This is a genomic window from Gluconobacter sp., assembly GCF_047723935.1.
Classification (GTDB): Bacteria; Pseudomonadota; Alphaproteobacteria; order Acetobacterales; family Acetobacteraceae; genus Gluconobacter.
The window spans coordinates 75,373-189,599 of the sequence record NZ_JBDOBO010000001.1; the positions used below are offsets into that span (position 1 = coordinate 75,373).

106 protein-coding genes and 2 tRNA genes (1 of these 108 running past the window's edge) are annotated in these 114,227 nt (G+C 57.2%); 46 read left to right on the forward strand and 62 right to left on the reverse strand.

Features of this window, described 5'->3' with window-relative positions:
• Positions 1–158: 158 nt before the first annotated feature.
• From ABF979_RS00335 to ABF979_RS00350, 4 genes are all read right to left on the reverse strand, one after another.
• On the reverse strand, positions 159–1,571 hold the full coding sequence (locus tag ABF979_RS00335; RefSeq protein ID WP_415557288.1) for a sugar porter family MFS transporter: 1,413 nt from the start codon (positions 1,569–1,571) through the stop codon (positions 159–161).
• 186 nt (positions 1,572–1,757) lie between these two features.
• Positions 1,758–3,149, reverse strand: coding sequence for a ribosome biogenesis GTPase Der (gene der / locus ABF979_RS00340; RefSeq protein WP_215748816.1), 1,392 nt, complete (start codon positions 3,147–3,149; stop codon positions 1,758–1,760).
• A gap of 4 nt (positions 3,150–3,153) precedes the next feature.
• On the reverse strand, positions 3,154–4,548 hold the full coding sequence (locus ABF979_RS00345) for a PQQ-binding-like beta-propeller repeat protein (RefSeq protein WP_415557289.1): 1,395 nt from the start codon (positions 4,546–4,548) through the stop codon (positions 3,154–3,156).
• Positions 4,548–5,273: a tetratricopeptide repeat protein gene (locus tag ABF979_RS00350; RefSeq protein ID WP_415557290.1), complete on the reverse strand. Its 726-nt coding sequence runs from the start codon at positions 5,271–5,273 to the stop codon at positions 4,548–4,550. The genes ABF979_RS00345 and ABF979_RS00350 overlap by 1 nt, the downstream gene beginning before the upstream one ends.
• Before the next feature lie 109 nt (positions 5,274–5,382).
• On the opposite strand from ABF979_RS00350, the gene ABF979_RS00355 reads away from it, so the two are divergent.
• On the forward strand, positions 5,383–5,685 hold the full coding sequence (locus tag ABF979_RS00355; RefSeq protein ID WP_202206633.1) for a hypothetical protein: 303 nt from the start codon (positions 5,383–5,385) through the stop codon (positions 5,683–5,685).
• 7 nt (positions 5,686–5,692) lie between these two features.
• Here ABF979_RS00355 and ABF979_RS00360 read toward each other — a convergent pair whose 3' ends face one another.
• Genes ABF979_RS00360 through ABF979_RS00415 form a run of 12 tightly spaced genes read right to left on the reverse strand, consistent with a single transcriptional unit; the run spans position 5,693 to position 16,007 of the window.
• Complete coding sequence (locus tag ABF979_RS00360; protein ID WP_202206632.1) at positions 5,693–6,073, reverse strand: hypothetical protein; 381 nt, start codon at positions 6,071–6,073, stop codon at positions 5,693–5,695.
• 45 nt (positions 6,074–6,118) lie between these two features.
• Positions 6,119–7,438 carry a dihydroorotase gene (locus tag ABF979_RS00365; RefSeq protein ID WP_215748819.1) on the reverse strand — a complete coding sequence of 440 codons (1,320 nt, stop codon included), beginning with the start codon at positions 7,436–7,438 and terminating at the stop codon, positions 6,119–6,121.
• 33 nt (positions 7,439–7,471) lie between these two features.
• Positions 7,472–9,232, reverse strand: a complete 1,761-nt coding sequence (gene asnB, locus ABF979_RS00370) for an asparagine synthase (glutamine-hydrolyzing) (RefSeq protein WP_415557292.1) — start codon at positions 9,230–9,232, stop codon at positions 7,472–7,474.
• Positions 9,232–10,308 (reverse strand): glycosyltransferase, encoded by a 1,077-nt coding sequence (locus ABF979_RS00375; RefSeq protein ID WP_415557293.1) that lies wholly within the window; start codon positions 10,306–10,308, stop codon positions 9,232–9,234. The genes asnB and ABF979_RS00375 overlap by 1 nt, the downstream gene beginning before the upstream one ends.
• Before the next feature lie 37 nt (positions 10,309–10,345).
• Positions 10,346–11,254 (reverse strand): glycosyltransferase family 9 protein, encoded by a 909-nt coding sequence (locus ABF979_RS00380; protein WP_415557533.1) that lies wholly within the window; start codon positions 11,252–11,254, stop codon positions 10,346–10,348.
• A complete protein-coding gene (gene dnaQ / locus ABF979_RS00385; RefSeq protein WP_415557294.1) occupies positions 11,254–11,940 on the reverse strand; it encodes a DNA polymerase III subunit epsilon in 687 nt (228 codons plus the stop codon). The genes ABF979_RS00380 and dnaQ overlap by 1 nt, the downstream gene beginning before the upstream one ends.
• Positions 11,937–12,542 (reverse strand): dephospho-CoA kinase, encoded by a 606-nt coding sequence (gene coaE, locus ABF979_RS00390; protein WP_415557295.1) that lies wholly within the window; start codon positions 12,540–12,542, stop codon positions 11,937–11,939. The genes dnaQ and coaE overlap by 4 nt, the downstream gene beginning before the upstream one ends.
• A 3-nt stretch (positions 12,543–12,545) precedes the next feature.
• The gene (locus ABF979_RS00395) at positions 12,546–13,376 is read right to left on the reverse strand and encodes a shikimate dehydrogenase (protein WP_415557534.1); all 831 of its coding nucleotides are present in this window, start codon (positions 13,374–13,376) and stop codon (positions 12,546–12,548) included.
• A complete protein-coding gene (locus ABF979_RS00400; protein ID WP_415557296.1) occupies positions 13,373–14,137 on the reverse strand; it encodes an N-formylglutamate amidohydrolase in 765 nt (254 codons plus the stop codon). Before ABF979_RS00400 ends, ABF979_RS00395 begins: the two co-directional genes overlap by 4 nt.
• A 15-nt stretch (positions 14,138–14,152) precedes the next feature.
• The gene (locus ABF979_RS00405; protein WP_415557297.1) at positions 14,153–14,788 is read right to left on the reverse strand and encodes a TlpA disulfide reductase family protein; all 636 of its coding nucleotides are present in this window, start codon (positions 14,786–14,788) and stop codon (positions 14,153–14,155) included.
• Between the two features lie 34 nt (positions 14,789–14,822).
• A complete protein-coding gene (locus ABF979_RS00410; protein ID WP_415557298.1) occupies positions 14,823–15,392 on the reverse strand; it encodes a TlpA disulfide reductase family protein in 570 nt (189 codons plus the stop codon).
• A 39-nt stretch (positions 15,393–15,431) separates the two neighbouring features.
• Positions 15,432–16,007 (reverse strand): TlpA disulfide reductase family protein, encoded by a 576-nt coding sequence (locus ABF979_RS00415; RefSeq protein ID WP_211500120.1) that lies wholly within the window; start codon positions 16,005–16,007, stop codon positions 15,432–15,434.
• A gap of 15 nt (positions 16,008–16,022) precedes the next feature.
• Between ABF979_RS00415 and argH the strand changes: the two genes are divergently transcribed.
• Both argH and lptM read left to right on the forward strand, forming a co-directional pair.
• Positions 16,023–17,468, forward strand: a complete 1,446-nt coding sequence (argH, locus tag ABF979_RS00420) for an argininosuccinate lyase (RefSeq protein ID WP_046899611.1) — start codon at positions 16,023–16,025, stop codon at positions 17,466–17,468.
• The gene (gene lptM / locus ABF979_RS00425) at positions 17,465–17,602 is read left to right on the forward strand and encodes an LPS translocon maturation chaperone LptM (protein WP_202206623.1); all 138 of its coding nucleotides are present in this window, start codon (positions 17,465–17,467) and stop codon (positions 17,600–17,602) included. Before argH ends, lptM begins: the two co-directional genes overlap by 4 nt.
• A 65-nt stretch (positions 17,603–17,667) precedes the next feature.
• On the opposite strand, the gene gluQRS is transcribed toward lptM, so the two are convergent.
• The gene (gene gluQRS / locus ABF979_RS00430; RefSeq protein WP_415557299.1) at positions 17,668–18,501 is read right to left on the reverse strand and encodes a tRNA glutamyl-Q(34) synthetase GluQRS; all 834 of its coding nucleotides are present in this window, start codon (positions 18,499–18,501) and stop codon (positions 17,668–17,670) included.
• A gap of 151 nt (positions 18,502–18,652) precedes the next feature.
• Between gluQRS and ABF979_RS00435 the strand changes: the two genes are divergently transcribed.
• Complete coding sequence (locus ABF979_RS00435) at positions 18,653–19,216, forward strand: HNH endonuclease (RefSeq protein WP_046899613.1); 564 nt, start codon at positions 18,653–18,655, stop codon at positions 19,214–19,216.
• 42 nt (positions 19,217–19,258) lie between these two features.
• Complete coding sequence (locus ABF979_RS00440) at positions 19,259–19,708, forward strand: CHRD domain-containing protein (protein WP_202206621.1); 450 nt, start codon at positions 19,259–19,261, stop codon at positions 19,706–19,708.
• 162 nt (positions 19,709–19,870) lie between these two features.
• Here ABF979_RS00440 and ABF979_RS00445 read toward each other — a convergent pair whose 3' ends face one another.
• Positions 19,871–21,397: a M81 family metallopeptidase gene (locus tag ABF979_RS00445; RefSeq protein WP_415557535.1), complete on the reverse strand. Its 1,527-nt coding sequence runs from the start codon at positions 21,395–21,397 to the stop codon at positions 19,871–19,873.
• A gap of 388 nt (positions 21,398–21,785) precedes the next feature.
• A complete protein-coding gene (gene guaA / locus ABF979_RS00450; protein WP_415557300.1) occupies positions 21,786–23,408 on the reverse strand; it encodes a glutamine-hydrolyzing GMP synthase in 1,623 nt (540 codons plus the stop codon).
• A 75-nt stretch (positions 23,409–23,483) separates the two neighbouring features.
• Here guaA and ABF979_RS00455 point away from each other — a divergent pair, with 75 nt between their 5' ends.
• The 3 genes from ABF979_RS00455 (at position 23,484) to ABF979_RS00465 (ending at position 24,110) form a co-directional block, all read left to right on the forward strand.
• Positions 23,484–23,858 (forward strand): hypothetical protein, encoded by a 375-nt coding sequence (locus ABF979_RS00455; RefSeq protein ID WP_202206619.1) that lies wholly within the window; start codon positions 23,484–23,486, stop codon positions 23,856–23,858.
• A 63-nt stretch (positions 23,859–23,921) separates the two neighbouring features.
• A tRNA-Arg gene (locus tag ABF979_RS00460) sits at positions 23,922–23,998 on the forward strand.
• Between the two features lie 35 nt (positions 23,999–24,033).
• A tRNA-Arg gene (locus ABF979_RS00465) sits at positions 24,034–24,110 on the forward strand.
• A gap of 20 nt (positions 24,111–24,130) precedes the next feature.
• On the opposite strand, the gene ABF979_RS00470 is transcribed toward ABF979_RS00465, so the two are convergent.
• The 3 genes from ABF979_RS00470 to ABF979_RS00480 are packed head-to-tail and all read right to left on the reverse strand — an operon-like array spanning position 24,131 to position 25,765.
• Positions 24,131–24,640 carry a response regulator gene (locus ABF979_RS00470; RefSeq protein ID WP_415557301.1) on the reverse strand — a complete coding sequence of 170 codons (510 nt, stop codon included), beginning with the start codon at positions 24,638–24,640 and terminating at the stop codon, positions 24,131–24,133.
• Between the two features lie 43 nt (positions 24,641–24,683).
• Positions 24,684–25,376, reverse strand: coding sequence for a trypsin-like serine peptidase (locus ABF979_RS00475; protein WP_415557302.1), 693 nt, complete (start codon positions 25,374–25,376; stop codon positions 24,684–24,686).
• A complete protein-coding gene (locus ABF979_RS00480) occupies positions 25,373–25,765 on the reverse strand; it encodes a cytidine deaminase (RefSeq protein WP_415557303.1) in 393 nt (130 codons plus the stop codon). The genes ABF979_RS00475 and ABF979_RS00480 overlap by 4 nt, the downstream gene beginning before the upstream one ends.
• Positions 25,766–25,833: 68 nt before the next feature.
• On the opposite strand from ABF979_RS00480, the gene lysA reads away from it, so the two are divergent.
• Both lysA and ABF979_RS00490 read left to right on the forward strand, forming a co-directional pair.
• Positions 25,834–27,165 carry a diaminopimelate decarboxylase gene (lysA, locus tag ABF979_RS00485; RefSeq protein WP_215748842.1) on the forward strand — a complete coding sequence of 444 codons (1,332 nt, stop codon included), beginning with the start codon at positions 25,834–25,836 and terminating at the stop codon, positions 27,163–27,165.
• Positions 27,158–29,839, forward strand: coding sequence for a DUF4175 domain-containing protein (locus ABF979_RS00490; RefSeq protein ID WP_415557304.1), 2,682 nt, complete (start codon positions 27,158–27,160; stop codon positions 29,837–29,839). Before lysA ends, ABF979_RS00490 begins: the two co-directional genes overlap by 8 nt.
• Before the next feature lie 66 nt (positions 29,840–29,905).
• Here the strand turns inward: ABF979_RS00490 and ABF979_RS00495 are convergent, their stop codons facing one another.
• From ABF979_RS00495 to ABF979_RS00520, 6 genes are all read right to left on the reverse strand, one after another.
• Positions 29,906–30,592 carry an HAD family acid phosphatase gene (locus tag ABF979_RS00495; protein ID WP_415557305.1) on the reverse strand — a complete coding sequence of 229 codons (687 nt, stop codon included), beginning with the start codon at positions 30,590–30,592 and terminating at the stop codon, positions 29,906–29,908.
• On the reverse strand, positions 30,589–31,731 hold the full coding sequence (locus ABF979_RS00500) for an MFS transporter (protein WP_415557306.1): 1,143 nt from the start codon (positions 31,729–31,731) through the stop codon (positions 30,589–30,591). The genes ABF979_RS00495 and ABF979_RS00500 overlap by 4 nt, the downstream gene beginning before the upstream one ends.
• 78 nt (positions 31,732–31,809) lie before the next feature.
• The gene (locus ABF979_RS00505; RefSeq protein WP_415557308.1) at positions 31,810–32,574 is read right to left on the reverse strand and encodes a CDP-diacylglycerol diphosphatase; all 765 of its coding nucleotides are present in this window, start codon (positions 32,572–32,574) and stop codon (positions 31,810–31,812) included.
• Positions 32,575–32,582: 8 nt separating this feature from the next.
• On the reverse strand, positions 32,583–34,061 hold the full coding sequence (locus ABF979_RS00510) for a Ppx/GppA family phosphatase (RefSeq protein WP_046899624.1): 1,479 nt from the start codon (positions 34,059–34,061) through the stop codon (positions 32,583–32,585).
• Positions 34,062–34,067: 6 nt separating this feature from the next.
• Positions 34,068–36,260 carry an RNA degradosome polyphosphate kinase gene (locus tag ABF979_RS00515; protein ID WP_415557536.1) on the reverse strand — a complete coding sequence of 731 codons (2,193 nt, stop codon included), beginning with the start codon at positions 36,258–36,260 and terminating at the stop codon, positions 34,068–34,070.
• Between the two features lie 183 nt (positions 36,261–36,443).
• Complete coding sequence (locus tag ABF979_RS00520; protein ID WP_052750013.1) at positions 36,444–37,169, reverse strand: HdaA/DnaA family protein; 726 nt, start codon at positions 37,167–37,169, stop codon at positions 36,444–36,446.
• Between the two features lie 101 nt (positions 37,170–37,270).
• Here ABF979_RS00520 and purM point away from each other — a divergent pair, with 101 nt between their 5' ends.
• The 3 genes from purM to ABF979_RS00535 all read left to right on the forward strand — a co-directional run bounded on the left by purM (position 37,271) and on the right by ABF979_RS00535 (position 40,554).
• Entirely contained in the window at positions 37,271–38,332 is a 1,062-nt protein-coding gene (gene purM, locus ABF979_RS00525; RefSeq protein WP_415557309.1) for a phosphoribosylformylglycinamidine cyclo-ligase, read from the forward strand.
• Complete coding sequence (gene purN / locus ABF979_RS00530) at positions 38,329–38,910, forward strand: phosphoribosylglycinamide formyltransferase (RefSeq protein WP_415557310.1); 582 nt, start codon at positions 38,329–38,331, stop codon at positions 38,908–38,910. Before purM ends, purN begins: the two co-directional genes overlap by 4 nt.
• A 231-nt stretch (positions 38,911–39,141) precedes the next feature.
• The gene (locus ABF979_RS00535) at positions 39,142–40,554 is read left to right on the forward strand and encodes a DUF2142 domain-containing protein (RefSeq protein WP_415557312.1); all 1,413 of its coding nucleotides are present in this window, start codon (positions 39,142–39,144) and stop codon (positions 40,552–40,554) included.
• A 73-nt stretch (positions 40,555–40,627) separates the two neighbouring features.
• Here the strand turns inward: ABF979_RS00535 and ABF979_RS00540 are convergent, their stop codons facing one another.
• Both ABF979_RS00540 and ndk read right to left on the reverse strand, forming a co-directional pair.
• Positions 40,628–42,031, reverse strand: coding sequence for a DUF2142 domain-containing protein (locus ABF979_RS00540; protein WP_415557313.1), 1,404 nt, complete (start codon positions 42,029–42,031; stop codon positions 40,628–40,630).
• A 156-nt stretch (positions 42,032–42,187) separates the two neighbouring features.
• A complete protein-coding gene (gene ndk / locus ABF979_RS00545; protein WP_046899630.1) occupies positions 42,188–42,610 on the reverse strand; it encodes a nucleoside-diphosphate kinase in 423 nt (140 codons plus the stop codon).
• Positions 42,611–42,724: 114 nt separating this feature from the next.
• Here ndk and ABF979_RS00550 point away from each other — a divergent pair, with 114 nt between their 5' ends.
• From ABF979_RS00550 to ABF979_RS00565, 4 genes are all read left to right on the forward strand, one after another.
• On the forward strand, positions 42,725–44,641 hold the full coding sequence (locus ABF979_RS00550) for an ABC-F family ATP-binding cassette domain-containing protein (RefSeq protein WP_415557314.1): 1,917 nt from the start codon (positions 42,725–42,727) through the stop codon (positions 44,639–44,641).
• Positions 44,642–44,786: 145 nt separating this feature from the next.
• Positions 44,787–45,929 carry an AI-2E family transporter gene (locus ABF979_RS00555; protein ID WP_099210338.1) on the forward strand — a complete coding sequence of 381 codons (1,143 nt, stop codon included), beginning with the start codon at positions 44,787–44,789 and terminating at the stop codon, positions 45,927–45,929.
• Positions 45,930–45,990: 61 nt separating this feature from the next.
• The gene (locus tag ABF979_RS00560) at positions 45,991–46,275 is read left to right on the forward strand and encodes a MerR family transcriptional regulator (protein ID WP_415557315.1); all 285 of its coding nucleotides are present in this window, start codon (positions 45,991–45,993) and stop codon (positions 46,273–46,275) included.
• Positions 46,276–46,371: 96 nt separating this feature from the next.
• Positions 46,372–46,797, forward strand: a complete 426-nt coding sequence (locus ABF979_RS00565; RefSeq protein WP_415557316.1) for a TipAS antibiotic-recognition domain-containing protein — start codon at positions 46,372–46,374, stop codon at positions 46,795–46,797.
• On the opposite strand, the gene ABF979_RS00570 is transcribed toward ABF979_RS00565, so the two are convergent.
• Genes ABF979_RS00570 through ABF979_RS00580 form a run of 3 tightly spaced genes read right to left on the reverse strand, consistent with a single transcriptional unit; the run spans position 46,757 to position 50,270 of the window.
• Positions 46,757–47,182: a hypothetical protein gene (locus ABF979_RS00570; RefSeq protein WP_415557317.1), complete on the reverse strand. Its 426-nt coding sequence runs from the start codon at positions 47,180–47,182 to the stop codon at positions 46,757–46,759. The genes ABF979_RS00565 and ABF979_RS00570 overlap by 41 nt on opposite strands.
• Complete coding sequence (locus ABF979_RS00575) at positions 47,179–48,321, reverse strand: DegT/DnrJ/EryC1/StrS family aminotransferase (protein WP_415557318.1); 1,143 nt, start codon at positions 48,319–48,321, stop codon at positions 47,179–47,181. Before ABF979_RS00575 ends, ABF979_RS00570 begins: the two co-directional genes overlap by 4 nt.
• Entirely contained in the window at positions 48,318–50,270 is a 1,953-nt protein-coding gene (locus ABF979_RS00580; protein WP_415557537.1) for a polysaccharide biosynthesis protein, read from the reverse strand. Before ABF979_RS00580 ends, ABF979_RS00575 begins: the two co-directional genes overlap by 4 nt.
• Before the next feature lie 96 nt (positions 50,271–50,366).
• Between ABF979_RS00580 and ABF979_RS00585 the strand changes: the two genes are divergently transcribed.
• Positions 50,367–51,332 (forward strand): glycosyltransferase family 4 protein, encoded by a 966-nt coding sequence (locus ABF979_RS00585; protein WP_415557319.1) that lies wholly within the window; start codon positions 50,367–50,369, stop codon positions 51,330–51,332.
• On the opposite strand, the gene ABF979_RS00590 is transcribed toward ABF979_RS00585, so the two are convergent.
• Together ABF979_RS00590 and ABF979_RS00595 are read right to left on the reverse strand one after the other, a co-directional pair.
• Positions 51,333–51,734 carry a MarR family transcriptional regulator gene (locus ABF979_RS00590; RefSeq protein ID WP_046899636.1) on the reverse strand — a complete coding sequence of 134 codons (402 nt, stop codon included), beginning with the start codon at positions 51,732–51,734 and terminating at the stop codon, positions 51,333–51,335.
• Positions 51,735–52,044: 310 nt separating this feature from the next.
• Positions 52,045–53,436 carry a M17 family metallopeptidase gene (locus ABF979_RS00595; protein WP_415557320.1) on the reverse strand — a complete coding sequence of 464 codons (1,392 nt, stop codon included), beginning with the start codon at positions 53,434–53,436 and terminating at the stop codon, positions 52,045–52,047.
• 77 nt (positions 53,437–53,513) lie between these two features.
• Between ABF979_RS00595 and ABF979_RS00600 the strand changes: the two genes are divergently transcribed.
• The 3 genes from ABF979_RS00600 (at position 53,514) to fdxA (ending at position 56,776) form a co-directional block, all read left to right on the forward strand.
• The gene (locus tag ABF979_RS00600; protein ID WP_415557321.1) at positions 53,514–56,072 is read left to right on the forward strand and encodes a helicase-related protein; all 2,559 of its coding nucleotides are present in this window, start codon (positions 53,514–53,516) and stop codon (positions 56,070–56,072) included.
• Positions 56,069–56,365 (forward strand): RNA-binding S4 domain-containing protein, encoded by a 297-nt coding sequence (locus tag ABF979_RS00605; protein WP_415557323.1) that lies wholly within the window; start codon positions 56,069–56,071, stop codon positions 56,363–56,365. Before ABF979_RS00600 ends, ABF979_RS00605 begins: the two co-directional genes overlap by 4 nt.
• A 78-nt stretch (positions 56,366–56,443) precedes the next feature.
• Positions 56,444–56,776 carry a ferredoxin FdxA gene (gene fdxA, locus ABF979_RS00610; RefSeq protein ID WP_202206596.1) on the forward strand — a complete coding sequence of 111 codons (333 nt, stop codon included), beginning with the start codon at positions 56,444–56,446 and terminating at the stop codon, positions 56,774–56,776.
• Positions 56,777–56,962: 186 nt separating this feature from the next.
• Here fdxA and cyoD read toward each other — a convergent pair whose 3' ends face one another.
• The 5 genes from cyoD to ABF979_RS00635 form a co-directional block, all read right to left on the reverse strand.
• Positions 56,963–57,292, reverse strand: coding sequence for a cytochrome o ubiquinol oxidase subunit IV (gene cyoD / locus ABF979_RS00615; RefSeq protein ID WP_046899641.1), 330 nt, complete (start codon positions 57,290–57,292; stop codon positions 56,963–56,965).
• Positions 57,292–57,912, reverse strand: coding sequence for a cytochrome o ubiquinol oxidase subunit III (gene cyoC / locus ABF979_RS00620; protein WP_046899642.1), 621 nt, complete (start codon positions 57,910–57,912; stop codon positions 57,292–57,294). The genes cyoD and cyoC overlap by 1 nt, the downstream gene beginning before the upstream one ends.
• A 14-nt stretch (positions 57,913–57,926) precedes the next feature.
• A complete protein-coding gene (cyoB, locus tag ABF979_RS00625; protein WP_086634522.1) occupies positions 57,927–59,915 on the reverse strand; it encodes a cytochrome o ubiquinol oxidase subunit I in 1,989 nt (662 codons plus the stop codon).
• Positions 59,916–59,922: 7 nt separating this feature from the next.
• A complete protein-coding gene (cyoA, locus tag ABF979_RS00630; RefSeq protein ID WP_046899644.1) occupies positions 59,923–60,861 on the reverse strand; it encodes a ubiquinol oxidase subunit II in 939 nt (312 codons plus the stop codon).
• A gap of 448 nt (positions 60,862–61,309) precedes the next feature.
• Positions 61,310–62,080: a Bax inhibitor-1/YccA family protein gene (locus ABF979_RS00635; protein WP_202206594.1), complete on the reverse strand. Its 771-nt coding sequence runs from the start codon at positions 62,078–62,080 to the stop codon at positions 61,310–61,312.
• 149 nt (positions 62,081–62,229) lie between these two features.
• Between ABF979_RS00635 and thpR the strand changes: the two genes are divergently transcribed.
• Both thpR and ABF979_RS00645 read left to right on the forward strand, forming a co-directional pair.
• Positions 62,230–62,793: an RNA 2',3'-cyclic phosphodiesterase gene (gene thpR, locus ABF979_RS00640; protein ID WP_415557325.1), complete on the forward strand. Its 564-nt coding sequence runs from the start codon at positions 62,230–62,232 to the stop codon at positions 62,791–62,793.
• The gene (locus ABF979_RS00645; RefSeq protein WP_415557326.1) at positions 62,790–63,395 is read left to right on the forward strand and encodes a uracil-DNA glycosylase family protein; all 606 of its coding nucleotides are present in this window, start codon (positions 62,790–62,792) and stop codon (positions 63,393–63,395) included. Before thpR ends, ABF979_RS00645 begins: the two co-directional genes overlap by 4 nt.
• Before the next feature lie 4 nt (positions 63,396–63,399).
• Here ABF979_RS00645 and ABF979_RS00650 read toward each other — a convergent pair whose 3' ends face one another.
• The 3 genes from ABF979_RS00650 to ABF979_RS00660 are packed head-to-tail and all read right to left on the reverse strand — an operon-like array spanning position 63,400 to position 67,819.
• On the reverse strand, positions 63,400–64,098 hold the full coding sequence (locus ABF979_RS00650) for a MarC family protein (RefSeq protein ID WP_415557327.1): 699 nt from the start codon (positions 64,096–64,098) through the stop codon (positions 63,400–63,402).
• A complete protein-coding gene (locus tag ABF979_RS00655) occupies positions 64,095–66,194 on the reverse strand; it encodes a lysylphosphatidylglycerol synthase domain-containing protein (RefSeq protein WP_415557328.1) in 2,100 nt (699 codons plus the stop codon). Before ABF979_RS00655 ends, ABF979_RS00650 begins: the two co-directional genes overlap by 4 nt.
• A 5-nt stretch (positions 66,195–66,199) precedes the next feature.
• Entirely contained in the window at positions 66,200–67,819 is a 1,620-nt protein-coding gene (locus ABF979_RS00660) for a lysine--tRNA ligase (protein WP_415557329.1), read from the reverse strand.
• 202 nt (positions 67,820–68,021) lie between these two features.
• Between ABF979_RS00660 and ABF979_RS00665 the strand changes: the two genes are divergently transcribed.
• Positions 68,022–70,946, forward strand: coding sequence for an ATP-dependent DNA helicase (locus tag ABF979_RS00665; RefSeq protein WP_415557330.1), 2,925 nt, complete (start codon positions 68,022–68,024; stop codon positions 70,944–70,946).
• 360 nt (positions 70,947–71,306) lie between these two features.
• Here the strand turns inward: ABF979_RS00665 and ABF979_RS00670 are convergent, their stop codons facing one another.
• The 4 genes from ABF979_RS00670 to ABF979_RS00685 form a co-directional block, all read right to left on the reverse strand.
• The gene (locus ABF979_RS00670; protein ID WP_415557331.1) at positions 71,307–74,228 is read right to left on the reverse strand and encodes a TonB-dependent receptor domain-containing protein; all 2,922 of its coding nucleotides are present in this window, start codon (positions 74,226–74,228) and stop codon (positions 71,307–71,309) included.
• A 252-nt stretch (positions 74,229–74,480) separates the two neighbouring features.
• Positions 74,481–76,118, reverse strand: a complete 1,638-nt coding sequence (gene groL, locus ABF979_RS00675) for a chaperonin GroEL (protein ID WP_415557332.1) — start codon at positions 76,116–76,118, stop codon at positions 74,481–74,483.
• Positions 76,119–76,169: 51 nt separating this feature from the next.
• Positions 76,170–76,460, reverse strand: coding sequence for a co-chaperone GroES (locus ABF979_RS00680; protein ID WP_046899653.1), 291 nt, complete (start codon positions 76,458–76,460; stop codon positions 76,170–76,172).
• 129 nt (positions 76,461–76,589) lie between these two features.
• On the reverse strand, positions 76,590–76,784 hold the full coding sequence (locus tag ABF979_RS00685) for a DUF4169 family protein (protein WP_415557333.1): 195 nt from the start codon (positions 76,782–76,784) through the stop codon (positions 76,590–76,592).
• Between the two features lie 42 nt (positions 76,785–76,826).
• Between ABF979_RS00685 and ABF979_RS00690 the strand changes: the two genes are divergently transcribed.
• From ABF979_RS00690 to ABF979_RS00700, 3 genes are read left to right on the forward strand one after another with little or no spacing between them, the layout of a single operon-like run.
• Complete coding sequence (locus tag ABF979_RS00690; RefSeq protein WP_415557334.1) at positions 76,827–77,540, forward strand: dienelactone hydrolase family protein; 714 nt, start codon at positions 76,827–76,829, stop codon at positions 77,538–77,540.
• A gap of 8 nt (positions 77,541–77,548) precedes the next feature.
• A complete protein-coding gene (locus tag ABF979_RS00695) occupies positions 77,549–78,289 on the forward strand; it encodes an SDR family oxidoreductase (protein ID WP_211496502.1) in 741 nt (246 codons plus the stop codon).
• 2 nt (positions 78,290–78,291) lie between these two features.
• A complete protein-coding gene (locus ABF979_RS00700; RefSeq protein WP_415557335.1) occupies positions 78,292–78,678 on the forward strand; it encodes a DUF2934 domain-containing protein in 387 nt (128 codons plus the stop codon).
• A 47-nt stretch (positions 78,679–78,725) separates the two neighbouring features.
• Here the strand turns inward: ABF979_RS00700 and ABF979_RS00705 are convergent, their stop codons facing one another.
• A complete protein-coding gene (locus ABF979_RS00705) occupies positions 78,726–79,616 on the reverse strand; it encodes an S-methyl-5'-thioadenosine phosphorylase (RefSeq protein ID WP_415557336.1) in 891 nt (296 codons plus the stop codon).
• Positions 79,617–79,873: 257 nt separating this feature from the next.
• Here ABF979_RS00705 and hemF point away from each other — a divergent pair, with 257 nt between their 5' ends.
• Positions 79,874–80,791 (forward strand): oxygen-dependent coproporphyrinogen oxidase, encoded by a 918-nt coding sequence (gene hemF / locus ABF979_RS00710; protein WP_415557337.1) that lies wholly within the window; start codon positions 79,874–79,876, stop codon positions 80,789–80,791.
• The gene (locus ABF979_RS00715; protein WP_415557538.1) at positions 80,791–81,879 is read left to right on the forward strand and encodes a hypothetical protein; all 1,089 of its coding nucleotides are present in this window, start codon (positions 80,791–80,793) and stop codon (positions 81,877–81,879) included. The genes hemF and ABF979_RS00715 overlap by 1 nt, the downstream gene beginning before the upstream one ends.
• Before the next feature lie 4 nt (positions 81,880–81,883).
• Here the strand turns inward: ABF979_RS00715 and ABF979_RS00720 are convergent, their stop codons facing one another.
• Positions 81,884–82,462 (reverse strand): Smr/MutS family protein, encoded by a 579-nt coding sequence (locus ABF979_RS00720; protein WP_415557338.1) that lies wholly within the window; start codon positions 82,460–82,462, stop codon positions 81,884–81,886.
• 309 nt (positions 82,463–82,771) lie between these two features.
• On the opposite strand from ABF979_RS00720, the gene ABF979_RS00725 reads away from it, so the two are divergent.
• A complete protein-coding gene (locus tag ABF979_RS00725) occupies positions 82,772–82,978 on the forward strand; it encodes a hypothetical protein (RefSeq protein WP_415557339.1) in 207 nt (68 codons plus the stop codon).
• Between the two features lie 60 nt (positions 82,979–83,038).
• On the opposite strand, the gene ABF979_RS00730 is transcribed toward ABF979_RS00725, so the two are convergent.
• The 4 genes from ABF979_RS00730 to ABF979_RS00745 all read right to left on the reverse strand — a co-directional run bounded on the left by ABF979_RS00730 (position 83,039) and on the right by ABF979_RS00745 (position 87,340).
• Positions 83,039–84,499, reverse strand: coding sequence for a cytochrome-c peroxidase (locus tag ABF979_RS00730; RefSeq protein WP_415557340.1), 1,461 nt, complete (start codon positions 84,497–84,499; stop codon positions 83,039–83,041).
• Between the two features lie 96 nt (positions 84,500–84,595).
• A complete protein-coding gene (locus ABF979_RS00735) occupies positions 84,596–85,426 on the reverse strand; it encodes a DNA-methyltransferase (protein WP_046899662.1) in 831 nt (276 codons plus the stop codon).
• Positions 85,423–86,568: a murein transglycosylase A gene (locus ABF979_RS00740; protein ID WP_415557539.1), complete on the reverse strand. Its 1,146-nt coding sequence runs from the start codon at positions 86,566–86,568 to the stop codon at positions 85,423–85,425. The genes ABF979_RS00735 and ABF979_RS00740 overlap by 4 nt, the downstream gene beginning before the upstream one ends.
• 16 nt (positions 86,569–86,584) lie before the next feature.
• A complete protein-coding gene (locus ABF979_RS00745; RefSeq protein ID WP_415557341.1) occupies positions 86,585–87,340 on the reverse strand; it encodes a Tim44/TimA family putative adaptor protein in 756 nt (251 codons plus the stop codon).
• A 180-nt stretch (positions 87,341–87,520) separates the two neighbouring features.
• Here ABF979_RS00745 and secB point away from each other — a divergent pair, with 180 nt between their 5' ends.
• Positions 87,521–88,045: a protein-export chaperone SecB gene (gene secB, locus ABF979_RS00750; protein WP_046899665.1), complete on the forward strand. Its 525-nt coding sequence runs from the start codon at positions 87,521–87,523 to the stop codon at positions 88,043–88,045.
• A 4-nt stretch (positions 88,046–88,049) separates the two neighbouring features.
• Here the strand turns inward: secB and ABF979_RS00755 are convergent, their stop codons facing one another.
• On the reverse strand, positions 88,050–88,721 hold the full coding sequence (locus ABF979_RS00755; RefSeq protein WP_415557342.1) for a uroporphyrinogen-III synthase: 672 nt from the start codon (positions 88,719–88,721) through the stop codon (positions 88,050–88,052).
• Between the two features lie 2 nt (positions 88,722–88,723).
• Positions 88,724–89,773 carry a hydroxymethylbilane synthase gene (hemC, locus tag ABF979_RS00760; protein ID WP_064273994.1) on the reverse strand — a complete coding sequence of 350 codons (1,050 nt, stop codon included), beginning with the start codon at positions 89,771–89,773 and terminating at the stop codon, positions 88,724–88,726.
• Between the two features lie 58 nt (positions 89,774–89,831).
• Here hemC and tsaD point away from each other — a divergent pair, with 58 nt between their 5' ends.
• The 3 genes from tsaD to ABF979_RS00775 are packed head-to-tail and all read left to right on the forward strand — an operon-like array spanning position 89,832 to position 92,731.
• A complete protein-coding gene (gene tsaD, locus ABF979_RS00765) occupies positions 89,832–90,905 on the forward strand; it encodes a tRNA (adenosine(37)-N6)-threonylcarbamoyltransferase complex transferase subunit TsaD (protein ID WP_415557344.1) in 1,074 nt (357 codons plus the stop codon).
• A 24-nt stretch (positions 90,906–90,929) separates the two neighbouring features.
• Positions 90,930–91,757 (forward strand): 23S rRNA (adenine(2030)-N(6))-methyltransferase RlmJ, encoded by an 828-nt coding sequence (locus ABF979_RS00770; RefSeq protein WP_415557345.1) that lies wholly within the window; start codon positions 90,930–90,932, stop codon positions 91,755–91,757.
• Positions 91,754–92,731, forward strand: coding sequence for an NAD(P)H-dependent glycerol-3-phosphate dehydrogenase (locus ABF979_RS00775; protein WP_415557346.1), 978 nt, complete (start codon positions 91,754–91,756; stop codon positions 92,729–92,731). Before ABF979_RS00770 ends, ABF979_RS00775 begins: the two co-directional genes overlap by 4 nt.
• A gap of 8 nt (positions 92,732–92,739) precedes the next feature.
• On the opposite strand, the gene ABF979_RS00780 is transcribed toward ABF979_RS00775, so the two are convergent.
• On the reverse strand, positions 92,740–93,984 hold the full coding sequence (locus ABF979_RS00780; protein WP_415557347.1) for a NupC/NupG family nucleoside CNT transporter: 1,245 nt from the start codon (positions 93,982–93,984) through the stop codon (positions 92,740–92,742).
• 89 nt (positions 93,985–94,073) lie between these two features.
• On the opposite strand from ABF979_RS00780, the gene ABF979_RS00785 reads away from it, so the two are divergent.
• The gene (locus ABF979_RS00785) at positions 94,074–94,568 is read left to right on the forward strand and encodes a glutathione peroxidase (RefSeq protein ID WP_046899671.1); all 495 of its coding nucleotides are present in this window, start codon (positions 94,074–94,076) and stop codon (positions 94,566–94,568) included.
• Here the strand turns inward: ABF979_RS00785 and ABF979_RS00790 are convergent.
• Positions 94,509–94,964 (reverse strand): DUF4112 domain-containing protein, encoded by a 456-nt coding sequence (locus ABF979_RS00790; RefSeq protein WP_215748880.1) that lies wholly within the window; start codon positions 94,962–94,964, stop codon positions 94,509–94,511. The two genes, ABF979_RS00785 and ABF979_RS00790, sit on opposite strands and share 60 nt — an antisense overlap.
• Positions 94,965–95,069: 105 nt before the next feature.
• On the opposite strand from ABF979_RS00790, the gene ABF979_RS00795 reads away from it, so the two are divergent.
• From ABF979_RS00795 to ABF979_RS00810, 4 genes are all read left to right on the forward strand, one after another.
• Complete coding sequence (locus ABF979_RS00795; RefSeq protein ID WP_046899673.1) at positions 95,070–95,306, forward strand: hypothetical protein; 237 nt, start codon at positions 95,070–95,072, stop codon at positions 95,304–95,306.
• 64 nt (positions 95,307–95,370) lie between these two features.
• Positions 95,371–96,927 carry a murein biosynthesis integral membrane protein MurJ gene (gene murJ, locus ABF979_RS00800; protein WP_415557348.1) on the forward strand — a complete coding sequence of 519 codons (1,557 nt, stop codon included), beginning with the start codon at positions 95,371–95,373 and terminating at the stop codon, positions 96,925–96,927.
• Between the two features lie 98 nt (positions 96,928–97,025).
• Positions 97,026–99,656: a DNA mismatch repair protein MutS gene (gene mutS / locus ABF979_RS00805; protein WP_415557349.1), complete on the forward strand. Its 2,631-nt coding sequence runs from the start codon at positions 97,026–97,028 to the stop codon at positions 99,654–99,656.
• Positions 99,653–102,502, forward strand: coding sequence for a [protein-PII] uridylyltransferase (locus tag ABF979_RS00810; RefSeq protein ID WP_415557350.1), 2,850 nt, complete (start codon positions 99,653–99,655; stop codon positions 102,500–102,502). The genes mutS and ABF979_RS00810 overlap by 4 nt, the downstream gene beginning before the upstream one ends.
• Here the strand turns inward: ABF979_RS00810 and ABF979_RS00815 are convergent.
• Positions 102,471–104,159 (reverse strand): tetratricopeptide repeat protein, encoded by a 1,689-nt coding sequence (locus ABF979_RS00815; RefSeq protein ID WP_415557351.1) that lies wholly within the window; start codon positions 104,157–104,159, stop codon positions 102,471–102,473. The two genes, ABF979_RS00810 and ABF979_RS00815, sit on opposite strands and share 32 nt — an antisense overlap.
• A gap of 152 nt (positions 104,160–104,311) precedes the next feature.
• Between ABF979_RS00815 and ABF979_RS00820 the strand changes: the two genes are divergently transcribed.
• From ABF979_RS00820 to ABF979_RS00845, 6 genes are all read left to right on the forward strand, one after another.
• A complete protein-coding gene (locus tag ABF979_RS00820; protein WP_233126245.1) occupies positions 104,312–104,650 on the forward strand; it encodes a hypothetical protein in 339 nt (112 codons plus the stop codon).
• Positions 104,651–104,687: 37 nt separating this feature from the next.
• A complete protein-coding gene (locus ABF979_RS00825) occupies positions 104,688–105,692 on the forward strand; it encodes a hypothetical protein (protein WP_415557353.1) in 1,005 nt (334 codons plus the stop codon).
• A gap of 22 nt (positions 105,693–105,714) precedes the next feature.
• Positions 105,715–107,115, forward strand: a complete 1,401-nt coding sequence (thrC, locus tag ABF979_RS00830; RefSeq protein WP_099210398.1) for a threonine synthase — start codon at positions 105,715–105,717, stop codon at positions 107,113–107,115.
• 68 nt (positions 107,116–107,183) lie between these two features.
• Complete coding sequence (locus tag ABF979_RS00835) at positions 107,184–108,449, forward strand: M16 family metallopeptidase (RefSeq protein ID WP_064273984.1); 1,266 nt, start codon at positions 107,184–107,186, stop codon at positions 108,447–108,449.
• Positions 108,446–109,777: a TldD/PmbA family protein gene (locus tag ABF979_RS00840; RefSeq protein WP_415557354.1), complete on the forward strand. Its 1,332-nt coding sequence runs from the start codon at positions 108,446–108,448 to the stop codon at positions 109,775–109,777. Before ABF979_RS00835 ends, ABF979_RS00840 begins: the two co-directional genes overlap by 4 nt.
• Complete coding sequence (locus ABF979_RS00845) at positions 109,777–110,682, forward strand: Tim44 domain-containing protein (RefSeq protein ID WP_415557355.1); 906 nt, start codon at positions 109,777–109,779, stop codon at positions 110,680–110,682. Before ABF979_RS00840 ends, ABF979_RS00845 begins: the two co-directional genes overlap by 1 nt.
• Positions 110,683–110,808: 126 nt before the next feature.
• Here ABF979_RS00845 and ABF979_RS00850 read toward each other — a convergent pair whose 3' ends face one another.
• From ABF979_RS00850 to ABF979_RS00860, 3 genes are all read right to left on the reverse strand, one after another.
• On the reverse strand, positions 110,809–111,756 hold the full coding sequence (locus ABF979_RS00850; protein ID WP_211496521.1) for a heme o synthase: 948 nt from the start codon (positions 111,754–111,756) through the stop codon (positions 110,809–110,811).
• Positions 111,753–112,928, reverse strand: coding sequence for a cbb3-type cytochrome c oxidase subunit I (locus ABF979_RS00855; RefSeq protein ID WP_415557356.1), 1,176 nt, complete (start codon positions 112,926–112,928; stop codon positions 111,753–111,755). The genes ABF979_RS00850 and ABF979_RS00855 overlap by 4 nt, the downstream gene beginning before the upstream one ends.
• Positions 112,929–113,011: 83 nt before the next feature.
• The gene (locus ABF979_RS00860) at positions 113,012–113,692 is read right to left on the reverse strand and encodes a class I SAM-dependent methyltransferase (RefSeq protein ID WP_046899684.1); all 681 of its coding nucleotides are present in this window, start codon (positions 113,690–113,692) and stop codon (positions 113,012–113,014) included.
• Between the two features lie 163 nt (positions 113,693–113,855).
• Here ABF979_RS00860 and ABF979_RS00865 point away from each other — a divergent pair, with 163 nt between their 5' ends.
• Positions 113,856–114,062 carry a hypothetical protein gene (locus ABF979_RS00865; protein ID WP_415557357.1) on the forward strand — a complete coding sequence of 69 codons (207 nt, stop codon included), beginning with the start codon at positions 113,856–113,858 and terminating at the stop codon, positions 114,060–114,062.
• Positions 114,063–114,098: 36 nt separating this feature from the next.
• Here ABF979_RS00865 and gshB read toward each other — a convergent pair whose 3' ends face one another.
• Positions 114,099–114,227, reverse strand: partial view of a glutathione synthase gene (gene gshB / locus ABF979_RS00870; protein WP_415557358.1) — the final stretch only. 849 nt of this gene lie beyond the right edge of the window; only the last 129 of its 978 coding nucleotides appear in the window; its start codon lies beyond the right edge, outside the window — the gene reads right to left on this strand; its stop codon occupies positions 114,099–114,101.

Below are 114,227 nucleotides of genomic sequence, written 5' to 3' on the forward strand. Positions count from 1 at the left end.
CCCCCCCGGTGGCATCGGGCTAACCCCCCCCCGCCCACCCCCCCCCCCCCACCCCGGCCTCAAAGCGTGTGGCCCCGGGGGCCCCCTTGGAGCCCAGCGTGCCGTTGAGGGTCGACGCCGAGATCACTCTCATCCGCCGCCTTGGCTTTCATCACGATTTAACGTCCCAGATTTCTAAGTTTCTTGCCCGAAAACAGATTGGCCTCAATCGTCTCCAAAGAAACACCTTTTGTTTCCGGAACCATCATGAGCGTGACGAGAACAAAAAGTCCATTGAACGCTGCAAACATAATGAATGTTGATGCTGCCCCCATAGCCACCATGATCATGGGGAAGGTCTTGGAAATGGCCCAGTTTGCAGCCCAGTTCGTAACCGTTGAGCAGCCAATTCCAAAATCACGTCCGCGCGTTGGCTGAACTTCGGAACACAGCGTCCAGACCAGCGGCCCCTCTCCGATTGCGAATCCAGCGACGAACAACAGAACAAATCCACACAGTGCAATCTGTGCCTCAATGCTTGAGGCCCCGACCGCCAGCAATGCGCCCACGCCAAGGAGCGCAAACCCTGCAATTGCACAGCTTAGAATGAGCAGCGGACGACGCCCCCACTTGTCCACGCAGGCAATGGCAACACCCGTCAGGATCATGTTCGTCAGACCAACGAGTGTCGTGGCCCAGATGGACGCGTTAACCCCGAAATGAGCGGCCTGAAAGACCCGTGGCGCGTAATACAGCAGTGCATTGATACCCGTGAGCTGCTGCATGACCTGCAGAAGCATTCCGAGATAGACAGAGCGCCGAAAGTTGGGATTGCTCCGGAAAAGGCCAAAGCCAGCGTCGCTGCTTTTGTGAAGACGCGCCTGAATATCGGCGAGTTCAGCTTCTGCCACTTCTTCGTCAGATCGAAGACTATTGAGCACACGACGCGCATGGTCCTTGCGTCCCTGCATCATCAGCCAACGCGGGCTGTGCGGCAGAATCAGAACAATGCCTAGGAACAGTGTGGCAGGAACGGCCATGATCCCCAGCATCCAGCGCCAATGCTGACCTGTTGCCAGCAGACTGTCAGACACAAAGGCCAGGAAAATCCCGAGCGTGACCATAAGCTGATAGAATGAAATCATGGACCCACGGGCAGATTCCACCGTGATTTCAGAGATGTAGAGAGGAGCGGCGAACGCAGCCAAGCCCACAGCAAGCCCCAGAAAAACGCGCCCGATAATCAGCACCAGAGCCGAAGGCGCCAGCGCGCACAGTAATGTTCCCACAAGAAACAGAACCGCAGCCACAAGCATGGCTCCTGTCCGGCCATAACGGCTGGAGATCCGACCGGCGACAAGAGAGCCGAACGCCGCCCCCGCCATCATCGAGGATACGATCCAACCCTGCAGGGCATCACTCGCATGGAAATCTGTAGCGATAAAGGGCAAGGCGCCAGCAACAACGCCGGTATCGAGACCGAACATCAGACCAGCGAGAGCGGCCATGATACCCAATGCCGTGGCGCGCGCCGTGCTGCGTTGAGGCTCTCCAGAGGAGCCTTCACTGCGAACCGCAGCAATCCCGACCATAATCTGTAATCCTCATCTCTAACTCAGGCCTGACGTAGGGCTTGGCGGCCTTTCTAGGGCCGAACACTATGCACCGCCATAGGCTGACGAAGGATTAGGTATACGAAAATGGGGAGTTTTGCAGTCCTGTGAGAAGATTTTGTTCCGCTATGCGTTCATTGCATAACGGAACAAAAAAAACGGCTCTTACTTGTCCGCGTAAGGATTTGTCGTCCCGCGAAGCTGGATGCGAATGGGCACGCCAGGCATATGAAATGTCTCGCGCAGCCCGTTTACCAGATAGCGCTTGTACGCATCAGGCAGCATTTCTGCTCGGGTACCGAAAAGAATGAATGTCGGCGGACGAGCCTTCACCTGCGTCATATAACGCAGCTTGAGGCGGCGTCCATCAACCAGAGGCGGCTGATGACGGTCCAACATTGCTTCGAACCAACGGTTCAGCTCACCCGTCGTGACGCGCGAATTCCAGACTTCATAGGCCTTACGCACCGCCGGAAGAAGGCGATTAACGCCTGCCCCGGTCAACGCCGAGAACGTGACGACCGGGATGCCACGAACCTGAGCAAGAGACGTCTCGATCCGGTCTGAAATGGCCTGACGTGTAGCAACGCGGTCTTCAACAGCGTCCCACTTATTGAGAGCCAGCACACAGGCGCGGCCTTCCTTCTCAATCAGACGGGCAATTTGAAGATCCTGCTCGTGCACACCCAGTGTGGCATCGATCGTCAGCACGACGACTTCTGCCATTTTCAGCGCTTCGATAGAGGCGGAAACAGACATGCGCTCGAGGTGCTGCTCAACGCGGGCACGCTTACGCATCCCTGCCGTATCGACAAGCTTGATCGGACCGTGTTCGTCATGCAGATCGACGGAAATCGAATCGCGGGTCAGACCGGCTTCGGGGCCGGTGATCATCCGCTCTTCACCGAGAAGGCAATTCAGAAGCGTGGATTTGCCTGCATTCGGGCGCCCAACAATCGCCAGATGAAGTGGGCCAGCCGGACGTTCTTCAGGCTCTTCACCCTCTTCCGGCTCCTCGTCACGGCGACGACGGCGCTCCTGCTTCGGCGCACCGGGAAGACGATCGACGATCTCTCCCATGAGGTCACTAATGCCCTCACCATGCTCGGCAGACAGCGCCAGAGGCGTGCCCAAACCCAGCGAGTAGGCTTCAAGTGCGGAATTGGTCCCAGCCTGACCTTCTGCCTTATTGGCAATCAGCAGAACCGGACGGTTCTGGCGACGCAGCCAATTGGCAAAATGAGCGTCGGTCGGCGTAATGCCAGCACGCGCGTCGATACAGAAAAGCACCAGATCTGCCATGGACACGGCAGATTCAGATGATGCACGCATACGGCCGAACAGTGTGTCCGGCGCAGCTTCTTCGAGGCCCGCCGTATCAATCACACGGATGCGGCGACCGCGCATGAGGGCTTCGCCCTCCTTGCGGTCACGCGTCACACCGGGCTGATCGGAGACGAGCGCCTGACGACGCCCGACAAGCCGGTTGAAAAGAGTGGATTTCCCGACATTCGGGCGCCCGGCAATAACAACTACGGGCAGATTCTCAGAGGTCATTCGTTCAGCCATAGGCCCGCAGAACAGCATCCTGGGACAGCGTCAGAACCAGACCGTCACAGACGATCGGCTGAACCTGGCATGGAGCCGTGGTTTTACGGGTCGATTCAATTTTGCCAGTTACGGCATCAACAATCACCATGCCTTCCTGCGGCAGGGTAGAGAAACAGACCAGCTTGCCGTTTACGAGCAGAGGACCAACCCACTGGATGGCATCCTTCTGCACTTCCTGGCGGCGGAAACGGCGAAGCTGGGCAATCCAGCGCACATGCCCGGACAAACGGTCCAGACAGGCGAGCTGCTGATCGGTAGACAGCACAAACAGCCAGTCCCCACAGATTGTCAGAGGCGTCTGGCCACTGACTTCACGCTCCCATAAACGACGTCCGGAGCGCATATCCACGGCAACAAGAACGTTGGACATGGAAATGGCATATGCCGTGCCATCCTTGATGACCGGAGCCCCGCGGATGCAGGAGAAATCCAGCATGGCGCCCATACCGTTGGCACCGCCAAGGCTATCGCTCCACACCATTTCACCGGAAGCCGCACGCAGGGCTACGAGGTCACCACTGCCGAAGCCTGCCAGAACCACACCATCTACGATAGCCGGAGCAGCCTGCCCGAAGATGACGGTGTCCGCACCCGTTGCCTGGTATGTCCAGACCTGTCGGCCCGTGGCAGCCTCAAGTGCGTAAAGACGCTCGTCAATTGTCCCGAAAACAACAAGACCATCAGCAATCGTGGGAGCAGATCGACCGGGTGTGCCGAGATCGACAGTCCACTTGATCTTGCCACTGGCAGCATCGACGGCCAATGCCTGCGCAACGCCATCCACAATGTAGAGGGTCTCTCCATCAAGTGCGACGCCGCCACCAATATTGGTAGAACGGGACTTTCGGGGAGCAGGCTGATGAGACCAGAGCTGCTTCATGCCTGGCCACGTCCACGCCTTCACCACGCCCTGTGCATCCGTGGTGAAAATCCGACCATTTCCGATCACCGGAGGGGACTGAATGGCCCCGCGGCTGTTCGGCATGATCGCCACCATGGACAGGAAGCTCGTCGGGTTCACCTCGGCGCCGATGGAACGGCTCCACTTGAGGTTAGACCCACTCCAGACAGCATTGACCGCAACATGGTCCGGCGTGCGGTCAGGCTGAAGCCATTCCGTCACGGACTGCGGTGCAGACAGTGTGATGGGCGTATGATCGTCGGGATCAACGGTCAGACCCGCACCAGTGGAAAGCACGTCAACGCGATGGCCAGCCAACATGGGCTTCTCATCATCGTTGAACAGACTGCATCCGCCCATCGCGGTCAGAGCGGCGCCAGAACAGGCAACACGGAGCATCGAACGGCGGTTCATGGACGCAGAAAAACGGTCAGGACGGCGCATTAACCAGCGTCTCCAAAGGTTTCGAGAAGGGCCTGTGCCCGTGCACGAGCCCCTTCAGGTGCAGATACACTTCCAACAATCTGCGTCAGAAGGCGGCGAGCCTCTTTCTGCTGGTCAGCCGTTGCGTTTGGACGGAGATCCAAAGCGACGAGACCTTCCTGGGCCAGAGCTGACCAGGCGCCACCATTCTGTGCAAGCGCTTCATAGCCGGGACGTAACGTCTTCGGGTCTGCCGTATTGGTCTGAGCATTCAGAACCATGTAACGCGCCATATCCTTCAGGGCAGGCTCGGCGACAGAATCGGAAGAGACACTGTTCCAGGCCTTCAAAGCAGAGGCCAGATCGTGATCCTGCATCTTCAGATCTGCCAGACGCAGGGCGGCATAAGACCGCACGCCAACAGGCCCATGATCTGCCAAATCCTGAAAAGCGGCTTCGGCTTTCTGTGTGACAGCCTTGTCGTGCTTGGGATCAGCCAGCGTCTCCAATGTATTGAAATACTGGGCTGATGCAGCCTGCTGGGCCTGCTTCCGGGCGTGATTCTGCCACTCCCAGACACCGCCGCCAATCGCTCCCACGACGACGACACCTGCCACAACAGCACCCCATCGGCGCGCAGCTGCCCGTAGGCGCTGAAGCCGAATTTCTTCGTTCACCTCTGTGATGAAATCGTCCGCCACCTGGTCCCCTGCTGGATCGGTCTTGTAAAGTTCTTGCGGAACCATACAGGCGCCGCACGTTTGCGGCAAACGCTTCGCTTGAGAAGCTGTTACCAAAAGAAACCGGCCACCAATTTAGGGGTTCCTTAACCCCTGCCGGATAATGCTGCCGGACATGAAAAACCCAGCTTTGCTTCTATTGTCAGTTCTAGTCTTTTGCGCGCTCGCCGGGTGCGCGCCGGACCGGATTGCCTCTGCCATCACCGGAAAAGACTGCAATACAGCCTATCTTTATGATGACGAAAGCTTTTGCTCCCGTCCGGTTGGGCCACCCCCGCCCCAGCCATACTGCACCACCAGTTTTGAGGGCACGGAATGCTGGGCAAGGCCGGACCTGATGCCGAATGTCGCGCGCCAGACCTATGAAGGCCCGACTTCTCTCACGCCACAACAGAATCAGGTGCGGATGGGCCAGTGAAAACCCGTCAGTGATGGCCGAGCTTACGTCCCGCAGCAGTCAACTCAGAGGAAAGCTTCTGAAAGGATCCTGCGATGTGTGTCTGGACGGCAGCACTGGCAGAATGAATTCGTGAAATTTTCGCGCTGGCTTCCTGGCTGATGGCAGTCTCTTCACGGTTCGCCTGCCCGGAAACGCATGCATTGTAAGCTCGCGCTTCTTTTTCGTAGGCTGTCACACGGTCCACGCTCTCGTTGTACTGGGCAACGGTCCCGGCCTTCACGACTGGAGATTCCGGCTCGGCACCACATTTTGGTGCACTCCAGCCGGATTCGGCGGCTCCTGCTGTTCCAAATGCAAGCGCAGACAGAAGGGACAGACCGCAGAACGCGGCAACGGGGCGAATCATAAAACTCTCTTTCATGGTCGAAGCGTCGCGCGCCCTACGCCTCGATCAAGGCGCAAATTTGGCAAACCGTCCCGTCGCTTCACCAATCACCTCATCATCCTGCATGACCACCGTTCCACGCACGATGGTTGCCATCGGCCAACCCGTTACATGGGTACCGTCAAATGGTGTCCATCCTGCAGGAGAGACGATCCAGTCGTTGGTGATCTCCCGCTGAGCCTTCATGTCCACAAGCGTGAAATCGGCGTCGAAACCGACAGCCATGCGACCCTTGGTCTGAAGCCCATAGACGCGGGCTGGCCCGGCGGACATCAGATCGACCAGACGTGCCAGAGACAGACGGCCTGCATTCACATGATCAAGCATAACCGGAACAATGGTCTGCACACCTGTCAGACCAGCCGGGCAATTCGGCCATGGGCGTTTCTTTGCGTCCAATGGATGCGGCGCATGATCCGAAGACACAACATCGACACGACCATCCTGGATGGCCTTCCAGCTCGCATCGTAGTGATAGCGATCCCGCAAAGGCGGGTTCATCACGGCAAGGCCACCCAGCTTTTCGTAGCATTCCGGGCCAACCTGCGTGAGGTGATTGACCAAGACTTCAACCGTTGCAACATCCCGGAAATCAGCCATATAGGCGAGCTCTTCCGCTGTAGATGTGTGGAGGATATGAGCAGGACGACCCGTCTTGCGGGCAATCGCCATGATGCGGCGCGTTCCCAGAAACGCACATTCCACATCCCGCCAGACACTATGTGTGGCGTAAGGCTGGCCTTCATGAAACATCGGCTTACGTGCCTGAAGACGGTATTCATCTTCGGAATGAAAACAGACACGACGGTGGCCGGAACGCATGACGGCTTCGATACCTTCGTCGTCCTCGATCATCAGGTTGCCGGTGGAAGACCCAGCGAAAACCTTGATGGCACAAACCCCTGGCTGCTGCTCCAGCATGGCAAGGTCGGGCGTGTTATCACGGGTCGCCCCAATGTACATGCCGACATCAACATGAGCGACCGTGCTGATATGCTCGCGCTTCCAGTCCAGCATCGCCTTGTCCGTCACGCTGGGTGAGGTGTTCGGCATGTCAAAAACCGTTGTGACACCGCCCAGAGCCGCCCCGCGCGTTCCGGTTTCAAGGGTTTCCACCGCGGCATTTCCGGGGTCACGCAGGTGAACATGACTATCGATCAGGCCAGGCAGAACATGCAGCCCCGTCGCATCAATGACCCTGTCAGCCTCATCGTCATGTGAAACGGACAAAGAAGCGATGCGGCCGTTTCGGACACCCAGATCGGCCTCCGCTTCTCCCCATGGGAATACACAGCGGCCACCCCGGATAATCAGATCGTAATGCATAGTCTGTCCTTGTTAGTCTGATGGAAACCGCGCTTAGCAAGTGCGGGAAAGTGTCTCGAAAACATCTCCGTCAGCCGGAATGCCTTCAACATGGTGTCGGAACCACAAAGCGTAGAACAACAGCGTCCAGGCCTGCCGGGCGTGACCGCGCTGTGTCGCTGTTGAGAAAATACGTTCGACCTTTTGGGAGGCCATAATGTCTTGGATGCAGGACTGCTGTGCGACCATCGGACCCAGTCGTTGAGATTGCTTTTCGATCCAGGGGCCAACAGGCACGGTAAAACCCTGCTTTGGAGCAAACGGCTTTGCCTGTGGAAGCGCATCCTGAAGCCACCGGCGCAGGAGCCACTTGCCGTATCCATCCCGCACCTTGAAATGATCCGGCAGAGACCAGACGGCCTTGGCCACAACAGGATCCAGCAGCGGTGTGCGCCCCTCAGCAGAATGCGCCATCAGGCAGCGATCCAACTTGAGCAACAAGTCATTGGGGAGCCATTCCGCAACGTCGAGAGCCTGCACTGCGGGAAGTCCCGTCAAACGCTGGGACAGTTCCATGGCCGCGAGCCCCGCGCGCCACTGACGCGCTTGCCCCGGCACACACCGACCAAATGTACCCGAACGCCAGGGCCCTCTTCCGCCGCGCCACCACGGCTTCATGGCCCGACGATAGCGCCCATATCCGGCAAAGAGCTCATCTCCCCCTTCGCCGCTCAGGATCACAGTGACGTCCTTGCGCGCTTCCTGCGCCAGAAACCACGTTGGGATAATCGCGTAGTCTGCCGCAGGATCATCCATGCAGGCCACAATAGCAGGCAGATGAGACCAGACCATTGCTTCTGTGACGGTCAGAACATGATGATCTGCACCAACCGAAGCCGCCAATGCTGCTGCATCGGCAGATTCGTCCGCTTTTCCAGTGTCAAAGCGCGCCGTCCAGGTCATGGGGCGCGGTAGCCCGAGTTTATGAGCGGCAGCGAGAATGGCAGAACTATCAATTCCGCCCGATAGAAACAGTCCCAGAGGAACATCGGCCCGAAGGTGCGCATGAACACTGTCAGTTAAGGCGGCATCGAGCCTGCGCAGAGCCTGCTCGTCCGTCAGGTCAGCGGGGATGGTTTCCGTGGCTTCCTGCAAAGCGTGGCGGCGACGCGATTCAACGATCCGCCCATCCACAATTCGCAAGGTTTCACCGGGCAACAGGCGCCGTATTCCCGGGAAAACTGTTTTTTGCCCAGTTGTGAACTGAAGCTGGAGCAGCTCATTCCGTGCCTTGCTTCTGACACGCCGGACACCAAAGCCTCCGGCCAGCAAAGCCTGCGCCTCTGAGGCGAAAGCGATCCCACCTTCGTATTCGGCAATATAAAGTGGCTTGATGCCGAACGGATCACGAGACAGCAGCATTTCGTGCTGGCCCTGCTCGTTCTCAACCGCGGCGATGGCATACATGCCGCGCAGTTCGTGCGTGTAGCCAGTTCCATCTCTCAGCCAGAGGTGCAAAGGCGGTTCACAATCGCTCTTGGTCTGGAAACGATCAGCAGGAAACGTACTGCGAATGTCCGGATCGTTGTAGATCTCTCCATTGGCAATCAACGCCGCATTCCCAACCCGGAATGGCTGGGTTCCACCAGCAATATCCACGATGGACAGACGGCGATGCCTCAGCGCGGCGCCCGTAAGATCCAAGCGCCCTTCCCCATCCGGCCCACGATGAAAAATCGCAGCAGACATTCGTTCCAGCGCGGCTTGATCGGGTGCCTTTCCGGGCAGACAGGACAGACCGGCGATTCCACACATCAGGTCAGCCCTCCGTCCAGAAATTCGGACCAGCGGACCATCACAACATCCTGTGCAAACTCGCGCTCGAACCGGGTACGACCATTGTGTCGCAAACGCTGGGCGAGAGCTTTATCTTCCAGAATGTTCCCGATCTGGGCAGAGAAGGCTTCAGCATCCTCAACGGGAGCAAGAAGGCCATCGTCGGTCCCGGAAAGAATTTCCTGAGGACCCTGAATAGCACTTCCGACAACAGGCACCGCTGCTGAAAGACCTTCAATCACGACATTTCCAAGCGGCTCGATCCGCGATGGGCAAACCATAACATCACAGGCCCGCAGCCATGGCCCACTCTCCGCGACCCACCCCGGAAGATGAACACGGTCTGAAAGATTTTCGCTTCGGATCAGTGCTTCCAGCGTCGCACGCTCCGGACCTTCCCCAGCAATGACGAGGTGCACGCCTGGCAGACGGGTCATGGCACGGATCAGAACATCAAACGCCTTGTTTTCATGCAGGCGTCCTAGAGCCAGCACAAACGGAACATCGGGAGGCAGGAAATCCGGTCGTACCGGCGTCACAGCCGCAAAATCCGTCGCAAAATTTGGTAGGTAATGAACGCGATCCGCGGGCCATCCCTCGGCTTTCATCCAATCTGCCAAACCACGCGTATTCCCAATCAGATGCTCGCAGCGCCGATAATTGGACAGATCGTAATATCCGCCCAGACGCCCCGCTGTCCGCCAGGGACCAGTCGGCAGTTTGCGCGCCGCACGGCTCATCCAGGCCACAACGACATCAGGCTGAAACTCATGCAGGTTCCGGAGCAAGTGCGACCGCGTTCTGACATCCAGAGCGCCACCAAATTTGAACGTATGTATGTCGACGCGAGCGGCACGAAGACGATCTTCCCGCGCTGCATCATGGCGAATCAGGGCGCGAACGGAACGCTCATCCTGGGTTTGAGCCATGGAAAGGCGCTCAAAAAATAGTTCCGCCCCGCCGCGTGCCGACCCCGCCATGACATGGGCCACTCTGGCTTTGCGCCCGGAAAAAGACGGCGACACCATAGGCGAAGGCTGGAAAGAAACGCTCATACTTTCTCTATCGGCCATGCGGAGCAGCGCTTCAAGGTCACGTCCTGAAGGTGTTGGCATTTCCTGCCAGAATGGCTTTGGCGACATCCAGAACGGCTTCGACCGTCAGATCCTCCAACGAGGCTTTCCCTTCCGGCCCGGGAGCCGCGATCGCGAACGCTTCAGTGCCCGACGGAGCATATTCGGACATACGGGAGGGCCCAAACAGACCAAGCGTAGGCGTTCCGGCAGCGGCGGCCAGATGCATGAGGCCTGAGTCATTGCCTACAAAGAGCGCACAACGAGCAAGGAGCGCTGCCACCTCTCCGAGAGACCTGTCTCCGCCCAGGTCCAGCGCCTCCGGGAGCGCTTCCAGAACAGGCCTGGCCCGTTCCTTTTCGGCATCTCCGGGCCCATAAAACAGAACAGGTCGCATCCCCTGACGGCACAGGCTTTCAGCAAGCGCGACAAATCGCTCTGGAGGCCAGATTTTGCCATCCCAGTTCGCCGTTGGCCCCAAAGCCAGCCAAGGGCCACCGGCCAGCAGGTCTTCTGCAGTTTTGTCATGCTGGCTGGAGGTCCAGACCCGCGGCATCGGGGTTTTGTGTCGACCAAGCGCGTCACGAAGCTGCTCGATTTTGCGTCCGTCCCGACGTCCCCCTTGGACGATCAACCTTCGACGCGTTCGCAGCGCGAGACTGAGAAGGGAGCCTCGCAGATCCACAATCATAAACCAGCGCGTTCGGACGCATGCAGACCAGAGGTCCAGCCAATGTCGATCGTGGCGGCGTTTTTCAAGAATAATAACCCGCTCACAGCGAGGATCTGGCTCGAACAACCCTGCCGCGACCGGCCCACAGACAACAGTAAATACAGCTGCCGGATAGCGTTTTTGCAGAGCATCCAGCACACCGGTGGAAATAACGGCATCGCCAAGCCTGTTGGACGTGATGAACAGGATCTTCATCAGTCGCGGCGCCACACCGGATCCTTCAGACCATCCACAAAAGCTGTATGAGCCGCCAGCTCTTCTGCATTCGGAAGCGGCATTTTCCGTGGGGTCCGGTTCGCGAGCATATCACCCGCTTCTGCAATACTGCGGCTCCGTGAAGGTCCAGCCAGTCCAAGCCCGCGCTGACGGCCGCCCATCAGTTCGACATACACTTCCGCCAGCAATTTGCAGTCCAGCAGAGCGTTATGAGTTCCGCGCTGGGACAGGTCGATGTTGAAGCGGCGACACAGCGCATCAAGGCTGGCGGGCATACCCGGATATTTTTTGCGCGCCATTTCGACAGTATCGATCGCACGACTGCCGTAATCCAGCGGCGCGCGGCCACATTTTTGCAGTTCGGCGTTCACGAATTTGAAGTCGAAGCGCGCGTTATGCGCGATCATCGGGGCATCGCCGATAAATTCCAGAAATCCGTCTGCGATTTCTGGAAACTTCGGCGCGCCCTCCAGGTCTTCAATCCGAAAACCATGCACCTTCGTGGCCTCGGCCGGAATGTCGCGCTCCGGATGCACCATAACGTGGTAATAATTGGTCGTCGGCAGATCATCGATCAGTTCGATGGCCGCGATTTCGATGATGCGATCGCCCTGATCCGGGTCAAAGCCTGTGGTTTCCGTATCGAACAGGATTGAGCGTTTCATGAAGCCTCGCGCAGACGGTGCAAAAGAGCGCGAACCTGCCGGGCAGCAGATCCGCGGGAAAGGCCGGTTCGTATCACGATGTGTGCCCGGCGTCTGCGTTCATGGTCCGGCATTTGCCGTGCGATAAGGGAACGTGCCTGTGCCTCGCTCATTCTGGCACCCGTTTTCCCGCGCTGATGAATACGGGACAGGCGTGTTGCCATGGGGGCCTCAACCACCACCACTAAATCGCATTTCCGGTCCTCACCGATTTCCATCAGGAGCGGAATATCCAGGACACAGAACGGTTCTTTTCGCGCACGACAGTGACGCAGGAACCTCCCGCGCTCGGCTTTTACAAACGGATGCATGATGGCCTCCAACGCTTGAAGCGCGGGGACATTTCCAACCACAGCCTGACGCAGGGCCATACGATTCAGAACGCCGTCCTGCACTGCAACAGGAAAGACGCGGGCAATCGCGGGGAGCGCCTTTCCTCTTGGCCCCTGGAGGGTCCGCACAACAGCGTCCGCGTCAAAAACCGGCACACCGGCCCGACGAAACAGAGCGGCGACTGTACTTTTCCCCGCCGCCATTCCGCCTGTCAGACCAATGATTTTCATGGGTTAGCGCAGACTTGCAGCCAGCAGATTAAAGGTTGCCTCATCGGCTTCCGGATCTACTCCGAACCAGGATCGAAACCCTGCCCGAGCCTGATGAATCAGCATCCCGAGACCATCAACCGTTTGCAGACCAGCGGCATTTGCCGCCTTCAGAAGCGGTGTCTCCCGCGGAGTATAGACAATATCTGTCACGCACAGGCTGGACCCGGCCTGTCGCAGCATTGCGCTCCAGTCTATGTCGGCTTTGCCGTTCATCCCCAGCGACGTTGCATTGACCAGAAGTGAACAGCCCGGAAGGAGAGACGGCCAGTCATACCACTCGACAGCTTCCCCTCCCTTCAAGGCCTCGACCATCGCTTCGGCGCGCGCCATGGTTCGGTTCGCGACTACAACTTCGCAGCCGCGATCCAGCAGTGCAGCCGCAACAGCGCGCGCTGCGCCTCCAGCCCCAAGGATTAGCGCTCGGCCTGACAAGGTGACGCCATGCGCGGTGAGGTTGTCACAGAAACCCGTGCCGTCAGTGCAGTCACCGATAATCTGACCATTCTCAAAACGCACAGTGTTAACGGCTCCCGCACGCCGGGCGGTATCCGTCATGCTGTCGCAGGCCCGCATCGCGGCTTCCTTGTGCGGAATCGTGACGTTCACGCCCCGAAAACCCGCCGCAGCCAGGCCCTTGAGAGCAGCCTCAAAATGTTCCGGTCGCGTGGGGAGCGGCACATACGCCCCGTTCACATCGTGCACCCTGCACCAGTGATTGTGCAGCATGGGCGAACGGGAATGCTCCACGGGCCATCCCATGACACCAGCAAGTTTTGTGTGTCCGTCAATCATGCAGCCAGTGTCTCCCAGACCTGAGGCAGAAGTCTCGCGAGACGCTCCGCCCATGCACGTTGCCCCTCCTCATCCGCAATAAGGTCCTGTCGAAGTTCAATTTCCAGATAAGGCAACCCGTTTGCTTCTGCATGCCGGGGGACTGTGTATTCGTTGGTATCGGTCAGGACATAAGGCTCGTTGTCTCCAACGCACAGGTCCCCTTCTGCCCGCAGAGTATCGATCATCACACGAGCCATCCGGCTATCTTTGTGATGAAGGATACCGATGTGCCAGGGGCGCCGAACACCCGCCATTTCCCGAGTAAAACTGTGCAGGGCAATCAACGCCGTCGGGCGCGACGTCCGTTCCGCCAGAACCTCGGCAATTGCATCGTGATAGGGATGAAGGATTTCGCGCTCGCGCCGTGCCCGGCAATGAACAGGCGCTTCACTGTTTCCTGGAACGTGGGTCCCATCACTGACATGCGGCATGGATGTCGGGTGACCCGGCGCGCGATTACAATCGATAACCAGCCGGGAATAGACCTGCTCGATCAGGGGAGAGCCCAGCAGGTCACGCAGAAACCGCCCTACCCCGACGATTCCGATGTCCCATGCAATGTGCCGGTGCCAATCCGGTTCCCCGACGCCGAGAAACTCCAATGCTTTGGGAACAGCTTTTCCCGCATGGTCACTCACCAGCACAAACGGTGACGGTTGGGTCTCAGGGAATAGGAGGAACGGTGCCGGATCATCGGCACCCAGCAGAGAAAGGGACATCGACTCTTTACGTTATTAGCCTACGAGGACGGACAAGGTATGGCGGACCGCATCGGCAGACCAGTCCATATTCCCAATGGCCTCAGCGACAACCTCACCCTTGGCGTTCAGCAGAAGGGACCGGGGCACGCCATGCAGCGCCATGACACTTGGCGTAAGATCTTTCAGATCGTCCGGACGTACATGCTTGATAGACGCCACAAGAGCATCCTGATCCGCCGTTTCCATCATTACAGAGGACGTCGGGTCCACGAGAAGCGGCAGGGCGTCGATCTGGTGTGCATCATAAAAAGCGCGGACCTTGGGCACCGTACTGCCGCGCACGGCTGCCGTCACAATCTGTGGCCCATCTGCACCCAGAGCCTTGGCCGTCGCGTTCACGGACGGAAGTTCACGGATGCATGGCGGGCACCAGGTCGCCCAGAAGTGCAGAACGAAGGGCTTGCCGAACCAATGCGACAAAGGGACTTCCTGCCCCTGCTCATTCTGGAAAGAGAGCACTGGCAGAGCACGAGGCTTGGCCAGAACGCCGAATGAATTCGGGACAAAAGGTATGCCTTTGTCTTCAGCAGAAGCACTGAAAACACGGGAAGAAGCGAGCAGTCCGGCGGCTCCTGCAAGCGCGGCACGGCGGGTCAAAGAAAAAGTCATTAGTGAAATTCCTGGTGTCGTCAGAAAATTAAAATCAGATTCCGGCAAGAACGTCGTGCAATTGACGCGCGGCATCAGGGGCGGACCAGTTCACACCACCTTCGGCCGCAGCCCGCAGATGACCTGACGAATCAATCAGGTATGTGACTGGAATGGCGACGTCTGATGTCTTCAACCATGCCTTGTAAGCAGCTTTGTCCATCGTCCACGCCGGGATGTGCTTCAGGGCCGCCGCATCCAGAAATGACGCAACCTTTTCCGGTGTGGCACTGGCTACAGCAGCGGGAATGATGGGACAGTCTGTCCCCAGGGAAGCACAGAAAGCGTCGAGCTTTGGAAGCTCCTGTTTGCAAGGACCACACCACGTTGCCCACACATGCAGCAGGAACGGCTTACCTCGCATCGAGGCAAGCGATTGCGTTGCCCCTGCTGGGCCAATCAGTTGCAGCGCTACGGGCTCAAGCTGCGGCTTACCCGGCGCCAAACTCCTGACCGAACGAAGATTTTCCTCCTTTCCAGCCCATGCGGCGCCAGACAGGCCGGCAGCCACGCTTAAACCGCCTACGCCCGCAATAAATCCACGCCGACCAATCGTCACTACCATCAAATCACTCGTTCTGCTGTCACTTTCGCCAGAACACCATTACTTTTTCAAAGCTGCAATAACTTTTCTGAACTGCGCCACACTCTCTGGCGCCCCCCAGTCCGTTTCGCCTTCAATCACCGCGCGAAGACGACCCTCTGCATCAATCAGATAAGTAGAAGGAAAGCTCAGCGGCTTGTCACCCAGCCAGCTCTGGAATTCATGAGCATCCGCAGACCACGGATCAATATGAGTCAGATTTTGCGCCTTAAGAAACGCAGCGACGGCATCCGGCCCGTGACTGGCCATAGCGACCGGGACGATAGGGCTGTCGTCTCCAAGCGCCTTCATAAAGGCATCCAGCTGCGGCAGTTCATGCTTGCAGGGCGCGCACCAGGTTGCCCAGACATGCAGAACAAATGGCGTGCCACGCCAGGCGGACAAGGCACGACTGCCGCCCTCCGGCCGCTGGAGCTTCAATTCCAGCGGAGCAAGACGTGCCGCCGCCGGTTCAAGAGACGGAACAATCGGTTTCGGGCGATCTTCAGCACGTGCGGAATTGCGCAGGCTGGCCGCCGCAGCTAGGCTTAGGCCTCCTGAAAGAAGGGTTCGCCGGTCGATCTGCTTCTGTTTCATCCTGTTACGGTTATCATGAAAAACGTTCCTGTCGAAAAAGAAACCGATCCTGCCTCAAGCTTTGAAGGTACGGCTGCCAACCCGCAATGGGGTGGCCGTTTCGCCTCCGGACCGGCTGCGATCATGAGTGAGATCAACGCTTCCATCGGCTTTGATAAAATCCTCTGGCGTCAGGATATCCGCGGCTCTCTCGCACATGCAGCGATGCTTCAGAAGGTCGGCCTGCTGACGGAAACCGAACTTGCGGAAATCCGGCAGGGACTGGGTGATATTGCGCAGGAAATCGGCGAAGGACGCTTCGAGTTCTCCCCGGCCCTCGAAGACATTCACATGAACATCGAGGCACGCCTCTCCGAGCGGATTGGCGAAGCTGGCAAGCGCCTGCACACGGCACGGTCCCGCAATGATCAGGTGGCCACAGATTTCCGCCTGTGGGTGCGTGATGCGATTGACGGCCTCCAGGAACAGACTGCCTCCCTCATGCGCGCCCTTGCGACACGCGCACTGGAACATCACGCGACGCCGATGCCCGGCTTCACGCATCTTCAGGTCGCTCAGCCTGTAACGTTCGGCCATCATCTTCTGGCTTACGTCGAAATGCTCTCTCGTGACCGTGGACGCCTGCGCGATGCACGGGCTCGATTGAACGAATGTCCGCTGGGATCAGCGGCTCTGGCTGGAACGTCCTTCCCGATCGACCGTGCAATGACGGCAGCAGCGCTGGATTTTGATCGCCCGACGGCCAATTCGCTCGACGCCGTTTCAGACCGTGATTTCGCTCTCGAATTCCTGTCGGCCCTTTCTCTTCAGGCCATGCATCTGTCGCGACTGGCTGAAGAAATCGTCATGTGGGCATCCGCTCCTTTCGGATTCGTAACCCTGTCGGACGCGTTCACGACCGGCTCGTCCATCATGCCGCAGAAGCGTAACCCCGACGCGGCTGAGCTGGTGCGCGCCAAGATCGGCCGCATTATGGGGAATTTCGTTGGCCTGCTGACTGTTATGAAGGGGCTGCCGCTGGCCTACGCAAAGGACACGCAGGAAGACAAAGAGCCTGTCTTTGACGCGACAGAAGCCATGACGCTGTCCCTTGCTGCCATGGACGGGATGATCCGGGACCTTAAGCCCAACACGGACCGTATGCGTGAAGTCGCAGGCATGGGCTTCTCCACCGCCACAGATCTGGCGGACTGGCTGGTGCGTGAACTCCGCGTGCCTTTCCGAACGGCTCATCACGTTACAGGCCGTTTGGTCGGCCTGGCTGAACAGAAAGGCTGTGATCTGGCTGATCTCTCCCTTGCCGAAATGCAGGCCGTGGAGCCGGGCATCAATGCAGGGATTTTTGATGTTCTGACGGTTGAATCTTCCCTCGCCTCCCGCACCAGCTTTGGCGGCACGGCTCCGTCCAACGTTCAGCAGCAGGCGCAGGCCTGGCTGAACAAACTTGGAGAGACGACATGAAACGTTTTCTGCTTCTCAGCCTGACACTTCTCGCCCTCAGCACCAGCCTGAGTGCCTGCGGAAAGAAAGGTGCACCACGCCCACCGGGCCCAGACTCTGACGTCACATATCCGCGCACTTATCCTGCGGAGTAACGCTTTTTCTGAGGGATCACTATGTCATGGAGTTGCTTGACCCCGCCGTGGGCCGCTCCATGACTTTAGCTCTCCGCAAGCGCTTCAAGCACGAGCGGATGAGCCAGAATTTGCTCGGGTGTCCACCCCGCAGCGCGCAAAGTGCGAATACCTTCTACCCCATTCCGTTTTGAGAGCTTCTGCCCACTCTCGTCTTTGATAAGAGCATGATGGCGATAATGAGGTTCCGGCCATTTCATCAAACACTGAAGAACACGATGAATGGATGTTGCGTCATACAGATCCTGACCACGCGTGACGCAGTTCACACCTTGTTGGGCATCATCATGCGTGACGCAGAGATGATAGGAAACGCCTGTGTCTCGTCGGGCCAGCACAACGTCTCCAAATTCGTCAGCCCGGCCAGAAATTCTTCCCTCACCCACTTCGTACCAGGACGGCACTTCCTGAAGCTCATCAAGCGCGCGCTCCATGTTCAGACGCCAGGCTGGCACACGCCCGGATATTGACCGGGGGCTCTGAAGACATGCGCCCGGATAAACAATGCTTCCGTCTGGAGCACAACGTTCGGAAGCTGCGGCAATCTCGGCGCGCGTACAGAAACAGGGATAGACAAGCCCCCTACTTCTGAGTTCAGACAAAACATGTGCATACTCCGCCAGATGAAGAGATTGCTGACGCACAGTCTCCTGCGGCCATAGCCCCAGCCATTGCAGGTCCTCTTTCAGAGCATCGGTAAAAGCCGACGTGCACCGCGCAGTATCAATATCCTCAATCCGCACGAGAAACCGACCGTCCATTCCGGCGGACGCACGCGCGTGGAGAGCAGAAACGACATGCCCAAGATGCAGGAAACCAGTTGGACTGGGCGCAAAGCGCGTTACGGGAAACTGCGTCATCAAGCTTTCATCAGGGTTTTCTTGCAGTTCATGAAGTTTACTGAAATAGTCATCTCAAAGAAGCCGACGACGCATGTTTATCGGCGTTTGTCTTAAAGTTTTCTACGCCGAAGTTCCCGCATGTGCCGTCCTTCAAAAAAGGAAGCGCGTGGTGCCTGTCAGTAGTCAGCATTTTCCGGCTCTTGTTCTGAATGCGGACTTTCGTCCGCTCTCATACTTTCCGCTGTCGCTATGGTCATGGCAGGAAGCCGTGAAAGCTGTGTTTCTGGACCGGGTATCCGTTCTATCAGAGTACGAAGACGCCGTCGTTCACTCTCCCAGCATGGCCATGCGCCTTCCCAGCGTCATCGCACTGAAAGATTACATTCCTTCAGCACGAAAACCCGCTTTCACACGATTCAATGTCTTCTTGCGGGACAATTTTTCGTGTCAGTACTGCCATGATCGATTGCCAACACATGAACTGACTTTTGATCACGTCATCCCTCGGGCAAAGGGCGGGAAGACAACCTGGCAGAACGTTGTTACCGCCTGCAGCCCCTGCAATCTCCTCAAAGGCTCCCGCCTCCCCAGCGAGATCGGCATGCATCCCCACCGAAAACCTGATCAGCCCAGCAGTCGGCTTCTTCAGGAAAACGGGAGGACCTTCCCACCCCACTATCTTCACGAAAGCTGGCGTGATTATCTGTACTGGAACACTGAACTGGAGACCTGACACCGCGTTCAGTGTCTCCAACTTCTGCAAGGATCACGTTCCATGCGTACAGGTTTCTTCGTTACCGCTCTCGCGCTGGGTCTGTCTGTCACGGCCCTGCCTGCTTCCGCTGAAACGATCCATCTTTTTGGTCCGTTCAAGGGCGAACACGGCGCCACATCCCCGATCAAGGGATCAGCCTCCGCCATGCTGGACACGACAAAGAACACCCTCTCCTACCGCTTTGAAGACAACGGCCTGACAGGTCCGGTCAATGCAATCCATCTGCATGGCCCGGCAGCCGATGGTGAAGATGCAGGCGTGATCGCTCCGATTCCCGGCCCTTATCAGACACGTATGACTGGAACGCTCACCCTGACACCCGATCAGGTGAAGGACGTGCTCGCCGGCAAAAGCTACATCAACCTTCATACTGAGAAATTTCCATCCGGTGAGGCCCGCGCCCAGCTTACAACTGAGCTGACAGGCCATAAGCACCATATGGAACCGTAAGGTCTTTCCAGACCTTAAAAAGGCCTGCTTCGAAGGAAGCAGGCCTTTTTTGTAGGTAGAGATTAACGAGGGGTTTGTCCGCCTTTAAGGCCCCCTTCAGTTACCGGAGACCTAGATTTTCTGCCGACCAGAAGGCAAATCGGCCTACGCTATCCCTGCCTTCTAGTTGCGATGAATTCGAGCCGACACATAAGGTTCCGGGGTATATGTCAAGTCAGGAACCCAAGGCCATGTCGGTTTACGGCGATGATTACCGATATTGACGATATCCTGATTGATAGCCCCCGGCGAGAGCGCCATGAGCGCCGGATTGGCCAGCGGTTTCATGGTTGGGTTCAGATACCCGCATTTCAGAACGACAATACTGAAATTGGTTGGCTCCAGCCCTATATCCCGGAATGCTTCCGCCGAATGATACAGACGCCGCCGAGCAGAAAGCGTCGCCGTAATACCATTGAATTCAATGACGGCTTCGCCTTCATCAGGATGCGAGACCGGTGTCAGATGCTTCACAGTCGCGCGGACATGCACAGGCTTGCACATCACGGGGTCCAAAGTCGCGCCGATAGATAACGGAAGAACTGCGCCAACACCCGCTTTGTAACACGCATCCGTTGCAGGCCGGTCCGTCATGCCACCCAGCAAGACATTCTTCGCGCCTGCCTTTAGGAGTGCCTGAAGGAAAAAGGTCTGGTCAGAGTTGCCGCCACCGCCCGGATTATCTCCGGAATCCGAAATGACCACGGGATGCGTTTTTGACGACATCGCCCGGCTGAGACACTCATCGATCGTCCCGGTTGGTGTGCCGAAATGAAAGTCGTGTCGCGCGTCCCAGTACCGCTGAGCCAGTTCCGTAGCGATACGCTTCTGCTCTTCGACGTTCGTACCTGTGACAACCACGGACGCAGCCGAACGGGGCTCATCAGCCCAGACATATCCAACCAATTGGGAAACATCGAGAATACCTGGCAGCCGATTGTATTCCGCCAGATCCGCCCACAGGCGACGGCCCGGCTCCCATTCTGTGCTGCTCTGTTCACCCGGAAGCAGCGCCGGTATGCTGGCCCACACAATTCCGGGGCGCAGGCCGTAGCGCAAACAATGCGTAAGCATATCCGTAGCCCGCATGACATTCTCGATACGATCAACATGCGGCGCCGTGCGGTATGCCGTCAGAGCATCCAGCGTATCGACACTGCGCTGACTGAGATTGCCGTGAAGATCGTAATAGGCGGACAACAGGCAATCCGGCCCGACGACAGACCGCGTTGCCGCATACCAGTCTCCCTCCGCATCATCCATGCCTTCGACACTCAGGGCACCGTGCATGGCCAGGTAAACACCGTCCAGCGGTAAGAGCTTGCGCAGACGCTCAAGATATTCTGCTTTCAAAGCTTCATACGTCTTGCGCTCAACTGGGCCGCCTGGTGGTGCGGATGCTTCCAAGGTCGGCAAGAGGTCAAAATCATAACGATGCAGCGGCTGGGACAGCGGCGCTCCGAAAATTTCGTTGCCTCGGAGCGTGGTGAACTCCGGCATGCGGGAGCGAATACGGCTGTAAGTACTGCATTCTGACGCAATCCCACCCACGGCAATCCGGGGCGTACCTTTGAAAGCTGGTATCAGCCCGGTGCCACGATCTTGGGCATACCCCTGCCCTCGTAACGCCAGTAGCCCGGCTGGAAGCATCTTCAAGATCAGTCTGCGACGCACGTCGTTAGCCCTCGTCCTATTGTCCAGATGTTCAAAAAGCAGGAATTGTCGCAGCTCTCTTAAAGTGGAGGCTCGCCCGGAGTACTCCGATGAAGGGTCCCCTGAGCAAAAAACGGCCCGGCCTTCGAACTGTCACCGTGCCAGACACCGGCAATTCCTCACTTGTTTTGTCCGCCAGAAAATGGCGATGACACGAACATGCGAAAGTCTGAACGAGATCGATATTGTTTTGCTACAAAAACTAATGTCGCAATACGCGTTAAATTGACGCGAGGCGAAACAAATGCCCGCCTTGATGGCAAGATCATAAAAAAGGCCCGTCCCTCTCGGGACAGGCCTTTCCAAATGACAGAGGTTTAGAACCTCATTCCCACTCGATCGTCCCCGGTGGCTTGGACGTAATGTCGTAAGTCACGCGGTTAATGCCACGGACTTCATTGACGATACGACCCGCTACCCGGTTCAGGAATGCAAAGTCGAACGGATAGACTTCGGCTGTCATACCATCCGTGCTGGTCACAGCACGCAGGGCACAGGCTTGGTCGTAGGTCCGGCCATCACCCATGACACCGACGGTACGGACCGGAAGCAGCACGGCAAAAGCCTGCCAAATGGCATCGTACAGGCCGGCATTGCGGATTTCTTCCAGGTAGATCGCATCCACCTTCCGCAGAAGATCCAGCTTTTCCTTGTCGATCTCACCTGGAATACGAATAGCAAGCCCCGGCCCCGGGAACGGATGACGTCCCACGATATGTTCCGGGATGCCAAGTTCACGCCCCAGTTCACGAACTTCGTCCTTAAACAGTTCGCGAAGAGGCTCGACCAGCTGCATGTTCATGCGATCCGGCAAGCCGCCAACGTTATGATGGGACTTGATGGTAACAGACGGGCCACCCGTGAAGCTGACGCTTTCAATCACGTCTGGGTAGAGCGTGCCCTGAGCAAGGAACTGCGCACCACCAAGCTTTGCAGCTTCTTCCTCGAACACTTCGATGAAGAGACGGCCGATGGTCTTACGCTTGATTTCCGGATCCTTGACGCCTGCCAGTTCACCAAGAAACAGGTCAGATGCGTCGCGGTGAACCAGACGGATGTTGAAGCGACCACGGAATGTCTTGACGACTTCGTCGGCTTCACCGGAACGCAGGATGCCCGGATCAACGAAAATACAGGTCAGCTGGTCGCCAATAGCATCGTGAATCAGCTTCGCAGCCACGGAGCTATCCACACCGCCGGACAGACCACAGATGACGCGCCCATCCCCAACCTGCTTACGGATACGGGCGATTTCCAGCTCACGGAAGCCAGCCATCGTCCACGTCCCGGTGCAACCAGCAACATTATGCGTGAAGTTGCGGATCAGGGCAGCACCATGGGGCGTATGCACGACTTCCGGGTGGAACTGCACGCCATACAGCCGCCGACCTTCATCAGCGATGATCGCAAACGGAGCACCTTCCGAATAGGCAACAGCGCGGAAGCCCGGCGGAAGCTGCGTGACGCGATCGCCATGGCTCATCCAGACCTGCTCGCGCTTACCACGAGCCCAGACGCCACGGAACAGAGCGCAATCTTCAGCGATGTCGATATAGGCGCGACCGAATTCACGATGTTCGTGCGTTTCGACCTTGCCGCCCAGCTTCTGGCACATGGCCTGCTGGCCATAGCAGATGCCAAGAACCGGACGGTTCAGTGAGAAGACGATTTCCGGAATCGCCGGAGCATTTTCGTCATGAACGCTGGCTGGGCTGCCAGACAGAATGATACCGCGCGGATTGAATTCACGGATCTTCTCATCCATCGCCGTGAACGGCCAGATCTCACAGTAAACACCGCTCTCACGCACACGGCGGGCGATGAGCTGCGTTACCTGGCTGCCGAAATCCAGAATGAGGATACGGTCTTCGTGAAGTGTTTCGTCGAGTTTCGCGACGGTGCTGGCGTCCTGCTGGGTCAATGTGATGGCCTCGCGTTCCGTGTTCATGGTGCCTTTTGATGCTCTCCTATAAGGTGTTGTGTCGTCTGCGTCATCCATTCTGCATCACAGGACAGGCACAACATGCGTCCGATTGCTCTTTTTTCTCTTTCTGCCATGGCTTTTCTGGCAGCCTGCGCCACTCCTGACCCTGGAAATGATCCCTCAGGACGGTGGGTAGGCGCACTCGTCACGGATCAAGGCTCCTGCCCGACCGAACGCACGTCCACGCTCGAAATCCGCGGACGAAAAATCGTTTTTACACCGGGAGACGGCTCTGAGGTTCTCGTGGGAACCTATCAACCTGGCGCACATCACTATCATGCGGAACTTGCCAGCAAGGACATGAATGGCCACCAGACTGCACTGGTTTTTAACGGATATCCCGTTGGCCAGGCGATTGGCGGCACTTTCGGTTCCAGCGCCTGTCGAGCCCACATCACCATGACAAGAAAGTAGAAATTAATTTTCGGAGGGGGGTTGTCAGGTTTTAAAACCGCCTGTAAAACCCCGCCTCAAGACGCACCCGTAGCTCAACTGGATAGAGCACCAGACTACGAATCTGGGGGTTAGAGGTTCAAGTCCTTTCGGGTGCACCAGTCTTCTCCTGATGAAGACTTTATACAATGTGTCCGCACCCGTAGCTCAACTGGATAGAGCACCAGACTACGAATCTGGGGGTTAGAGGTTCAAGTCCTTTCGGGTGCACCACACGACATCTTCATAAAAAATCAGTGCTGCAACGCCTTAAGAGCGCGATAGACGTCTTCCCATTCGTATGGCTTGGGAAGGAACATCGCCTTGTTTGGTAGAGGCCGCTTTTCCTGAAGATAAGCACCAGAGGTCAGCACAACACCGATCTGCGGCCAACGAGCGCCAACCGTTTCAGCCAGATCCAGTCCATTGATCCGTCCGGGCATGTTCACATCCGAAAAGACGAGATCGACTGTCTCACCTTTGGAAAGAATATCCATCGCCTCATCGGCAGTGGCAGCAAGAATCGGGTTATAGCCAGCGTCTTCAAGCATATCCGCAGCCAGAAAGCGCAACAGGGCCTGGTCTTCAACCACCAGAACATTCTTGCGATGCGTAAGATAGGCGTTGCTCGCATGCATGCCACGAGACTGCCCGACAGACGCCGTTCCTTTCCCTGCCATGACATACATAAAGTGCCCCTTTCCGGACCGAATAAAAAGCGGGAACATCACGAATGATGTTTCCCGACCCTTCAAACGCGTCATGCAGGCGATGTTTGCAGAATTATGAAAATTCTTCTGCGATCAACTAGGGAACGAGCGGAGCAGCCAACCCACCCGGCCCCACATCTGCCGCGACAGCAAGCCCGCCGATACCCCACGTTCCGTCAGACTTTTGAAGCAGAAGCGGAGCGCCGCTCACTCCTTTTGTCGCCTCGCAATCGTGATGGACAAGGCCACTGACTGTCACTCCATTGATATGACAGTCCAGATCACCGAATGGCACTTCATTCCTATCTTGCGAATACCCAACCAGCATTGCCCTTGCGCCATCCTGCACAGGAATCGCCGGGAGAAGATCCCGCGTCGCGATGACTGGTTCCGACAGCAACAGTGTTGCCCGATCACTGGCCCCGGTAGCAGATTCGTTTTTCGGGTCGTATCCGGGTGGGATAATGAATCGCACAACATGAGCATGTTGGCGGTATGAGCCCCGCGAGTATCCCATCAGCACATGAACATCGCCTGGTCGTATATAAGTGTGCGTTTTCGGCAGCCAGAGACAGTGAGCTGCCGTCATGACCACATTGGGAGCAACGGCAAAACCCGTACATTTAACGCCGAGTTCAGTCTGTACACGCCCCAAAATTCGCCAGGGCGCCGCACGGACGTCAATCAGTTCACGTCTGGCCCCGTCCCCAAGACCGGGCAGAGACGGAAGAGGCTGCGCACAGACCGTTCCTACCACCAGCAGTCCCAGAAAACAGGGCCAGTATTTCATTCCAGATTGTCCGGACCGAATGCGTCAGGCAGCAATTCCGCGAGGGTACGTGTCAGGAGCAAAGTTCCTGCGGGCGAAATCATGTGCACTTTCAGATCAGGCAGGCCGAATTCACGGAGTTTCTGCCGACACCCACCGCATGGTGTGCAGGGCTGATCTCCACCCCCCACAATTACGATTTCCTCAATGCGCCTGCCCCCAGCAAGAATCATGGCCGAAATGGCCCCGCCTTCAGCACAGGTTCCAAGCGGATAGGCTGCATTTTCGACATTGCAGCCTGAATGAACCACGCTTTCACAGCGCAGGGCCGCGCCAACCTGAAAGCGGGAGTACGGCGCATAGGCCCGGGATCGGGCTTCAAGAGCCCGGGAGATCAGTTCTTCCATCATAATTCAGACACTAGCGCCTGTGTGAACAGCTTGGAACATCCAAGCGTCCACGATACGGTAGGAAGATCATGAATGCTCTCTCTTCCGAACCCACGCTCAACGACCTTCTGACAAGCCGCCCTCCTCTGGAGGTCAATGCGCGCGATGGTCTTCTTTTCGAAGGCGTGCCTCTGCATGTCATCGCCGCCGTAGCAGGAACCCCCTGCTGGATCACGGGAGCAGGCACACTGCGCCGCCGGGCAAACGCGCTCAAAGCTGCGTTTGAATCTCGCAGGTTGCCGGTGCATTTCCATTTCGCGATGAAATCACAGGATCATCAAGCCACACTGACGATCCTCCGCGAATGTGGCTATGGCGTCGACATCGTGAGCGGTGGAGAGATGACCCGCGCGCTACATGCCGGGATCAAGCCGGATGGAATCGTCTTTTCAGGCGTCGGGAAATCGGATCTTGAACTTCGCGCCGCAGTGGAACACGGCATCCGGCAGATCAATGTCGAGAGCGTGGAAGAGCTTTATCGCCTGAACGATATTGCACGGGCCTGTGGCAAGGTTGCTCCGGCGGCACTCCGCGTGAACCCGGATGTCGACGCACAGACGCATGACAAGATCAGCACTGGCCGCGCAGGAGACAAGTTCGGGATTGAGCACCGCCGTGCGGTCGAACTGTACGCCGAAGCCTCGGCTTTGGAGCATGTGGAGCTTGTCGGTCTGGCAGTTCATCTCGGCAGTCAGATGCTGACGGCTGAGCCCTTCCGCCAGGGTTATTCCCGTCTGGCCGATATGGTTCGGGAAATTCGTGCCCTAGGGCATACCGTCAAAACAGTGGACTGTGGCGGCGGCCTAGGCATTCGCTATCAGGACGAAATCGCTCCACCACCGGAAATGCTGGCCGGTGTCATTGCCGAAACACTTGGAGACCTTGGGGTAGAGCTCAGCATTGAGCCCGGCCGCTGGCTTTCCGCACCGACCGGAATTCTGCTGTCCCGTGTGATCGAAACAAAAGCGGGCAATCCGGATTTCGTCGTGATCGACGCGGCAATGAACGATCTCGCCCGTCCTGCGCTTTATGATTCTTGGCACGGTATTTTGCCCGTCGCTCCGGCGGCATTCAACGATTCACTCAAGCCGTGGGACGTGGTGGGGCCAGTCTGTGAAAGCAGCGATATCTTTGCCAAGGACCGGGTTCTGCCCGCTTCCCTGAAGCGCGGAGATCTTGTGGCCCTTCTGGATACGGGAGCGTACGGATCCGTCATGAGTTCGACCTATAATTCCCGGCCTTTTGCTGCGCAGGTTCTGGTCGATAATGGTCGCTGGGAGATCATTCGCCAGCGCCAGAGCGTCGAAGACCTGATCGCCGCAGAAACTATTCCGGACTGGCTCCTGCCCGCCCATGGCTGATTCGTTTGCCGCAGCAGCTCGCCTAGCTTCCGTCCGCCGTCGCGCTCGACGCGTTCTGTGGTGGGAACACGCCTGGCCAGCTCTGCGCTGGTCTTTGCTTCTTGCGGCATTCTACCTGCTGGCCTGTCTGGCCCGCATCCCCCAGTCCCTGCCTGACTGGTTACACGCTCTTTTCGAGCTCACAGTCTTAGGAACTGCCTTCTGGCTGGGCGTCAAAGGCCTACGCGCTATTCCGCAGCCTACGGATGCTCAGGTTGATCGCCGGATCGAGCGCGACTCTCATCTGGCTTATCAGCCCCTTCTGACCTTGGCAGACCGCCCCGCCTACGCAGCAGATGGCGAACAAGGCGCCATCTGGACGCAGCACGTTCAGCGTGTGGTTTCTTCTCTGGGGCCGCTTAAGGTCAGCCTGCCAAAGCCAGACGTCACGACGCAGGAAAAACTGGGGCTTATCTCTGTCGCCGCAGCCCTGGCCATTGCGGCCATTCTGAGCGGATCACACTCCCAGTCCCGCTTGCACGCTGGCCTTGTCCCCGGTGTCGATGACGACAGTATTCCGCTCCCGTCCGTTCAGGCCTGGATCGACCGACCATCCTACGCTCCCGGCGCGCCAGTGTTTCTGTCGCAAACCCAGCAGGGCAATCCCATCCACGTTCCTCAGGGCGCCATTCTGAACGCGACCATCACAGGCACATCCGGGCGTCCGGTTCTTCGGGGGGCGACGTCCATCAGTCATGACCGTCTGGACGAACAAAGCTGGAGCGAAAAAGCGACGTTGCAGCAGACCGGCACTGTCACGCTAAAAGCCCGCGGCCGCACGCTGGGTTCATGGCGCGTGGACGTCGAGCCGGACCTGCCCCCAGTAGTAGCCTGGGACGGAAAACCCGCTCCCCAGAAAGATGACTGGCGCACCAGCCTTCCCTGGCACGTTCAGCAGACTTATGGCGTAGCCTCTTTGGAAGCGGAAATCCGACTGCCTGACCTGCCCAAAGGCCGCGTCGTGCGTGTTCCAGTACCACTGAATGGACACCCCAAAGATGCAAAGGGAGAAGCACGCCCGGATCTGTCTTCGGACGCGTTTGCCGGAATGGAAGTCGAAGGCCGCCTTCATGCCGTTAGTGTCTCCGGCCGGGAAAACCACAGTGCTTTTGTGCGCTTCCACCTAGGCTCCCGGAAGTTTTCGGACCCATTGGCACGAGCCATTGTCGCATTGCGCCGCCGGTTGATGCTGGGACAAGAACGCCCGCAGCAGGCGGCAGACGAACTGAAGCTCCTGACGCAGACAACGGATATCCTCGCCCTCCTCGCCCCACTTGGCCTCTATATTGCTTCCTTGGAGCCCAATGCTCCTGAAGGAGCGGCGGAACAGGTGCCGGGGCAGCTTTGGGCACTGGCTCTGTATCTTGATGATCTCCGCCGGGACGGGCCGGAAATTGCGGATGCAGCCGCGGCCGTCCGTGCAGCACAGCAGAGTGTTCAGCAACAGCTCGATCACATGCAGTCTCTGGGAGATAAAGGCCATACTCTGGCTGAACAGGAAGAACTTCAGAAGCGTACGAAAGCTCTCAAGGATGCCCTTAACCACCGCATGCAGCTTCTTTTTCAGAAGGCAGCCCAGAGCGGCATTATGATGCCGCAATCTGGCACAAGCTCTGCTGATCCATGGTCAGATCAGATGCAGCGCCTTCAGAATGAAGCATCGCAGGGGCATGGGGATGAAGCATTACGTAAACTCCAGCAGATGGAAGACATGGCCGAGCATATGCGTCAGGCCACGCCGGAAGATCTGAAAGCCCTCGCGGCTCAGATGAAGGCTCAGGAAGAAGCACGCGCGCAACGTGCCGCCCTTCATGATCTGGTTCATCGGGAAACGACCCTGCTGGATCATGCACAGGCCCGTTTGTCTGCCGCCCGCAAGGCCGCTCTGCCGCCTGATCAGCAGGACGGGCATGAAGACATCAGCCAGATGTCCACAGCCGATTTGCTGCGCCAGCTTGGAATGCAGCCTCCGCCAAATATGGAACAGTCAGCATCTCCTAAACCCGCAGCGCCTGTTGATCCCGCGACAGTTGCTGTGCAATCTCCTGAGCGCCGCGCAGATCATGCCTTTCAGCGTGCACTGTCTCGTGTCGATGAAATTCTTGGCCGGCGGGTAAAGGACCTGACAGGCAAGCCCGCCACTGCGTTCGACAAGGCAAAAGCGGATATGCAAGATGCTCGCAAGGCCTTGGCAGACCGCAAGGATGATCAGGCACTTACGGCAGAACAGAAGGCTCTCGCAGATCTGTCTGAGGCCGGAAAGCAGATGCGCCAAAGCCAGAAGTCCGGCGGGTCTGGTCAGGGTAAAGGCGGAAGCCTGAGTTTCATCCCATCCATGGGCGGTGGTGGCTCCGGGCAACAGCAGCATGGCAAGGCTGGACAGCAGGGCGACGGAGGCGATCAGCCTGACGCCGGAGATGACGACGACGGGGACGAAGACCGCAAGGATCAGGATCCACTGGGCCGCAAGCTCGGCGAAGGCCAGAGCGGCAAAGATTCGGACGCCCACATCCCTGATCGTAACGCCCGTGACAGGGCGCGGGACATCGAACGTGAGCTACGTCGTCGCGCTTCCGACAGAACTCGCCCTCAGGGTGAACTGGACTATCTGGAACGTCTTCTAAAGTCGTTTTGAGGCCACAAAAAAAGGTGCTCAGGATTTTCTCCTGAGCACCTTTTTTATACCGACAACAGATATGTCTCAGGGAACGCGATAAAACGGGTTGGGGAGAAGAAAGCCCTTCTCTGCATGTCCGTCCGCAAGATCAGAAGGCTGATCTCCCAGACTTGCAATGATCGTATACCCCTTAGCCTCGATAGCAGCGCGTGCCGGTGCCTTATAGTGCGCCGCATACCCATGAGATGTCATTGGACGCAGATCCAGCCCGTCCCAATGCTTAATTCCAGCCAGATGAAGATTGCGTGCGGTTGCTTCACGCTCATCTTCATGACGGCCAGTGATGAAGAACACAGCGACATGATTCCGCTCGGCTTCATCAATCAGGGCCAGCGTGGAAGCGAACGCCGGAGCACGTCCGCTCTTTTCCCAGGCAATCGCACCACAAGGACCTTTTGGCAGCGCGTCACAGGGACCATTGGCAATATAACCAAAGTTGTCTGCACGGATCTCGTCCCAATTGGAGAGTGTCGTCTCATCAATATCGAGAACAATAGCCGGCTTGCGCACCTGAGGCGCTCGCTCGGATATCCAATGACGAGCCTGTGCGATCACCGTGTCGAAATCGTGCTGGTAATCACCACTATCGTGATACGCGCTGGCAGCCATGACAGCGTCACCAACGTTGGCAGGCTGCTCGGCGTAGGCCGCAAGTGGCGTGAGAGCCGCACTGAAGAAAAGCCCGGTGGCGAGCAGAAAGGAACGGGTCATGGCGGGGCCACCTTTCGCGAAAAGAGAACAAGACCGACCCCAACCAGGGCCAGAGCCGTTCCGATAACGGAAACACCGGGATAACCCAACCCCATGGACAAGGCGACCCCTCCTAAAGCGGCACCAAGCGCATTTCCAAGGTTGAAGGCACCAATATTAACCGAGGATGCCAGGGCGGGTGCATCGTGAGCCGCCTGCATGACGCGCATCTGAAGAGCAGGCATCAGCGCGAATGTCGCTGCGCCCCAGACAAGAGTTGCGATCAGCGCACCCGGCACGGTTTGAGCCACCCAGGGGAAGAGCAGCATGACGGCCCCTAGAATGGGGAAAAACATGAGCAGACTGCCATCCAGAGAGCGGTCTGCGCTGCGACCACCAATCGCATTTCCGATTGAGAAGCCGACACCAGTCAGCATCAGCGCAACCGTAATGACCAGCGGGCTTGCATGCGTGATGTGCTGAAGAATAGGCGTGATGTACGTGTAGAGCACGAACATGGCCCCTGCCCCGATAGCCGTTGTGGTCAAAGCGAGAAGAACATTCGCCCTCAGCAACGCCTTGAGTTCACTTGCAACGTCTGGAACAGGGCCTGCCTCTCGAGCGGGAAGAGCAAGTTGCACGGCAATCATGGTCAGAACGCCCAAAATAGCCGTCACACCAAAGGCCATGTGCCAGCCGAAATTCATACCCAGCCACGTTGCGGCAGGCACGCCAACGATATTGGCGACTGTCAAACCCATGAACATGGTCGCAACTGCACTCGCCCGGCGCTCTGGTGCAACAACGGCAGACGCTTCTACAGCGCCCAGCCCGAAGAATGCGCCATGTGCCAGGCTGGTCAGTACACGAGAAGCAAACAGAAGCTCGTAACTTCCTGCGACGGCAGACAAAAGATTACCTGCAACGTACAGCCCCATCAGGAGTGTCAGGGCGAATTTCCGGCGAAGTCTTGCGAGAAGAAGAGTAATGAAAGGCGCGCCGACCATCACGCCCACAGCGTAAGCCGTTACAAGCCCGCCCGCTTTCGGGACGGTAACCTGAAGGCCCTGCGCAATGACAGGCAAAAGACCCATCGGAGTGAATTCGGTGGTTCCGATGGCGAACGCGCCCACGGCCAGCGCCAATAAAGGCCAGTTCACGGGCAATCTCCGGGATTAACAAGTGTTCGAGGATGATCGAACCATGCCAGTCCCGGAGACATAGAACAAGATGAAGGGTTACATCATCCCGTTCATGTGCATGCCCGGCTCCATGCCGTCCATATGCATGCTCTTGTGTTTCGGATCATCAATCTTGCACTTGTGATCCTGAACTTCCTCACCAGATGCACGGTCCAGAGCATGAGCGACATCGTCGAGAATGACGAAGCCACCATGATGACCCGGTGTCACCACGATCGTATGATCGCCCATATTCTCCGCACCAATCAGCCGGAAAGGCGACTGATCAAGCGTCTGCACCAGCTTGGCCCGGTATGGATGACCGTAAAGGGAGACCGGGGTCCAGTCCTCACCAATCATGTTCTTGTCGATTTCCCCACGGACGTAGGGCGTCAGACAATCGATATGGATATGAAGCTGGTCCTGCGTCCGGCCATCACGAGAATTGATGGTCAGCGAAAGGTGGTCGTCTGGAACGGGAAAACCATACCCTTCCGGGACCCGATGACGTTCGGACCAGGCTTCAGAGAAATAGTTTGGCGTTTCGGGCTGAAGCAGCGAAGGGTCTTCGATGCCTGGCACTTTCCGCGTCGGGATCAGTAGATACTGACCATGCCCATACAAGTCTTTCAGGAGAGCATAGCCGTCCTGCGGGTCATAAACTGCACACGGATGATGCCGGGCATCCTTCGCACAACGGTCCCCTACGAGTTCCCACAACTTGTTACGGTCATGCCCCGGAACCTTGCCACAGCCGACAAGGCCGGCACCAATCGTGAGGGCCGCACACAGTCCTAACGCAGCCTTAGTCCCGATCTTCATTCTCAAACTCATTCTTCCCTTACCTGAGCCTCAAGCTGCATGGCTGCGGCCAATCGTTCAAAGCGTCGACGGACTGCACTTCCTGCTGCACGGACACTCCGTGCACCGAGGATCAGCACAAGCTGAGGTTCTTCCACCAGCAGGCGACATTCTTCCAGCAACACTTCCGTCCCCGCGCACAGCGTATAGGCCAGACGCAGCGCCAGACCCAGCTTCACAGCACGATCAATTTCAGAGCGGGACAGAAGGCGGCGCGAGGGCTCAATCAGTGGGGAGTCCATCGCCACTTCATAACGCACGGCCAGGGTCAGGCCGATAAATGCGCGGGCGGTGTGTTCAAACCCCACGCCGTGACAATGCATCACACGCTGATAGGTCTGTTCAGCACGGTATTCCGGATGATCGTATGATCCGATATCCGAAAGAGTACAGGTCAATTGACGCAAACGTTTCTGGGACGGTGTTTCTCCCCGGAAAATCGGTGTCGTCCAATCCACGAGCGCCTTTGAGAGCGTTACGCTTCGCGCCAGACGGTCCGCCATTTCCTCTGCCAGCGTTGTCATGGGGTCCTCCCCGGCGACAGAAGAGGCGACGTGCCGCATGTACCAGCCTTCCCGCAGGCCATCCACGCTAAAGACCACCTTGGACGGGCGAACACGTTCCATCAGGCATTTGAGAACGACCGCTGCAAAGGGTGCATCACCCAAGCGCTTCCGGGGTGCGTTGGGCAGTTTCTCAAGAGTGCGTTTTGAGGCGCCGATGACCCAATCCGACATCTCGCGTGCTTCACCCTCGGAAAGCGTGAAGAGATGGACAAGATTCAGAGGATACTGCGTCCGTGCGATCTGAAGACGCGCCAAGGCCCGGAATGCGCCGCCAACCAGGTACAACGGACGGCCACTCATCCCCGGAAGCCAGTTGACCTCCTGAAGCATTTCAGAGGCAATCCGCTCAGCTTCCAGCAGAACACCCTTCGCCCGATCCTGAAGACGAATGACGCCAAGCTTGGTTGTCAGGGCTTCGTAATACTGTCCGTCAGCAACATGGATGAGCTCCAGTGAGCCGCCGCCAATATCAGCGACCAGACCATTGGCTTCCGGCAGCCCGCAGAGAACGCCACGGGCCGCATAATCTGCTTCCTCAGTGCCTTCGAGCACACGGATGGCCACACCCGGCATTCTTGCACGGATGGCAGAGACGAAGTCAGGCCCGTTGGAGGCATCACGCACAGCCGCGGTAGCCAGAACCTCGAAAGGCTCGGCTCCCATGGCCCGGGCGACGGTGTGAAACCGGCCCAACACGTCCATCGCCAGGGTAACGCCCTCGTCGTTCAGGCGACCCGTTGCATCCAGACCGCGCCCCAGCTTGAGCGTAACCTTCTCATTGAAGATGGGGAGCGGATTGCGCGCTACGCCTTCAAAAACCACGAGCCGAACGGAGTTGGACCCGAGATCGACGATGGCGGAGCGCTGTGCAGATGATGACATGAGGTTTCAGTCTTCCAGAATCCGGTCAGGCCGTTCGCGCGGGCGATGGGCCTCCGGAAGAGCTTTTTCCCGTGCGGCCGACCCACGGCCAGACAGGGAGGGATTGTTCATGAAGTACTCGTGTGCGGAGAACGGGTGTGCACCAGGAGACACCCGATGCCAACGCCCGTCCTTGGAGAGCGTCCAGCTCTGAAGGTTGTCCTTGATATTCATGGTCATGATCTGGCCGAGAATCTGCGCGTGGACGGTTGGGTTGGTGATAGGCACCATTGCTTCTACCCGCCAATCCATGTTTCGCACCATCCAGTCCGCGGAAGAAATGAAAACTTTTGCCTTATGCGATGGCATCCGGTGACCATTTCCAAACGCAAAGACACGCGCATGCTCCAGAAAACGACCGACAATGGACTTGATGTCGATGTTGTCAGACAGGCCCGGTACACCCGGACGCAGACAGCAAATCCCACGGATAATCCCGACGATCTTCACTCCGGCCTGGGACGCTTCGTAGAGGAGGTCGATCAGTTCAGCATCAACCAGACTGTTCATTTTCAGCCAAATCCGGGCGGGACGGCCTGCCTTTGCATGAGCAATCTCGTCACGGATGAGTTGTTCAAGCGTGGAACGGATCGTCATGGGAGAGAACGCCAGCGCATCCATTTTTTCCGGCGTGGCATACCCGGTCATGTAATTGAACAGCCGTGCAGAGTCCGAAGCCAATTTTGGATCGCAGGTAAAGAACGAAAGATCTGTGTAAATCCGGGCTGTAATGGGATGATAGTTCCCAGTCCCAAAATGGGCATAAGAACGTAGCGTCCCGCTTTCACGACGGACGACAAGGCTCAGCTTCGCATGGGTCTTCAGATGTGCAAACCCAAACACAACCTGCACGCCAGCCGCTTCCAGAGCACGCGAAAGACGGATGTTGGCTTCTTCATCAAACCGGGCACGCAGCTCAACCATGGCCGTGACGGACTTGCCGGATTCCGCTGCCTCAATCAGGGCATGAACGATCGGGCTATCCCGTGAGGTCCGGTAAAGCGTCTGCTTGATGGCCAGAACATTCGGATCACGCGCAGCCTGCCTAAGGAACTGCACCACCACATCGAAGCTCTCGAACGGGTGGTGGACGACGATATCCTTTGCCCGGATCGCCGCGAAGCAGTCTCCGTCATAATCCAGAATGCGTTCCGGAAAGCGCGGCGTGTAGGGCGGAAACACCAGATCTGGACGGTCATCCACAATCAGCTGTTTGAGATCTACAACGCCCACAAAATTGGGCATGACCACGACATCTTCGTCACCAACACCCAGCTCTTCACCCATTTCGCGCCCGAGCGTTTCAGGGAGCTTGTGATCAAGAGCCAGATGAATACCGACGCCACGACGGCGCTGCTTGAGAGCCGTTTCATAAGAACGAACTAGATCTTCCGCCTCGTCTTCAAACTCAACGTCCGTATCGCGGATAATCCGTAGGACACCGGCCGCACCAATCATGAGACCGGGGAACAGGCGATCTGCGAACAGGCTGATCAGGTCTTCAAGCAGGATAAAGCGGATTTCACCCGTGGCATCCTTGCCTTCGCCGACCCGTGACGGAAGGCGCAGGAAGCGCGGCACCTGTGCTGGCAGCAGAATCAATCCGTCCATGACATGCTTGCCCGACGCAGGGTCCTTGAGACGCATAACCAGCGCCAATCCCATGTTCGGAATAAACGGCAACGGGTGTGAGGGATCGACTGCAAGTGGGGTCAGAACCGGAAAGACGCGCTCATCAAACAGGGCTGAGAGCTGCGCAAGATCAGTCCCATCCAAACCTTCTGTGGACAGGATGGAAATCCCGGCATCTTTCAGCTCGTCTTGAAGCTGATGCCAGACCCGCTGCTGCTCTGCGAGCAGAAACCGGGCTTTCTGACGGACGGCCGAAAGCTGCTGAACAGGTGTTGCTCCATCCGGGCTCCGAACGACCAGCCCTTCCCGAACCTGCCCCACCAGACCCGCAACACGTACTGAATAGAATTCGTCCAGATTACTGGCGCTGATGGACAGAAAACGGACACGCTCCAGAAGCGGATTGCGCGAACTTTCGGCTTCTTCGATGACGCGTTGATTAAAGTCGAGCCAGGAAAGCTCCCGGTTGATGAACCGCGCTGGGGATGTTGGCATGTCAGCATAGTCTTCAGCTGTCGGAACAACCATTCTGCGCCGCCGGGCCCGGGTTGCGGCTGGCGTCAGATTCCCTTCGCGCGGCTGGTTGCGCGAACGTCGACGGGGAGTTGGCTTATTATTTTCAGTCGTCACGATGGTCTCTTCCGGGAAGCTCGAACCAAAACCCGTTTAAGATCAAGGCTTGGGAGAAGTGTGTCAAACGTAGGTTTTATGTCATTCCTCTGACATATCAGGCATCAGAAGATCGGGAAGCATTTCTCGCGCCAGCGCCCGTGTAATTGCGGTTCCACGGGCAAGAGCCGCATCATCCAGCCGCTCAACCGCCGAAACCAAAGCATTTCCCGTGCGTGGCAGATGACGCCAAAGCCATTCCGTAACGGACTGCGAAACAACGAGTTGACGATCCGCCAGAAGAGAAAGCAGCAACGTTGCCCGCAGATCGTCTTCCGGCTCTCCCGTGGCCGTCGTTGCGGTCGCACGGAGCCGGCTTCCCAGATCTGGCAGGGAGACATGACTGCGTGACGGTGGAAGGCGCCCAACCATCAATACCCGGTCACCCTGCGTCAGCGCGTCATTCAGCAGGTGGAGCATGGTTGCCTCATCGCCCGGCGAATCGGCGTTATCAATCGCAAGATTTCCTCGCACACGAATACGCCCTCCGGAGGAGGCATGAGAAAACAGGCGCGCATCCAGAATGGTCGCATCATGCTCCTGCGCCCAGACAGACAATAGATGAGTTTTTCCAGTTCCGGCTGGCCCCCAAAGCCACAATCGGCCATCAGGCCACACTTTGCGTGAAAGCCACGCGCGCGCAGGCGCATTTGAAGGGCTCGTGATGAAGCGTTCGGCTGTCATCGCGGTCGGACGACGCAGAGGAAAGGCCATCTGAGGTCCGGCATCGCTTATGGCGTGCCCTTCCTGTCCGTCCTGTTTTGTCATCCCTCATCCCTTTTCATGCCGTTACGCCTTCAATTCAAGCGTTCCGCCCGCGTGCAGGATGCTCTAGAACGGCGTCACGTCAACCAGCGGGAAGCTTCATCATGACCGATCAGCCCGACACCTCACAGGGCGCCAGCTATGCACAGGCTGGTGTAGACATTGCAGCAGGCGATGCCCTGGTCGATGCCATCAAGCCCGCAGCCAAAGCCACGAACCGCCCCGGCACAATGGGCGGACTGGGCGGCTTCGGTGCCCTGTTTGATCTGAAGGCTGCCGGTTTCACCGATCCGGTCCTTGTCAGTTGCACAGACGGCGTGGGCACGAAACTCATGGTCGCGATCGAAGCCGGCAAGCATGATGAGGTCGGAATTGATCTCGTAGCCATGTGCGTGAACGACCTGGTCGTTCAAGGCGCAACCCCGCTGTTCTTCCTGGACTATCTGGCAACCGGCAAGCTCTCCATTGAAGATGCCTCTACGGTCGTGAAGAGCATCGCCCATGGCTGCGCAGAGTCCGGCTGTGCGTTGGTCGGTGGCGAAACTGCAGAAATGCCGGGCATGTATGCACCGGGGCATTATGATCTCGCTGGCTTCAGTGTCGGCGCGGCAGAACGCGGCGCTCTCCTTCCCGCAGGCATCCGCGAAGGCGACGCACTGATCGGGATGCCCTCCTCAGGCATTCACTCGAATGGCTTTTCTCTGGTTCGTGAAGTTGTCCGCCGTTCAGGCCTCGGCTGGAATGATCCGGCTCCCTTCTCTGAAGGACACACACTCGCCGAAGCCCTGCTGACACCTACGAAGCTTTATGTTCGCAGCGTGCTGGATCTGCACGCCAAGGGCCTGCTCCATGGCTGCGCACATATTACCGGCGGCGGCCTGCCGGGCAATCTGCCGCGCGTCCTTCCGGAAGGTCTGGGTGTTCGCATTGACGGTTCGTCGTGGGTCGTCCCTCCCGTATTCCGCTGGATGGCAGAAACCGGAAATGTTTCAGCTGATGAAATGCTCCGTGTCTTTAACTGTGGCATTGGCATGGTTCTCGTCACTCCTGAGCCAGAGCGCGTTCTGGCTGAACTGGAAGCCCGCGGGGAAAGCGCTTTCCAGATCGGTGAAGTTGTCCGCTCCGACGAGGCTTATGCCCTGACCGCACCGGTCTCCTTCGCATGATTCAGAAGACGCCCATCGCTGTGCTTATCAGCGGGCGTGGCAGCAACATGCGTGCACTGATCGAGGCCTGTGAAAGGCCGGATTTTCCGGCTCGGATCGTACTCGTGCTCAGTAACAAGCCGGATGCGGCTGGTCTGGAGGTCGCCCGCGCGGCCGGTCTTCAGACGGCGGCCATTGACCACAAGGCGTTTGGGAAAGACCGCGAAGCTCATGAACGCAAGGTGGATGCAGCCATCCGCGCTTCCGGAGCCCAACTCGTCTGCCTTGCCGGATATATGCGTGTCCTGACGCCTTATCTCGTCAACGCCTGGGATGGCCGGATGCTCAACATCCACCCGAGCCTCTTGCCTGCATTTCCGGGCCTGCACACACATGAGGCTGCCATTGCTGCCGGCGCAACCGAGCACGGCTGTACTGTTCACCTTGTGACTGCGGGCGTGGATGAAGGGCCTATTCTTGGGCAAGCGCGTGTGCCGGTTCTGAAGACTGACACACCCGACGCACTTGCTGCACGCGTACTGGAACAGGAACATGCCCTGTATCCTTCGGTTCTACAGAACTACATCGACAGACAGTAAACAGGCGGCGGGATGAACGGAAATTTCTTCTTTCATTCCGCTCCTCATTTTATCTGGGCACTGTGTAGTAAAGACACCTCTCAGTTAAATGCCCTGACGATAATGACCGCAAAAACGCTCAGCACTTCCAAAACTCAGTTTTATAATTTGCGGATTGCCTTACTCTGAGTGGGTGCATATGAGCCCGGATGGCAGTCGGTCATGTGCCCCAACAAGGAAATAAGCACTGATATGAAGTCCGTTTCGTCATTTTTTGCGTTCTGCAAAACAAACCTGCGGCTTCTTGAACTCGCTTATCTTCTCTCGATTGCTGTTATCGGCGTTTTTCTTGTGTACCGCGTCACGCCTGTTAGTGGCGTAGATGAAGAATTCCATTTTTACCGCGCGCAACAGATCGCTCAGGGAAATCTTCTGGCACAGCGTTATTCGGGGCACATGTTCGGGGGTGGGCTCGACACCAGTATGCTGACCTGGGTGCGCTATTTCAATTCAAACCGGAACCAGCACAAGCCTTCTGACAGCAATGTCGCTGCGCAGATCGCAAAGGATCTGGAGAACTCCAAAAGAGACCGGGAAGTCGTTCATTTCCCCTCGACCGCTTCATACTCCCCACTGATGTATATTCCCTCAGCCACCGCCATGATAATCGCCAATGCCGGACATGGCGGCGTGGATACAAGATATTACGCTGGTCGTTTAGGGAACCTGTTTGGATACATCGGGATGCTCGCACTTGTCCTTGCGGTGCTGCCCGTAGGACGATTGGCCGTCCTTGCCCTGATGACCACGCCAACAAGCCTCCATCTGGCGACAACATATAGCGCCGATCCTGTCACCAATCTGGGATCAATGCTGTTCCTCGCCTGCTGCCTACGGGCCCGGATGGCCCCTCCCGAAGACCGGAAAATCTGGATCCGCCTGATTATCGCTTTGGCCGCTCCGCTGGGGCTTTTCAAATTAACCTGCAGCTTTTTAAGTCTCGGCTGCTTTCTTGTGCCGACGAATTCTTTCACCACCCAGAGAAAATATGTCCAGTTCTGTATGACGGTCGTCGGATTGAGCCTTGTCTCCGCCGTTGTCTGGAACGGAATTTACCCATTCACGCCTGCGCATTACTGGAATACGGGAGGGGATCCTAAAGTCCAGATCCTGACCATGCTGAAGCACCCATGGTCTTTTGTTCGGGAAATCGCTGAAACCTACCGTGTTGGCTCGCACTGGTGGTGGGAGGACGCATGGGGACGTTTTGGCGGCGGCCCAGTGCCACTTTTCTTCAAGATTGGTGAAGGCACTGGGTATGTAGCTATAGCTCTGATTGTTCTGCTGGCTCTCGCTGACAAACGGCCCATTGCTAGTCCACGATCCGGAGCAATCCTGATTGCGCTTGGTGCGCTTTATTCTCTCTTAACTCTTCTGGCATTCTACGTTGGATTCTCTCACCTTGGAGAGGACACTGTCAGCGGCCTTCAGGGACGTTATTTTTATATAAGCTGTGCTGCTATTTTAACTGGCGTTCTGTTGTTCCTGCCGCGCCAGAACAAGACGTATCAAACGGTCTGTACGAGCCTGTTAGGCGCCTATTTCGTTTGCGTTGCGCATGTCTGCATTGAAGCAACCGGCATTTATGCGCGTCTTTGGAATTAACGCATAAAGACCCAAGGGGTCGGCTACCTCTTTCGCAGCAACCGCCCCCCTCACTATTAAATGGTCACGGCAATTACCAATACCGCGCCAGTATCGTCTGAACGATAGCGCCCAATCCTACCCATAGCCCCACCGTAAGAAGCCCGATTTCAACGGCCTTTGCTTTAGCAACGGATAGAAAATGGGGCGTTGATGCGAAAGGAAAGATCAGTACTGAGAAAATTGCAGCGGGGATATAATATCGCCCCTGAAGGCCGCCAATATAACTATCACCGACGGGGGTCCATATAAGATAAAGAGAAAGACTAACAGCGCTGACAGTCCCAATGGACACACAAAGTATGAGCGCCTTTCTCACTAGCTCGTCTCTTCCAATTTTTCTTGTAAGGTACAGGCAAGAGAAAATACCTACGAGAATGAAAAACATGACTTCGAACTGGTAAAACCAGTCTGGAAGTCGTGCATCAAGCCATCCCAGAACACCGACAAACTGGCCCATCAAGGAATGAACAGAAACCCTGAATGTGTGCAGAAGTACCGCGACTGCTTTGAGCGGGTGAGAAAGAACGAAATGTAGCTGGCGCGCAGCATCAACGCCATCTGCGGAGCGAAAAGGGATTTTTGTGGAGCCAACGCCCATAACTGACCATGCCAGAGCAGCAAGTGCGGTAAACACACACGCACCCGCAGCCGAGCGCCAGGCCGCCCATGGAGCAATGATCAGCGGTAGAAACGCGATAAGAATATAAGGCGGCTTGGATGCAATAATGCATCCCATCAGAAGCGCGAGTGTCGGCCAGAACCATCTGTTCTTGCAGAAATCATCATTTAATCGCGTCATGAGAGCCGTACAGACTGCACAGGCTGCGATCAAAGGCCCATCCTGAGAGCAGGATGCGAACAACGACAGCGACATAGGCATTGAGAGAAATGCTGCAATAATCAGTCGTCCCTGACGGACAATCGCAAGGGCGAACATTCCGGCAAGTACGCAAAAGACGGCGCTGGACATGCGCGCCAGATAAAAAGACTTTAAAATATCTTCATGAAGTCTTTTGCCGACTTCAATCCCCACCACTGATGGAAAATAAAAGATCGGAGAATAGATCACCGTGTTTGGAAAGCCTGCTTCCCGCTTCGGACTTTTCCAGCTTAACGGTGCGCTGCCGAAGATACGGTTCCAGTCTACTTTCCGTTCATATCGACCTTTGAGATCATCATATCTGTAAGCGAATACAACGCTGTCTTCAGGAATGACACCACCGCTATCAGAGGCACTGAAACGATGGCCGATTAACTGTCCCTGAGAGATCTGTATGGCTCTTTGAAAATGATTTGGCTCATCGGCGACCTGTAATGGCGGGGTCGCGATCACCAGAAACATCAGGCAGGCAGAGACCAGAAGTCCCCAGACAATAGCCAGCGGATATTTGTAAAGGAAAGAAGTTGTAGCGTCGTTGCCCACAGATCGAACCATGCCTCTCTTCCGTCATCATGCCGCAGAGTGGGCCTGGATGACAGCGGAACCGGGAACGTGTGAAGGCTGACCAGTCGGGGCGTTCAGATACCGTCCCAAATCATTGGAAATGGAGAGCCACAGAGCCTGCGGCTCTCCATTGGCAGAACCCAGACCTTACGGCAGGATTTCTGTCTCAGCGAAGAAGAAAGCGATCTCGTTCTTCGCGTTCTCAAGGCTGTCAGAACCGTGCACGGAGTTTGCTTCGATGCTTTCAGCATAAAGCTTACGCACGGTGCCCTCAGCTGCATCAGCCGGGTTCGTTGCGCCCATGACTTCACGGTGCTTTGCAACAGCGTTCTCAGCCTGCAGAACCTGCACGACAACCGGCTCAGCGAGCATGGAGGACACGAGGCTGCCGTAGAACGGACGCTCCTTGTGAACTGCGTAGAAAGCGCCAGCCTGCTTCTCGGTCAGCTGGATGCGCTTCTGAGCAACGATGCGCAGACCGGCTTCCTCGAACACGGCATTGATCTTGCCGGTCAGGTTACGCTTCGTGGCGTCGGGCTTGATGATTGAAAGCGTGCGCTCGAGAGCCATCTTTCTTCTCCTGTTGGACAAAGGGGTAAATCCCGCCGTTCCACTAGAGCAAATTCGTAGTTCCTGATAGGTCTGTCGCGGTTTTTTCACTCTTCCCGACTGATCGAGGCGCCCGTGAGCCTGCTCACTATCACTGACCTGACTCTCCGCATCGCCGGCCGTACCCTGCTGGATGGCGCATCGCTGACAGTCGACCCCGGTCGGAAAATTGGCCTCATCGGAAAAAATGGGGCTGGAAAATCAACACTTCTTGGCGCGATTGCAGGGGATATTGCCCCGGATGGGGGCACCATCACGCTTGCAAATCGGGCCACAATGGGCCGCGTGAAGCAGGAAACACCATCTGGTGACACCTCGCTGATCGATACGGTGCTGGAAGGCGACATCGAGCGCGCGGCGCTCCTCGCCGAAGCCGAGACTGCCACGGACCCTGCCCGTATCGCAGATGTGCATGAGCGCCTGATTGCCATTGATGCCTACACGGCCCCTGCCCGTGCCGGCGCCATCCTGTCAGGGTTGGGCTTCGATCAAGACGCGCAGCTTCGTTCGGTCTCGGACTTCTCAGGCGGCTGGAGAATGCGTGTCTCGCTGGCAACGGCCCTCTTCCTCAGCCCCGATCTCCTTCTGCTGGATGAGCCCACCAACCATCTTGATATTGAAGCCACCCTCTGGCTCGAATCCTGGCTCGCAAAATTCCCTGGTGCAGCTCTGATCGTCAGCCATGACCGCTCACTTCTCGACAATACAGTCGATGCCATTGCTCATCTGGATCATCAGAAACTCAGCCTGACGCCCGGCGGTTACGACAACTTCGTGCGCATCCGGACAGAACAGGCCCTTCAGCAAAACCGTATGGCTGAGCGCATTGCAACACAGCGTGCGCATATGCAGTCCTTCGTCGATCGCTTCCGCGCGAAAGCCACGAAAGCCAAACAGGCTCAGGCCCGCCTGAAAGCGCTTGAGCGCCTTCCGCAGATTGATAGCGTGGTGGAAGACACGCCGACGCGCTTTTCATTCCCGGAACCGCAGCCCCTTCCCCCACCGATGATCACCCTCGACAATGTCAGTCTAGGGTATGACGGACGGGTGGTTCTCAAAGGGCTGAACCAGCGGCTCGATATGGAAGACCGAATCGCTCTTCTGGGCCAGAACGGGCGCGGCAAGTCCACATTCGCCAAGCTACTGGCAGGACGTCTTGATCCCATGGCCGGATCTTACAATCACTCGCCAAAGCTCAAGATCGGCTATTTCGCACAGCATCAGGCCGATGAACTTGTCTTGTCTGAAACACCGATCGATCACATGGCACGCGCCATGCCTGATGCGACGCCAGTTGCCGTACGCTCACAGCTCGCGCGTTTCGGACTTGATGTTAATCGTGCTGAAACCCGTGTTTCAGAATTGTCCGGTGGGGAAAAAGCACGCCTTCTTCTTGCGCTCTCCACTCGTGACGCCCCGCATCTTCTCATCCTCGATGAGCCAACCAACCATCTTGATCTTGACGCACGCGATGCCCTGATCCGTGCCCTTTCCGAGTTCGAGGGCGCGGTAATCCTCATCAGCCATGACAGCCATCTGGTGGAATCCGTGGCGGATCGGTTCTGGCTGGTTGAAGACGGGACCATTGCGCCGTTTGACGGCGACATGGCGGAATACAAGGCATGGCTGGTCGAGCGTGCTCGCAAGGCCAGAGCGGAAAATACGGAGCGGAACAAAAACGCCAATCGCCCGGCCTCACAGGAGGCATCTCAGGCGACAGCTCCCCAGAAGAAAATTGACCGCAAGGAGCTCACACGAGCGCTGGCCCCGCTCCGCCGAAAAATTCGTGATGCTGAAGCGAAGCTGGCTCAGATCAATCGGGAAAAAGAGAAAATTGAGACCAGGCTTGCCGATCCGGAGCTCTATCAGTCAGGGAATCCCGGTGAAATCGCGTCGCTGAATGCTCATCTTTCTGCTCTGAACGCGACACAGGAGAAAACAGAAGAGCTCTGGCTCGAAGCACAGGCGGAACTTGAAGATGCTTCTGCCTAACCAAAGCCGAACTTAACTGTAGCATGTGTACTCTCACGGATGTCAGCACTCCGTGAGAGTATCGTTAGATCACCTCAGCCAATTGACCCGCCTTCCCGAAGTCCATAAGCCAACACCGGCCTACAGATTCAGGATGGACCGGCTGATGCCTATTTCGTTTTCCGACCCGAAGGACCGAGACGAGAAGGAACCGCGCGCGCGCGAACTTTCAAAAATTGCCAGCCTGTTACGGATCGCCCTGACTGTGACGCTGATCCTTCTGGCCGTCTGGCTGATGAAGGATGTGCTGGCTGTTGTTTTCGCCTCGGCACTGATGGCCGTCGTCCTGCATGGCCTCGCCCGGATCGTACGGCGCCATGTCTCGTTCATCCCTTATCAGGGCGCTGTTGCTCTCGTCACAGTGGTTATCCTGCTCGCACTGGCAGGCCTTGTCTGGAGCAGCGGCCCGGCGATCGGGGACCAGTTCATTCGCCTTAAACAGGCGCTTGTCCAGCAGTCCGGCGATCTGAAATCGCATCTTTCAGGGTCTACTCTGGGTCAGCTTGTTCTGGATCATCTTCCAACCGCAGTTGGCGGAAATGATGCAACGTCTGGCAGCCTTGGTTCCCTCGGCTCCGGCCTTGCAGGGTCCGTGACTGGCATTCTCAGCAGCGCCTTTGGTGTGCTGGGCACACTGGCTGTCATTCTGATTGCAGGGCTGTACTTTGCCTTGTCGCCTGCAATTTACATTGACGGTTTTCTGCGCCTCGTTCCTTCCCAGCACCGTGCATCCGCACGTGAGTTACTCATGGCTGCAGGCACGACACTCTGGGCGTGGACAGCAGGTCAGGCCCTCGACATGCTCGTCGTGGGCATTCTGTCCGGGATTGGCCTCTCTTTGATTGGCGTTCCTCTTGCGCTTGCACTCGGTGTGGTCGCTGGTATCTGCAACTTCATTCCCTATATCGGCGCCATCCTTGGTGCGGTCCCGGCCGTGCTCCTGGGCCTTTCCATGGGAAGCAAAGAAGCCCTGTTCGTAGCTATTCTTTACAGCGTGATCCAGTTCTTTGAAGGCAACGTTCTTGCACCACTTATCCAGCGGCGTGCAGTCCATATGCCACCCGCCGTTGCTATTCTGTCTCAGACGGTTTTCAGCACCATTCTTGGTATTCCGGGCCTGATCCTGGCGTCTCCGATCACGGCAGCCCTGCTGGCTATGGGAGACAAGGCAACTGCCCCTCTCGATGACGAAGAACAGACCCGCCGCGACGTCGGCGAAATTTCCGAAGACGAAGCCCGGAAAGACTGAATATTTCGCTTGCTCCTGACGTAACGTCATCATTGCAGATGATGCGTCAGGAGAAAGATCAATGACTGCAAAGACCCTGACCATTGGCGAACTTGCCAAAGCCAGCGCAACAACACCCCGGACACTTCGACATTTCGAAGCTTTGGGGCTCATCAAGCCAGGCCGGACTGAAAATGGCAGACGCGTTTACACGCTCCAGACAATCAGCACGCTGGCACGCATTTTTCTTTTAAAGCGCATGGGATTCAGTCTCGGTGAGATCCGCTCCCTGGAACTGAAGCCGGCATCCCCAAAAGATATCATAGCGACCCAACTTTTCCTGCTATCAGCACGCATGGCAGTATGAGAAAGAACAATTTCCCAACTCCGCACCACCCATAATCTAATCTCTGACCAACTCTCTGGTTCGGAGAACCAGATTTACAATGGTCCGATGGATCTGGTGGCATTTTGCCTTCTGCTGCGAGAAGGAGAAGCCATTCTACAACGGGAAAACCTTCAGCCCGTTTTTGAAAAATACTTTACTGCCGAAGAACAGATGGCATGGCGGACGCAAATGGATCGTCACTTCCCAACTGAAGATAGAACATCCTATCAGGTTCTCTGGGAACGACTTATCGTGCGCTGTGAAGATGCTCTTGCCCGCTCGGTCACCCCATCTGCCCCAGAGGCGCAAAGCCTCGCAAAGGAATGGCTGGAACTTCAGAAGCCTTTGCAAGATGCCGTGGGCCCGGAACTCTGGCGCAAGACGGGTACAATGTACGAAGACATGCAGGACTGGCAGACACCTGAACGACAGGCGCCCTTCAGTCCTGAAGTATTCAGCTTTATCCGTGAGGCTGCAACTCTGCTGGCTGGAGCGCCGTGAGAGACGCGTCTTCAAAGGCGTTCATGCGGTAGGGGCCATCGTCCTCAAGCTGCACGCCGACGATGTCCGCTTGATGCTTATGCTTCCAGATGGAAATGATGACCGGATGATTGTCTGCGTTATTCATGCGCAGAATAACGTCCCCCTTCGAAGGCGGACGTTCCCCACTGGGGCCCCAGGCCGTCGTGTGCGACTGAAGCCACAGATTGATGTCCTGCACTTCAGCAGCACTCAGATCCCGGCTGACAGGTGCAATAATCTTGCCTTCCGTCACAGGGGGGAACTTCCAGGCGTGGATCAGCGGCCAGGCAACGAACCAGACAATACCAACAGGAATGAAAACCAGTGCACAAAAAGCCAGTAACAGCTTCTGCTCGCGCCTCATAATGTGTCTCCTGCCCAGCTTTTCAGGGCTTCCGTAATACGACTCACTTCTTCATCCGTCAGCTCTGGCTGGATGGGCAGCGCCAAAATGCGTGCTCCCAGACCTTCTGAGACTGGAAGAGCAGCTCCGTCATGATGCTCGCTGTAAGCCGACTGATGGTGAAGCGGTTTCGGGTAATAGACTGCCGTCGGGACACCTGCGGCTTTCAGGTGCGCCTGCAGGGAATCCCGTTTCGCCGCATCCGGTAGCAACACGCTGTAGATCGCCCAAGCACTTTTGCTGTCAGACACGCGTACCGGCCCTTGAATACCTTGCGGCATGGCACGGTCATAAGCGCAGGCAATGGCTTCACGCTTGGTCAGCTCATCTTCAAAAGCATCCAGTTTCGCCAGAAGAACAGCCGCCTGAATCGTGTCCAGCCGACCGTTGATGCCAATCCGCTCCACTTCGTAGCGCGTCTTGCCCTCACCGTGCGTTCGCAGGGAACGATAGAGAGTGGCGAGGTCCTCATCATCCGTCAGAATAGCGCCACCGTCTCCATAGCCGCCGAGAGGCTTGGACGGGAAAAACGATAGCGTCGTAGCACGCGCCTCGTGCCCCAGACGGCGCCCGTGATAAGAGGCCCCGAAAGACTGCGCGCAGTCCGCAATGAGCGTCAGACCTTCCTGAGCAGCAAAAATTTTCAGTTCATCCCAAGGCGCAGGCTGCCCGAAAAGATCCACCCCGATCAGAGCTCGCGGCTCCAGTTCCCCAGTCTTCCGCACAGCGGTCAGCCGCTCCGCGAGAGACGTCAGACTGATCTGGAACGTATCTGGTTCCACATCAACGAAAACGGGTGTTGCTCCCAAAAGGAGAACAACTTCAGCCGTCGCCGTATAAGTGAAGGCCGGCAGAAAGACAGCGTCGCCCGGTCCGATCTCTTCTGCCATCAAAACCATCAACAGCGCATCGGTGCCCGAAGACACACCAACTGCATATTTCGCGCCCCCGAACTCGGCCAGCCGCTGCTCAAGTTCCTCGACCTCGGGGCCCATGACAAAGCGGCAGTGCTCAAACACTGCGTCAACACGGCTCTTGATCGCGTCTTTCAGACGAGCCTGCTGTTTGGGCAGATCCAGGAAGGCTATCGGGGTAATCATGCAGTGATCTCCGCATCAGGCTGTGAAAGCGCGACCGCAGACGGCGCCTTTCCATCCCGGTTATGGTTGAATTCCGGCACTAACCGGTGAAATATTTCCATGACGGCTGAAAGATCTTCGCGGTGGCACGCCGCTTCCAGCGCATTCATGGCATCAGTCGCGATATTGAAATCCACCGTCCGGGGAGACGCCATCCTCAGACCTGGGGCATCTGTCGGCACTGGGGCTTCCCGGCCATGAAACAGCTCTTCAAAAAGCTTTTCGCCAGGGCGTAGGCCCGTAATCTGGATTTCCACGTCTGTTTCTGGTTTGAGGCCAGCCAGGCGGATCATCTGACAGGCAAGATCCATGATCCTGACCGGATCGCCCATATCCAGAACGAAAATGCCGCCCTGCCGGAGACGCTGATCCGTTGTATCTTCCCCGGAAGCATCCTGAGTGCCACGGACGGCAGCCTGAAGCACCAGCCCCACGGCTTCAGGGATCGTCATGAAGTAACGGGTCATGTCCGGGTGGGTTACGGTTAGCGGGCCGCCATGTTCAAGCTGGCGGCGAAACAGGGGAACGACAGAGCCCGTAGACCCCAGGACATTCCCAAAACGCACGGTCACACACCGCAACCCGCCTTTACCAGCACGGGCACGCATATCGAGCGCCTGTCCATAAACCTCAGCACAGCGCTTGCTGGCTCCCATGAGGCTGGAAGGGTTAACGGCCTTGTCCGTTGAAATCATCACCATCGCCTGCGCCCCTGAACGCTCGGCCTCATCCAGAACAATACGGGTACCCACGACGTTGGTCAGTACACCCTCGATCGGATTTGATTCCACGATCGGTACATGCTTGAGCGCGGCGGCATGGAAAATCAGTGCTGGACGATATTCCATGAAAATTTCGGAGATCCTGCCGCGATCGCGCACATCAGCAATAATCTGATGCCGCTGAACTGCAGGATATCGCTCTGAAAGATCCAGGTTGATCTGCCACAGCGCATACTCGCTGTTTTCAATCAGAAGAATGGCAGCAGGTCTGAACGAAGCGATCTGTCGTGCCAGTTCAGATCCAATACTGCCGCCAGCCCCCGTTACAGCGATGACCTGCCCAGCAATCAGGCGGCTCATGCCTTCGCTATTCAACGCTACCGGAGGTCTGTTCAACAGATCTTCAATGGCGACGGGACGAAGCTCGACACTATCTGCGGGCTTCAGATCAGTCAGAGAGGGCGTTCGCTGAACATCAACGCCATACTCACGTGCGACTTCAAGGATACGGGACAACGGAGCGCCACGCAGTTCGGACGTGGTGATAACCAACGTATCCGGCAGACGCCCCGAGGCTGACATCTGCTTCAGAATTTCAGGCGTCTCATCAATCGTTCCAAGAATGGGACAACTGTGAATGCGTCGCCCTGCCTGCTGCGTCCCACCAGTCAGAAGCCCGACAACGCGACGTCCGGCCTGATGATCCCGCTCCATTGCGCGAATGAAAAGATCCGCTTCGTGATCAGCGCCGAGTAACAGCACGCGCTCACGCTCAGCGACCATAAGACGACGGCGCGCTGTCAGCCGCCAAAACATGCGTAGAGCGCCCAGACATGTCAGGAGAACCAGCGCATGAATGACCGGGAATGTCGTGCTTGGAAGCGGGTAGCCAGCCAAATGTAGCAAGGCTGAGAACAGTGTCGCGCTGACAACGGAAGCACAGGCAATGTTGAAAAGATCAGAAAGACCAGAAAACCGCCAGTATTGCTGTGCCATACGAAAAGGCAGCCCACTGACCAGAAGCGTAATCCCCCCCCCTGCTACAAACCAGAGCGGATGCAGCAGTCCTCCGTGAGGGTCAGCCAGCCAACGTGCCACAGGGGCTGCCGCTGCGGACACGACTCCATCCAGAAGAACATTGAGAGCGATGCGTCTCGCCTGTGCGGTCGTGCGACCTGTACGGCTGATAGCGCTAGACGGGGCCGGAAACTGAGGGCCAGAAGATGGTGTGACTTTCACGTCTCCCTTATAACGCCAAAACCACTGTTCCCATAAAGTCCGTCCATGCCCTTTTCTTTGTCGTCCTTTCTCTCCGGCCTTACCCTGCTGGACCTGTGTGCAGCAGTCCTGTGCACGGTCCTGGTCGTCCTGATGATTCAGGCCGGAATTATGGACACTCCCGTGCACCGCAGCTCCCATACGCGGCCAACACCCAAAGGCGGAGGGATCGGCATTATCGGAGCTTTTCTGCTCTGCGCGTTACCAAGCCTGTTTCTCAAAGGGCAGCCCATTCTAAATTCGTCCGTCATCGGGATGCTGGCCGGCGTTATTCTACTCGCTGCCGTTTCCTGGCTGGACGATCTGTATTCTTTCAGGGCGCGTTACAAGCTTGGTGCACAGTTCATAGCCGCCTTTTTGGCAGCGGCTGGAACGGGCGCATCCTTACCAATGATGGGAATTTTCATACTGGGGGCCGTATTCATCACGAATGCCCTCAACTTTATCGACGGGATTAACGGGTTAGCCGCAGGCACGATGCTTATCGCAGCGGCCTTTCTTGCGTCAGCAGGAATTCAACCCGTCATTTTCGTGCTGTTCGCGGTATGCCTTGCGGCATTTCTGCCGTGGAATTTTCCCAAGGCCCGCATTTTTATGGGGGACGTTGGCAGCCAGGCAGGAGCACTTGTCATCGCCTGGGGGGCCATGCAGCCTCTCCACAGTTTGGCGCTCATCGTACTCGCAGTGCTTTCAGGCGTGCTGTGGGATGTCCTCTTTACGCTGGCTCGCCGCACGCGCGTAGGTGATCGACTGACCGTGGCCCACCGTGGGCATCTTTATCAGCTCGCGATCCGCTCCGGACTACCGATGCCGCTTGTAACGACTGTCTATTGGGGATTTGCACTGTGGGGTGCAGTGGCCTGTCTGGCCAATGAGTGGCTCGTAACTGCCCTGCTCATTCTTCTGCCTCAGCTTTGCTGGACAGGATATATCTGCACGCGAGCCAGAGCCCACGTGCAGGATCGTTGGTAATTAGCCAGCGCGACGTGTGCTGATACGCTCGACAGAAGCAGCTGCACGTTCTGCACGAACCGGACGTGTGCCAGAAGCTTCAGCCATGACAGCGCGCATCTCACGCAGGAAGGAAGAACCCTTCAGCGTGCGCTGCACGAGGACGGAACGACGATCCAGCGGATCAACCTTACGACGTGCCAGATCCAGCTCACCCAGACGGTCCAGAGCGCGTGTAATGGCAGGCTTGGACACCTTGAGCTCTGAAGCCAGACCACGAACGGTGTGTGCACCGTCACGCAGGTAGCAGGTCAGGAACACAGCAAGCTGGCGGGCAGACAGATCAGGACCATCACGGCGCACCATGGAGACGACGGTGTCGCACAGAAGGTGAAGCATCTGGTCGTTGTTAGCCTGAGGCATTTCTCTCTCCTTAACGGTCTGCCCTGCCTGTTACCCGATCGAGTAACAGGAAAAAGAACATTCGAGCCTTGCCGGCCCGAGGGGTTGTATCTGTGGCTCACCCCATCATGGGATTGAGCGTTGGTCTTCTACATCTGGTGTTTTGAAACGCATCCGCAAGTATGCGGGTTTCAAAACGATTTATGCTGCGGCTAGCAGCTTTCGAACATGGAAGGCCGTATGCCCTATCAGAAGCAGATTTACACCCCATAGTTTTAAGACAATCATATTACGGTTCGTTAAGGATCACCTTCCCGTCAGGTTCTTCACTTCACGAAGACCTGCGAATGTTTGTTATCATTTTAAGAAGCGCACGAAGTGCCAGCGTCTCGCCGCCCTCTGGCCGACCCGGAGAATTGGCGTCATTCCAAGCGTAAGTGTCTATATGCAGCCAGTTTTGTCCGGCAGGAACGAAGCGCTGAAGGTACAAAGCGGCTGTAATAGCGCCTGCCATAGGCTTGGATGTAATATTTCCGACGTCGGCTATTTTACTATCAAGCCATGCGTCATAGCCATGCCAGAGTGGCAATCTCCACAAAGCATCTGCAGTATCTGAGCCCGATTCGAGCAGTAATTGAGCCAGTTCATCACTGTTACTGAACACCGCCGGAAGGTCTGGACCGAGAGCTACGCGCGCAGCGCCGGTCAGGGTTGCAGCATCCACAATGTAATCTGGGGCAGATTCAGCGGCTTCCGTTATCAAATCGCACAACACCAAACGCCCCTCTGCATCCGTGTTGCCAATCTCTACCGTTTTTCCGCTTCGCGTCCGCAGAACATCGCCGGGGCGCATGGCATGGCCAGACACACTGTTCTCAACACATCCAAGACGCAGTTCCAGATCAACATCCAGTTGCAGATCAATCGCCGCGCACATCACAGCCAGAAGCAGGGCTGCGCCGCCCATGTCTTTTTTCATTCGCAGCATGCCTGCTGCGGGCTTCAGGTCGTATCCCCCCGTATCGAAGCACACGCCTTTCCCAACAAGAGACAGACGCGGCGCGCCTTCACGGGCTTTCCAGCGGGCCACAACAACAGCAGGCTTGCGCTCAGACCCCTCACCCACCTCTGCCAAACAGGGATACGCGACCTTCAGGTCATCGCCTTCAACAATGCGAACGTCTGCTCCACGATTTTCCAAAGCCCGATAAGCCGACAGGGCCAAATCTTTCGGGCCAAGCAGATTGGCGGGCGTATTGATCAGATCCCTGCCAAACCAGTTTGCCTTCGCATGGGCAATAACGGTAGCCGCCTCGTCCGGCACAACCAATCGCGTGGTGAATGACCGCACCACCCCGACACGATATTGATATGTTCCCATGGCGAACCCCAGAAGAGCAGTCTCCTGAACGGCGCTTTCCATCCCGTGCGACAGAAGGCTCCAGTCACCCTCCGGAAGGATCGTTCCCAGCACGCCAAAGGCTGTCGGGTCATTCAGGCGCCCCTCATCGACGCAAAGTAAAGCCGCTCCCGCCCCACCGTCGCCAGGCAGAAGCGTGAAAGCGCCATCTTTCGCCTTGAACCCCTGCGCCGTCAGAAAAGACGCGTGCTCTCCCAGAAGACCGGCAATCGTCTTCTCATCCTGTGCTTTCACCAGATGTACAACGCGGGGTGTCGGAGCCTCGCTGGCGGAAACAAAAGGGAGCTGGATGTGAGAACTCATGAACCTCTTTCCTTAAAAGATCGAACCTTTTGGCTCGAACGCTTGCTTTTGTTCCGCAGGCACCCGACCATTCACACATGAAGGGTGCACACCGCGGTAACCATTCCGCTCATCATATCATGCCAGCAAGCGTCCGTGCGGCACTTGGCCCAACCAATACGGGCAAGACGCACTATGCTCTGACTCGCATGATGGCTCATTCCTCCGGCATCATCGGTTTTCCGTTGCGCCTTCTTGCGCGCGAAAACTACGAACGCCTTGTCGCGGCCAAAGGGGAGCGTTCCGTCGCCCTTATAACAGGTGAGGAAAAAATTGTTCCTCCAGGTGCGCGATGGTTCTCCTGCACGGTCGAAGCCATGCCACTGGACCGGAAAGCCGAGTTCGTGGCTGTCGATGAAATCCAGCTCGCGTCTGACCCGGACCGTGGACACATCTTTACGGATCGTCTCCTCCACGCCCGGGGAACCGTAGAGACACTCTTCCTTGGTGCGGAAACAATTCGTCCGCTCCTGCAAAAGCTGGTGCCCGGAATCGAAATCGACACACGCACACGCCTGTCGAGTCTTGTCAGCACCGGACCGACGAAGCTTTCTCGCCTTCCGCCCCGATCGGCCATCGTCGCTTTCTCGATGTCAGAAGTTTACGCTCTGGCCGAAGTCATACGACGCCGAAGAGGTGGTTGTGCCGTCATCATGGGGCAACTCAGCCCCCGGACGCGAAACGCCCAGATCGAGCTCTACCAGAACCGGGAAGTTGATTACCTGGTGGCCACCGATGCCATCGGGATGGGGTTGAACATGGATGTGGACCATGTGGCGCTTGCCCAGCTTTCCAAATTTGACGGCACAACACCCCGCCCGCTCTTCCCGCAGGAAATAGCGCAGATTGCCGGCCGTGCGGGGCGTGGCATGAAGGACGGTACATTTGGCACCACGGCTGATTGTCCGCCTATGTCTGCCGCAACCATAGATGCCGTAGAACAGCACCGCTTCGATCCGATCCAACGGCTGTACTGGCGCAATCACGCACTGGATTTCAGCAATCCCCGGGCTCTTCTCGCCAGCCTTACGGTCGCGCCGCCCTCCCGCGGGCTGATGGCGGGCCGCGTTGCCTCTGACGTTGTGACCCTTGAGTCCCTGATCCTGGACCCGGAAATTCGGGAGGTCGCCAAAGGAAAGCGTGCAACGTCCCTTCTCTGGGAAGTCTGCCAGATCCCGGATTTTCGCAAACTTGGCGATGACAGCCACACACGGCTTTGCGCCCGCCTGTTCCTGCATATCCTCAAAGATGGCGCTGTTCCGGCAAACTGGATGGAAGGACACATCAAGGGTTTCACGCGTACCGAAGGTGACATTGATACCCTGATGCATCGCCTGACGGGTGTGCGGGTCTGCTCTTATGTGGCCGCCAGAACAGAATGGAGCCGTCACTCATCTGTCTGGCAACAACGCGCCCGGGAAGTAGAAGACCTGCTTTCAGACGCGCTGCATGAGCGCCTGACTTCCCGCTTTGTAGACCGGCGCGCCACGTCCCTGCTTCGCCGGCTGGATGCTGAGACAGATCGCAATCTCCTGTCCGCCGTAACAGCCGATGGAGAGGTGATCGTTGAAGGCCACAGTATCGGCAAGATCCGTGGCTTTTCTCTCCAAACCGACACCACAAACGGGCCTGATCATCAGATCGTTCTCAAAGCCGGGCGCAAAGCGCTTCTACAGGAAATTCCACGTCGGGTTCGCCTTTTTCAGGAGACGCCAGATAGTGCTCTCTCCCTTGAGACAGAAACCGGCATTCTATCGTGGGACAACATTCCCCTCGGCCGGTTGACGGTCGGGAAAACGTTTTTGCAGCCAGCCGTCAGATTGTTTTCCGCTGAGTTCACTGACACCAATCAGCGAATTCAGGTTGAACAGCGCCTTCTCCGTTACGTGGAAAGGCTGCTTCAACGGGATCTTTCCGTTCTCTACAAAGCGCAGGACGCCGTAACGGATCAGCCTCAACTCAGGGGCATACTTCATCGCCTACACGAAGATGGCGGTATTTCCCCTGTCCTGCCTTCAGATCAGGCGCTGCCGCCTCCAGCTCAACGCGCCTTGAGAAAGCTGGGCGTGGAAGTAGGCCGCTTTGCCGTCTTCTGCCCGGCACTCCTGCGTCCCCGCGCATTGGCCCTCCTTACACTCCTCACGCAACTTCGCCTCGGGCTACCTCTGACGCCACCACCTGCCGGTCGCGTGTCACTACCGTGGCACCTGGTGGAAGGCGTTCCAGGCTGGCTCCCGGCAGCCAGAACAGGGATCAGACTCGATATCGCCGAACGGACCGTTACAGAGTTGCAGCACCTGACCCGCAAGCGCGATTATCCTGCCCCTCCGGGCCTCGCCTCGCGCCTTGGAATCAAAGCCGATCTTCTTCCTGAAGTCCTTGGGGCCCTTGGTGTTGCCCACAGACCACCATCTTCACCCAGCCAATCACACGCGGGACCACCTGCCCCACTGATGCTCTTGGCAGACCGCCGCAACCGGGCAACGCGCAGGAAGACGAAACCGTCAGGAACCACCAGCAACCCGAAACGCCCCATTGTCCGGCCAGACAGCCCCTTCGCCGCTCTAGCCATTCTAAGAGATCGTGCCGCCTTATGAGTGATGCCTATCAGCGTTTGGATCAGTGGCTGTATTACGCCCGTGTCGCCAAGACACGCCCGCTCTGTGCTACCATTGTCGGCAAAGGGCGCATCCGGGTGAACAGACAGCCTACCAGCAAGCCGCATACCAAGTTGAGAGTAGGAGATGTGGTTACCCTCCCCCCTCTCAGCCCAGGGGAGGACGTCCGTGTCTGGCGCGTTCTGGACCTTGGAGAGAGGCGCGGCCCCGCGAAAGAAGCATCCCAGCTATACGAGATCGTGAAAGAAGAGCCTAAGAAGCTTGCTTCCTAGGCCAATCCTTCGCATATCATCCCGCACAATATGAAATTGGGCCGCACAGCCGGGCCCGAATGAGGATCGGAGACACCAATGAGCTATGTGGTCACGGAAAACTGCATCAAGTGCAAGTTCATGGACTGCGTGGAAGTTTGCCCCGTAGACTGCTTCTATGCCGGAGAAAATTTCCTCGTCATCAATCCGGACGAATGCATTGACTGCGGCGTCTGCGAACCTGAGTGCCCGGCAGAAGCCATTTTCCCGGACAGCGACAACCGTGCAGCTCCCTGGATCGAGATCAACTCCCGTCTTGCCGCCCAGTGGCCGAACATCACCCGCAAGGGCGAGCAGCCGGCCGATGCGGAAGAGTGGAAGGACAAGCCCGGCAAGGCAGCAATGCTGTCAGAGGCTCCTCACAAGGACTGAGACCTCTTTGCCTTAAAGACATCAAGCCCGGCCATAGTGCCGGGCTTTTTTATTGCGCTACTGCTCAGCCTGCGACTGCAAAGACGTAGAATGCAGCAGGGCCCTTCCGAGCCAGAGAGCAGGCATTAAAAAAGGCTGGCAGGATTTCTCCCGCCAGCCTTTCCTGCCGTGATCCTTTGAAGGATCTTAGCGGGACATCATGTTGATGGCCGTGTCATGCATGATGAACAGCGTACCGCCGACAATGACGATGACCGATGCTGCTGCAAAGATGAAGCACATCAGGTTCCAGCTCTGCTCATTGCTGGTGTTCAGGTGAAGGAAGAACACCAGGTGAACCACGATCTGAACGACCGCAAGAACACCAAGAGCTGCAAGTGCCATCCCCGGGGCCAGTGCGTGTGTCATGACTGCTGCGAAAGACGCAACAGTCAGGACGACCGCAAGAACGAACCCGATGATGTAAGACTGATAGGAGCCGTGGCTACCATCGTGGGTTGTATGTGCCTGGGCCATTACATCACACCTGCGAGATAGACGAAGGAGAAAACACAGATCCAGACGATGTCCAGAAAGTGCCAGAACAGGCTGAGGCAAGTCAGCTTGTCCATCATCCGCGGAGACAGATCCTGCGGGCCCATCATCTGGACCATAAGAACTGCCATCCAGATCAGACCGCAGGTGACGTGCAGACCGTGCGTTCCAACCAGCGTGAAGAACGCAGACAGGAATGCAGAACGGTCAGGACCATTTCCTTCTGCGATCATGTGGGTGAACTCAGTCACCTCAAGACCAACGAAGGAGAGACCCAGAACGAACGTCACGGCGAGCCACAGAAGAACCATCCCCTTGTTCTTTGCCAGCGCACTGAGCGAGGCAAAACCGTAGGTGATGGACGAGAACAGCAGGATAGCCGTCTCGATGCCGACATTCGTCAGATCGAACAGTTCTTTCCCCGAAGGGCCTCCGGCGTACTGGTTCCGGAGGACTGCGAAAGCAGCAAAGATCGACCCGAAGAGAATGCAGTCGGTCATCAGGTAGAGCCAGAAACCGAAGACGTTCGGGCTCTCGTGGTGATGCTCGTGATCGTGACCGTCAGCGTGTGCCAGAGGCGACATGGTTGCTTCGTGAGCCATTAGCTATGCCCCCCTTACTCTGCTGCCTGAGCAGCGGCGATACGACGGGAATAGACTTCCTCGTTGTGCTCGATTTCGCTGACAGGGACGTAGTAGTCGATATCACGGTTTGCACTGCGCATGATCATGGTGGCAGCGATACCGATCAGACCAAGACCAGCCATCCACCAGATGTACCAGATTGCACCGAAGCCCAGGATGAAGGCGAACGCACCGATGAAGGCACCAGCAGCGGTGTTCTTCGGCATGTGGATCGGAGCAAGTGGCTTGTTGTGTGCACGACGGCCAAGCTGCTTCTCGGTGTGGAACGTGTCCAGACCGTGGATGTCCGGGATAACTGCGAAGTTATAAGCCGGCGGCGGAGAAGAAATGGACCACTCCAGCGTACGGCCACCCCACGGATCGCCCGTCAGGTCGAGATTTTCCGGCAGGTTACGGTCACGGATGGAGACGTAAAGCTGCGTGAGCTGGCAGACGATACCCAGAGCGATAACAACCGCACCAGCTTCTGCAATCAGCAGCCACGGACGCCAGTCCGGATTGTCGTAGTGGTTCATACGACGCGTCATGCCTTCGAGACCGAGGACATAGAGCGGAACGAAGGCAAGATAGAAGCCAACGAACCAGCACCAGAACGCGCGCTTGCCCCAGGCTTCGTTCAGCTTGAAGCCGAAAGCCTTCGGGAACCAGAAGCCCATACCTGCAATGTAACCGAAGTACACGCCGCCGATGATGACGTTGTGGAAATGGGCAATGAGGAACAGGGAGTTGTGAAGGATCCAGTCAGCGGCCGGCATGGCCATCATGACGCCCGTCATGCCACCGATGGAGAAGGTGATCATGAAGCCGATCGTCCAGTACATCGGAGCCGTGAATTCAACACGTCCCTTATACATGGTGAACAGCCAGTTGAAGATCTTCACGCCAGTCGGGACTGCGATAACCATCGTCATGATACCGAAGAAGGTATTGACGTTGGCGCCTGCGCCCATGGTGAAGAAGTGATGCACCCACACGACGAACGACAGCACCATGATGGAGCACGTAGCGTAAACCATCGTGTTGTAGCCGAAGAGCGGCTTGCGGGAGAACGTTGAGGTAACTTCAGAGAAAACACCGAAGGCCGGGATGACCAGGATGTAAACTTCCGGATGGCCCCAGGTCCAGATCATGCTCAGATACAGCATGACGTTGCCGCCGGCATCGTTCGTGAAGAAGTGCATGCCGAGGTAACGGTCGAGGCTGAGCAGTGCCAGCGTAACCGTCAGAACCGGGAAGGACACCATGATCAGCACGGTCGTGCAGAACGCTGTCCAGGTGAAGACCGGCATCTGCATCCAGCCCATGCCAGGAGCACGCATCTTAACGATGGTCGTGAAGAAGTTCACGCCCGTCAGAAGCGTTCCGACACCGGAAATCTGAACGGCCCAGATGTAGTAGTCAACGCCGACGCCCGGGCTGAACTGCATCTCGGACAGAGGCGGGTAAACCAGCCAACCGCACTGAGCAAACTCACCGATGAACAGTGAAAGATTGATCAGAAGGGCGCCGACCAGCGTCATATAGAAGCTGAGCGAGTTCAGGAACGGGAACGCAACGTCGCGCGCACCGATCTGGAGAGGCACCACCAGGTTGAGCAGCCCCGTCATGAACGCCATGGCCATGAAGAAAATCATGATCGTGCCGTGAGCGGAGAAGATCTGGTCGTAGTGGTGTGGCGGAAGGTAACCAGGGTTACCGGCATAGGCCAGCGCGAGCTGGGTACGCATCATGATGGCGTCCGCGAAGCCGCGGAACAGCATGACAATTGCCAGGATGATATACATCACGGCAAGGCGCTTATGGTCGACTGTCGTCAGCCATTCACGCCACAGGTAACCCCACTTACCGAAGTAAGTAACGGCACCCAGCACGGCAAGGCCGATGACAGCCACACCCAGGAATGTGCCGACAAGGATCGGCACATCGAAAGGTATGGCTGAAAGGGAGAGTTTTCCGAGCATCTGTCGGTTATTCCTTCATGCCAGTGTCGGACGGTGCAGCGCTGGAAGCGGACTGCATATGCATGACCTTGCCCGTCGTCTTCTCAACCATCATGCCATTGTTGTACTTGGCGACGATGCCGTCGAAGAGATCCGGCTGGACATGCGCGAAGTACTGAACCGGCGCAGCTTCCTGCGGGGCAGAATACTTCGGATATGTCGTGTCATCGAGGTTTTCGCTGCCGCTCTTAACCTTCTCGACCCAGGCACTGAATTCTTCAGGCGCCATGGCGAGGGTGCGGAACTTCATGTCAGAGAAACCGCGACCACTGAACTGGGAAGCTTCACCCAGATAATCACCGGACTCAGTTGCAAGAAGATGCAGCTGCGTCTGCTGGCCTGGCATGGAGTAAATCATCGATCCCAGACGTGGGATGAAGAAAGACGTCATGACGGTGTCAGAGGTGATCTGGAAGTTCAGCGGCGTGTTCGTCGGGACATCCAGCTGGTTGATCGTTGCGATCCCCAGATCCGGATAGATGAACAGCCATTTCCAGTCGAGAGAGACCACCTGAACGTTCAGCGGCTTAACATTATCAGCCGTCTGGATTGGGCGGTACGGGTCGTAAGCGTGGGTGCTGTACCAGCTGATCGCGCCAAGAGCGATAATGATCAGGGAAGGTACGCCCCAGATAACATACTCAATCTTAGTTGAGTGATCCCAGGTCGGCAGATACTCGGCCTGGGTGTTGGAAGCACGATACTTCCAAGCAAAGTAAAGCGTTGCGATACAGGTCGGAACCACAACGAACATCATGATGACAAATTCTGCCACCATGACATCGCGGTTCATTTCTGCGATCGGACCGCGCGGCTGAAGCAGATCAACCGTGCAACCCGATAGCATCAGCGCCGGCAACGCTGGGAGATATCGCCAGAGTTTTTTCATCGGTCCTGCTTTCATCATCCGTTCCGGCTTGCAGTAGTCGCCGGGAAACGGTTTGACACGATAAGGTCCGCATCAGTGCCGCCGAACGCTGCCATAGTCTGCTACCTTTCTCGTTCGTATCCTGACGTCAGGAACCGGATCAAAGATCCGATCCTGAAATTCATTCAGCATGGGACACGACTGTCCCGGTTCCTCAGGTTTTTTCTGCCTGAATCGCCCGGAAGACAAGGCTTATCACGGATTTCGTGAGGGATGGGGCATGACCCTCTCTCCCCTGCAAATGGCTGTTTTTCGCCACATTTGATTTCATTACCGCTTTCATTAAACGATAAAGTTACAATTTTTTAATGTAAACCTTCCCGAATGGGACGGAAATAATTCAAGACCTTTTTAGTCCGCAAACAAGAAAGGGAGCGACATTGACTGTCGCTCCCTCTGGAAACTTTCGAGTAACGCTAATGTACTGTCAGTCGCTATTACTGGAGCGTACACCCGTGAACTGAATAAGAAACTGAAAGAGGTTCACGAAATTGAGATACATCGACAGCGCATCGTAAATGCTTAGTCGAGCAATATCATCCGAAGACGCAAACGACATATATTGCTGGTAGTTAATCTTGATACGCTGGGTATCGTAAGCCGCAAGACCTGTAAAAAGCGCAACTCCGATTAGAGAAACGAGCATTGCCAGCGGTGCACTGTGCAGGAAGATGTTCACAACCATCGCGATCATGAGGCCAATCAGGCCCATGAACAGGAAGGAACCGAGTCGAAGAAGGTTCGCCCCCGTGGTGTATCCCCACAGAGCCATACCGCCGAACATTGCCGCACTGATGAAGAACGTCCGTGCGACGGAAACACCCGTATAACTCAGCAGCAAGCTGGCCATACTGGCCCCCATCGTCGCACTAAAGAGCAGGAAGATCGCCTGCACTGCGGGGCGCGACAGCCGGTTGATCCCGAAGGACAGGACCATCACGAACGCCAGAGGCGCGAAGATCATGATGCCGCCCAGGAATGTGGGCCGCAGCACAAATGCGCCGCTTGAAGTTTCTGCAATGTGAAAGAACAGCGTGCGCAGAGAGGTTTCCGCCACGCCATAAGCAACGAGCCCCGTGACAACGAGGCCAATCGCCATCCAGTTGAAGACGCGGCACATATAGGCGCGGAGACCGGCATCGAGACTGCCTGCGCCTGCCTGAGTGCCGGCCCTGCCGAAGTTGGAATTAAAAGCCATGACACCTTTTCCAGTAAAAGGCCCTTTTAAAAAGGGCGCTTGACGAACCTTACAAGCTCGCCCGTACTTTCCCTGAATGTGGGGCTTTTCACTGTACGGTCAAGAAGACCCTTCATATCTGTGTTTCATTTCCTCGGGAAACGAGCCTCTTGAGACTTTTTGTCGCACTCGACCTCTCCCCCTCCCAGCGCGAAGCGCTTGCTCTCCTCCGTGGAACGCTCCCTGGCGTGCAATGGGTGCCGTCGGAAAATTACCATCTGGCGTTGCGCTTCATTGGTGAAATTACCGATCGCTATGTGATGGGCGAGATCGATCTCGCCCTTTCCCGACTGTCCTGGAAGCCGTTCGATATCTCGTTTTCGGGTGCCGGGCTGCGAGAGGGCATGACAGCTGACAGCCTGACAATAGGCATCGAACGATCTGCTGCTCTGGAGACGCTTCAGGCACAAGTGGAAAAAACACTCCGAAAAGCAGGATGCGCGCCTGCCAAACGCCGCTTCCAACCCAGCGTCACTCTCGGCCATCTCGCAACAACGCAGAGAGCTGACGCAGTTCGCTGGGTTCAGAGACATAATCTCTTCAGAAGTGAGCCAATGCCTGTCGAGCACGTTACGCTCTTTGAGAGTCTCCGCGGTTACGACCAGCACGTCTATGTCGCGCAGGCCGAATATGCCTGGCACCCTGAAATGCCACTTCTTCCTGAGGATGAATGATTTCCAGCCCAACGACACAAGATCGCCTGACAGCTCTGGTTCGCGAAGTCCGCGCTTGCCGGGTCTGTGAAGAGCACCTTCCTCTTGGTGCACGTCCGCTGATCCACGTTTCGGCAACCTCCAGGCTCCTGATTGCGAGTCAGGCCCCTGGAACCAAAGCCCATCTCAGCAACACGTCTTTCAAGGATCCGTCCGGAGTTCGTCTCAGAGAGTGGCTCGGACTCTCGGAAGACATATTCTATGACACCAGACAGGTCGCAATTCTGCCAATGGGTCTCTGTTACCCGGGAAGACTCCCCAAAGGGGGAGACTGCCCTCCCCGCCCGGAATGCGCACCAATCTGGAGAAACAGGGTTTTATCCCTGATGCCCGCTCTTCGCCTTACATTATTGGTTGGTAGTTATTCCCAGAATCACGTCTTGGGTCGCGGGTCAGTCACAGAGCGCGTCAGAAACTTCCGCCATTATCTGCCCGACAACTATTTCCCCCTACCCCACCCATCCTGGAGAACGGGTGTCTGGGAAAAAAGAGCACCGTGGTTTCAGGAAGAAGTCATCCCCGCTCTTCGGGAACAGGTCCAGAAAATCCTTAATTCAGATTGAGATATTAGTGTCGAGCCAGACTCAGCGTATCAACAAGAACACCCTGCACGCCTGAGATGAAAATCTGAATTCCGATCGCCAGAAGAATCAATGCCGCAAGACGACTAACGATGCGTGCACCGGTGATGCCAAGCATCGAAACAATCCGCTCGGCATAGGCGTATGCGATGGCAACGACGATGCCCATAGCCGTCGCGGCAGCCGAGACTCCCATATAATAGTCGGGCGCGGGCATATGCGGCGGACATGACGAACTGAGAGCAATAGCGACGGAGATGCTGCCGGGCCCTACCGTAAATGGCATAGCCAGCGGAAAGAATGCACGCTCTTTGAGATCTGGCGCGGCAACAGTTCGGCCGCCCTGAAGAGCCTGCTTTTCTTTCCGCGCTTCACTTGTTTCGGGCTGCTGCAACATGACCCATGCACGTGAAGCCACAACCAGACCACCCGTAATGCGAAGGGCATTCATGCTGATACCAAAGAAACTCAGGATCCAGCTACCAAACCAGATGGACACCAACAGAATCGCGAGGGAATTCAGCGCGACGAGCCGTGCCAGTTCAATCACCTCTTTGCGCGTCCGCCCTTCTGTCGCCTGAGCGAAGATCAGAGAGGCACCAAGAGGGTTGATGATCGAGAACAGCGCTGGAAATGCAATCAGCCAACTGTTGACCGCATTACCCAGACTGGGAGGGAGGCTCATGAACCTGTGGTGCCTGATGCAACATCTGGACGACACGACGCCCGCTTCTTACGCGCCCGCCGCTCTTCTCCCATGAGGAAAGCCCGGATCATGCGATAATCCTCGGAAAAACAGCAGATCGTCCCTGCCCGCCCTTCCAGACAGACCGTAAGACCAAGGTCATTATAAACCGCCATCAGAGACTGGCCAACACGCACAAATGCAAGTTTTCGGCCTTCCTGACGTGCCAGATCCCTTAGTCGCCAGATAGCCGCGATACAGTTACGCTCGGCTCCTGCCGGATCGCCGAGGCCAATAATGAACTGACCTGTACGGAAAAATGGAATGGCGGCTCGACCTGCTTCATCATGCAGCAAGCCACTCGGGCGATGCGGTCCCAGTTCCTGTAAAGCATGTGACAGGCTTCGATAATGGCTTTCGTTCTCCGCGTTCCAGGCCTCAAAACGAATGCGTGTTCTCCGCATTCCCACCCAGAGCGCAAACAGACCACAAAGCGCAGACAGCCCAAGAAACCACCGCCCGATCGCCGTGTGCGCGTCATAAATCATGGAGCGCCACCAGATTGGACCCAGATGCCGCTGCACAGCAACCCAACCTACGCCAACAAGGCCTAGCGCCCACAAAGACATTGGCGCCAGCATGGCTGGCGTCAGCGGAGCTACGAGAAGGTGCGCTCTACGGTAGTAGCAATTCCGGAACGGTGCGATCAGTAGCATGACAAGGCCCAGCGCTACCGGAGCTTCCCATGGCGCATGACGAAGCACCAGCAAGACAACCGATGCACCCAGAACGCCCAGAGAAACCTTCCATGCAAGAGCGACGCGCTGGGAAAGCCCTAGAGCCAGCCCAACAAGAGCAACGCCCGATACGGTAAGGAACAAGTCTGCAATCTGCGAAACCGCAGCACCGAGTGACGTCCGCAAAGGTGGCAGTTCAGCGACCAGCGCATAAAAGACGAGAAGAATTCCGGCTACAGCCTGAACGCTGGTTGCAATGGTGACAGAGAAGTCCGCTTCAGACTCCCGAACCACTTGGCTCGGACGGATACGCCTTGGTGCCTGCCCAGCAGAAACCAAGGCCTGCTCTCCACGCAGGAACAGTTCATGCCCGGCAAACATCAGACCCGCCATGACCAGCGGAATAATGTAGTAAAACAGGCGGAAAACGAGGATCGCACCCATGATTTCCGGCACAGGAAGATACGGCCGCAAGGCCAGGAGCATGGCACTGTCAAAAACGCCCAGCCCTCCTGGAACGCTCGCCACCAGGCCTGCTGTGTAAGACGCGATATAAATGGCAAGGAATGTCCCGAAGCCAAAATGGGCTTCCGGAGGCAACGGCGGCAGCACACTGTAAGCAATCAGAGCGGTGGCAGCCATGTCAGCAGCACTGACTGCAATCTGCGCGATTGCTATACCCGTGCTGGGAATTTCAATCTCGTAACGCCAGATTTTTACATGTCGACGAATACGAGAGAAAACGACATACGCAGCCAGAATACCCCCGCATCCAAGACCAGCCAGCCGCAGCAGAAAAGCGGGCAGATGGGACAGAACCGGAATGGCATGCGGCTCAATGGTCAGAATACTTCCGACCAGCGCCAGCGTTCCCAGCAGATAGGTTGCTGAGCAGAAGGCAATGATCTGGGCAATATCCGCAGGGGCGACACCCCAACTCCGATAAAGCCGAAACCGCACCGCAGCACCCGAAATCGCTGCACAGCCAAGATTATGCGACAGGACGTAAGAACAGAATGCCGCAAAAGAAGAGCGCTTGAACGAAACATTGGCTCTGACATGCAGACAGGCCAAGCGATCGTAAAACGACAGAATAAAATACGACAGGAGCGTCGCCCCGGCTCCCGCCAGAAGCGCACCATCCGGAATATCGCTAAGGCTTCTGGCAATGTCCCGCAGGGAGAGATTGCGCAGCTCACGCCAGATCACCACAACGGCGGCAATCAAAAGCACGAGCCCGACAATTGCCGGAGCACGTGTCAGCAGTAACTTCCAGCGGCTTTTGACAGGCCCGCTCTCGTCGTCCACGTCGAGAGCAAGCCCATCATTTTGCCAGTCGTCTTCCCGAGGCGGGCACATCGACGTCAGACCTGAGACGTCCCGGCAGCCGGACGAGCCAGTGCACCCCGGATCAGGGCCACAGTCTCAGGCAAACCGAAGAGGGACGCGAAAATGCCGAAGCGCGGGCCTTCGCTTTGACCCAACAGCACTTCGTACAGGCAACCAAACCAGGAGCGCAGTTCAGATTTCTCAAAGTAGCGCTTGCCGACCTCGAACACGACATCCTGCACATCGCCAGGAGGCGTATGGACAGGGAGCTTCTCCAGAGCGACAGCTAGGTCCTCAAGACCCTTTCGTTCAGTCTCGGACGGATCACGATAGACCTTGTTCGGGTACACCTGCTCCTGGAAGTACGTCAGAGCGCAACGAACGAGCTTGTCGACATACGGATGCGTTTCTGGCGACAGCGTCTCGTCATAGCGACGCAGGAATTTCCAGAGTGTCTCTGGATTGTCCGCATTTGCCACGTTCGCGAGATTTAGCAGCGCTGTGTAGGAAACCGGGCTGGTATCTTCCGGGCGCACAGTTCCGCCGTGAATGAACCAGACCGGATTTGCCATCAGATCTACCGGTTCCTGCGTCTCAGCCTTCTGAACGAGTGTCAGGTAGTCATCCGTTGCCCGGGGGATAACGTCAAAGAACAGACGCTTTGCACGCGTAGGCTGCTGGTACATGTACTGGCCGAGGCTTTCCGGCGTGCCGTAACGCAGCCACTCCTCGACAGACAGACCATTGCCTTTTGACTTGCTGATTTTCTGACCCTGAGCATCGAGGAACAGCTCATAGGTCAGTCCGGCAGGCGGCTGCTTACCCAGAATACGGCAGATCTTCGAAGACAGCTTCACGCTATCGATCAGATCCTTGCCGGACATTTCATAATCGACACCCAGAGCATACCAGCGCATGGCCCAGTCGGCCTTCCACTGCATCTTGGCGTGTCCACCGAAGACGGATGTTTCAAACGTCTTGCCGGCTTCGTCCTTCCAGACAACTGTTCCGGCATCCGGGTCCACCTTGATGATCGGAACCTGCATCACCTGCCCCGTTTCAGGGTGGATCGGCAGAACAGGCGAGTAAGTCGCGCGGCGCTCCGGACCAAGTGTCGGAATAATGGTCGCAACAACCTCGTCATGCACTTCGAGCATCCGCCGAAGTGCAGCATCAAATGTCCCGCTCGTATAATAGTCCGTCGCGGACGCGAATTCGTAGTCGAAGCCGAAACCGTCAAGAAACTGGCGCAGGCGGGCATTATTGTGAGCAGCGAAACTTTCGTATTCATCGAAGGGGTCGGGAACGCGGGTCAGAGGCAGACCCAGGTGCTTTGCCAGCAGTTCCTGCTGCGGCACATTCGTTGGAACCTTGCGCAAGGCGTCCATGTCATCCGAGAACGCGAGCAAGCGTGTCGGACGGCCTGTCAGAGCCTCAAAAGCCTGCCGAACCCAGGTCGTACGGGCCACTTCGCCAAACGTACCGATGTGCGGCAGCCCGGACGGGCCATATCCCGTCTCAAGCAGGGCAGGCACTTTTGGGTCGCGCGCGCCAACATGCGCGGCAATTTTTTTTGCCTCTTCGAACGGCCATGCTTTTGGAAGCGGCGCGTCAGGTGCGAGGGGCGGGATGATATGTGTTCTGGAATTGTGCATGATTACCGGAAAACGTAGGCAGACACGTATCGCGGGTCAAGCAGTACGAGAGCAAACGAAGTTTCTGCACAGGCGTCAAACCATGACGAAATGTGTCAAAATCCTCCCAGCAGTGACATGACAGCATACGCAACCTCGTTCTTTCACGGTCTGTTCCTTAAAGCACTCGCTCGCTCCTATCCTTCCAGTTAGACTGACCGCAATGCCGCGCTTGCCATCTTTCCCATCTCCGTTTGACGCACCTGCTCTTGTCGCGAGACGAGGCCTGTCCTCTCTTTTGACACCCGATGGTGAGCTTCTGGATCTTCCTGCTGACGAAGTACGGGAGAAGCTGTCACAACTTCCTCCTCCGCTTCTTGTTCATGGCCCAGCAGCCCTGCGCGCCCTCGATCTTACGCCGCTGTCCCAGCCCGTCCCGTGGTTTGATCTTCTGGATCTGTTTCTGTTCGTGTGTCCCGCCACAACCGTCGCCCCCACACCGCGTGGACTGGCTATTGCACTTGGACTGACGCCACCAGAAATCACTACGGCGGACCTCCTGCCACTGCTCTGCGAGACTCTTCTCGGAAAATTAAGAGAAAAAGCCGACACTCCCGAAGGAAAGCGCCTGCGCGCTCTGTTGCTCCCACTGACGCGCGCCGGATGGATCTGGAGCGGCGAAGTCGCGGATGCCATCGGCACAGCCTCCGATCCGGGCAGTGCGCATCCTTATGATGCCGTACGCGTCTGGCGCCGCCTGCCACGCTGGGAGGAAACAGCCCCCAGACCAGCTCCCGGCAGCCAGCCCGTTTCGCCGCAGGCCGCGCGTGAAAGACTACGCCAGATACTTGGCAAGAATGCAGAAGCACGCCCCGGACAGGCCGACTTTGCATCTGTGGCCACTGCGGCTTTCGAGCCCCGGGAGACGCTCGGATCGCCCAATGTCGTACTTGCTGAAGCTGGAACAGGCACGGGGAAAACCCTTGGCTATATTGCGCCCGCAAGCCTGTGGGCTGAGCAGAATGATGGAGCCGTCTGGGTCAGCACTTACACGCGACATCTTCAAAGGCAGATCGAGCAGGAACTTCATCGTCTCTATCCCGATGAAGCAACGCTGAGACAAAAGGTCGTCGTCCGCAAAGGACGTGAGAACTACTTGTGCCTCCTGAATATGGAAGATCTGCTCAATGCCGCCACCTCTCGGGGAAATGACGGAGCGGCAGCCCTGCTTCCCCTCAGTCTTCTTGCACGATGGGCTGAAGCGAGCCGCGACGGTGATCTGATTGGTGGCGACCTCCCGGGATGGTTCGGCGATCTCTTCGGCCAGGGTACGTTGCACGGTGTGGCAGACAGGCGTGGCGAATGCATCCATGCTGCCTGCCCACATTACCAAACCTGCTTCGTGGAACATGGTATTCGTCGTGCCAGACAGGCAGATCTTGTTGTGGCCAACCATGCGCTTGTCATGTCGCAGGCGGCCTGGACTGCTCTCGCACCTCCCGGCCTCCCCGATGAAGATACGACGCCAACGCGATATGTTTTCGATGAAGGACATCACGTCCCTGAAGCAGCAGACAGCGCGTTTGCCATGGTTCTGTCAGGACTTGAAACAGCCGAACTCAGACGCTGGCTTCTGGGCGCAGAGGGGAGCCGATCCAGAGCACGAGGCCTCTTGCGGCGCCTTGATGATCTGGTTGAACGTATTCCGACAATAGACGCTCCACTTCATGCCGTGCTGCAAGCTGCCCGAGCGCTGCCAGCTCCGGGCTGGAGCGTAAGACTGAAAAACGGAATGGACGCGCCGGTTCCGCAGGAAGACGAAGCACCCGCGTTTCTTCCGCTCATGGCACCCGCGCCGGAACTGGATAACCCTGCCGAACTGTTTCTTCAGGCCCTCTACCATCAGCTTAAAGCCCGACGCACCCAAGGCCTACAACAGGACACCACATACATTTCCACCGAGTGCGATCTGCATCCCACGAATGATACAGTGCGGACGAGCGCAGAAGACTTGGCGAGAGCGTTGCGGCGCCTTCAAACCCCACTGATCCAGCTGACAAAACGGCTTGAAGCAACGGTAGAAGACGATCCGGAAATGGAAGCCCCCACGCGCCAGCGGATCGAGGCTTTCATCCGGACTTTGCATCGCCGCGCCATCAGCCGCGTTACAGGCTGGGTCGGAATGCTGGATGCCCTTCAGACGCCCCCCGAACCTGACCTGACACCCGTCCATATTGATTTCATCCGGACTGAACGTCTTCCCAGAACACGCGGGGCGCAGGGGGACCATGACGTGGGCCTCTATCGTCACTGGCTGGACCCGACAATTCCATTTGCGTCGACTATTCAGACCCCAGCTCACGGTCTGCTTTTGACATCTGCCACTTTACGCGATCAGACCGGCTCAGAAGATGGAGAAGAAAGCTGGCACGCGGCCGAGCTGCGGCTTGGGGCCACGCATTTCATGAAGCCACCAATCCGCGCTTCGCTCATGAGCCCGTTCGATTACGCCAAGCAGACACGCGCTTATGTTGTGACCGACGTTTCCGTCGAAATTGCGTCTCTTGCCCATGCATTTCGAGCACTATTCGAAGCAGCGGGTGGGGGAGCTCTTGGGCTTTTCACGGCAATCCGTCGGCTTCGCGAGGTCCATCGTCGCATTAACGAGCCGCTGGAGGCTCAGGGCTTCCCCGTATATGCCCAGCATGTTGATGCGATGGACAACGCGACACTCGTCGATGTCTTCCGCACGGAAACCCACAGTTGCTTATTGGGCACCGATGCTATGCGGGATGGTGTGGACGTTCCGGGAGAAGCATTACGCATGGTGGTGTTTGAAAAGACACCATGGCCGCGCCCGGATATCCTGCATCGCGAGAGACGCCGCCTTCTCTCTGAAGGACGACCTGGTGATTATGACGATCGCATTACCAGAATGCGCTTAAGACAGGCTTTCGGCCGCCTGATCCGGAGGGGCGACGACAGGGGTGTTTTCGTGATGCTTGATCGCCGAATGCCGTCTCGCCTGCTCTCAGCTTTCCCGAATGGTGTTGAGGTCCGCCGGCTAAGTCTAGCAGAGACCATCAGTGATATTGCGGAGTTTCTGCCCCCTCCGTTACCAACTTCTTCGAACGACAGTGTGACATAGAGAACGGCGATGTAAACTTCACCGCTTTGCTAGTGTGACCGGATAGTCAGAAGACCAGCGGTTCATGCCGCACAGGAAGTTCCAGCTCTTCTAACCAGCTGTTTCAGTGCCCGTCTTCCGAGAAGACGACGCCGTAGCCACAGCAGCTGGCACACTTCAAATTCTTCCCCCATTTTGGCCAGACAGAGCCGCCTTTTGCTGGAAGAGCAGAAGGTTGGATGCGCCCTAAACGATTTTTTCTACCACGCATTTTTGAACAAAGTACAAGCAGAAGATTCAAAGACCGCTAAAAGAAAAAACCCGCAGTCCCATAAGAAGCTGCGGGTTTTGCTTTGTCATTTGGTCAAATGACAGTCGAACTTAGAAGTCTTTGCTGATCTGCAACCAGAAATTACGTCCGATAACGAACGACGAATAGGTCGAAGCGTCGGTATTCGTTGCGCCATCAGGGAAGAATGGCGGAGCCTTGTCCGTGATATTGTTGATACCCCCCGTGAAGTTCCACGAGTTGTAGCGGTAGCCGAGGGCAATGTCCTGCTGCACCATTGCGGGTGCCTTTACACGACCATACCCATCAGACATCTGCATGAACGACGAGGTGTCGTTGTAATGCAGGCCACCGGTGTAGTTTGCCATATAAGTGAACGAAAACCGACCATGCTGCCATGTCGCGGTGGCATAATCACGCCAGCGCGGGTTGGATGTGCCGTTCGGGTAATAGATCGCGTTGGTGTAGTGATAATACGGGCCGCCCGGCGTCTGCTGCTGGGAGAAATTGACCAGATTCTGCAAGTTATTGCTAATCGTAATGGAATCCATGCTTGTCAGACGGATCCGATAGTCAAAATCCCAGTCAATACCACTTGTGTTCATAGTACCCAGGTTCTGACCTACAGCCATGACCTGCGCAATCTGTCCGTTAGCTGAGCGACTTACCAAGTTGCAAAGCGCTGTATTGGAGCCGTCGTAACAGTTGTTTAGAATATAGTTCGTTGAAAGTGAGCCAACCGTGGAACTGACATTGTAATGCCAGAACGTCACCGAGGTAGACAGGTTCGGGATCCAGCGCGGCGTCAGAACTGCACCAAATGTGTAAGTCCTGCCCGCTTCAGGGCGTAGCTTTGTATTACCACCCTGAATAGTCGCCACCTGCCCTGCACCTTGCTGTGTAAACGTGGCAGGATTCGCCACGCCTGCCCTCATGCAGCTGGCAACGACAACCGGATTAGAGGCTCCAGCGCACGGATCGAGCGATGTCTCGTAGCTCAGGGCCTGCGCACCGTAAAGCTCATTAACATTGGGCTGACGGAACGAGGTTCCGATCGTACCGCGGAAACGGATATCACGCGTCGGAGCCCAGTCGATGGAAGCCTTCCAGTTCTTGACGCCTCCAAACGTGTTGTAGGACGAATAGCGACCCTGAGCGTCAACGGTCAGATCTTTAGCGAGGAAGGCATTCTTGAGAAGCTGCGCCTTTCCTTCGAGGTAACCTTCCGTCACGTTGAAACCGCCTGACGTCACGCCCTGCGGGTTCGTCAGCGCCGTCCCTGCCTGGATTGCCGGGTCCGGTGTATAGGTCAGCTGTTCGCCGCGATGCTCCATACCCATCGCGATACCGACATCGCCACCATTAGCCCACGGCATCTTCACGACATGATCGTTATGGATACGCAGGTTAAGATCACGAAGCTGATAATGGCCATGCGTCGTGGTATTAAGGTTGGAGTACTGTGCAGCAGCGGGGGAAAGCGAGGAGAACGGGCTTCCCGCCACACAATTCGGCGTCGATGCACACAGATTGGAATTATACGTCATGCCAGAATCCGGATCGCCGAAGTTCGTCGGCTCCAGACCATAGCTGTTCAGCAGGGCCGGATAGCTGCCCATGTTGCTCTGCTGGTAGGTATACATATTTGAGCCGTACGTATACGAGATGTCGTATTTCCAGCCTTTGTAGATCACGCCCTGTGCGCCAACCTTGGCCGTTAGCGTGTCGCTGGCTGTCTGCGTCTCACGAGGGCCCCACTCATTATAGCGGCGAAGCATCTGGAGATCCTCACCCGTTGTGTTGCCTGGGTAGTTCGACGGGATGGTGAAGGACGTCGGGTAAGGCCCGGTTGCAGACAGTCCACCCTGCACAGGCTCAGCTGCCATGTTGGTCATGGAGTTCGAATGTGAGTACATCACATTCGAATAGAGCGAGAAATGTTCGTTAACGTCGTAATGCGCGTCACCATTCAGGGTGGCATCCTGAAGGTTGTTTGTCAGGGATGTGTCGCGCGCAAAATTGTAGCGCCTTGTTCCCGGAACCAGATTGCCGTTCAGATCACTCCGGTAGGCATTTTCGGCACCAAAGAACGAGCCATATGGCGAGTAGCTCGATCCAAACCGGTTCTGGGAAGGATCAGCATCATTTCCGATCTGGATGTTATTTCGTGACCAGGAACGGTTGCGCTGACGCACCCCACCTTGCGTCATGTATTGACCGAACACGGTGACGTTACCCTTGCCGTGGTCGAAGTTGAACCCCTTAAAGCCGGAAATTACGCCCTGCGGCGCATCACCATGCCCCGTGATTCCACCGCGTATCGTGATGTTGCCGGTATCCAGATCGTGACGCAGCTTAATGTTGATGACGCCTGACACCGCGTCCGCACCATAAAGCTCTGAACCACCATCCTTCAGGATTTCGACACTCGCCACCTGCTGGATGGGAACAGCATTCATATCAAAACATGACGTCTGACTGTTCAGCGTGGCGCGCTTTCCGTCGATCAGAACGAGAACGCGGTTCGTACCAAGGTTACGAATATCCGTGCAGCTGACACCACCACCACCGTTGGTGTCAGTGTTCTGCTGGCTGCTGGAGCCTACCGACGGCAGACGCTGAAAAAAATCGGAAAGTGTTGTCGCACCCGTCTGCTGGATTTGCTTAGAAGTAACGATCTGCACCGGGTTGGCGTTGGTGTTGTTTGAGGTTCCCAAAGCCGAACCGGTAACAACCACGCTCTCCTGCGTTCCAGAATCAATGGAACGAACAGCGTGAGATCGGTTGACCGCTACTGGCGCAGCAAACTGGGGAGTTGCGACTGGACCAGCCAGCGATGCCGAAGCGGTTGTTGCAGGCGTCGCAGCAGAACGCACCGGACTATGAGTCACAGTCTTGTGGCGCACATGTGAGGAGGTGTGAGTGCTTTCGGTTGCAGCATGAGCAACGCTTGAAAGCGCGCCCATACCCAGGACCGATGCGCAAAGTAACGTATTGCGACGCGATACGATCATAATGAAACGAAATCCTTCTAAAGGCAGTAACGCCGTTTAGACATTTCATTGCGAAAGTGTCACCCCAACTTCCACCGCATTAGATTGTTACGTGATGGTTTTGTAACAAGCGTTGCATAAGGGTCACATATGCGTCGGGCACATATCAAAGCAATCAAAAAAAGCCGCCCCACCCTGAGGTGAGACGGCTTTTTTCGTAATTATTCGACATATTCCCCAGCTTTTTAAAACCGGGGAATCTGAGGCGTTGGATCAGAAATCCATGTCGCCCATGCCGCCCATGCCACCTGGAGCAGCCGGAGCCTTCTTCTCAGGGCGCTCGGCAACCATGGCTTCCGTCGTGATCAGCAGACCACCAACCGAAGCGGCATCCTGCAGAGCCGTACGAACAACCTTCGTCGGATCGATGATGCCCGCGCCAACCAAGTCTTTGTACTCAGCGTTCTGAGCATCAAAGCCGAAGTTGTAGGTGTCGTTCTCGAGCACCTTGCCAGCGATCACGGCGCCGTCTTCACCAGCGTTCTCAGCGATCTGACGCAGCGGCGTCTGAAGCGCCTTGCGAACGATCTCGCCACCGATACGCTGATCGTCGTTATCGAAGGTCAGCCCCTTCAGAGCAACGGAAGCGCGGGCAAGAGCCGTACCACCACCCGGGACGATACCTTCTTCAACAGCGGCGCGGGTAGCGTGCAGGGCGTCGTCAACGCGATCCTTGCGCTCCTTTACCTCAACTTCACTGCTGCCACCGACGCGGATGACGGCAACGCCACCAGCCAGCTTTGCAAGACGCTCCTGGAGCTTCTCACGATCGTAGTCAGAGGTTGTTTCTTCAACCTGAGCGCGGATCTGGTTGCAACGACCCTTGATGTCGTCGCTGTTGCCAGCGCCTTCAACGATCGTGGTGTTTTCCTTCTCGATGTGGATCTTCTTGGCGCGACCCAGCATCTCGAGCGTGACGGATTCCAGCTTGATCCCGATGTCTTCGGAAATCACCTGCCCACCCGTCAGGATGGCGATGTCTTCCAGCATGGCCTTGCGACGGTCACCGAAGCCCGGAGCCTTGACGGCAGCGATCTTCAGGCCACCACGCAGCTTGTTCACGACCAGCGTGGCAAGTGCTTCGCCATCGACGTCTTCAGCGATGATCATCAGCGGACGGCCGGACTGCACAACGCTCTCAAGCAGCGGCAGCATCGGCTGAAGCGAAGACAGCTTCTTTTCATGGATCAGGATGTACGGCGCATCGAGATCAGCCGTCATCTTCTCCGGGTTTGTCACGAAGTACGGGGAGATGTAACCGCGATCGAACTGCATACCTTCGACAACGTCGAGTTCCGTATGCAGGCCCTTGGCTTCTTCGACCGTGATGACGCCCTCGGAGCCGACCTTCTGCATAGCAGAGGAGATCATCTCACCGATTTCACGCTCACCGTTGGAAGAGATCGTACCGACCTGAGCGATTTCCTCCGGGGAGGTCATCTTCTTGCTGTTCTTCTTCAGCTCTTCAACAACGACGAGGACAGCCTTGTCGATGCCGCGCTTCAGGTCCATCGGGTTCATGCCAGCTGCAACAGCCTTGGCACCTTCGCGGATGATTGCCTGAGCAAGAACCGTGGACGTCGTCGTGCCGTCACCAGCCAGATCGTTCGTACGGGACGCAACTTCGCGTACCATCTGAGCGCCCATGTTCTCGAACTTGTCAGCCAGTTCGATTTCCTTGGCGACAGACACACCGTCCTTGGTGATGCGCGGTGCGCCGAAGCTCTTGTCGAGAACAACGTTACGACCCTTCGGGCCTAGCGTTACCTTGACGGCATTTGCAAGAATATCAACGCCACGCAGCATACGGTCGCGGGCGTCGGCACCAAACTTAACTTCCTTGGCAGCCATGTTCTTAATCTCCTGTTGAGGTTTTTAACGAGAGGAAACGGGGATGGCTTTTCAGCCGATCACACCCATGATGTCGCTCTCTTTCATGATCAGCAGTTCTTCACCGTTGATCTTCACCTCGGTGCCGGACCACTTGCCGAACAGCACCTTGTCGCCTGCCTTGACGTCGAGAGCCACGATCTGGCCCTGCTCGTTCCGGGCGCCCGGGCCTACGGAAACGATCTCGCCTTCGGTCGGCTTGTCCTTGGCGGTGTCAGGGATGATGATGCCGCCAGCGGTCTTTTCTTCACCGGTCAGGCGACGGACTACAACGCGGTCATGCAGGGGACGAAATGTCGTCATGGATCGCTCCATTTTAGGCCGTGCCCTTCTATAAAGCGACGCGGCCGGGTTACGCGCTCAATTGCTGCAGCGCAGTTAGCACTCCCATATAGAGAGTGCCAAAAGACGTAGTGCCGTCACCCGTTTTCGTCAAGAACCATCACTCTCAACAGAAAAAATTTTCTTTCCGTCCAGCAGGGCTTCAGAGCGCCTTTTCTCCAGCATATCCGCCATTTTCCGACCTTTCGTCCTACCATAAAGACGGCGATTGGTCTCAGCCTCCTTCGCATCCTCTGCGGACTTGCGGCGTTTGCGTTCCCGACGGAGATTGATGACGTCGCTCATGGCATCTGCCTTTCCGGCGTTACAGAGACTGGACAGAAATCAATGGACCACAAGCATTCCCAAGAAAAGACCGAGGGCCGCATGATTCGCCTCAAGGCGGCAGACGGCCACGAATTCGAGGCATGGGAGACGGGCTCCCCCGAGTCCACACGCTCCATTGTCGTCGTGCAGGAAATTTTTGGCCTGACCGGACACATCAGGGACATCTGCTCTGATCTGGCTCAGCAGGGCTTCCATGTTCTGGCCCCTGCTCTCTTTGACCGCGTCAAACCCCATACGGTTCTGGCGTACAATGAAGCTGGCCTGAAGGAGGGATTGGAATTTCGAAGCGGTATCTCGCCAGATCTGATCCAGCAGGATCTGGAAGCCTGCGCTCGAAAACTGAGACAGGATGATGGTCACCGCCCAGTCGGCATTATCGGCTTCTGCTGGGGCGGCCTCATCGCCTGGCTTGCTGCGACACGGACGCACCACTTTAATGCCGCCGTGGGATGGTATGGTGGCGGTATTGCCAACCATTGTGACACAGCGCCGCACTGCCCAACGCAGCTCCATTTCGGCGGAGAAGATGCGTCTATTCCGCCAGGTGACGTTCAGAAAATTCGCGCAAGCCGGCCGGAAGTCGAGGTCTTCCTCTATGATCAGGCTGGACATGGCTTTGGATGCCCAGAACGTTCCAGCTTCAATCAGGACGCCCGTGATCTGGCCTGGAGCCGGAGCGTCGCGTTTCTGAAGCATCACATCAAGCGTGCGTGAGGCCTGACATGGAAGGCATTGCAGGAAAAATTGTCCTCATCACAGGCGGCAGCAGCGGCCTTGGTGAAGCAACCGCGCGTTATCTCGCGGCACGAGGGGCTTACGTTGCTATTGCCGCCCGGCGCCGGGATCGGCTGGACGAAATTGTCTCCGAACTCGAAGCACTTGGCCAGACTGCACGGGCCTACACACTGGACGTCACAAACCGCCAGAACGTTGCGGACGTTGTAAAAGCCGTTGAGCAGGACTTCGGACGTCTTGATGTCCTCGTGAACAATGCGGGCCTGATGGCGATCGCCCCCATGAAACGACTGATGGTCGACGAGTGGGACCGGATGATCGACATCAACATCAAAGGCGTTCTCTACGGCATTGCCGCAGCGCTACCGATCTTTGAACGTCAAAAATCGGGACATGTCATTAACCTGTCCTCGGTTGCCGGGATCAAGGTATTCGCCCCTGGAGGCAGCGTCTATTCAGGAACGAAGTTTGCCGTGCGGGCCATCAGCGATGGCCTTCGTCAGGAGGCTGGCAACGCGTTTCGCGTTACGTCCATCGAGCCGGGCGCAGTGGAAAGCGAACTCAAAACGGGCAGCGGCGACACTGAAAGTCGTCAGCATGTTGAAGCGTTCTACAAGATTGCAATTCCGGCGGAATCCGTGGCGAGAGCCATCGCTTTCGCCATCTCACAACCTGACGACGTGGACATCAACGAAATTGTTCTGCGCCCAACCCTTCAGGAGTTCTGATCATGAGCAACAACCCACTCGAAGCAGATCCAAAGCGTGACGCAGCAATCCGCCGCGAGGCCAAGTTGCTCTGGGAAGCCGATGGCAAGCCGGACGGCGGCCCTGAAGCCTATCTGGACAAAGCGACGGACCTGATTTCCATCAAGGGCGTTCCCGAGGGCACGCCTGTTGAGGATCTTCCACCGCCAGAGTTGGCAGATGTTCAGATCGAAGATCCCCGCTTACAGGAAAATCTTGGGGAATTTCCTGAACGCAGCACGGATCAGGGTGACCATCGCCATTTTCCCGTCGCGGATCGAAAAGAAGAACGCGAACTTATGGATGATCCCAGCACCGACGCCGGTCAGCCGGGCTACGCTCAAATCGACGAGAAGCAGGAAGGGCACTGATTGCCCTTCCCTTCTGCCGCCCGTTTTTACGCGGGCGGCAAGCCATTTCAGGCTTTGTTCAGAACGCGACCTGCAACGGCATCCAGCTTGGCAACAAGAGCCGGATCGCGTTTCTCAGGTGCGGTGATAATCGCGAAGTCGAGCGCACGCTCAGCGGAAAGATCCAGCGGGCGCTTCTGACCCAGAACCGGGATCACAGCCTTCACGAGACGGCGGGCATTATCCGCATTCCCCTTCATGACCTTCACCACACCTTCAACCGTCACGCTGTCATGCTCGGTGTGCCAGCAGTCATAATCCGTGACCATGGCAACCGTGGCGTAGGTCATCTCGGCTTCACGGGCGAGCTTGGCTTCCGGCATGTTGGTCATGCCAACAACCGAACAATCCCATGACCGGTAGAGCTCACTCTCCGCACGCGTCGAGAACTGTGGCCCTTCCATGACGATGTAGGTTCCACCACGCGTCACCGGAATATCGAGCTTGCGGGACTCCGCTTCCAGCACATCCAGCAGACGAGCGGACACCGGGTCCGCCATGCCGACATGAGCCACACATCCCGTCTCAAAGAAGCTTTTTTCGCGCGCGAAGCTGCGATCGATGAACTGATCGACGAGCACGAAGCGGCCCGGCGGCAGTTCTTCCTTCAAGGAACCCACGGCTGAGAGCGACAAAATGTCCGTCACGCCCGAGCGCTTGAGAGCATCAATGTTTGCGCGAAAGTTGAGACGTGACGGCGGGATCGGATGCCCACGACCATGACGCGGCAGGAAGACACACTTTACGCCCTCGAACGTTCCAAAAAGGAGTTCGTCAGACGTCTCGCCCCAGGGCGTTTCAACCCGGCGCCATTCCTTGTTTTCCAGACCGTCAATATCATAGAGGCCGGAGCCACCGATAACGCCGATAACCGGCTGAATTTCTGTTTCCGAAGACATGATTGTTCAGTCCGCCCCTGATGAACATGTTTGAGGACCGTTCAGGAACACGAGACGCGAGATCGGCGCAAGCCTCCGCTAATTCTTGTCCGAAAAAAATCACACAAGTGTTTACAAAGCGGCAAGATGCTCTCTGCCATCATCGCGCCACAGAACGGCAGCAGACATGCAGCCAGCCAACTGTTCGTCTTGAGCGCAATTTGCTAGGACACTCCGCGTAACAAGAATTCGTCCTTAGGATGGTAGGGGAGAGAAAAATGGACCAGATCAGCCCCGTTTTTGCTGAACTCGTTCGCCCGGATGTGCCTCATGATACGCTGAAGCGTGAGGCGAAGGCCTGGTTTGAATCTCTCCGGGACCGGATCTGCGCGTCCTACGAGCAACTTGAAGACGAAGCCGTTGAGGGTGGCTCGCAGGTTCTGCGAGACCGCACGGAAGCCGGCCGCTTCACTCGGACGGCATGGAGCAGACCGGAAGGCGGCGGCGGCGTCATGTCCGTTATGCGTGGACGCGTCTTCGAGAAGGTTGGCGTCAACGTCTCTACGGTGTGGGGTGAATTCTCTCCCGAATTCCGCAAGAACATTCCGGGTGCATCTGAAGACCCGCGCTTCTTTGCGACAGGCGTTTCCCTCGTTGCTCATCCCTGCAATCCGCATGTCAGTGCCGCGCATTTCAATACGCGCATGATTATCACGACAAAGGGCTGGTTCGGCGGCGGTGGCGACATTACGCCGATGTTCCCCGACAGCGCCGAAGCCCGCAGTGACGCCGACTACTTTCACAAGATGTTCGAAGCGGCCTGCAACAAACATGATCCGGAACACTATCCGCGTTTCAAGGAATGGTGTGACCGTTACTTCCATCTGCATCACCGTGACGAACCCCGCGGTCTGGGTGGCATCTTCTACGATCAGTTCTCGACCGGCAGCCTTGAAGGTGACTTCGCCTTTACGAAAGACATCGGCATGGCTTTCCACGACGCCTACCCTGCTGTTGTTCGACGTCGCATATTTACTCCATGGACGGACGCCGACCGTGACGCTCAACTGATCCGCCGCGGACGTTATGTGGAATTCAATCTGCTTCATGATCGTGGAACGCTGTTTGGCCTGAAGACGGGCGGAAACACCGAATCGATCCTGATGAGCATGCCTCCAGAAGTTCGCTGGCCGTGATGCTCCGTTCCCCGACCCGCCGTGACTGCCTGAAAGGGCTGGCCGTGCTCGGTGCCGGAAGCGCCATGCCCTCTCTGCTGGCCCGTGCTGCGGACATGCCTGACGCACATCTGCTCCTTGGTGGAACACTGGCGTCCATCCAGGGACAGTTCGGGGAACTCGCGGCGGGCGTTATCTCCCGCACGCTGGGACTGGATGCCCCCCTAGAGATCACTCCGGATATCGGTCAGGACGGAGTACGCGCTGCCAATCTTTTTGACGCTAACAGCGCCCCGGACGGAAGCACGGCCCTTATTGCACCGGGAAGTGTCCTGTTGGCCTCTCTAACGGGTGACTCTCGCGTCCACTATGATTTCGCACGGTGGATCCCCCTTCTGACGGCTCACACGACAACAGTCGTCATTGCGCGTGCAGAACTGCACAAAACGCTCCGCAGTCGCCTGAAGGGGTTTTTCCACGATCATCCGGTCCGCTTGGCTGTCTCTCGCCCAACAGGGACCGAACTCGACGCGCTGCTAGGGCTGACGTTACTGGGTCTGCGCCCTATTCCAGTGTCCGGCTTCAGCCGGACGGAAGATGCACTGGAAGCGCTCGCGAACAATCAGGTCGATGCCGTTCAGGTGCTTCCCTATACACTTGATGTCCCGGTAGAGGCCATTCTAGCCAAACTACCGCCAGGCACAGCACCGCTCTATCATACGGGCGACCTGTCAGACACCGGGTCAGACACGATCCCCAATTTTCTGGAAGCCTATCAGGAGGCCCGGCGGCGGCCACCGGAAGGAGCGCTATACCGTGCATGGCAGGCGGTCTCCGCAAGCACCTACACAGCCCTGACCGTTGCCCTTCCCATGCTCACCCCACCAGACATGGTAAAAAGCTGGAAAAAGGCCTGCTGGGACGCAGCTGTAGATCCTACCGTCCGCCACTGGGCGGAAAAGCACCATTTCATGCTGGCTGCAGGCGACAATGCGGCGCCATTCCTCTCTAGGGCAACGCCTGATATTGGCGCGATCCTTGCTCTAAGACGCTGGATTGCCATGAATACGCCGCGCTGGCGCATCGGCCAGGAAACGCGGCCGCTCTGACTTTTTACCGACGCTTTGTCCGCAGCAAAATTCGGACGGAGCCATGGTTGGCAGCATGAGGGTGGACAACGGCCAGCACCATGGGCCGGATGTCCGCTCTCTGGAGCCAGAGCGGCAGCTCCCGACGGATCAGTCCGCTCGTGGCGCCACTGCCTAGCCCTGTGACAACTTCAACGCACCGCCAGTTTCGTGCCTTGGCACGATGCATGAAGTCCAGCAGGCGCTCGAATGCTTCCTGCACAATATATCCATGCAGATCCAGCTTCGCATCGACCTTGAGCTCCCCGCGAGACAGGCGCTTCCAGCTCGTATCATCCAGACCCGGTGACCGGACTCCCACTCTAAGGTCCTGTGGTCTGTGTCGACGAAGAACGGGACGTGCCAGCAAGGCACGGAACGACAGATCCTGTTCAGCAGGCGGAGGCGCCACAAGCGGAACCCGAGCAGGCTTTACAGCTTCAACTTTCGGTACTGGCGCAGGAACGGGTTTGGGCTTGGGTCTGGAAGGATGTAGCGGCACGATGTCGCGCACGACCATGCGCCACAGGCTTTCCTCCTCCTCTTTCAGAACCCGTTTTGCCACCAAAGACCCCACCTGACCTGATTCAGTCTTGCATCCCGCAAATAACCTGCACTGCGTGTAACTGTTTCCATGCCGATCGAACAATGGAAAAGACGTAATTTCAGGCCTCTCGCAATTTTGGCATCAGGCTCTTCTTCAAAACGTTCGATCCTACAACTCTATGACTGGCCACGGTGGCACTGCTCCCTCACAGAGATCCGAACATTTCAGGCGAACAATCAATTCGGGAAGAGACCATTTTTTTGTCTGAGCTGCGCCTTGTAGAACCGTCAGCAGCGTTCCCAAGTCTTCTCATAAAGGAGACAGACCATGAGCAAACTGACCAAAGAAGAGCGAGACAGCCTACCTGACGATGACTTCGGCCTTCCTGAGAAAAGGGCCTACCCCATCGACACAAAGGCCCGGGCAAGAAATGCGAAAGCGCGTGCAACGCAGGAGCTTGAACGCGGTCTTCTGACGCAGGAAGAGAGAAATGAAATTGATCAGGCGGCAGATCGTAAATTACAGGAAGAATAATCCAGAATCAGAAACGGCCCCGAATTTCTTCGGAGCCGCTCGCTGACGTCACTGGAACATTCAGTTGGCTTGCGCGCCCCGAAGAGGAGCATCTGCCGGAACATCCTTGAGCGGAATGCCCTGATACTTTCCTGTCAGAGTTTTCAGGAAGGCCACAATGTCCGTAACATCCTGTTCTGTGATGTCATGATCCGGCGTCTCATAACGGGCCATGGCACGAACCGCAGCGTCCAGCGTCTTTGCTGATCCATCATGGAACCACGGGCCTGTCAGCTCAACGTTTCGCAGGTTGGGGACCTTGAAGCGCTCACGATCAGACGGATTGTTCGTGAAGGCAAAGCGACCGTCATCCACAGCCGTCAGCTTGGTGTGACGATCTTCGAAATACGGCCCTTCCAGACCCAGAATTTCGTAAGCGTCTCCACCGACCGCAACACCGCTATGGCAGCCCGAGCAGCCAATTGCCTTGAAGCGTTCATAGCCACGCTTTTCCTGAGCCGTAATCGCGTCTGCCTTGCCCTTCAGGTACAGGTCAAAGCGGCTGTCTGGGGTGATCAGTGTTTTTTCATATTCGGCGATCGCGTCCGTCACCGTGTTCTTGGTGATATCGTCCGAACCATAGATGGCCGTGAACTGATCAGCATATCCAGGCTCAGCACGCACACGATCGGCAACGGATGCCCAGTCATGAGATCCCATTTCCAGCGGGTTCATCACTGGGCCTGCAGCCTGCTCAGCCAGATCCTTGGCACGACCGTTCCAGAACTGACCGATATTGAAGACGGAATTGTAAACCGTCGGTACGTTAATCGGGCCGGTCTGACCATTAATGCCGGTCGCCGTGGTCTGATTATCCACACCGCCCTTGTTCAGGCCATGGCAGCTTGCACAGTTGAGCTGGCCATTGCCTGAAAGCTGCTTATCGAAGAACAGGGTCCGGCCCAGTTCAGCCTTTTTCCAGTCTACGGCAATTGTTTCCGGGATCGGCTGAAGGACTTCGCCACGGAATCCTGGCGCCACATCAGAGCTGGCGTAATAGCGCTCACGCTGATCACGTACCCACTTCAGAATGTCCGCACGCTGTTTCTCGTCCAGATGAGCATGGGGGTGCATCGTCAGGTAAGCCGCAGGTGGCATACGGTTCTGAACAATCACTTCCTCAATACGGGAAAGCTGTTCGACCGATGGCGGCTTGCCCTGCTGGAACGCTTCAATGATCGGCGCAAACTCAAAATGACGCTGCCCCTGCTCCAGATCACGGCTCATAATCTGATTGGCGAGCGGGAGTTTGAAGTAGAATGGCAGATCAGCATTGCGCGTGTGGCAGTAGTCACAACGGACTTCCTGAAACGCTGCAAACGCTGTCATGGCGATAGGGTCATGCCGTGTGGGGCTGCTCGCGGGAAGCTGCGGCGCACCAGCATGATCGAAATGCTCAAGATAGGTGACTGTTCCGCCCCAGGCGACAACGCCCAGTGCCACCAGACCGGCAATTCCTTTGGTAATTGTGCTGCGACGCACCGCAAATCTCCTCACTGTCACGAGAATGTGAGGTTTGGAGATTGTAACACAAGAAGTCAAAACGATTGATCCTGTCAGACCTACAGGTCTGACCGATCATTCGTCTTCCCAGTCTTCCTCCCGGGTCCCAATCGCAGCCCTGAGGCGCTTACGGGCAATGTTGACGTAACGTGTGTCTTTTTCCACGCCAATGCCGGACAACCCCTTGCGTTCCGCCGCAATCAGGCTGGTCCCTACCCCCATGAACGGGTCCAGCAACACCCCGCCTGGCTTGGCGCCATGCAACCGCAGACAGGCTTCCGGCAACGCGATTGGAAACGTCCCGGGATGGCTGAATTTTTCTTTTCGGCTTCGCACGGTCTCATAGGGAATGAACCACGTGTCCCCACGGCATCGACGATCCATCTCATGCTGTCGGCGCGAGATATTGCTCTTGTCCGTAAATGGAACGCCAGCATCCAACCGGGCAACTTTGACGTCCCCCTTTTTCGTCAGATGGAAAATATGCTCGTGATTACGGTTAACAAAGCGGGGTGAATTCAGCGGCTTGAAATGCCCATAAGTAATTTCACCCACCGAAATCGACTTGATCCAGGTGATATGGTTCTGAAGCACAAAAAGCTTCCGCAACCGGGACATCAGTTCGAACGGCAGCCAGGGCTGTGAAGATGATCCAGCAATATTCAGAAAGAACGATCCATCGTCCTTCATGATCCGTTTCACACTGGCGCAGACGTCTTCCATCCAGTCCAGATAGGCATCTTCCGGCAACTGGTCCTGGTAGGTCCGATATTCGATCCCGAGATTATAGGGAGGAGACGTCACCACGACATCCACCGTCTGCGACGACATGCGCCGCAGAACTGTGGTGCAGTCTCCCCGGATCAGCGTATGGGCGCCGAGTGTTTCCCGGCGGCTCCGGATCATGGGGTGGGCGAATCCGCTGGAGGACGCGGCAACAGAATGACCATTCGGCCATTTTCATGCAGATTGCCGGCAACATACTGGGCAAAAGCACCCCATCCGGTGAAAAGATCGGCACGTCCCGCCCCCTTGATATCGGTTCCGATATCCTGAGCGAACACGAGGTGCTGCCAAGGCGCTGGCTGGCCCTTTGCATCCGGAAGCTTTGTCTCAACCCAGAGCGGGGTCGCAAACGGGACGATCGATCGGTCAATCGCAACGGATCGCCCAGCAGTCAGCGGCACACCGAATGCTCCTGTCGCGCCCTGTGCCAGACTTCCCGTATCTTTGCGGAAGAAAACGTAATTCGGGTTACGCTCCATCATCGTCATCATGCGATCCGGATGCGCCTCCAGCCATGCACGGATGCTTTCCATACTGACAGCAGAGGGAGCCAACTCGTTATCCTGAACCAGCACACGCCCAAGCGGCACATAAGGCTGGCCATTCTTGCCGTCATAACCAGCCCGGATCTGCGATCCGTCTGGCAGGATCAGGCGACCGGAGCCCTGAATTTGCAGAAAAAACAGGTCCACAGGGCTTTTTAGCCATGCGATTTCCAACCCGCGCCCCGCCAGAGCACCACCGTCAATCTGGGCACGATCGTAATATGGCTTGAACTGACCATTCTCCCAACGTCCCGTGACCATCTGACCGTTGGTTGCTTTGGCACGAACCAGATCTGTCGGGCGCCCATACAGAGGCGTCTGATATGGCCCCTCGTGCGTCAGAGATGCCTCAATCTGGGGTTCAAAATACCCGGTGTAAAACGCTTTGGTATCGGTCTCGTAGGGCTGGAACCATGTCTGCAGGTAAGATTTGGCATCCGCAGCACTCTCCAGTCCAGCGCACGCACCAGACCAGTCTCCAACCTGGCGACCATACGGAAGGGTCTCAGCCCCCCCGAGAGGCGTTTCAGGCGGCAATTGCGTCAGCCGACGGCACTCTTGCCGCAGAACAGGCAGGAGCGAAGCGAAATCCTCCCGATCCCACCCCGCGAGTGCATCGAAGCCTACAGGCGTCAATGAAACAGAAGATGACGGTTCATTCGACGTGGTGCACCCGGCCAACATGGCCAGGGCAGCCAGACTCAGCAGCTTTTTCATAATGGACGAACTATTTTCAGGCTGGGCGCGATGCCGCAAGACGCCACCGCGCGTCCGACGTCCCGAACTGACGTTCAAACAGCCAGAGATCATGGAATTCCGTCACGGCATCCGTGCCCTGTACAGGGTCTCCGTTGCGATCCGTCAGCATATTAACCTGACGGGACACAATTTGAACTTCGATTCGACCGATCTGGGCAGCCCCATCGTCGATGGGAAGCATCGCATCCAGAATGGCCATGCTTTCGATACCGCGCAGATCGCTGCGCTGTGTTTCGCCGGCTTCAGCACGCGCGTTGATCGCGGAGAGAAAGGCGTCTTCAGTCTCCGGGGTCATCAGACCTGACAGAGCCGCGCGGTCCCCTGCAGCGAAAGCCGGAACAATCTGGCGGAACGTGTTTTCAGCATCCTTGAGAAAAGCCTGAGGCGTAAAACCCGCATCAAGCTGGGTCATACGACCCAGTACGCTGCCCACCCGGGTTGCCGGAGCGGGAATGTCGTATTCGACCTGCGCCACGACAGTTTCCTCACCCCGCTGGCTTGCACCAGGCAGCGGTGGAGGCGTCGGACGCGCGGAAGCCTGCCCACCGGCGGCGAAAACCGGCGGACGCTCCTGACGCACACCCTGCATGCCAATGCGACGCCCCAGCACGCGGTACAGGCGAAAGCCCAAGGCAATCGCCAGAATTGCCAGCACCACTATGTCCCATGGGAACGCGTGGCCGGAATGGCCCATCAGAGCGGAGGGAAGATGAATGTCGTCAGAAGACATGAAGATTATGTTTCACACAGATCGTTGGAATTTCCGTTGTCTTACAGATAGGGCGACAGCGGACCAATCTCAACCTTCCGCATGCAGGAACCCCGTCTTGGCGCGCATGACACATCATGCTACCGCCACTGTATCGCAATCGTTCCATCGCTATCCGCCTCGCGGATCCGGAGACCGTACATGTCCGAGAATACCACCGACAACACTGCACAGAACATGGAAGGCGCTCCGCCGCAGATGCCGCTTGCCGTCAATCTGCAGTACACGAAGGACCTGTCCTTTGAAGTCCCGGCTGGCGCTTCCATTTTCGCTACCCTGCGCGCTGCACCGCAGATCTCCGTGAACATCGATGTTCAGGCAAATCGCCTGGAAGAAGAGCAGCCGGTTTATGAAGTTGCCCTGGCCGTCCGCGCCGAAGCTGCTGAACCCGCAGCAGAAGAAGGTGGCAAGGCTGGCCGCACGGTGTTCATTGCCGAGCTGACCTATGCTGCCATCGTGACTCTCGGCAACGCTCCGCAGGAACTCGTCGAGCCGATCCTGCTGGTTGAAGTGCCGCGCCTGATCTTCCCGTATGTGCGTTCCATCATCAGCGACGTCACCCGTGACGGTGGCTTCCCGCCGGTGGTTCTGCAGCCGATCGACTTCGTTGCTCTGTGGCAGGCCAAGCGCGCCCAGCAGTTCCCGGAGCCAGCTGGCGAAGCCTGATCCTTCAGGTGACGAAAGGCCCGAGCCGTTCCAGTGGATCGGGCCACTCCACTGCACGCCAGTCCTTTTCGGTCAGGCGTGCAGCGATGGCCTCTGACAGACAGAGCGCTCTCACACCGGACAGAGCATTTCGCTCCGGCGCACCCAAAGCCTCCATGAAGGCTTCAGCCGTTTTTCCGGAATAAAGAACAACCCCTTCGACACGGTCGCTCAACAAAGCGTCTCGCGCAACATCCGTAAGAGCTTGCCTCTTCGTCACTGCGTATACGTCGATGCGCCTGGCCCCCAACGCCACTGCCAGATCGAGGCCGTAACCCTTGCCACATGCCAGCATAAGGGACTGTCCCGTCAGGTTATGACGACGGCAGAACTCCAAAAGGGCTTCAGCGTCGCCATCTGCGGCATGAACATTGGAAAAGCCCATAGTGCGAGCATGTTCAGCCGTTTTTGCTCCTACCGTGACCATCAAACGGTCTCGCGGCCAATTTTTGAGAGCGGCCAGCGCATTGGCGCTTGTCAGGGCTACAGCTACGCAGTCAGTCACGGCTATGGGTTCGTAGGTCTGAATTTCCAGCATCGGGCAGGCAATCGCCTCCCAACCCTGACGCCGAAGGGCCTCCGAGGTAGAGGCCAGACCCGGCTCAGGACGCGTGACCAGAACAGCGCGCCGCGCCATGATCAGGCGCGTGTCATCTCGGCAAAAATTGCAGCAGGCGTATTGCGGCGCAGCTCGTCTGCCAGTTCCGTTCCCATCCTGGCGGCCTCAAGTGGCGCACCAGTGATTTCACGGCGGATCAGGAACGTTCCGTCTTCGCTCGCAACCATACCTGTCAGCTTCAGTACGCCAGCCTCAATTCTGGCATATCCGCCAATTGGCGTTCGGCAGGACCCGTCAAGCTCGGCCAGCAAAGCACGCTCAGCAGTTGAAACAGCCCGGGCTTCCGGGTCTTCGATGGCAGACAGAAGCTCACGCAGCTCCGTGTCACTCTCGCGCACCGTTACGCCAACGATACCCTGCCCTGCGGCTGGCAGCATCTGGTCTGGCTCAAGAACGATATCAACACGGTCTTCCATCCCGAGACGCCGTAGTCCCGCAAGGGCTAGAAGCGTGGCATCACAAGCCCCCGCCTGCAACTTGTCGAGACGCGTCTGAACGTTGCCGCGCAGCAGCCCAAATCGGAGATCCGGGCGACGGCTCAGCATCTGCGCCTGTCGACGGACGGACGCACAACCGATCAAGGCACCCTCTGGCAGAGAGGCATACGGATCAGCTGGGTCAACTTTGGTGGACCGGTCACGCAGGATAATGGCATCACGGGCGTCTTCACGCTTCAGCGTGCACGCAAGGACAAGGCCGGGAGGAAGATTGGTTTCGAGATCCTTGAGGCTATGAACTGCAAAGTCGATCCGGCCCGCTACAAGAGCTTCGTGGATTTCCTTGGCAAACAGGCCCTTGCCACCAATTTCCGCCAGACGCTGGCTGAGGTTACGATCACCTTCAGTGCTGATCTGATGTTCCTGGAATGCTCCCATGTCACGCAGGACCGGACAAAAACGGGTCAGACGTGTCAGGAACGTCCGCGTTTGCCACAGCGCCAGCGGTGACGCGCGCGAGCCCACTCTAAGTGGGAGTTTGCGCTGGCCGGACGGGCTGGCGGCATGAGATCGGCGGACGGCTTCCGCCGCGACCTTTTGAAGGGCGTCGGAAGACAGGACGGAAGCATTCATGGACCGCACCTGTAGCCCATTCAGGCGGGGCTGTCATGATATGAGAGACTCGGTCATAATGCATGCCATGTCTGACCCTGCTGCATCCCGCCCCCTTCTGGCGATCGAAACGTCCTGCGACGATACCGCCTGCGCTATTCTGGCCTATGATGGCACCATTCTCGCTGAGGGTGTTCTTTCCCAGAACGATCACGCCATTCTTGGTGGTGTCGTACCGGAAATTGCAGCACGAGCTCATCTTGATGCCCTGCCTGCTCTTGTCCAGTCCGTGCTCAACAAGGCCTCCCTCACTTTGCAGGACATTGATACCTTCGCAGGAACGACTGGCCCAGGCCTGATTGGTGGGCTGATTGTGGGCAGTTCCTATGCAAAAGGGCTGGCTCTCGCACTGGGGCGACCTTTCATCGCGGTCAATCACATCGAAGGGCACGTCCTGACGGCTCGCCTGCCGTCTCTTGAGGCCGGTCTTCAGTTTCCCTTCTTGACGATGCTGGTCTCAGGCGGTCACTGCCAGTGCATTTCCGTGGAACAGACAGGCCAGTACGTGCGCCTTGGGGGCACCATTGATGACGCCGCCGGCGAGGCCTTCGACAAAGTTGCCAAAATGCTTGGTCTTGGCTGGCCGGGAGGGCCTGCTCTTGAAAAACTGGCACAGGAAGGCCACGCTGATGCTTTTGCACTTCCCCGCCCGCTTAAAGGGCGCGACGGCTGCGATTTTTCTTTTTCTGGCCTGAAAACAGCCGTCAGCCGCCTGATCGAGCCCTTGGGATCAGGCGCTCTTCCGCGCCAGTTTGCTGCCGACGTTGCCGCATCTTTTCAGCAGGCTGTGGCAGATGTCATGGCAGACCGTGCGGAACATGCAATTGCAATGGCACCTCACACGACAGCACTCGTCGTCGCAGGCGGTGTGGCTGCGAACCGGCCCCTTCGCGGTACGCTGGAGACTGTCGCAGAGCGCCACGGTATCCCATTTATCGCTCCTCCGCTTCGCCTCTGCACGGATAACGCTGTCATGATCGGCTGGGCAGCCCTTGAGCGCCTACATGCGGGTGAGCATCCCAACGAAATAGATGTCGCAGCCCGTCCCCGCTGGCCTCTTGCGGAACGTCATCCCGCTCATAGCCCTTCCTGATTCCATAGCCGGAACCTGTCTCCCGTGAACTACAGACACGCCTACCACGCCGGAAATTTTGCGGATTGCATGAAACACGCGATCCTTCTGGTGCTTCTGAAGTCCCTCGCGCGCAAACCTGCGGGATTTTGTGTTCTCGATACACATGCAGGCTGCGGACAGTATGACCTGTCTTCTGAGGAAGCCCAGAAAACCGGCGAATGGAAAAGCGGGATCGGCCAACTTCTGGACTCGGAAGATCCCGCTCTTCAGGATTATCTGTCCGCCGTGCGCGATCTCGGTCTTTATCCGGGATCACCGGCCCTCGCTCGCCACGCGCTGCGCCCCCAGGACCAGCTTGTGGCCTGCGAACTTCACCCTGAAGATGTTCGCCCGTTACGTCGCCTTTTCCGTGATGATCCGCAGGTCTCCATTCATCATCGCAACGGTTACGAAGCTCTGCGCGCGCTTCTCCCCCCGAAAGATCTGAAGCGTGGTCTGGTTCTGATTGATCCGCCATTTGAGAAGCTGGACGACTTTACGCAATGTGCTGAGGCGATCTCGCTGATCCGCAATCGCTTTCGCGCAGGCATTGTCGCGGTTTGGTATCCCATCAAGCACCGCACCCCGGTTCGGGCATTTTACAACACCCTGAAGGATGCAGGCATTCGCGATATTCTTGCGTGTGAATTTCTTCTGCGCCCGGCGTTGGACCCGTCTCGCCTGAATGGATGCGGAATGCTGGTCGTGAATGCTCCTTTCGGATTTGAAGAGGATGCCGCTCGTGTCCTGAATGCGTTGAAGCAGGGGCTTGCGACGGATAACCCGGAAGACGACATGCAGGTGCATATCGAACGTCTGGTAGAGGAATGAACATGAACGGGCGCCATATCGCAGTCATCGGCGCAGGCGCCTGGGGAACGGCTCTCGCATGTGCCGCGGCTCGTACTGGAGCACGCGTTACACTCTGGATGCGAACTCCAGTTCCTGCTGGCGTCCGGGAGCTTCCTCGCTTGCCCGGGATCCAGCTTCCTGACGCGGTCACCGTTACAGGCGTTTTCCCAACACATGCGGACGTTGTGCTTCTGGTTGTGCCTGTTCAGACTGCCCGCTCCGTATCCGTCGCACTGGAAGGTGTTCTCGCTCCAGGTGTGCCGGTCGTGACGTGCTGTAAGGGCCTGGAACAGGCGACCTCGCTTCTGCCGCTTACCGTACTCGCCGAAACGATGCCTGATCGGCCAACTGCCGTTCTTTCCGGGCCAAACTTCGCCATTGAAATTGCAAAAGGCCTTCCGGCAGCAGCGACGTTGGCCAGCACGGATCTGACGCTGGCAAAACATCTCACCAGTATCCTCAACTCGTCATCGTTTCGCCTCTATGCCAGTGACGACATTGCTGGTGTGCAGCTTGCCGGATCAGCAAAAAACGTTGTGGCGATCGGCGCGGGTATCGTGATCGGAGCAGGCCTGGGCGAAAATGGCCGGGCGGCCCTTATCACCCGGGCTGTCGCAGAGATTGCGCGCCTGGCCGAAGCGTTGGGCGGACGTGCTGCCACTCTGGCGGGCCTATCTGGCGTTGGAGACCTGATCCTGACCTGTACCGGGCGGGGCTCACGGAACTACAGTCTCGGTATCGAGCTCGGAGAGGGTCGCCCCCTGTCAGAAATCCTCGCTTCCCGTACAACGGTTGCTGAGGGCGTTTTGACGGCGCCAGCGCTCGTGGCTCTCGCTCACAAGATGGGCGTGCACGTCCCGATCCTTGAGACGATCACCCATCTGCTTTCAGAAAAACTTACACTGGAAGAAGCCAGAACGCTGCTGCTGGACCGACCTCCGACGCTGGAATAATCGGCTTTTCAGACGAACAGCCCGGCGATCACAGCGCTCATGGCGTTGGAAAGTGTACCGGCCGCCACGGCACGAACCGCCAGCTTCGAAACATCCGTCCGCCTGCGCGGCTCCGCACTCCCAAACGCACCAATCAAAATGCCGATGGTAGAAATATTCGCAAATCCACACAGTGCGAAAGACAGGATCGTGATGGTTCGGTGCGATAGGACATGCGCGTGAATCATGGGAGAAAGATTTACGTAGGCGACGAACTCGTTGAATGCGATTTTCTGGCCGAGCAATCCACCCGCCACCACACACTCAGACCACGGCACGCCGATAAGCCACGCGAAGGGCGCAAAAACGTAACCGAGGATTTGCGCGAGAGACAGCCCGACCATCGCCAGAAGACCATCTGTCAGGGCAATAATGCCAACAAAGGCGATCAGAACCGCCCCGACTGCAACCGCGATCTTGGCACCATTCATGGCACCTTCGGCCAAAGCCTCAAACATGCTGTGATGGCCATGATCGGCCCCTGCAATTTCCGTGCTGACATGCCTCGGGCCGGGGAACAGAACACGTGAAAACAGCAGGCCGCCCGGAATGGCCATTGCAGATGCAGCGAGTAGGTTCTCCATCGGAACCCCTAGCGACGCATAACCTGCCAGAACCGAGCCTGCGATGGATGACGTCCCGCTGCACAGAACCGTCGCTAGCTCTCCAATAGAGAGACCGGCCAAGCAGGTCTGGAGCGCAATCGGCATTTCACTCTGACCAAGGAAAATGGTCAGCACGGCTGAAAAAGATTCCAACTGCGTGGTGCCAAGAATTTTCGCGAGAGCGCCACCGATGATGCGCGACAGGAACTGAAGCACACCCCAGTGCTGCATCAGCCCCAGAAGCGCTGCGACATACACGATTTCAGGCAGAACCTTGAGGGCGAAGATAAATCCTCCGTCCCCGAAAACCGTGTCCATTTTCGGCCCTACAAGACCACCGAAAAGGAAGGCACTTCCCTGATCCCCATAAGACAGGACCTTCGTCACGGCGCCGGAAATCATGTGGAGCCCATGTGCCCCGGCGGGAATCCAGAGAATTACGGCTGCGATAGCCACCTGAAGGGCTAAGGCACGCGCAACCAGTTTCCAGTCGATCGCCCGCCAATTCGTGGAAAATAACGCGCCAAGACAGAGAAGACCGGCCATGCCGATCAGGACGCGCAGGATCACGAAGGCAAGCTCCCTTTCAAAAACAGAACGGTTGCACAACCTGTCTGCATGACAGCGCCATGTCCAGCCCCGCTCTCGCCTCTTTAGCAGTATGATATTACAGTAGATGAAAATGAGGGGGAGAAACCATGACCTGCGCCTATGATTTCCACCTGCCCGGGCTCTCTGGGGAAACGATCGATCTTTCCCAGTTCCGTGGTCGGCCACTCCTGATCGTCAACACGGCCTCAAAATGCGGCTTTACCCCCCAGTATGAAGGCTTGCAGCATCTGTGGTCCCTCTATGGGCGCGACTACCCGGATGGCATGACCGTTCTCGGCGTACCTTCGAATGATTTTGGCGAGCAGGAGCCTGGCTCGGCAGAAGAGATCAAGACATTCTGCCACCGCAATTACGGGGTCTCATTCCCTATGGCGGCCAGAGCCCATGTCAAAGGGCCAGATGCCATCCCGCTCTTCAAATGGTTGGGGCAAGAAGGCGGATTTTTATCTCGCCCACGCTGGAATTTTTATAAGTACCTCGTGAACCGCGAAGGGCATCTCGTGCGGTGGTTCACACCGCTTTCAAAACCGACGCCCGGACGGGTAGAAGAGGCCGTCCGCCGGATTCTTCTCGATCACTGAATTATATGGTGCCCCGGTTTCCGACCGGGACAGCGCCTCTTCAATCAGGCGGACATTGCGCATGTCAGCCTTGAACACGGTATCGAACAGATCCCCCATTAGCGGAACAACACCAACTACCGCTTCAATGCCGACATTAAGCAGCATCTTGCGCACGGTTGCTGCTCCCACACCCATCCGGTGGCCTTCCCAGACAATATAGAGGGACAGGAGCGTTCCAAGAGCCAGCCCTCCTCCGGGAATGAGCCCCAAGACCGTATCAACACCCGCTCTCAAGCGAAGCCCGGGGATTCGGACAGCCGAGTTCAGAACCCAGGCCAGACGCTTGAGCCGCTCCAGCCTTCGTAAGAGTTCTGCGGTGTCTGATGGAGATGAGGAAAATGCGGTTTTGACCATGATACAAAATAACACGCAGACGGGATCGAGAGTTTCCTCTTTTTCCTTGACGCAGCGTATCAAAAAACGCGAGCCTCATGACAGGAATATGACAGGAGACTTCTCATGACAGCGTCTCTCCTTCGGCCCATTCTGCCGCTTCTGGTCGTTGCTGCCCTTGGCGCCTTCACGCCTTCTGTCGCACATCACGTCACGAGCTTTCTGGGCCTGCCCGGCATCTTCTGGGCGAGCGTCATGCTGACGCTGGAAATCGTTCTGCTTTGTATCGGTCTGGCTGCCGTTCGCCCTTCCATGACGCGTCCTTCGGAAAAACTTTACGCGCGCGAGACTGTTCTTCGCTAAAAATCGTTCCTTCTGGCTTCAGGAGGATATGTTACCCGTCAGCGGGATACGCTAGAGACAGGAAATGCTTCGCAATTTCCTGACAGTTGGCAGCTGGACCATGCTTTCGCGTGTTCTGGGCCTGATTCGTGACCAGCTTCTTGCTGCCTTCCTTGGAGCCGGCCCTGCACAGGACGCCTATCTGGTGTCCCTGCGCCTGCCGAACATGTTCCGGCGACTGTTCGGAGAAGGCGCGTTCAACGCAGCCTTCGTGCCGATGTTCACCGCCAAGTATGAGACTGAGGGACGCACCGCGGCCCTGCGTTTTGCGGGGCAGGCCCTGTCCGCTCTGGTGGCATGGCTGGTGATCCTGACGATCATCTGTGAACTGTGCATGCCCCTCATCATCTCGATTCTTGCCCCCGGTTTTCAGGGCGAGCGTTTTGAGATGGCCCTGACGCTGACACAGATCACTTTCCCCTACATGGTCATGATCTGTGCGGCGGCTCTGGTTTCCGGCGTGCTGAATGGTCTGGGGAAATTCAGCGCTGCATCCGCTGCCTATCTGAGTTTCAACATCATCGGCATCGCAGCGATCTTTCTGGGGGCCTATGTCTGGCACAGTGTTGCCCTGACCAGTGCATGGGGTGTCGTTATTTCGGGCATCGTCCAGCTGGGTGCCCTCTACTGGGCCGCTCATCGGGCCGGTGTCGCGCCGCATCTCGTCCGCCCCAGCTTTTCAAAAGATATCCGTGGTCTGATGCGACGGATGGGGCCGGGTCTCGTCGGATCGGGTGTCACACAGATGAACCTGATGGTGGACACGATCATTGCCACCAGACTGCCCGTTGGCTCCCCGTCGATTCTGTACTTCGCGGACCGGATCAACCAGCTCCCTCTTGGCGTTCTTGGTGCGGCGGCAGGTACAACCCTCTTGCCGCTTCTCACGCGACACGTGGCCAACAACGACCGCGCTTCCGTACATGCCAGCCTGAACCGGGCCCTCGATTACGCCCTTCTTTTGACGCTTCCCGCAACGATGGGCCTGATTGCACTGGCTCCCTCAATCATGGCTGGCCTGTTCAGCTACGGTCACTTCACGGTCGCAGATGCGCTGAAGTCCGCCCAGTCCCTCCGGGCCTACGCCCTCGGGCTTCCAGCATTTGTACTCATCAAGGTCTTTTCGCCCGGCTTTTTCGCGGAAGGGGATACCAGCACTCCGGTCCGAATTGGTTTCTTTACCCTTGGATTGAATCTGGCGCTCAATCTGGCGCTCTACAAGCCACTGGCTCATGTGGGCCCTCCCTTGGCCAGCACGATTGCAGCGGTCGTGAACGTCGCCATTTTGGCCGTGCTGCTGCATCGCCGTGGCATTTTCCAGCCTGACCCACGGCTGAAAAGCCGCTCAGCCCGGATAATTGGCGCCTCTCTCATGATGGCCCTCTGGGTAGCCGCAGCGCAGAAGTTCGCCGCTCCCAACCTGCCGAACTGGCACGGAATCTGGCGCCTGAGCATGCTGGGCGCACTAATCGTGTTCGGGGGCGTGGTCTACGCCATTTCTCTCGACGCCCTGAAGGTTCTGAAACTCAGTGACGTGCTCGCAGCGTTGCAAACGCGCATCGCCAGAAGACGCACACGCTAAGACACTGATCCTGCCGGTTCACACACCGGCAGGGACACGGTAGTTTCCCCTCCCCTCCTCATATCTCACCACCGGAGACCGGACCCATCGGCACGTTCATGCCCCTGCCTTCTGCCGCCAATGCTACGCCTTCCATGGCGCAATGGTTCGCGCTCAAGCATCAGGAGCCAGATGCTCTTCTGTTTTTCCGAATGGGTGATTTCTACGAGCTATTCTTCGCAGATGCCCAAGCCGCCGCGATGGCACTCGATATCGCACTGACAGCACGGGGCAATCATAACGGCGAGCCGATTCCCATGTGCGGCGTTCCGGTTGCCGCGGCACCGGCCTATCTGTCTCGTCTGATCCGCCGAGGCTTTCGCGTCGCCGTTGCTGAGCAAACGCAGGCCCCTCAGAAAGGCCAGAAAGGCCCGCTTCCCCGTGCGATCGTCCGTGTCGTCACTCCGGGCACTCTGACGGAAGACGAACTGCTCGAAGCTGGGCGCGCCAATCTACTTCTGGCTATTGCCCGCTCCGGAGACCGCCGCTCCAAAATGATTGGCGCAGCCTGGATCGATATTTCTACCGGCGCGTTCGAGACAACGTCCGTCCCTGAAGTCGCCCTTCCAGAGTTGATGGCCCGTCTGGACGCCGCGGAAGTTCTTTCCGATCCAGAGCTCATCCCGGCAGACCACGCCAGCCGGCTTGCACCAGTCGCTGTTCCGCCGTCTCTGGATAGCGCCCGCACTCTGATTTCCCGTGCCTATGGGGTGGCACAGATTGATGCGCTCGGAGACTTCCCGGACGAGCAGGCCATCGCCTGCGCCATGGCACTTCACTATGTTCAGCGCAGTCAGGCCGGAGCACTTCCCAGACTCTCGCGCCCGATGCCGCAGGGCATCAGCGGCGTGCTCGGGATCGACCCAGCAACCCGCGCCAGCCTCGATATTCTGCGTACCCGTGATGGGGAGACGAAATACAGCCTGTTCGGTGTGATCTCCCGCACTGTCACAGCAGCAGGCTCCCGCCTGCTCTCTCAGTGGATTTCCTCTCCACTCACTGACGCCATCACCATCACCGAGCGTCAGAACGCATGGCTGTGGCTTCAATCCGTTCCGGGTTTTACAGCCGCATTGGGCGATATTCTTAAACGCACACCAGATCCGGCTCGCGCCCTTGGGCGCCTGTCGGCAGGACGTGGCCAACCGCGCGATCTCGCATCCATTCGCGATACTCTGATTGCCGCTGACGACCTGACAGCCCTTTTCCAGCCGGCCTGTGACAAGAGCACACCATCTCTGATCCGCACGCTGACGGCTGGCCTTTATGGCCGCGCCGATGCCCTGTTGGACACGCTGAAAGCTGCCCTTGCGGAAGAATTGCCTGCACGCATCGAGGACGGTGGTTTCATCGCTGTCGGATTTGATGCTGAGCTGGATCGATACCGGACACTTCGGGATGAAAGTCGACGGATCGTCGCTGCGCTTCAGGGGCGCCTCTCCGAAGAGTACGGGATCGGCAATCTCAAGATCCGCCATCATGCCCAGCTGGGTTATGTCATAGAGGTCCCTGTTGCCGCCGGGGCGAAGCTGAAAGAACGACCTGAGCTTTCTTTCCGACAAGGCACAGCCAGCCTCGCACGCTTCTCCACCGAAGAACTCGCTGCGCTGGACCGCGCCATTCTCGAAGCTGCAGACAAAGCTAGCACGCTGGAACGCCGCCTTTTCACAGCGCTCTGCACCCGCATCCTCGAAACCCCCGCGCTGGACGAAGTCGCAGAATATCTTGCCCTGACAGACGTCTTACGATCCTGCGCAATTCTGGCAGAGGGAGGCTCGTGGTGCCGCCCAACTGTCACGGACGATACCGATTTCGAGTTGGTCGCTTGCCGACATCCCGTTGTCGAAGCCGCGCTCACAGAAACCGGTAGCGCGGACGCACGCTTCATTCCCAATGACTGCGCTCTTCCCCCAGAACACCGCGCCATGCTCCTCACCGGCCCGAATATGGCGGGTAAATCCACATTCCTCCGCCAGACTGCGCTTGCCGTGATCATGGCGCAGGCCGGGCTGCCGGTTCCGGCGAAAAGCGCCCGAATTGGTGTTGTGGACCGACTGTTTTCCCGCGTGGGCGGGGCAGACGATCTGGCGCGTGGCCGCTCCACCTTCATGGTGGAAATGACTGAAACCGCTGCCATCCTCAATCAGGCTGGTCCCAAATCTCTTGTCGTCGTCGACGAAATTGGACGTGGAACGGCAACGCTGGACGGCCTCTCCATTGCCTGGGCTACGCTTGAAGCGCTCCATACCCAGCTTGGCTCACGCACGATTTTCGCTACGCACTTCCATGAGCTGGGTGCTCTGACCGAGTTTCTGCCGCGTCTGGCTCCGTACACTATGGCCGTCAAAGAGTGGCGCGGCGAAGTCATTTTCCAGCATGAAGTGCGTCCTGGCTCAGCCCGTAAGAGCTGGGGTCTGCATGTGGCCAAACTGGCCGGGATTCCGCAATCGGTGGTGAACCGTGCCTCCCGGCTTCTCAGCACATTCGAACGTGAACAGGCTGAAGCCCGCTCTTCGCTGCCATTGTTCGAAGCCGTTGCGGACGCTTCCGAAGACGCCCCCGAGCCGCAGGTTCTGCACTCTCCGGCCCTCGATGCGCTTACGACCATCAATCCGGATGATCTCTCTCCCCGAGAGGCGCTAGCCGCGCTATATGATCTTAAACGCCTCGCTACAGGAGACAGGACTTGAAAAGTGCTAGTTTCTGGGGCGAAAGTCTTCCCTCCCCTTTCGCTGACGATACGGATACGACCCTGTCTGACCGCAAAGCCATGACCCCGTCGCTGCAAACAGCTCTTCAGACTGCCGCCGCACAGGGGCTGACGTCCCGAGATGACGTCCTCTCCATCCTTCGTCGTCATCTTGGCAATGGCCATGCAGATATCCGCATCAGGTTCGAAAAGCGCCTGATCTCGGGGATTGATGCAGCACGCGCGCTCGCGGCTCAGGCCGACAGCGTTGTCTGTGCGCTGGCTGATCTTTCTGCCGCGCAGGACAATGCGTCCTCCGAAGAGCCACTCTGTCTGTGTGCCACCGGCGGCTATGGAGCGGGCCTTCTCGCCCCCTTCAGCGATATCGACATTCTGTTTCTTATTCCGGAAGATGCGTCTTCAGCCCTGACCACACGCATTGAGTTCATTCTCTATGCCCTCTGGGATCTTGGCCTCCGAGTCGGTCATGCGACGCGCTCCATCAGTGCCTGCATCAAGGACGTGGCCGAAGATCTGACCATCCGCACGGCCCTTCTGGACCTGCGCCCCCTTTATGGTGATCGGACCCTCGCCCGTAATCTCCGCTCTGCCCTCGGTGCAGACCTCCAGAACGACACGCTGTGCGATTTCGTCCGTGGCAAGATTGAAGAGCGTGAGTTGCGCCATCGCCGCTTTGGCGACAACCCTTACATGGTTGAGCCGAACATCAAGGAAGGCCGCGGCGGCCTCCGTGATCTTCAAACGCTGAACTGGATGGGCCGTGCCGCTCTTGGCTGCGCCATTACAACGCCAGACCAGAGCACAGCCCCTGCCGAAGCCGTCCCGACACCATCCTTTATTTCCTTTGGCCTCCTGACCAACCGTGAAACCCACCGCGCCCGGCGCGCGTGGGATTTTTTCTGGACGGTCAGGCTGCACCTTCACTACATCACCGGCCGCGCGGAAGAGCGACTCACCTTTGACGTTCAGCCCGTCATCGGTGGCCGGATGGGCTATGCCACGCACGGACGTCAGCGCGGTGTCGAACGCTTCATGCGACACTACTTCCTGACGGCACGAGACGTCATGCGCCTGACGCATGTTCTTCAGCCGATCGTGCTGATGCGCCTGCAGGATCAGGCCAGCGACACTCATCCGGAAGCACTCCCGGGGCCAGAAGGCTTCGAACGTATTGCCGGACGTCTCTGCCCTGTTGATCCGGTCACGTTTGCGAAGAACCCGCGTGACATGTTCCGAATGCTGGACTGCGCGCGCCGGCATGATCTGGAACTGCACCCACTTGCCATTCAGCAGCTTATCCGCAACGAACGGCATGCCGTTGAACTGCGGGATGATCCGGAAACAGCGCAGATCTTTCTTAATCTGCTCTGTGAACCGAGTGCGGATGAGACAAAGACCGTTCCGTTCTGGCTTCCCATTCTGAACGAAACCGGCCTGCTCGGTCGCCTGCTTCCGGACTGGTCACGCGTTGTCGGCCAAATGCAGTTCGACAGCTATCACATCTATACGGTGGACGAGCACATCATCGAGGCCGTCCGTATGATGGGTCAGATCGAAGCGGGTCATATGGCGGATGAGATCCCGCTGGCTTATGGGCTCGCCAAGGATCTGCGCTCACGCCGGGCCCTGTATGTCGCGGTCCTTCTCCATGACATTGCCAAAGGCCGTGGCGGCGATCATTCGGAGCTCGGGGCGGATCTGGCCCTCACCATCTGCCCGCAACTAGGTCTGGACCCTGAAGAGACAGAGACAGTTTCGTGGCTCGTTTTGCATCATCTGCTGCTGTCTCAGACAGCATTCACCAGAGACATTGATGATCCCCGGACGATCCTTGATCTCGCAGACACCATTCAGTCTCCGGAACGCCTGCGCCTCCTTCTCCTCCTGACAATCGCTGACATGCGCGCCGTCAGCCCCAAAGTCTGGAATGCCTGGAAAGCCACGCTTCTACGTGAGCTGTTTTCCCGTGTAGCAGAAGTTCTGGAAGGCGGACTGGCCGCAACGGAGCAGGACGGCCGCGTCACGCATGCTCGTGAATTGGCCCGGGATGGTCTGAGCTCACTGCTGCCAGAAAGCAGTATCGAGCACTTTCTGGCTCTCGGATATCCCAGCTACTGGCTCGGTTTCGACACCGATACCCACATGCGCCATGCGCGCATGATCCACGATTCGGACCGATATCGCTCACCGGTCACGGTCGAGGCTTATCCAATTCCGGAACGCGGCGTGACGGAGCTCACTGTGCTCTGTGCTGACCATCCGGGGCTGTTCTCACAGATTGCTGGCGCCCTTGCTGTCGCAGGCGCCTCGATCGTGGATGCCCGCATTCACACCCTCAGCGATGGCATGGCTCTGGATACTTTCTGGGTTCAGGACGCTGATGGATGTTCCTTTGAAGATCCTCACCAGCTTGGGCGTCTTAATCATCTGGTCGAGCAGGCCCTATCTGGTCGCCTCGACCTGAAGAAGGGTATCGCAGAAGCGCGTCATCGCGGAGCTTCCCGCCGGATGCGCGCTATTCACGTTCCGCCCCGTGTAGTGATCGATAATACCGCTTCGGACCGGCACACCGTCATCGAGATCAACGGTCGTGACAGATCTGGCCTGCTCCATGACATCACAACGACGCTGAGCGAGCAGTCGCTTCAGATTTCCTCTGCTCACATTACCACCTATGGAATGCGAGCTGTGGACGTTTTCTATGTTCGTGACCTTCTGGGCATGAAGATCACAGATCCAACGCGCCTGGCTCACATACGTGAAACACTCCTTGCTTCCCTGACGCCACAAACCGTCAAGAAGGCTGTTGCTGCGCCCACTTCCTGAGGTTTTCGGCCACCTGTTCCACAACGGGTGGCCATGCTTCTGGCAGGAAGCCTTCAGGCCTAAACTGCCGCACATTCTGGTACCAGGGAGTTGTTTTCCACCGCCAGTCACCGCCTCGGCGATTCAACAGCCAAAGCGGGCGCCCCATGGCACCGGCCATGTGTGCCACCGCAGTATCCACACTAATAACAAGCGAGCACCGCCCTACGGCGTCCGCTAGCTCTTCGGGTGTTTCGAGAGAGACCTTTTCCATCCACTCCGGGCAATTCCCTTGCTGAAGGGATACAAAACGAACGCCCTCAACACGTTGCAGCGGCTCCAGCCATTCTAGGCTTAGAGAGCGACGCCGATCAAACCTGTAAGACGGATTTCCCGCCCAGCAGAGTCCAACAACCCGCGGCTCCGGGATCGACGCAGACTCCAGATAGGGCGCTGTTCCTCCCTGGCCCGCCAGCCCCAGAACAAATGGTAAGCTCAGAAGACTGATTTCTCCTGCGACAGGTCCTTCTGGTTCCAGAATCCGAGCATGGTCCATCATAGGCATCCGGCTTACTAAAAAATCTACTGGGACATGCAGTCGGAGAGGTCGTCTGGTGGCGGCTAAAGGCAGAAACCTCAAAAACTGGATGCTATCTCCCAGACCTTGCTCTGCCGTCACGACAATCGGCAATTCACCTTCGGAGCCATCCCACGCTGGAGAAGACTGCGGCGTATTCAGAAGGCGATGTCGACTTTCAAATTCCTGCCAGCCTTCCGAAAACTCACCTTCTCCCAGCAAAATAGTCGCGTGATTGAAGCGAGCCTGTGCTTGCTCGTAACCAGACGTCCGATCAGTGATGGCCGAAAAAAGCCGCTTGGCTGTCTCTTCCTCGCCCATCTCCATCAGAACCGTTCCAAGGTTATTGGCAATCCGGGCATCCTCGGGAGCAAAACCTAGTGCTGCTTCCAAGGTTCGGCGTGCTTCCGGCAAGTTCCCAAGAGCCATCTGAACCAAGCCGAGACTATTCAGGGTTGCTCCGGTTCGGGCTCCCAACTCACATGCCTTTTCCAAAGCCTGTAGGGCTGACTCTAAGAGCCTGCTTTCAAAAAACGTCGCTCCAAGATTAGCCCAGCCACGCCCATCGCGCGGCGCACGTTGCGTCACTCTTTCAAAACAGAAAAGTGCCTTATCCGGACGCCCATCCTGAAGATAAATTTCCCCAAGCCTTGTGAGATATTCGACATCGTCTCGCGCAAGGGCGCACGCTTCCTCCAGAGCTTCACAGGCCGCTTTACGCTGCCCCAGCAGCAAAAAGACTTCAGCACTCGCGGCATGGGCGCGCGGGTCAGCTGGCTGCAATGTTCGCGCTACGGAGAGAGCCGCACGTGCGGGTTCAAAGTGACCCTCTGCAGCGAGTGCCAACCCCAATGTGATATGAACACGCGCTGATCTTGATGCTGGAAGGCCACCAGCCTGCAAAGCCCGTCCCGCCATCGCAATAGCTGTCGCACTCTGCCCGCGAGCACGAGCCAGACAGGCCATGCCGTGCCACGCATCAGGTTGCGCAGGGTCATGAGCCAGGATGTCACGAAAGGATTTTTCAGCGCTCGCGAGGTCGCCTCTGGCGAAGCAGTCAAAAGCAAAACGCGTCGGATCTGGCTTGTAATGACCTGTCATCCCTCAGTGATGCGGCCAAATGCCCTGAAAATCCATTCCTTCGAGAAGATTTCGGCAAGACGCCCCAAAGAAACACCATGGGGCGTTAACGAAGTTTTCAGACTCTGGGCGTCATAACGTCTTGTAACAAGACTAGCCAGAGGCGTCTGACCATGCATCTTGAACAACGGACAGGCAGCGTTCCGGGCCTGGTTTATGCAACTGTGCGCCAGGGTATGACTACGCGCACGTTCCCTATTGAAATCAGACAGACTGCATCCGGTCATTACATTGCCCGCATGCCCGACCAACGCTGGTCCATTGAATGCATGACCGTAGATGCGGCGTTGCTTATGCATGCAGCCGTGCTTTTCCCGGTTGAGCATGAACACGCCCCCTGGCTGTCCAACCCACGACCGGCACTGTCGCCTGTGCAACGTCATGCAGCCCGCATTCTTTCTTCGAAAACCCGAGAAGAAAAAACGGAGCGAGAAGCCACGCTGGATTATTAGTTCTGTTTGAGGCTTGCCAAATTTTCTGGACGGGCCGATGTCTGGAGCTATGAAAAGCCGGTTTTTATATTCCGTCGCGAGCGTCCTTCTGGGCGCTGCTGGTCTGCTCTCTTCACCTGCTTATGCAGACCATCCGTGGAAAGATGCTCCGCAATCAGCACAGATTGTTGCTGATGCTGCGCTTGATCGTGTTCAGCTTGGCTCCCTGCTTCCACATGGCTCAGACACTTTCCTGGCTTTGAGTGAAGAGGGTCGCCCTGTTTTACTCGATTCCCAAAATCACACTCATCCGTTTCCGATTGATGCCGCTGAGCAGGGACAAATCCCACCCCTCGCATTTCTGACGCAGGCAGGATCGGATTACTGGGGCCTGACAGTGTCGCCTCAGGCTAAGCTTGTTCATCTCTCTGTGGATGGAAAGCTTCTTGGAGAGGTCACCTTCGTCGGCGGAACGCTGAAAGGCAGCAATCTCACGGCACTTCAGGTCCATGGCAGCTTTGCCTATGTGACGGATGAAGGAAAACCGGCCCTCGTTGTCGTTTCCCTGAAGGACGGTAAAGCACAGCGCTTTCTGCCGTACGATCCATCCGTCACAGGACGCATACCGTTCACGCGCAACGCACAAATTATCAACGGACCAGACGGGCACCCTCTGACTGGCGGAAATGTTCGGTTTCTGGCGCTCGACGCCAAGGGGCAATGGCTGTTTTACATGCCCGCCTGCGGCCCCCTGTATCGGATTGACGCCTCCCTCCTGACAGATCCGGCTTTCACACCCGTTGAGCAGCTTGATGGCATTGTGGAATGGCGCGATACGCCGAGCCTCGGCGGCATCACCCTAAGCCCTGAAAACGTCTTCTACATGTCTGACCTTACGGATGGCGCTCTCCTTCAGTTCGGCAGCGACCGCAATCCTCTGATCCTCATCCGGGATACTCGCCTTCTCGAGGCTGGAGCACTGGCGGTTTCTGACAGCCATCAGGTTGCCGTTCTGACATCAGAAGATGGAAAACCGCACATTCTTCGCATCGCCTTGCCATAGAAGGTCGTGATATAAACTTCCCATGCGCTACCGATCTACTCGCGGCGACCTGACCGCCGACGCACCCAACTTCTCCGACATCCTCCTTGCCGGCCTTGCTGGAGACGGTGGTCTCTACATGCCGGAGAGCTGGCCAAAAATCAGCGCCCAGACGTTCCGTGAATGGCGCACGCTCTCCTACGCGGATCTGACTGCCGAAGTCATTTCCCTGTTTTCCGAAGGCGCCATTGACCGCGATACTCTTCGCGACATGGCCCGGGACGCCTATGCGGGCTTTGATCACGCCGCCGTCGCGCCGCTTTGCGAAGTGGAGCAGGACCTTTTCTCACTTGAACTGTTCCATGGTCCTACGCTCGCCTTCAAAGATATGGCGATGCAGATGCTCGGCCGCCTGTTCGATCATGTCCTGACGCAGCGGAACCAGAAAGTTACGATCGTCGGTGCGACATCCGGTGACACCGGCTCGGCTGCCATCGAAGCCTGCCGTGGCCGCGAGCGCCTGTCCGTCGTCATTCTTCACCCCAAAGGCCGGACGTCAGAAGTTCAGCGTCGCCAGATGACGACGGTTCCGGACGACAATATCCTGAACATTGCTGTCGAGGGGGACTTCGATACCTGTCAGGACATGGTAAAGGCCCTCTTCGCAGACACGACGTTCCGCGACGAAGTCTCTCTTTCCGCCGTCAACTCCATCAACTGGGCTCGTATCGCCGCCCAGATCCCGTATTACGTCCGGGCAGCACTGGCATTGGGCGCACCAGACCGCGAAGTGTCTTTCTCCGTTCCGACGGGCAACTTCGGCAATGTGCTGGCAGCCTGGGCCGCACGCCAGATGGGCCTCCCCATCCGTCGCCTGTGCATTGGGTCGAACCGCAATGACATTCTCACGCGCTTCCTTATTGAAAACGATATGAGCGTCCGTACGGTGGAGCCAAGCCTCTCGCCGTCCATGGACATTCAGGTCTCGTCCAATTTCGAACGTCTGCTGTTCGAACTTCTGGACCGCAACCCGACGCGTTGCGCTGCGATCATGAAAGAATTCCGTGAAACTGGCCGAATGGCCGTACCACACGATGCGTGGACGCGCATGAAAGACGTCTTTGACGGCATGACGCTCAGTGATGAGCAGACCAGCGAAGCCATGCGTCACTTCTACAGCGAAAGCCTCTATCTGGCGGATCCCCATACGGCGATCGGCCTGGCAGTCGGCAAGCGCTTCCAGGAGCCGGGCATTCCGATGGTCGCTGCAGCAACTGCACATCCTGCCAAATTCCCGGATGCTGTTTTCGCGGCGACCGGGATCAAGGCTGCTCTGCCGCCTCACCTCGCTGATCTTTTCGAGCGCCCAGAGCGCTATGACACCATGAGCAGTCAGCTCGCCGGTATTCAGGATGCGGTTCGCACCCATATCCGCCGCCACTGACAGGCTTGTTCCTTCCTACAGGCTCCCCATCTCAGGGAGCCTGTCTTTTTATGATTTTACGGAAACTCATGCCCGATACGATTGAAGTCACCACGCTCGACAACGGTCTGACCATCATCACGGAACGCATGGAACGCGTTGAGACCGTATCCTTCGGCGCCTATGTTTCGATCGGCACACGCGACGAAACTGCAGAAAACAACGGCGTCTCCCACTTTCTCGAGCATATGGCCTTTAAAGGCACAGAAAGACGGTCCGCAGCCCGTATTGCCGAAGAAATCGAGAATGTCGGTGGTCATATCAATGCTTACACTGCGCGGGAAACCACCGCGTATTACGTTAAGCTCCTCAAGGAGGATCTGACGCTTGGTGTAGACATTATCGGGGACATTCTTACACACAGCACGTTTCTGGATGCTGAAATTGAGCGTGAGCGTGGTGTCATCCTTCAGGAAATCGGTCAGGCCAACGACACACCAGATGACATTATCTTCGATCACTTCCAGGAATGCGCCTTCCCGGCGCAACCGATGGGCCGCCCGACGCTAGGAACCGAAGAGCTTGTTTCCGGCATGACGCGTGAGACGCTGATGGGCTATATGCGTGAACATTACACCACGCGTAACATCACGATCGCCGCGGCCGGCAACCTGCATCACCAGCAGGTCGTGGATCTCGTGAAAGAGCACTTCGCCGACCTTCCCACTCATCAGACCCCAACGCCCCGCAATGCGGACTATGCCGGGGGTGACATCCGCACCACGCGCGAGCTGGATCAGGCCCACCTGGTGATGGGTTTTCCATCCGTCAGCTATCACCACCCTGATCATTACGCTGTCATGATCCTGTCCACTCTGTTGGGCGGCGGCATGTCTTCGCGGCTCTTTCAGGAAATTCGCGAACGTCGCGGGCTGGTTTACAGCGTCTATTCGTTTGCCTCTCCATTTAGCGACAGTGGTCTGTTCGGACTTTATGCGGGAACGGGCGAAGCTGAAGTGGCGGAGCTGGTACCGGTCATGATTGACGAGCTCAAGCGCCTTCAGGACGGCCTGACACCTGAAGAGCTTTCGCGTGCCCGTGCGCAGCTCAAATCATCCCTGCTGATGTCTCTGGAGAGCACGGGTAGCAGGTGCGAACAGCTGGCACGCCAGATCCAGGTTCATGGCCGCCCTGTTCCTGTCACGGAGACAGTCGGCAAAATTGATGCCGTAACGGAAGCTGACATTCTTCGGGTTGCGAAGACCATCTTTGCAGGCACCCCAACTTTCACGGCTATCGGGCCCGTGAAGAATGTGCCTGCCATTGAAGACATCACTGCGAGGCTTGCTGCATGACCACTACGCCCATTGAGGCCCTCCTCGCCGCTGCCAAACGACATGGTGCCGATCACGCCGATGCCGTGTTCATCAGAAATGAATCCGAATCCGCGATGGTTCGGAAAGGCGTCCCTGAAGGCATAGAGCGCTCAGAAAGTGTTGCACTGGGCCTCCGTGTTTTCCGGGGCCAAAAAGCCGCATCAGTGTCAACCAGTGTTCTGGATGAAGCCGAGTTTGATCGCCTGGCAGAACAGGCCTGTGCCATGGCGCTCGTCGTGCCAGAAGACCGCTTTGGCGGTCTTGCGCCTGATGCCATGGTTGGAAACTTTGATGCGTCCGGTCTGGATCTCGACGACACAGCAAAACCAGACATGGACTCGCTTCTCGCACGTGCCCGGGAAGCAGAAAACGCTGCCCTGGCTGTATCTGGTGTTACCAATACCAACGGCGCTTCTGCCGGGCATGGACGCACGGTCATTGCGCTTGGCACGTCTGCGGGCTTCATGGGGCGTTACAGCCGCACAGGGCACTCCATCAGTGCCAGTGTGCTGGCTGGCGATGGCGCGCTGATGCAGCGAGACTACGCGTATCACGGTACAGTCCATCTGGAAGATTTGGACGCGCCCAGCCTTATCGGTCGTGAAGCAGGAGAACGTGCTGTCTCGCGCGTGAACCCGTCTCGTCCGAAGACTGGCACATACAGCATCATTTATGATCCGCGGGTTTCCTCCAGCCTGTTGGGTCATCTGGCGAGTGCTATCAATGGCGCATCCGTTGCGAGAGGCACGTCATTCCTGAAAGAAGCCATGGGGACGCGTATTCTGTCCGCTGGCCTGACAGTTCGTGACGACCCTCGCCGTATTCGTGGTGCGGGCTCGCGCCCCTTCGACGGTGAAGGCTGCCCTGCGACAGCTCTGGATCTGATTTCGGACGGCGTTCTCACCACCTGGCTGCTGGATTCCAGAAGCGCTCGTCAGCTTGACCTGCGGTCCAACGGGCGCGCAAGCAGAGGCGTTTCAGGTCCGCCGAGCCCAAGTGTGACAAATCTTCATCTTGAACCGGGTGATCTTTCCGCAGGGGATCTGCGTTCCGATATAAAGGAAGGGATACTGGTCACGGAACTCATGGGATCATCCATCAATATGCTGACGGGTGATTACAGCCGAGGGGCTTCCGGCTTTATGATCCGTAACGGCGAGCTTGCTGAGCCTGTTGCGGAACTCACGATTGCCGGAAATCTTCGGGACATGTTCTCCCGTATGGTTCCAGCCAGCGATCTTTCCTTCCGGAGCAGCGTGAATGCGCCGAGCATCCGGATTGATGGCATGAGCATTGCAGGACTTTGATGCGTAATTTTCGTCTTTTCTCCGTCGCCTGTGCGCTACTTTGCGTGCTGGGTTCCGCCGATGCCCGTCCGGGTGGCGGCGCCTCTATGGGGAGCCGTGGTTCACGCACCTGGAGTGCGCCTCCACGGACATCCATCACGCCGAGCTGGACACGCCCAATGGACCGGACAATGGCGCCGCAGTCCAACTATGGTGCACAGACCGCTCCTCGTCCGATGGCACCCATGACGCCGGGTTATCGCCCGTCCTTTCCAAACCGCCATCCGTTCATGACAGGTTTTGCAGGAGGCCTGCTTGGCGCTGGTCTGTTCGGAATGCTGAGTGGACACGGGTTCTTTGGTGGTATGAACGGCGGCACGTCATTCCTTGGATTTTTGTTCCAGGTGTTCGTGATTGGTGCGCTGATTATGTTCGTTCTTCGGCTGTTTAATCGTCGCAAGATGGCAGCAAACGGGATGTCTGGCAGCACTCCGTTCAGTGCTGCTGGAGGAAGCGCGCCCGTCACGTTGAGCAACGACGATTATACAAGCTTCCAGCGCCTCCTCCTCGATATCCAGGCAGCCTGGAGTGCACAGAACACGCGTGCGCTTTCCAGCATGACCACACCGGAAATGGCTGGATACTTTAACGAACAGCTTTCTGATCTCGCCAGCCGTGGCGCACGTAACATTGTCTCCAATGTTCAGTTCCAGCGTGGCGATCTGTCTGAAGCCTGGCGTGAACGCAACCTGACCTATGCAACGGTTGCCATGCGTTATTCCATGACGGACGTCACGACCGACACGTTTGGCAATGTAATTGATGGAAGCTCAACAGAGCCCGTAACCGTTACGGAACTCTGGACGTTTGTCCGCGCGGACGGGCGCGGGAACTGGATCCTTTCAGCCATCCTGCAGGCTGGCTGAAAGTCCGTTCTTAGCAACGGATCAGTGTAATCACATAGAAAATTGCAGCGAGGGTAATGACCCCTCCTGCAATTCCGACGATACGGCTCTGACGCCGTTTCGCTGCGAGATCAGGCATCGTTGTTTTCATGACAGCAGAACCCGATCCACCAAAAGACCACAAAATAGAAAAAACAGATAAGCCAGCGAGTATCGGAAAGCAAAGCGCGCTGGCTTATCTTTTGTCAGGCTCACGCCCGTTGCATCCTGCTGGTCCATCAGCACACGCACGGCACACAGGATGAAGCCAAGATCCAGCAGGCTTGTCGTCACTGTGTAAAACATTCCGCATTCATGCGCGAAAGATGGCCATAGTGAGACGGCCGTGAGGATGAATGTATAAAGAAGGATCTGCCAGCGTGTGTGACGGGCGCCTTTGACGACCGGCAGCATTGGGATCCCCGCTTTGTCGTAATCCTTGCACGCGTAAAGCGACAGAGACCAGAAGTGCGGTGGCGTCCAGAGGAACACAATGGCGAACATGGCAACGGGCAGAACTGCCATGGAATTCATAGTCGCTGCCCAGCCGATCATTGGAGGAAACGCTCCTGCAGCACCCCCAATCACGATGTTCTGTGGCGTGCTTCTCTTAAGCCACATCGTGTAAACGACACTGTAGAAAAAGATCGAGAACGCCAGAATGCCTGCGGCAAGAGCATTTGTGGCGAGCCACAGCACGACAACAGACAGTACGGACAGCGCGATACCATAAACCAGCGCACTATCCGCTGGCATTCTGCCATCAGGGATCGGGCGTACATTGGTTCGGCGCATCACTGCGTCGATATCGCGGTCATACCACATATTGATCGCACCAGCGGCACCAGCACCGATACAGATACACAGAATGGTAATGAGACCAATGGGGATGGATGGCCACTGTGGAGCCACAGCCATGCCCGCAGCGCCCGTAAACACAACAAGGGAAATAACGCGCGGCTTCAGCAGAGCCAGCCAGTCCTTGAGCGACGAATCACCTTTATCGCCCAGAACGGAAAAAAGCCCCGAAGGGGCTAGAGGTGTTGCTTCACTCATGCTTTGGCCCGGGCGCGCCCGGTCTCCTTGATCAGGAAAAGTCCGAGTATGCCGAATGTCAGCAGGCTGAGGCCCATCAGACCTTCTCCGACCACCATCAGCGCGGGCGTCAGAGAGCAAAGAGCCCCCACAAAGGTCAGGCCTGCATGCATGCGGCTCAATGGAGACGGAATATGATCTGGGAGCACACGCATCATCCAGGCATAGAAACCACCACAGAGAGCCATAATGCCACCAAACGCCGCGGCTGAATGATCTGTTCCATGACTCGGCATGAACTCTGCAATCCAACCCGCAGAGAAAAGGATCACACTTCCTAGAGCCCAGAGCGTCGTCCCATCCAGCTCCTGGCGCTGCTTCCAAACGTCAACGCAAAGCGCAGTTACCAGCAGGACCGACGGCACAAGCTGGGTCAACACTACGAGGCCTCCCTGCACTGCCGCAGGCACACCACCAAAGAGGCCGTCCATCCAGAAGAGCGGACCAACGACGGCCATCACGCCAAAAGCATACGGAGCCAGCCGGTCAGCCAGTCCCGGCTTATTCCGGCTGGATGACAGCAGATAGCAGACCAGCCCCAGAGCTGGCGTCAGCATCAGAGATGTTTCTGGAAGATGAAGCATGCTGACCAGCTCATGAGCAGCATTGGCCGGAGCACCATTGATCATCATCCGCGTCATGATTGCAGCAAGGACAGGCGCGACAATCGTCACACCGGATGCTGTCGCAAGCATGGACCAAGCCAATGGAGAGAGCTTCCGGAACTGAAGAACACGCCCTTCGAGAAAAGTTGTGATGACATCCAGCGCAACAGCGAAAACACCCACGGCCCAGAGCGTAAGTGCAATGATTGGCTGGATTGGAAGAAGCACAATGCCGGATGACAGGAAACAGAAGCCCGTCAGTGTCAGAGCCGGAAGAGTCGTTCTGTCTGTTCCAAGCTCGGCAGGGAGGAGCCACTGGCCGAATCCACCGAGCGCAGCCGGGCAGATTACAAAGAAAGCCATCAGAATGCCGTGGCAGAACGCCTGCCCGGCAGTCGGATGAATCTGAAGGAGTGGCAGAGCCAACGACCCACCCAGAAGACCAGCAAACAGTGCCAGTAAAATAAAGGATGCGCCGATCCGTCTATTGGAAAGAGCGGGGGTAGAGTCGAAGGCCTGATAAGTCATGATCGCGTAGTCGGTCCCTGCCAAGGAATACCGCAGCGAGCGTCGGAATACTCGGCGCCGGCTTAACCGGAGCCATACGCCGATCAGGCGACCAGGGCTGCGGCGTCGCTTTTACTCTCGCATTGCGGCAATGTCACGAGTGTAAACAGCCCGGCAGGTGGAACAGGCGTCATAGTCGCGCGTTTCAGGTCTTCCGGCGGCAGAAGAGACTCGATTGCGAAGTCTGGATGCCACCCCAGCGAACGGGACGCACGGGCCATGCCGCGCTCTACCGTCAGGCGTAGCCCACCTGTTGCAAGAAAGTGGTTCACAAACAGGATGTGACCGCCCGGACGAACAACACGCTTCAGTTCGGCGAGAAGACGGTCGGGGTGTGGAACGACGGACGCAACGAACATCGCAACGGCAATATCAAAGCTGTTATCTTCGAAAGTCGTGGCTTCCGCATCCATTTCCAGCAGGTCATCGACATTGGTCAGACGGTCCTGAAGAACGCGCTGACGTGCGCGGTCAAGCATGTCTTCCGACAGATCGATGCCGGTAATGCGTTTATCCGGAGAATATGACGGCAGCGCGAGGCCTGTCCCAACGCCGACTTCAAGAACCCGCTCTCCTGGGAGGGCGTTTACGGCTTCAACAGCCCTCTTGCGTCCATAGCCGGAGATACCACCAAAAACAGTATCGTAAACTCGCGCCCATCGACGATAGGCCGCCTTGACGGCCTCCGCATCCAGTGCAGAACGCGGGGAGAGGGTTGAAGACATAATATATGCGACCTTCTGTGTCCGCTCCCCATCAAGACTGGAGAGCTTGTCCGGAAACTTCGTTCAGTTGGGTCCTTCTTGCCCTTCCAGACATGCATCTGGCAAGACACGCGTTGCGGATGACGGGCGAGTTACCCGTTTTTCACCGTTTTGGAGGTCCCGGATGCTGAATTTTCTGCTGATCGTGCTCTGCCTCGTTACATGGGCCGGCGTCTACGTGTTTCATTTTCGGGAAAAAATCACGGAATGGTGGGATAATCGTTTTGTAAAGGACAAACTACCGGAAGCGCAGGACGAGCCTGCACTCGAGTTGCAGCTTCCTATCCGCTATGATGCGGCGCCCCCTGAAACAGAGAAAAAAGACGCCTGAGCTGTACTGCCCAGACGTCTTTCTTGTTCCTTCACTTCAGGATGGATAGCGCCGCTCAATCGCGTCCCAAACCAGCCCGGCACTGTTGATGCCCTCAAAGCGATCCAGTTCCTGCAAGCCTGTCGGAGACGTCACGTTAATCTCCGTCAGCCAGTCCCCGATCAC

What these genes read in the sequence shown, in the direction of transcription:
- ABF979_RS00335 (WP_415557288.1), bottom strand. Translation starts at nt 1,571, where the DNA reads ATGGTCGGGATTGCTGCGGTTCGCAGTGAAGGCTCCTCTGGAGAGCCT.
- der (WP_215748816.1), bottom strand. Translation starts at nt 3,149, where the DNA reads ATGACCTCTGAGAATCTGCCCGTAGTTGTTATTGCCGGGCGCCCGAAT.
- ABF979_RS00345 (WP_415557289.1), bottom strand. Translation starts at nt 4,548, where the DNA reads ATGCGCCGTCCTGACCGTTTTTCTGCGTCCATGAACCGCCGTTCGATG.
- ABF979_RS00350 (WP_415557290.1), bottom strand. Translation starts at nt 5,273, where the DNA reads ATGGTTCCGCAAGAACTTTACAAGACCGATCCAGCAGGGGACCAGGTG.
- ABF979_RS00355 (WP_202206633.1), top strand. Translation starts at nt 5,383, where the DNA reads ATGAAAAACCCAGCTTTGCTTCTATTGTCAGTTCTAGTCTTTTGCGCG.
- ABF979_RS00360 (WP_202206632.1), bottom strand. Translation starts at nt 6,073, where the DNA reads ATGATTCGCCCCGTTGCCGCGTTCTGCGGTCTGTCCCTTCTGTCTGCG.
- ABF979_RS00365 (WP_215748819.1), bottom strand. Translation starts at nt 7,438, where the DNA reads ATGCATTACGATCTGATTATCCGGGGTGGCCGCTGTGTATTCCCATGG.
- asnB (WP_415557292.1), bottom strand. Translation starts at nt 9,232, where the DNA reads ATGTGTGGAATCGCCGGTCTGTCCTGTCTGCCCGGAAAGGCACCCGAT.
- ABF979_RS00375 (WP_415557293.1), bottom strand. Translation starts at nt 10,308, where the DNA reads ATGAGCGTTTCTTTCCAGCCTTCGCCTATGGTGTCGCCGTCTTTTTCC.
- ABF979_RS00380 (WP_415557533.1), bottom strand. Translation starts at nt 11,254, where the DNA reads ATGAAGATCCTGTTCATCACGTCCAACAGGCTTGGCGATGCCGTTATT.
- dnaQ (WP_415557294.1), bottom strand. Translation starts at nt 11,940, where the DNA reads ATGAAACGCTCAATCCTGTTCGATACGGAAACCACAGGCTTTGACCCG.
- coaE (WP_415557295.1), bottom strand. Translation starts at nt 12,542, where the DNA reads ATGAAAATCATTGGTCTGACAGGCGGAATGGCGGCGGGGAAAAGTACA.
- ABF979_RS00395 (WP_415557534.1), bottom strand. Translation starts at nt 13,376, where the DNA reads ATGATTGACGGACACACAAAACTTGCTGGTGTCATGGGATGGCCCGTG.
- ABF979_RS00400 (WP_415557296.1), bottom strand. Translation starts at nt 14,137, where the DNA reads ATGTCCCTTTCTCTGCTGGGTGCCGATGATCCGGCACCGTTCCTCCTA.
- ABF979_RS00405 (WP_415557297.1), bottom strand. Translation starts at nt 14,788, where the DNA reads ATGACTTTTTCTTTGACCCGCCGTGCCGCGCTTGCAGGAGCCGCCGGA.
- ABF979_RS00410 (WP_415557298.1), bottom strand. Translation starts at nt 15,392, where the DNA reads ATGGTAGTGACGATTGGTCGGCGTGGATTTATTGCGGGCGTAGGCGGT.
- ABF979_RS00415 (WP_211500120.1), bottom strand. Translation starts at nt 16,007, where the DNA reads ATGAAACAGAAGCAGATCGACCGGCGAACCCTTCTTTCAGGAGGCCTA.
- argH (WP_046899611.1), top strand. Translation starts at nt 16,023, where the DNA reads ATGAAAAACGTTCCTGTCGAAAAAGAAACCGATCCTGCCTCAAGCTTT.
- lptM (WP_202206623.1), top strand. Translation starts at nt 17,465, where the DNA reads ATGAAACGTTTTCTGCTTCTCAGCCTGACACTTCTCGCCCTCAGCACC.
- gluQRS (WP_415557299.1), bottom strand. Translation starts at nt 18,501, where the DNA reads ATGACGCAGTTTCCCGTAACGCGCTTTGCGCCCAGTCCAACTGGTTTC.
- ABF979_RS00440 (WP_202206621.1), top strand. Translation starts at nt 19,259, where the DNA reads ATGCGTACAGGTTTCTTCGTTACCGCTCTCGCGCTGGGTCTGTCTGTC.
- ABF979_RS00445 (WP_415557535.1), bottom strand. Translation starts at nt 21,397, where the DNA reads ATGCTTCCAGCCGGGCTACTGGCGTTACGAGGGCAGGGGTATGCCCAA.
- guaA (WP_415557300.1), bottom strand. Translation starts at nt 23,408, where the DNA reads ATGAACACGGAACGCGAGGCCATCACATTGACCCAGCAGGACGCCAGC.
- ABF979_RS00455 (WP_202206619.1), top strand. Translation starts at nt 23,484, where the DNA reads ATGCGTCCGATTGCTCTTTTTTCTCTTTCTGCCATGGCTTTTCTGGCA.
- ABF979_RS00470 (WP_415557301.1), bottom strand. Translation starts at nt 24,640, where the DNA reads ATGACGCGTTTGAAGGGTCGGGAAACATCATTCGTGATGTTCCCGCTT.
- ABF979_RS00475 (WP_415557302.1), bottom strand. Translation starts at nt 25,376, where the DNA reads ATGAAATACTGGCCCTGTTTTCTGGGACTGCTGGTGGTAGGAACGGTC.
- ABF979_RS00480 (WP_415557303.1), bottom strand. Translation starts at nt 25,765, where the DNA reads ATGATGGAAGAACTGATCTCCCGGGCTCTTGAAGCCCGATCCCGGGCC.
- lysA (WP_215748842.1), top strand. Translation starts at nt 25,834, where the DNA reads ATGAATGCTCTCTCTTCCGAACCCACGCTCAACGACCTTCTGACAAGC.
- ABF979_RS00490 (WP_415557304.1), top strand. Translation starts at nt 27,158, where the DNA reads ATGGCTGATTCGTTTGCCGCAGCAGCTCGCCTAGCTTCCGTCCGCCGT.
- ABF979_RS00495 (WP_415557305.1), bottom strand. Translation starts at nt 30,592, where the DNA reads ATGACCCGTTCCTTTCTGCTCGCCACCGGGCTTTTCTTCAGTGCGGCT.
- ABF979_RS00505 (WP_415557308.1), bottom strand. Translation starts at nt 32,574, where the DNA reads ATGAAGATCGGGACTAAGGCTGCGTTAGGACTGTGTGCGGCCCTCACG.
- ABF979_RS00510 (WP_046899624.1), bottom strand. Translation starts at nt 34,061, where the DNA reads ATGTCATCATCTGCACAGCGCTCCGCCATCGTCGATCTCGGGTCCAAC.
- ABF979_RS00515 (WP_415557536.1), bottom strand. Translation starts at nt 36,260, where the DNA reads ATGGTTGTTCCGACAGCTGAAGACTATGCTGACATGCCAACATCCCCA.
- ABF979_RS00520 (WP_052750013.1), bottom strand. Translation starts at nt 37,169, where the DNA reads ATGACAAAACAGGACGGACAGGAAGGGCACGCCATAAGCGATGCCGGA.
- purM (WP_415557309.1), top strand. Translation starts at nt 37,271, where the DNA reads ATGACCGATCAGCCCGACACCTCACAGGGCGCCAGCTATGCACAGGCT.
- purN (WP_415557310.1), top strand. Translation starts at nt 38,329, where the DNA reads ATGATTCAGAAGACGCCCATCGCTGTGCTTATCAGCGGGCGTGGCAGC.
- ABF979_RS00535 (WP_415557312.1), top strand. Translation starts at nt 39,142, where the DNA reads ATGAAGTCCGTTTCGTCATTTTTTGCGTTCTGCAAAACAAACCTGCGG.
- ABF979_RS00540 (WP_415557313.1), bottom strand. Translation starts at nt 42,031, where the DNA reads ATGGTTCGATCTGTGGGCAACGACGCTACAACTTCTTTCCTTTACAAA.
- ndk (WP_046899630.1), bottom strand. Translation starts at nt 42,610, where the DNA reads ATGGCTCTCGAGCGCACGCTTTCAATCATCAAGCCCGACGCCACGAAG.
- ABF979_RS00555 (WP_099210338.1), top strand. Translation starts at nt 44,787, where the DNA reads ATGCCTATTTCGTTTTCCGACCCGAAGGACCGAGACGAGAAGGAACCG.
- ABF979_RS00560 (WP_415557315.1), top strand. Translation starts at nt 45,991, where the DNA reads ATGACTGCAAAGACCCTGACCATTGGCGAACTTGCCAAAGCCAGCGCA.
- ABF979_RS00570 (WP_415557317.1), bottom strand. Translation starts at nt 47,182, where the DNA reads ATGAGGCGCGAGCAGAAGCTGTTACTGGCTTTTTGTGCACTGGTTTTC.
- ABF979_RS00575 (WP_415557318.1), bottom strand. Translation starts at nt 48,321, where the DNA reads ATGATTACCCCGATAGCCTTCCTGGATCTGCCCAAACAGCAGGCTCGT.
- ABF979_RS00585 (WP_415557319.1), top strand. Translation starts at nt 50,367, where the DNA reads ATGCCCTTTTCTTTGTCGTCCTTTCTCTCCGGCCTTACCCTGCTGGAC.
- ABF979_RS00590 (WP_046899636.1), bottom strand. Translation starts at nt 51,734, where the DNA reads ATGCCTCAGGCTAACAACGACCAGATGCTTCACCTTCTGTGCGACACC.
- ABF979_RS00595 (WP_415557320.1), bottom strand. Translation starts at nt 53,436, where the DNA reads ATGAGTTCTCACATCCAGCTCCCTTTTGTTTCCGCCAGCGAGGCTCCG.
- ABF979_RS00600 (WP_415557321.1), top strand. Translation starts at nt 53,514, where the DNA reads ATGAAGGGTGCACACCGCGGTAACCATTCCGCTCATCATATCATGCCA.
- ABF979_RS00605 (WP_415557323.1), top strand. Translation starts at nt 56,069, where the DNA reads ATGAGTGATGCCTATCAGCGTTTGGATCAGTGGCTGTATTACGCCCGT.
- fdxA (WP_202206596.1), top strand. Translation starts at nt 56,444, where the DNA reads ATGAGCTATGTGGTCACGGAAAACTGCATCAAGTGCAAGTTCATGGAC.
- cyoD (WP_046899641.1), bottom strand. Translation starts at nt 57,292, where the DNA reads ATGGCCCAGGCACATACAACCCACGATGGTAGCCACGGCTCCTATCAG.
- cyoC (WP_046899642.1), bottom strand. Translation starts at nt 57,912, where the DNA reads ATGGCTCACGAAGCAACCATGTCGCCTCTGGCACACGCTGACGGTCAC.
- cyoB (WP_086634522.1), bottom strand. Translation starts at nt 59,915, where the DNA reads ATGCTCGGAAAACTCTCCCTTTCAGCCATACCTTTCGATGTGCCGATC.
- cyoA (WP_046899644.1), bottom strand. Translation starts at nt 60,861, where the DNA reads ATGATGAAAGCAGGACCGATGAAAAAACTCTGGCGATATCTCCCAGCG.
- ABF979_RS00635 (WP_202206594.1), bottom strand. Translation starts at nt 62,080, where the DNA reads ATGGCTTTTAATTCCAACTTCGGCAGGGCCGGCACTCAGGCAGGCGCA.
- ABF979_RS00645 (WP_415557326.1), top strand. Translation starts at nt 62,790, where the DNA reads ATGATTTCCAGCCCAACGACACAAGATCGCCTGACAGCTCTGGTTCGC.
- ABF979_RS00650 (WP_415557327.1), bottom strand. Translation starts at nt 64,098, where the DNA reads ATGAGCCTCCCTCCCAGTCTGGGTAATGCGGTCAACAGTTGGCTGATT.
- ABF979_RS00655 (WP_415557328.1), bottom strand. Translation starts at nt 66,194, where the DNA reads ATGTGCCCGCCTCGGGAAGACGACTGGCAAAATGATGGGCTTGCTCTC.
- ABF979_RS00660 (WP_415557329.1), bottom strand. Translation starts at nt 67,819, where the DNA reads ATGCACAATTCCAGAACACATATCATCCCGCCCCTCGCACCTGACGCG.
- ABF979_RS00665 (WP_415557330.1), top strand. Translation starts at nt 68,022, where the DNA reads ATGCCGCGCTTGCCATCTTTCCCATCTCCGTTTGACGCACCTGCTCTT.
- ABF979_RS00670 (WP_415557331.1), bottom strand. Translation starts at nt 74,228, where the DNA reads ATGATCGTATCGCGTCGCAATACGTTACTTTGCGCATCGGTCCTGGGT.
- groL (WP_415557332.1), bottom strand. Translation starts at nt 76,118, where the DNA reads ATGGCTGCCAAGGAAGTTAAGTTTGGTGCCGACGCCCGCGACCGTATG.
- ABF979_RS00680 (WP_046899653.1), bottom strand. Translation starts at nt 76,460, where the DNA reads ATGACGACATTTCGTCCCCTGCATGACCGCGTTGTAGTCCGTCGCCTG.
- ABF979_RS00685 (WP_415557333.1), bottom strand. Translation starts at nt 76,784, where the DNA reads ATGAGCGACGTCATCAATCTCCGTCGGGAACGCAAACGCCGCAAGTCC.
- ABF979_RS00690 (WP_415557334.1), top strand. Translation starts at nt 76,827, where the DNA reads ATGGACCACAAGCATTCCCAAGAAAAGACCGAGGGCCGCATGATTCGC.
- ABF979_RS00695 (WP_211496502.1), top strand. Translation starts at nt 77,549, where the DNA reads ATGGAAGGCATTGCAGGAAAAATTGTCCTCATCACAGGCGGCAGCAGC.
- ABF979_RS00700 (WP_415557335.1), top strand. Translation starts at nt 78,292, where the DNA reads ATGAGCAACAACCCACTCGAAGCAGATCCAAAGCGTGACGCAGCAATC.
- ABF979_RS00705 (WP_415557336.1), bottom strand. Translation starts at nt 79,616, where the DNA reads ATGTCTTCGGAAACAGAAATTCAGCCGGTTATCGGCGTTATCGGTGGC.
- hemF (WP_415557337.1), top strand. Translation starts at nt 79,874, where the DNA reads ATGGACCAGATCAGCCCCGTTTTTGCTGAACTCGTTCGCCCGGATGTG.
- ABF979_RS00715 (WP_415557538.1), top strand. Translation starts at nt 80,791, where the DNA reads ATGCTCCGTTCCCCGACCCGCCGTGACTGCCTGAAAGGGCTGGCCGTG.
- ABF979_RS00725 (WP_415557339.1), top strand. Translation starts at nt 82,772, where the DNA reads ATGAGCAAACTGACCAAAGAAGAGCGAGACAGCCTACCTGACGATGAC.
- ABF979_RS00735 (WP_046899662.1), bottom strand. Translation starts at nt 85,426, where the DNA reads ATGATCCGGAGCCGCCGGGAAACACTCGGCGCCCATACGCTGATCCGG.
- ABF979_RS00740 (WP_415557539.1), bottom strand. Translation starts at nt 86,568, where the DNA reads ATGAAAAAGCTGCTGAGTCTGGCTGCCCTGGCCATGTTGGCCGGGTGC.
- ABF979_RS00745 (WP_415557341.1), bottom strand. Translation starts at nt 87,340, where the DNA reads ATGTCTTCTGACGACATTCATCTTCCCTCCGCTCTGATGGGCCATTCC.
- secB (WP_046899665.1), top strand. Translation starts at nt 87,521, where the DNA reads ATGTCCGAGAATACCACCGACAACACTGCACAGAACATGGAAGGCGCT.
- ABF979_RS00755 (WP_415557342.1), bottom strand. Translation starts at nt 88,721, where the DNA reads ATGGCGCGGCGCGCTGTTCTGGTCACGCGTCCTGAGCCGGGTCTGGCC.
- hemC (WP_064273994.1), bottom strand. Translation starts at nt 89,773, where the DNA reads ATGAATGCTTCCGTCCTGTCTTCCGACGCCCTTCAAAAGGTCGCGGCG.
- tsaD (WP_415557344.1), top strand. Translation starts at nt 89,832, where the DNA reads ATGCATGCCATGTCTGACCCTGCTGCATCCCGCCCCCTTCTGGCGATC.
- ABF979_RS00775 (WP_415557346.1), top strand. Translation starts at nt 91,754, where the DNA reads ATGAACATGAACGGGCGCCATATCGCAGTCATCGGCGCAGGCGCCTGG.
- ABF979_RS00785 (WP_046899671.1), top strand. Translation starts at nt 94,074, where the DNA reads ATGACCTGCGCCTATGATTTCCACCTGCCCGGGCTCTCTGGGGAAACG.
- ABF979_RS00790 (WP_215748880.1), bottom strand. Translation starts at nt 94,964, where the DNA reads ATGGTCAAAACCGCATTTTCCTCATCTCCATCAGACACCGCAGAACTC.
- ABF979_RS00795 (WP_046899673.1), top strand. Translation starts at nt 95,070, where the DNA reads ATGACAGCGTCTCTCCTTCGGCCCATTCTGCCGCTTCTGGTCGTTGCT.
- murJ (WP_415557348.1), top strand. Translation starts at nt 95,371, where the DNA reads ATGCTTCGCAATTTCCTGACAGTTGGCAGCTGGACCATGCTTTCGCGT.
- mutS (WP_415557349.1), top strand. Translation starts at nt 97,026, where the DNA reads ATGCCCCTGCCTTCTGCCGCCAATGCTACGCCTTCCATGGCGCAATGG.
- ABF979_RS00815 (WP_415557351.1), bottom strand. Translation starts at nt 104,159, where the DNA reads ATGACAGGTCATTACAAGCCAGATCCGACGCGTTTTGCTTTTGACTGC.
- ABF979_RS00820 (WP_233126245.1), top strand. Translation starts at nt 104,312, where the DNA reads ATGCATCTTGAACAACGGACAGGCAGCGTTCCGGGCCTGGTTTATGCA.
- ABF979_RS00825 (WP_415557353.1), top strand. Translation starts at nt 104,688, where the DNA reads ATGTCTGGAGCTATGAAAAGCCGGTTTTTATATTCCGTCGCGAGCGTC.
- thrC (WP_099210398.1), top strand. Translation starts at nt 105,715, where the DNA reads ATGCGCTACCGATCTACTCGCGGCGACCTGACCGCCGACGCACCCAAC.
- ABF979_RS00835 (WP_064273984.1), top strand. Translation starts at nt 107,184, where the DNA reads ATGCCCGATACGATTGAAGTCACCACGCTCGACAACGGTCTGACCATC.
- ABF979_RS00840 (WP_415557354.1), top strand. Translation starts at nt 108,446, where the DNA reads ATGACCACTACGCCCATTGAGGCCCTCCTCGCCGCTGCCAAACGACAT.
- ABF979_RS00845 (WP_415557355.1), top strand. Translation starts at nt 109,777, where the DNA reads ATGCGTAATTTTCGTCTTTTCTCCGTCGCCTGTGCGCTACTTTGCGTG.
- ABF979_RS00850 (WP_211496521.1), bottom strand. Translation starts at nt 111,756, where the DNA reads ATGAGTGAAGCAACACCTCTAGCCCCTTCGGGGCTTTTTTCCGTTCTG.
- ABF979_RS00855 (WP_415557356.1), bottom strand. Translation starts at nt 112,928, where the DNA reads ATGACTTATCAGGCCTTCGACTCTACCCCCGCTCTTTCCAATAGACGG.
- ABF979_RS00860 (WP_046899684.1), bottom strand. Translation starts at nt 113,692, where the DNA reads ATGTCTTCAACCCTCTCCCCGCGTTCTGCACTGGATGCGGAGGCCGTC.
- ABF979_RS00865 (WP_415557357.1), top strand. Translation starts at nt 113,856, where the DNA reads ATGCTGAATTTTCTGCTGATCGTGCTCTGCCTCGTTACATGGGCCGGC.